This is a genomic window from Methylobacterium thuringiense, assembly GCF_022179645.1.
GTDB classification, from domain to species: Bacteria; Pseudomonadota; Alphaproteobacteria; order Rhizobiales; family Beijerinckiaceae; genus Methylobacterium; species Methylobacterium thuringiense.
On the sequence record NZ_BPRA01000002.1, the window covers coordinates 56,120 to 166,239 of the forward strand.

At 67.9% G+C, this 110,120-nt stretch carries 113 protein-coding genes and 1 tRNA gene (2 of these 114 running past the window's edge); 66 read left to right on the forward strand and 48 right to left on the reverse strand.

The window, feature by feature from the left end:
• A protein-coding gene (locus tag MFF07_RS02260; protein WP_147816813.1) for a tetratricopeptide repeat protein crosses the window boundary here: on the reverse strand, positions 1 to 503 show its 5' portion. The gene continues 295 nt to the left of window position 1, outside the view; only the first 503 of its 798 coding nucleotides appear in the window; its start codon is at positions 501 to 503; its stop codon lies beyond the left edge, outside the window.
• Positions 504 to 620: 117 nt separating this feature from the next.
• On the opposite strand from MFF07_RS02260, the gene MFF07_RS02265 reads away from it, so the two are divergent.
• Positions 621 to 2,015, forward strand: a complete 1,395-nt coding sequence (locus MFF07_RS02265) for a leucyl aminopeptidase family protein (protein WP_147816812.1) — start codon at positions 621 to 623, stop codon at positions 2,013 to 2,015.
• Between the two features lie 6 nt (positions 2,016 to 2,021).
• Here the strand turns inward: MFF07_RS02265 and MFF07_RS02270 are convergent, their stop codons facing one another.
• From MFF07_RS02270 to MFF07_RS02290, 4 genes are all read right to left on the reverse strand, one after another.
• Entirely contained in the window at positions 2,022 to 2,942 is a 921-nt protein-coding gene (locus MFF07_RS02270; RefSeq protein WP_147816811.1) for an EcsC family protein, read from the reverse strand.
• Positions 2,939 to 4,357, reverse strand: a complete 1,419-nt coding sequence (locus MFF07_RS02275; RefSeq protein WP_147816810.1) for an AmpG family muropeptide MFS transporter — start codon at positions 4,355 to 4,357, stop codon at positions 2,939 to 2,941. The genes MFF07_RS02270 and MFF07_RS02275 overlap by 4 nt, the downstream gene beginning before the upstream one ends.
• An 88-nt stretch (positions 4,358 to 4,445) precedes the next feature.
• A complete protein-coding gene (mutS, locus tag MFF07_RS02280) occupies positions 4,446 to 7,202 on the reverse strand; it encodes a DNA mismatch repair protein MutS (protein ID WP_238230579.1) in 2,757 nt (918 codons plus the stop codon).
• Positions 7,203 to 7,566: 364 nt separating this feature from the next.
• Positions 7,567 to 7,869 (reverse strand): hypothetical protein, encoded by a 303-nt coding sequence (locus tag MFF07_RS02290; protein ID WP_147821741.1) that lies wholly within the window; start codon positions 7,867 to 7,869, stop codon positions 7,567 to 7,569.
• A gap of 214 nt (positions 7,870 to 8,083) precedes the next feature.
• Between MFF07_RS02290 and hrpB the strand changes: the two genes are divergently transcribed.
• Both hrpB and MFF07_RS02300 read left to right on the forward strand, forming a co-directional pair.
• Positions 8,084 to 10,579, forward strand: a complete 2,496-nt coding sequence (hrpB, locus tag MFF07_RS02295; RefSeq protein ID WP_238230581.1) for an ATP-dependent helicase HrpB — start codon at positions 8,084 to 8,086, stop codon at positions 10,577 to 10,579.
• Positions 10,580 to 10,583: 4 nt separating this feature from the next.
• Positions 10,584 to 11,021, forward strand: coding sequence for a DUF805 domain-containing protein (locus MFF07_RS02300; RefSeq protein WP_238230583.1), 438 nt, complete (start codon positions 10,584 to 10,586; stop codon positions 11,019 to 11,021).
• A gap of 342 nt (positions 11,022 to 11,363) precedes the next feature.
• On the opposite strand, the gene MFF07_RS02305 is transcribed toward MFF07_RS02300, so the two are convergent.
• Positions 11,364 to 11,525, reverse strand: coding sequence for a hypothetical protein (locus MFF07_RS02305; RefSeq protein ID WP_238230585.1), 162 nt, complete (start codon positions 11,523 to 11,525; stop codon positions 11,364 to 11,366).
• Positions 11,526 to 12,167: 642 nt separating this feature from the next.
• Here MFF07_RS02305 and MFF07_RS02310 point away from each other — a divergent pair.
• Positions 12,168 to 12,875 carry a Crp/Fnr family transcriptional regulator gene (locus MFF07_RS02310; RefSeq protein WP_147821664.1) on the forward strand — a complete coding sequence of 236 codons (708 nt, stop codon included), beginning with the start codon at positions 12,168 to 12,170 and terminating at the stop codon, positions 12,873 to 12,875.
• 459 nt (positions 12,876 to 13,334) lie between these two features.
• Here the strand turns inward: MFF07_RS02310 and MFF07_RS02315 are convergent, their stop codons facing one another.
• The 3 genes from MFF07_RS02315 to aroA all read right to left on the reverse strand — a co-directional run bounded on the left by MFF07_RS02315 (position 13,335) and on the right by aroA (position 15,866).
• The gene (locus tag MFF07_RS02315; RefSeq protein ID WP_147821665.1) at positions 13,335 to 13,565 is read right to left on the reverse strand and encodes a DUF6894 family protein; all 231 of its coding nucleotides are present in this window, start codon (positions 13,563 to 13,565) and stop codon (positions 13,335 to 13,337) included.
• A gap of 313 nt (positions 13,566 to 13,878) precedes the next feature.
• Positions 13,879 to 14,511 carry a (d)CMP kinase gene (gene cmk / locus MFF07_RS02320; protein WP_238230587.1) on the reverse strand — a complete coding sequence of 211 codons (633 nt, stop codon included), beginning with the start codon at positions 14,509 to 14,511 and terminating at the stop codon, positions 13,879 to 13,881.
• A 5-nt stretch (positions 14,512 to 14,516) separates the two neighbouring features.
• Entirely contained in the window at positions 14,517 to 15,866 is a 1,350-nt protein-coding gene (aroA, locus tag MFF07_RS02325; protein ID WP_238230590.1) for a 3-phosphoshikimate 1-carboxyvinyltransferase, read from the reverse strand.
• Positions 15,867 to 16,106: 240 nt separating this feature from the next.
• Between aroA and MFF07_RS02330 the strand changes: the two genes are divergently transcribed.
• From MFF07_RS02330 to queC, 4 genes are all read left to right on the forward strand, one after another.
• On the forward strand, positions 16,107 to 16,484 hold the full coding sequence (locus tag MFF07_RS02330; protein ID WP_238230591.1) for a TIGR02300 family protein: 378 nt from the start codon (positions 16,107 to 16,109) through the stop codon (positions 16,482 to 16,484).
• A gap of 170 nt (positions 16,485 to 16,654) precedes the next feature.
• Positions 16,655 to 16,730 (forward strand) — tRNA-Ala (locus MFF07_RS02335).
• A 78-nt stretch (positions 16,731 to 16,808) separates the two neighbouring features.
• Positions 16,809 to 17,165, forward strand: coding sequence for a 6-carboxytetrahydropterin synthase QueD (gene queD / locus MFF07_RS02340; protein WP_147818285.1), 357 nt, complete (start codon positions 16,809 to 16,811; stop codon positions 17,163 to 17,165).
• Positions 17,152 to 17,871 (forward strand): 7-cyano-7-deazaguanine synthase QueC, encoded by a 720-nt coding sequence (queC, locus tag MFF07_RS02345; protein WP_147818286.1) that lies wholly within the window; start codon positions 17,152 to 17,154, stop codon positions 17,869 to 17,871. Before queD ends, queC begins: the two co-directional genes overlap by 14 nt.
• A gap of 54 nt (positions 17,872 to 17,925) precedes the next feature.
• On the opposite strand, the gene MFF07_RS02350 is transcribed toward queC, so the two are convergent.
• From MFF07_RS02350 to MFF07_RS02360, 3 genes are read right to left on the reverse strand one after another with little or no spacing between them, the layout of a single operon-like run.
• On the reverse strand, positions 17,926 to 18,396 hold the full coding sequence (locus MFF07_RS02350) for a secondary thiamine-phosphate synthase enzyme YjbQ (protein WP_147818287.1): 471 nt from the start codon (positions 18,394 to 18,396) through the stop codon (positions 17,926 to 17,928).
• Positions 18,393 to 20,375: a cisplatin damage response ATP-dependent DNA ligase gene (locus MFF07_RS02355; RefSeq protein ID WP_238230594.1), complete on the reverse strand. Its 1,983-nt coding sequence runs from the start codon at positions 20,373 to 20,375 to the stop codon at positions 18,393 to 18,395. Before MFF07_RS02355 ends, MFF07_RS02350 begins: the two co-directional genes overlap by 4 nt.
• Entirely contained in the window at positions 20,372 to 21,430 is a 1,059-nt protein-coding gene (locus tag MFF07_RS02360; RefSeq protein ID WP_238230596.1) for a ligase-associated DNA damage response exonuclease, read from the reverse strand. Before MFF07_RS02360 ends, MFF07_RS02355 begins: the two co-directional genes overlap by 4 nt.
• 49 nt (positions 21,431 to 21,479) lie before the next feature.
• On the opposite strand from MFF07_RS02360, the gene MFF07_RS02365 reads away from it, so the two are divergent.
• Complete coding sequence (locus MFF07_RS02365; RefSeq protein WP_147818290.1) at positions 21,480 to 22,418, forward strand: methyltransferase domain-containing protein; 939 nt, start codon at positions 21,480 to 21,482, stop codon at positions 22,416 to 22,418.
• 157 nt (positions 22,419 to 22,575) lie between these two features.
• Positions 22,576 to 23,310 carry a YoaK family protein gene (locus MFF07_RS02370; RefSeq protein ID WP_238230598.1) on the forward strand — a complete coding sequence of 245 codons (735 nt, stop codon included), beginning with the start codon at positions 22,576 to 22,578 and terminating at the stop codon, positions 23,308 to 23,310.
• Positions 23,311 to 23,313: 3 nt separating this feature from the next.
• Here the strand turns inward: MFF07_RS02370 and arfB are convergent, their stop codons facing one another.
• On the reverse strand, positions 23,314 to 23,736 hold the full coding sequence (gene arfB / locus MFF07_RS02375) for an alternative ribosome rescue aminoacyl-tRNA hydrolase ArfB (RefSeq protein ID WP_147818292.1): 423 nt from the start codon (positions 23,734 to 23,736) through the stop codon (positions 23,314 to 23,316).
• Between the two features lie 9 nt (positions 23,737 to 23,745).
• Positions 23,746 to 24,030, reverse strand: coding sequence for a BolA family protein (locus tag MFF07_RS02380; RefSeq protein WP_147818293.1), 285 nt, complete (start codon positions 24,028 to 24,030; stop codon positions 23,746 to 23,748).
• A gap of 121 nt (positions 24,031 to 24,151) precedes the next feature.
• On the opposite strand from MFF07_RS02380, the gene MFF07_RS02385 reads away from it, so the two are divergent.
• The 4 genes from MFF07_RS02385 to cobT all read left to right on the forward strand — a co-directional run bounded on the left by MFF07_RS02385 (position 24,152) and on the right by cobT (position 28,496).
• Positions 24,152 to 24,829 (forward strand): J domain-containing protein, encoded by a 678-nt coding sequence (locus tag MFF07_RS02385; RefSeq protein WP_147818294.1) that lies wholly within the window; start codon positions 24,152 to 24,154, stop codon positions 24,827 to 24,829.
• A gap of 241 nt (positions 24,830 to 25,070) precedes the next feature.
• Entirely contained in the window at positions 25,071 to 26,054 is a 984-nt protein-coding gene (gene cobS, locus MFF07_RS02390) for a cobaltochelatase subunit CobS (RefSeq protein ID WP_147818295.1), read from the forward strand.
• A 24-nt stretch (positions 26,055 to 26,078) separates the two neighbouring features.
• Positions 26,079 to 26,576, forward strand: a complete 498-nt coding sequence (locus tag MFF07_RS02395) for a DUF29 domain-containing protein (protein ID WP_147818296.1) — start codon at positions 26,079 to 26,081, stop codon at positions 26,574 to 26,576.
• A gap of 3 nt (positions 26,577 to 26,579) precedes the next feature.
• The gene (cobT, locus tag MFF07_RS02400) at positions 26,580 to 28,496 is read left to right on the forward strand and encodes a cobaltochelatase subunit CobT (protein ID WP_147818297.1); all 1,917 of its coding nucleotides are present in this window, start codon (positions 26,580 to 26,582) and stop codon (positions 28,494 to 28,496) included.
• Between the two features lie 3 nt (positions 28,497 to 28,499).
• Here cobT and MFF07_RS02405 read toward each other — a convergent pair whose 3' ends face one another.
• Together MFF07_RS02405 and rpmB are read right to left on the reverse strand one after the other, a co-directional pair.
• Positions 28,500 to 29,429 carry an AEC family transporter gene (locus MFF07_RS02405; RefSeq protein WP_147818298.1) on the reverse strand — a complete coding sequence of 310 codons (930 nt, stop codon included), beginning with the start codon at positions 29,427 to 29,429 and terminating at the stop codon, positions 28,500 to 28,502.
• Between the two features lie 107 nt (positions 29,430 to 29,536).
• A complete protein-coding gene (gene rpmB, locus MFF07_RS02410; protein WP_147818299.1) occupies positions 29,537 to 29,848 on the reverse strand; it encodes a 50S ribosomal protein L28 in 312 nt (103 codons plus the stop codon).
• 382 nt (positions 29,849 to 30,230) lie between these two features.
• Between rpmB and hemB the strand changes: the two genes are divergently transcribed.
• The 4 genes from hemB (at position 30,231) to MFF07_RS02430 (ending at position 33,160) form a co-directional block, all read left to right on the forward strand.
• Positions 30,231 to 31,283, forward strand: a complete 1,053-nt coding sequence (gene hemB, locus MFF07_RS02415; RefSeq protein WP_147818300.1) for a porphobilinogen synthase — start codon at positions 30,231 to 30,233, stop codon at positions 31,281 to 31,283.
• Positions 31,284 to 31,290: 7 nt separating this feature from the next.
• A complete protein-coding gene (locus tag MFF07_RS02420; protein ID WP_147818301.1) occupies positions 31,291 to 31,665 on the forward strand; it encodes a hypothetical protein in 375 nt (124 codons plus the stop codon).
• A 127-nt stretch (positions 31,666 to 31,792) separates the two neighbouring features.
• Positions 31,793 to 32,281 carry an RDD family protein gene (locus MFF07_RS02425; protein WP_147818302.1) on the forward strand — a complete coding sequence of 163 codons (489 nt, stop codon included), beginning with the start codon at positions 31,793 to 31,795 and terminating at the stop codon, positions 32,279 to 32,281.
• 132 nt (positions 32,282 to 32,413) lie between these two features.
• On the forward strand, positions 32,414 to 33,160 hold the full coding sequence (locus MFF07_RS02430; protein ID WP_147818303.1) for an arginyltransferase: 747 nt from the start codon (positions 32,414 to 32,416) through the stop codon (positions 33,158 to 33,160).
• A gap of 40 nt (positions 33,161 to 33,200) precedes the next feature.
• Here the strand turns inward: MFF07_RS02430 and ypfJ are convergent, their stop codons facing one another.
• The gene (gene ypfJ / locus MFF07_RS02435) at positions 33,201 to 34,115 is read right to left on the reverse strand and encodes a KPN_02809 family neutral zinc metallopeptidase (RefSeq protein ID WP_147818304.1); all 915 of its coding nucleotides are present in this window, start codon (positions 34,113 to 34,115) and stop codon (positions 33,201 to 33,203) included.
• A gap of 98 nt (positions 34,116 to 34,213) precedes the next feature.
• Positions 34,214 to 35,101, reverse strand: a complete 888-nt coding sequence (locus MFF07_RS02440) for a uracil-DNA glycosylase (protein ID WP_147818305.1) — start codon at positions 35,099 to 35,101, stop codon at positions 34,214 to 34,216.
• A 225-nt stretch (positions 35,102 to 35,326) separates the two neighbouring features.
• On the opposite strand from MFF07_RS02440, the gene MFF07_RS02445 reads away from it, so the two are divergent.
• The 3 genes from MFF07_RS02445 (at position 35,327) to MFF07_RS02455 (ending at position 40,121) form a co-directional block, all read left to right on the forward strand.
• Positions 35,327 to 37,000 carry an electron transfer flavoprotein-ubiquinone oxidoreductase gene (locus MFF07_RS02445; RefSeq protein ID WP_147818306.1) on the forward strand — a complete coding sequence of 558 codons (1,674 nt, stop codon included), beginning with the start codon at positions 35,327 to 35,329 and terminating at the stop codon, positions 36,998 to 37,000.
• Positions 37,001 to 37,269: 269 nt separating this feature from the next.
• Complete coding sequence (locus tag MFF07_RS02450) at positions 37,270 to 39,162, forward strand: tetratricopeptide repeat protein (RefSeq protein ID WP_238230670.1); 1,893 nt, start codon at positions 37,270 to 37,272, stop codon at positions 39,160 to 39,162.
• Positions 39,163 to 39,245: 83 nt separating this feature from the next.
• Entirely contained in the window at positions 39,246 to 40,121 is an 876-nt protein-coding gene (locus MFF07_RS02455) for a 4-(cytidine 5'-diphospho)-2-C-methyl-D-erythritol kinase (protein ID WP_147818076.1), read from the forward strand.
• 172 nt (positions 40,122 to 40,293) lie between these two features.
• Here MFF07_RS02455 and MFF07_RS02460 read toward each other — a convergent pair whose 3' ends face one another.
• A complete protein-coding gene (locus MFF07_RS02460; protein ID WP_238230672.1) occupies positions 40,294 to 41,316 on the reverse strand; it encodes a polyprenyl synthetase family protein in 1,023 nt (340 codons plus the stop codon).
• Between the two features lie 182 nt (positions 41,317 to 41,498).
• Between MFF07_RS02460 and MFF07_RS02465 the strand changes: the two genes are divergently transcribed.
• Positions 41,499 to 41,732 carry a putative signal transducing protein gene (locus tag MFF07_RS02465; RefSeq protein WP_147818078.1) on the forward strand — a complete coding sequence of 78 codons (234 nt, stop codon included), beginning with the start codon at positions 41,499 to 41,501 and terminating at the stop codon, positions 41,730 to 41,732.
• Complete coding sequence (locus MFF07_RS02470; protein ID WP_147818079.1) at positions 41,716 to 42,471, forward strand: tRNA1(Val) (adenine(37)-N6)-methyltransferase; 756 nt, start codon at positions 41,716 to 41,718, stop codon at positions 42,469 to 42,471. The genes MFF07_RS02465 and MFF07_RS02470 overlap by 17 nt, the downstream gene beginning before the upstream one ends.
• A gap of 41 nt (positions 42,472 to 42,512) precedes the next feature.
• Here the strand turns inward: MFF07_RS02470 and MFF07_RS02475 are convergent, their stop codons facing one another.
• Entirely contained in the window at positions 42,513 to 42,782 is a 270-nt protein-coding gene (locus MFF07_RS02475; protein WP_238230600.1) for a hypothetical protein, read from the reverse strand.
• Positions 42,783 to 43,186: 404 nt separating this feature from the next.
• Positions 43,187 to 43,483, reverse strand: a complete 297-nt coding sequence (locus MFF07_RS02480) for a hypothetical protein (protein WP_187272583.1) — start codon at positions 43,481 to 43,483, stop codon at positions 43,187 to 43,189.
• Between the two features lie 188 nt (positions 43,484 to 43,671).
• On the opposite strand from MFF07_RS02480, the gene MFF07_RS02485 reads away from it, so the two are divergent.
• Positions 43,672 to 44,538 (forward strand): S49 family peptidase, encoded by an 867-nt coding sequence (locus MFF07_RS02485; protein WP_147818081.1) that lies wholly within the window; start codon positions 43,672 to 43,674, stop codon positions 44,536 to 44,538.
• Here MFF07_RS02485 and MFF07_RS02490 read toward each other — a convergent pair whose 3' ends face one another.
• Complete coding sequence (locus MFF07_RS02490; RefSeq protein WP_147818082.1) at positions 44,539 to 44,793, reverse strand: hypothetical protein; 255 nt, start codon at positions 44,791 to 44,793, stop codon at positions 44,539 to 44,541.
• A 209-nt stretch (positions 44,794 to 45,002) separates the two neighbouring features.
• Here MFF07_RS02490 and glpD point away from each other — a divergent pair, with 209 nt between their 5' ends.
• The 3 genes from glpD to MFF07_RS02505 all read left to right on the forward strand — a co-directional run bounded on the left by glpD (position 45,003) and on the right by MFF07_RS02505 (position 48,914).
• Positions 45,003 to 46,511, forward strand: coding sequence for a glycerol-3-phosphate dehydrogenase (gene glpD / locus MFF07_RS02495; protein ID WP_147818083.1), 1,509 nt, complete (start codon positions 45,003 to 45,005; stop codon positions 46,509 to 46,511).
• A 76-nt stretch (positions 46,512 to 46,587) separates the two neighbouring features.
• Entirely contained in the window at positions 46,588 to 48,093 is a 1,506-nt protein-coding gene (glpK, locus tag MFF07_RS02500) for a glycerol kinase GlpK (protein WP_147818084.1), read from the forward strand.
• 89 nt (positions 48,094 to 48,182) lie between these two features.
• Positions 48,183 to 48,914: an MIP/aquaporin family protein gene (locus MFF07_RS02505; RefSeq protein ID WP_147818085.1), complete on the forward strand. Its 732-nt coding sequence runs from the start codon at positions 48,183 to 48,185 to the stop codon at positions 48,912 to 48,914.
• 32 nt (positions 48,915 to 48,946) lie between these two features.
• Here the strand turns inward: MFF07_RS02505 and MFF07_RS02510 are convergent, their stop codons facing one another.
• Positions 48,947 to 50,230, reverse strand: a complete 1,284-nt coding sequence (locus MFF07_RS02510) for a dicarboxylate/amino acid:cation symporter (protein WP_147818086.1) — start codon at positions 50,228 to 50,230, stop codon at positions 48,947 to 48,949.
• Between the two features lie 188 nt (positions 50,231 to 50,418).
• Between MFF07_RS02510 and MFF07_RS02515 the strand changes: the two genes are divergently transcribed.
• Together MFF07_RS02515 and MFF07_RS02520 are read left to right on the forward strand one after the other, a co-directional pair.
• The gene (locus tag MFF07_RS02515; protein WP_147818087.1) at positions 50,419 to 51,000 is read left to right on the forward strand and encodes a YqaA family protein; all 582 of its coding nucleotides are present in this window, start codon (positions 50,419 to 50,421) and stop codon (positions 50,998 to 51,000) included.
• Positions 51,000 to 51,485, forward strand: coding sequence for a disulfide bond formation protein B (locus MFF07_RS02520; RefSeq protein ID WP_147818088.1), 486 nt, complete (start codon positions 51,000 to 51,002; stop codon positions 51,483 to 51,485). Before MFF07_RS02515 ends, MFF07_RS02520 begins: the two co-directional genes overlap by 1 nt.
• Positions 51,486 to 51,495: 10 nt before the next feature.
• Here the strand turns inward: MFF07_RS02520 and MFF07_RS02525 are convergent, their stop codons facing one another.
• Together MFF07_RS02525 and MFF07_RS02530 are read right to left on the reverse strand one after the other, a co-directional pair.
• Entirely contained in the window at positions 51,496 to 52,113 is a 618-nt protein-coding gene (locus MFF07_RS02525) for a ParB-like protein (RefSeq protein ID WP_147818089.1), read from the reverse strand.
• Between the two features lie 88 nt (positions 52,114 to 52,201).
• Complete coding sequence (locus MFF07_RS02530) at positions 52,202 to 52,624, reverse strand: EVE domain-containing protein (protein ID WP_147818103.1); 423 nt, start codon at positions 52,622 to 52,624, stop codon at positions 52,202 to 52,204.
• A 421-nt stretch (positions 52,625 to 53,045) separates the two neighbouring features.
• On the opposite strand from MFF07_RS02530, the gene MFF07_RS22470 reads away from it, so the two are divergent.
• From MFF07_RS22470 to MFF07_RS02545, 4 genes are all read left to right on the forward strand, one after another.
• A complete protein-coding gene (locus tag MFF07_RS22470; protein WP_281407173.1) occupies positions 53,046 to 53,177 on the forward strand; it encodes a hypothetical protein in 132 nt (43 codons plus the stop codon).
• A 184-nt stretch (positions 53,178 to 53,361) separates the two neighbouring features.
• On the forward strand, positions 53,362 to 54,186 hold the full coding sequence (locus MFF07_RS02535) for a transglutaminase-like domain-containing protein (protein WP_147818090.1): 825 nt from the start codon (positions 53,362 to 53,364) through the stop codon (positions 54,184 to 54,186).
• Positions 54,187 to 54,393: 207 nt separating this feature from the next.
• Positions 54,394 to 55,617 carry a glycosyltransferase family 4 protein gene (locus tag MFF07_RS02540; protein ID WP_147818091.1) on the forward strand — a complete coding sequence of 408 codons (1,224 nt, stop codon included), beginning with the start codon at positions 54,394 to 54,396 and terminating at the stop codon, positions 55,615 to 55,617.
• Between the two features lie 91 nt (positions 55,618 to 55,708).
• Positions 55,709 to 57,268: an undecaprenyl-phosphate glucose phosphotransferase gene (locus tag MFF07_RS02545; RefSeq protein WP_147818092.1), complete on the forward strand. Its 1,560-nt coding sequence runs from the start codon at positions 55,709 to 55,711 to the stop codon at positions 57,266 to 57,268.
• Positions 57,269 to 57,508: 240 nt separating this feature from the next.
• Here the strand turns inward: MFF07_RS02545 and lanM are convergent, their stop codons facing one another.
• The 9 genes from lanM to pedA1 form a co-directional block, all read right to left on the reverse strand.
• A complete protein-coding gene (gene lanM, locus MFF07_RS02550; RefSeq protein WP_147818093.1) occupies positions 57,509 to 57,919 on the reverse strand; it encodes a lanmodulin LanM in 411 nt (136 codons plus the stop codon).
• A 270-nt stretch (positions 57,920 to 58,189) separates the two neighbouring features.
• Positions 58,190 to 60,739: a TonB-dependent receptor gene (locus tag MFF07_RS02555; protein WP_187272585.1), complete on the reverse strand. Its 2,550-nt coding sequence runs from the start codon at positions 60,737 to 60,739 to the stop codon at positions 58,190 to 58,192.
• Between the two features lie 445 nt (positions 60,740 to 61,184).
• On the reverse strand, positions 61,185 to 61,811 hold the full coding sequence (locus MFF07_RS02560) for a hypothetical protein (protein WP_147818095.1): 627 nt from the start codon (positions 61,809 to 61,811) through the stop codon (positions 61,185 to 61,187).
• 20 nt (positions 61,812 to 61,831) lie between these two features.
• Entirely contained in the window at positions 61,832 to 62,731 is a 900-nt protein-coding gene (pedC, locus tag MFF07_RS02565) for a lanthanide ABC transporter permease protein PedC (RefSeq protein ID WP_147818096.1), read from the reverse strand.
• Positions 62,728 to 63,501, reverse strand: coding sequence for a lanthanide ABC transporter ATP-binding protein PedB/LutE (gene pedB, locus MFF07_RS02570; RefSeq protein ID WP_147818097.1), 774 nt, complete (start codon positions 63,499 to 63,501; stop codon positions 62,728 to 62,730). Before pedB ends, pedC begins: the two co-directional genes overlap by 4 nt.
• Entirely contained in the window at positions 63,498 to 63,746 is a 249-nt protein-coding gene (locus MFF07_RS02575) for a hypothetical protein (RefSeq protein ID WP_238230602.1), read from the reverse strand. The genes pedB and MFF07_RS02575 overlap by 4 nt, the downstream gene beginning before the upstream one ends.
• Positions 63,746 to 64,177 (reverse strand): cupredoxin domain-containing protein, encoded by a 432-nt coding sequence (locus tag MFF07_RS02580; RefSeq protein ID WP_147818098.1) that lies wholly within the window; start codon positions 64,175 to 64,177, stop codon positions 63,746 to 63,748. Before MFF07_RS02580 ends, MFF07_RS02575 begins: the two co-directional genes overlap by 1 nt.
• 48 nt (positions 64,178 to 64,225) lie before the next feature.
• On the reverse strand, positions 64,226 to 65,212 hold the full coding sequence (locus MFF07_RS02585; protein WP_147818099.1) for a YVTN family beta-propeller repeat protein: 987 nt from the start codon (positions 65,210 to 65,212) through the stop codon (positions 64,226 to 64,228).
• Positions 65,213 to 65,353: 141 nt separating this feature from the next.
• Positions 65,354 to 66,616, reverse strand: coding sequence for a lanthanide ABC transporter ABC transporter substrate-binding protein PedA1 (gene pedA1, locus MFF07_RS02590; protein ID WP_147818100.1), 1,263 nt, complete (start codon positions 66,614 to 66,616; stop codon positions 65,354 to 65,356).
• Positions 66,617 to 66,833: 217 nt separating this feature from the next.
• Here pedA1 and MFF07_RS02595 point away from each other — a divergent pair, with 217 nt between their 5' ends.
• The 8 genes from MFF07_RS02595 to MFF07_RS02630 all read left to right on the forward strand — a co-directional run bounded on the left by MFF07_RS02595 (position 66,834) and on the right by MFF07_RS02630 (position 73,212).
• On the forward strand, positions 66,834 to 67,373 hold the full coding sequence (locus MFF07_RS02595; RefSeq protein ID WP_147818101.1) for a DUF3280 domain-containing protein: 540 nt from the start codon (positions 66,834 to 66,836) through the stop codon (positions 67,371 to 67,373).
• A 34-nt stretch (positions 67,374 to 67,407) separates the two neighbouring features.
• A complete protein-coding gene (locus tag MFF07_RS02600; protein WP_238230604.1) occupies positions 67,408 to 68,124 on the forward strand; it encodes a (5-formylfuran-3-yl)methyl phosphate synthase in 717 nt (238 codons plus the stop codon).
• Between the two features lie 2 nt (positions 68,125 to 68,126).
• A complete protein-coding gene (locus MFF07_RS02605; RefSeq protein WP_147817061.1) occupies positions 68,127 to 68,708 on the forward strand; it encodes an amino acid kinase family protein in 582 nt (193 codons plus the stop codon).
• The gene (locus tag MFF07_RS02610; RefSeq protein WP_147817062.1) at positions 68,705 to 70,270 is read left to right on the forward strand and encodes a DUF6513 domain-containing protein; all 1,566 of its coding nucleotides are present in this window, start codon (positions 68,705 to 68,707) and stop codon (positions 70,268 to 70,270) included. The genes MFF07_RS02605 and MFF07_RS02610 overlap by 4 nt, the downstream gene beginning before the upstream one ends.
• 6 nt (positions 70,271 to 70,276) lie before the next feature.
• A complete protein-coding gene (locus MFF07_RS02615) occupies positions 70,277 to 70,873 on the forward strand; it encodes a DUF447 domain-containing protein (RefSeq protein WP_147817063.1) in 597 nt (198 codons plus the stop codon).
• A gap of 20 nt (positions 70,874 to 70,893) precedes the next feature.
• Positions 70,894 to 71,433 carry an SRPBCC family protein gene (locus tag MFF07_RS02620; RefSeq protein WP_147817064.1) on the forward strand — a complete coding sequence of 180 codons (540 nt, stop codon included), beginning with the start codon at positions 70,894 to 70,896 and terminating at the stop codon, positions 71,431 to 71,433.
• Between the two features lie 64 nt (positions 71,434 to 71,497).
• Complete coding sequence (locus tag MFF07_RS02625) at positions 71,498 to 72,028, forward strand: SRPBCC family protein (RefSeq protein WP_147817065.1); 531 nt, start codon at positions 71,498 to 71,500, stop codon at positions 72,026 to 72,028.
• Positions 72,029 to 72,261: 233 nt separating this feature from the next.
• Positions 72,262 to 73,212, forward strand: a complete 951-nt coding sequence (locus MFF07_RS02630; protein WP_147817066.1) for a YncE family protein — start codon at positions 72,262 to 72,264, stop codon at positions 73,210 to 73,212.
• A 71-nt stretch (positions 73,213 to 73,283) separates the two neighbouring features.
• Here MFF07_RS02630 and MFF07_RS02635 read toward each other — a convergent pair whose 3' ends face one another.
• Positions 73,284 to 73,466: a hypothetical protein gene (locus tag MFF07_RS02635; protein ID WP_147817067.1), complete on the reverse strand. Its 183-nt coding sequence runs from the start codon at positions 73,464 to 73,466 to the stop codon at positions 73,284 to 73,286.
• 165 nt (positions 73,467 to 73,631) lie between these two features.
• On the opposite strand from MFF07_RS02635, the gene MFF07_RS02640 reads away from it, so the two are divergent.
• Positions 73,632 to 74,165, forward strand: coding sequence for a phospholipase A2 family protein (locus MFF07_RS02640; protein ID WP_373322231.1), 534 nt, complete (start codon positions 73,632 to 73,634; stop codon positions 74,163 to 74,165).
• Positions 74,166 to 74,204: 39 nt separating this feature from the next.
• Here MFF07_RS02640 and MFF07_RS02645 read toward each other — a convergent pair whose 3' ends face one another.
• Positions 74,205 to 75,266 (reverse strand): hydantoinase/oxoprolinase family protein, encoded by a 1,062-nt coding sequence (locus MFF07_RS02645; protein WP_238230606.1) that lies wholly within the window; start codon positions 75,264 to 75,266, stop codon positions 74,205 to 74,207.
• A 20-nt stretch (positions 75,267 to 75,286) separates the two neighbouring features.
• Between MFF07_RS02645 and MFF07_RS02650 the strand changes: the two genes are divergently transcribed.
• Positions 75,287 to 75,964, forward strand: a complete 678-nt coding sequence (locus MFF07_RS02650) for a HisA/HisF-related TIM barrel protein (protein ID WP_147817069.1) — start codon at positions 75,287 to 75,289, stop codon at positions 75,962 to 75,964.
• 167 nt (positions 75,965 to 76,131) lie between these two features.
• Here the strand turns inward: MFF07_RS02650 and fae are convergent, their stop codons facing one another.
• The 7 genes from fae to MFF07_RS02685 form a co-directional block, all read right to left on the reverse strand.
• Positions 76,132 to 76,644, reverse strand: a complete 513-nt coding sequence (fae, locus tag MFF07_RS02655; RefSeq protein WP_147817070.1) for a 5,6,7,8-tetrahydromethanopterin hydro-lyase — start codon at positions 76,642 to 76,644, stop codon at positions 76,132 to 76,134.
• A gap of 232 nt (positions 76,645 to 76,876) precedes the next feature.
• Positions 76,877 to 77,743 (reverse strand): triphosphoribosyl-dephospho-CoA synthase, encoded by an 867-nt coding sequence (locus tag MFF07_RS02660; protein ID WP_147817071.1) that lies wholly within the window; start codon positions 77,741 to 77,743, stop codon positions 76,877 to 76,879.
• Positions 77,743 to 78,660 carry an ATP-grasp domain-containing protein gene (locus MFF07_RS02665; protein WP_147817072.1) on the reverse strand — a complete coding sequence of 306 codons (918 nt, stop codon included), beginning with the start codon at positions 78,658 to 78,660 and terminating at the stop codon, positions 77,743 to 77,745. Before MFF07_RS02665 ends, MFF07_RS02660 begins: the two co-directional genes overlap by 1 nt.
• Positions 78,661 to 78,890: 230 nt before the next feature.
• Positions 78,891 to 79,862 carry a methenyltetrahydromethanopterin cyclohydrolase gene (gene mch, locus MFF07_RS02670; protein ID WP_147817073.1) on the reverse strand — a complete coding sequence of 324 codons (972 nt, stop codon included), beginning with the start codon at positions 79,860 to 79,862 and terminating at the stop codon, positions 78,891 to 78,893.
• Positions 79,792 to 81,006, reverse strand: coding sequence for an ATP-grasp domain-containing protein (locus MFF07_RS02675; RefSeq protein WP_238230607.1), 1,215 nt, complete (start codon positions 81,004 to 81,006; stop codon positions 79,792 to 79,794). Before MFF07_RS02675 ends, mch begins: the two co-directional genes overlap by 71 nt.
• A 14-nt stretch (positions 81,007 to 81,020) precedes the next feature.
• The gene (locus tag MFF07_RS02680; RefSeq protein WP_147817074.1) at positions 81,021 to 81,914 is read right to left on the reverse strand and encodes an NADP-dependent methylenetetrahydromethanopterin/methylenetetrahydrofolate dehydrogenase; all 894 of its coding nucleotides are present in this window, start codon (positions 81,912 to 81,914) and stop codon (positions 81,021 to 81,023) included.
• Positions 81,915 to 82,027: 113 nt separating this feature from the next.
• Positions 82,028 to 83,029, reverse strand: a complete 1,002-nt coding sequence (locus MFF07_RS02685; RefSeq protein WP_147817075.1) for a beta-ribofuranosylaminobenzene 5'-phosphate synthase family protein — start codon at positions 83,027 to 83,029, stop codon at positions 82,028 to 82,030.
• Positions 83,030 to 83,423: 394 nt separating this feature from the next.
• Between MFF07_RS02685 and MFF07_RS02690 the strand changes: the two genes are divergently transcribed.
• The 16 genes from MFF07_RS02690 to folK all read left to right on the forward strand — a co-directional run bounded on the left by MFF07_RS02690 (position 83,424) and on the right by folK (position 97,414).
• Positions 83,424 to 84,500, forward strand: a complete 1,077-nt coding sequence (locus MFF07_RS02690; RefSeq protein WP_147817076.1) for a molybdopterin-binding domain-containing protein — start codon at positions 83,424 to 83,426, stop codon at positions 84,498 to 84,500.
• Positions 84,494 to 86,137 (forward strand): formylmethanofuran dehydrogenase subunit A, encoded by a 1,644-nt coding sequence (locus MFF07_RS02695; protein ID WP_238230608.1) that lies wholly within the window; start codon positions 84,494 to 84,496, stop codon positions 86,135 to 86,137. Before MFF07_RS02690 ends, MFF07_RS02695 begins: the two co-directional genes overlap by 7 nt.
• 30 nt (positions 86,138 to 86,167) lie before the next feature.
• Positions 86,168 to 87,106, forward strand: coding sequence for a formylmethanofuran--tetrahydromethanopterin N-formyltransferase (gene fhcD / locus MFF07_RS02700; RefSeq protein WP_147817078.1), 939 nt, complete (start codon positions 86,168 to 86,170; stop codon positions 87,104 to 87,106).
• Entirely contained in the window at positions 87,103 to 87,900 is a 798-nt protein-coding gene (locus tag MFF07_RS02705) for a formylmethanofuran dehydrogenase subunit C (RefSeq protein WP_147817079.1), read from the forward strand. Before fhcD ends, MFF07_RS02705 begins: the two co-directional genes overlap by 4 nt.
• 174 nt (positions 87,901 to 88,074) lie before the next feature.
• A complete protein-coding gene (locus MFF07_RS02710; RefSeq protein ID WP_238230609.1) occupies positions 88,075 to 88,215 on the forward strand; it encodes a hypothetical protein in 141 nt (46 codons plus the stop codon).
• A gap of 91 nt (positions 88,216 to 88,306) precedes the next feature.
• Positions 88,307 to 89,929, forward strand: coding sequence for a sensor histidine kinase (locus MFF07_RS02715; RefSeq protein ID WP_238230610.1), 1,623 nt, complete (start codon positions 88,307 to 88,309; stop codon positions 89,927 to 89,929).
• Entirely contained in the window at positions 89,926 to 90,630 is a 705-nt protein-coding gene (locus MFF07_RS02720; protein WP_147817082.1) for a response regulator transcription factor, read from the forward strand. Before MFF07_RS02715 ends, MFF07_RS02720 begins: the two co-directional genes overlap by 4 nt.
• 178 nt (positions 90,631 to 90,808) lie before the next feature.
• A complete protein-coding gene (gene pqqA, locus MFF07_RS02725; protein ID WP_007564431.1) occupies positions 90,809 to 90,898 on the forward strand; it encodes a pyrroloquinoline quinone precursor peptide PqqA in 90 nt (29 codons plus the stop codon).
• A 41-nt stretch (positions 90,899 to 90,939) separates the two neighbouring features.
• Positions 90,940 to 91,839, forward strand: coding sequence for a pyrroloquinoline quinone biosynthesis protein PqqB (gene pqqB / locus MFF07_RS02730; RefSeq protein WP_147817083.1), 900 nt, complete (start codon positions 90,940 to 90,942; stop codon positions 91,837 to 91,839).
• 381 nt (positions 91,840 to 92,220) lie between these two features.
• Positions 92,221 to 93,306, forward strand: a complete 1,086-nt coding sequence (gene pqqC / locus MFF07_RS02735; RefSeq protein ID WP_147817084.1) for a pyrroloquinoline-quinone synthase PqqC — start codon at positions 92,221 to 92,223, stop codon at positions 93,304 to 93,306.
• Complete coding sequence (gene pqqE, locus MFF07_RS02740) at positions 93,303 to 94,457, forward strand: pyrroloquinoline quinone biosynthesis protein PqqE (RefSeq protein WP_147817085.1); 1,155 nt, start codon at positions 93,303 to 93,305, stop codon at positions 94,455 to 94,457. The genes pqqC and pqqE overlap by 4 nt, the downstream gene beginning before the upstream one ends.
• Entirely contained in the window at positions 94,454 to 95,164 is a 711-nt protein-coding gene (locus MFF07_RS02745) for a hypothetical protein (RefSeq protein ID WP_238230613.1), read from the forward strand. The genes pqqE and MFF07_RS02745 overlap by 4 nt, the downstream gene beginning before the upstream one ends.
• Positions 95,145 to 95,516: a hypothetical protein gene (locus MFF07_RS02750; RefSeq protein WP_147817087.1), complete on the forward strand. Its 372-nt coding sequence runs from the start codon at positions 95,145 to 95,147 to the stop codon at positions 95,514 to 95,516. Before MFF07_RS02745 ends, MFF07_RS02750 begins: the two co-directional genes overlap by 20 nt.
• Before the next feature lie 272 nt (positions 95,517 to 95,788).
• On the forward strand, positions 95,789 to 96,571 hold the full coding sequence (folP, locus tag MFF07_RS02755; RefSeq protein WP_238230674.1) for a dihydropteroate synthase: 783 nt from the start codon (positions 95,789 to 95,791) through the stop codon (positions 96,569 to 96,571).
• Complete coding sequence (gene folB, locus MFF07_RS02760; RefSeq protein WP_147817089.1) at positions 96,564 to 96,941, forward strand: dihydroneopterin aldolase; 378 nt, start codon at positions 96,564 to 96,566, stop codon at positions 96,939 to 96,941. Before folP ends, folB begins: the two co-directional genes overlap by 8 nt.
• On the forward strand, positions 96,938 to 97,414 hold the full coding sequence (gene folK, locus MFF07_RS02765) for a 2-amino-4-hydroxy-6-hydroxymethyldihydropteridine diphosphokinase (RefSeq protein WP_147817090.1): 477 nt from the start codon (positions 96,938 to 96,940) through the stop codon (positions 97,412 to 97,414). Before folB ends, folK begins: the two co-directional genes overlap by 4 nt.
• A gap of 28 nt (positions 97,415 to 97,442) precedes the next feature.
• Here folK and xoxJ read toward each other — a convergent pair whose 3' ends face one another.
• From xoxJ to MFF07_RS02790, 5 genes are all read right to left on the reverse strand, one after another.
• Positions 97,443 to 98,294, reverse strand: a complete 852-nt coding sequence (xoxJ, locus tag MFF07_RS02770; protein WP_147817091.1) for a rare earth element methanol dehydrogenase accessory protein XoxJ — start codon at positions 98,292 to 98,294, stop codon at positions 97,443 to 97,445.
• Positions 98,294 to 98,869 (reverse strand): c-type cytochrome, methanol metabolism-related, encoded by a 576-nt coding sequence (locus MFF07_RS02775; RefSeq protein ID WP_147817103.1) that lies wholly within the window; start codon positions 98,867 to 98,869, stop codon positions 98,294 to 98,296. The genes xoxJ and MFF07_RS02775 overlap by 1 nt, the downstream gene beginning before the upstream one ends.
• 162 nt (positions 98,870 to 99,031) lie before the next feature.
• Entirely contained in the window at positions 99,032 to 100,822 is a 1,791-nt protein-coding gene (gene xoxF1 / locus MFF07_RS02780; RefSeq protein ID WP_147817092.1) for a lanthanide-dependent methanol dehydrogenase XoxF1, read from the reverse strand.
• A gap of 740 nt (positions 100,823 to 101,562) precedes the next feature.
• A complete protein-coding gene (locus MFF07_RS02785; protein ID WP_147817093.1) occupies positions 101,563 to 102,249 on the reverse strand; it encodes an SDR family oxidoreductase in 687 nt (228 codons plus the stop codon).
• 128 nt (positions 102,250 to 102,377) lie between these two features.
• Entirely contained in the window at positions 102,378 to 103,094 is a 717-nt protein-coding gene (locus tag MFF07_RS02790) for an MgtC/SapB family protein (RefSeq protein WP_147817094.1), read from the reverse strand.
• A 225-nt stretch (positions 103,095 to 103,319) separates the two neighbouring features.
• On the opposite strand from MFF07_RS02790, the gene MFF07_RS02795 reads away from it, so the two are divergent.
• The 7 genes from MFF07_RS02795 to MFF07_RS02825 form a co-directional block, all read left to right on the forward strand.
• A complete protein-coding gene (locus MFF07_RS02795; RefSeq protein ID WP_147817095.1) occupies positions 103,320 to 104,330 on the forward strand; it encodes an AAA family ATPase in 1,011 nt (336 codons plus the stop codon).
• Positions 104,331 to 104,333: 3 nt separating this feature from the next.
• A complete protein-coding gene (locus MFF07_RS02800) occupies positions 104,334 to 105,263 on the forward strand; it encodes a DUF58 domain-containing protein (protein ID WP_238230615.1) in 930 nt (309 codons plus the stop codon).
• 231 nt (positions 105,264 to 105,494) lie between these two features.
• Positions 105,495 to 105,947: a DUF4381 domain-containing protein gene (locus MFF07_RS02805; RefSeq protein WP_147817097.1), complete on the forward strand. Its 453-nt coding sequence runs from the start codon at positions 105,495 to 105,497 to the stop codon at positions 105,945 to 105,947.
• 1 nt (position 105,948) lies between these two features.
• Positions 105,949 to 106,971, forward strand: coding sequence for a VWA domain-containing protein (locus MFF07_RS02810; protein WP_147817098.1), 1,023 nt, complete (start codon positions 105,949 to 105,951; stop codon positions 106,969 to 106,971).
• 187 nt (positions 106,972 to 107,158) lie between these two features.
• A complete protein-coding gene (locus tag MFF07_RS02815; RefSeq protein WP_238230616.1) occupies positions 107,159 to 108,085 on the forward strand; it encodes a VWA domain-containing protein in 927 nt (308 codons plus the stop codon).
• Entirely contained in the window at positions 108,085 to 109,014 is a 930-nt protein-coding gene (locus tag MFF07_RS02820) for a tetratricopeptide repeat protein (protein WP_238230618.1), read from the forward strand. Before MFF07_RS02815 ends, MFF07_RS02820 begins: the two co-directional genes overlap by 1 nt.
• Before the next feature lie 95 nt (positions 109,015 to 109,109).
• A protein-coding gene (locus tag MFF07_RS02825; protein WP_238230676.1) for a hypothetical protein crosses the window boundary here: on the forward strand, positions 109,110 to 110,120 show its 5' portion. 312 nt of this gene lie beyond the right edge of the window; 1,011 of the gene's 1,323 nt are visible here — the first part of the coding sequence; the start codon lies at positions 109,110 to 109,112; its stop codon lies off the right edge, out of view.

Below are 110,120 nucleotides of genomic sequence, written 5' to 3' on the forward strand. Positions count from 1 at the left end.
TCGTTCGGCGCGATCTTGAGCGCTGCGTCGTAGAAGCCCTGTGCCCGGGCATGATCGCCGAGCTGATCGGCCACCGTCCCTTGTGCCGAGAGGACGCGCCAGTCGGGCTGGGCTGGCGTATGGGCGTTCTGAAGCACTTCCGAGGCCTCGGAGAACCGGCCGGCGTCGGCGAGGCTCTTGCCGTAGGCGGCGAGAACATAGCGATCCTTGGGATTGCGGAGAGCGGCCTGCTGCAGCACGGCGACGGCCTGGGTCCGCTGGTTCGTCGCGCGCAGCGCCGATGCGTAGCGCAGAGCGCCCCGGATGTCCGAAGGGTCCGAGGTGTAGCTGGTGCCGAGCGCCTCGACCTCGCCGCGCGTCACGCTGCGAGGTCCTGCCGAGCCGCCGATCGATCCGGTCGTCTCCGGAGACCGCGACTGACACCCCGCGGCGAGGAAGGCGACGAGCGCCACGGTGCCGAGGAACCGGCCGACCCGGCCGGACGAGGAGACCTCCGCACGCATGTTACGCTCCGCATCACCGTCGCCGACGGCATCGCCGTCCCGGTCTTTCGGTGATAGGCGGTTAACCCTAACGGCCCGTAAACCGATCCCTCCCCGACCATATCCAAACGAGCGCCGATGCCGACAGACCGCCTCGACCTGCTGCCAGCCGGAACCGCTGCGATCCCGATCCGCTGCCTGGAGCCCGCGGAATGGCCGGCCTTCCAGGCCGGACTGTCGCCGATTCAGCGCGCCTATGCCGGGGCGACGGGGTTCTCACCGAAAGCCGGGCGGGTCTGCCTGTTGCCGGCTCCCGACGGCACGCTCGATCGCGTGCTGTTCGGCCTCGGCGACACGGCCGCTGCGGCTCACGATCGTCTCGTCGCCGGGAGGCTCGTCGGATCGCTGCCGGAAGGCCGCTATCGATTCGAGCCTGAGGGCGGCGTCGATCTCGGCGAGGCTACCCTGGCCTGGCTGCTGTCGAGCTACCGCTTCGGCCGCTACAAGGCCGCGTCGGCACAGCTCCCGAGCCTGGTCGCGTCGGACTGCATCAATGCCGATGCCATCCTGCGTGTCGCCCGCGCCGTCGCCGCCGGACGAGACCTCGTCAACACCCCGTCGAACGATCTCGGTCCGGCGGAGATCGAGGACGCGGCGCGCATCCTCGCCGAGCGCTTCGGCGCCGCAATCGCGGTGACGGGCGGCGACGAACTCGCTCGGGAGTTTCCCCTCGTCCACGCGGTCGGCGCCGCCTCGCCGCGGGCCCCGCGCCTGATCGACCTGACCTGGGGTGCGCCCGACTCACCGCGCGTGACGCTCGTCGGCAAGGGCGTCGTGTTCGATACCGGTGGGCTCGACATCAAGCCGTCCAGCGGCATGCTGCTGATGAAGAAGGACATGGGCGGTGCCGCCGCGGCGCTCGCCGCCGCCGAAATGGTGATGGGATCGGGCCTGAAGCTGCGCCTGCGCCTGATTGTCCCCACCGTCGAAAATGCAATCGCCGGCAATGCCTTCCGTCCGGGAGACGTGATCCGGGCCCGCTCCGGCCTCACCATCGAGATCGGCAATACGGACGCGGAAGGCCGTCTGATCCTGGCCGACGCGTTGGCCCTCGCGGACACCGAACAACCGGACCTGCTGGTCGATTTTGCAACCCTGACCGGGGCGGCGCGTACGGCGCTGGGGCCCGACCTTCCCGCCTTCTTCACAGAGGACGATGCGCTGTCACTGGCGATCGAGCAGGCCGGCATGTCTGCGATCGACCCGGTCTGGCGGCTACCTCTGCACGCGCCCTATGCAAGCTTGCTCGATTCAAAGATCGCCGACCTGAACAACGTGTCCGGCGGGCCATTCGCCGGAGCGATCACGGCCGCACTGTTTCTGCGCCGCTTCGCTCCGAAGACGAAGCGACACGTGCATTTCGATCTCTACGGCTGGAACCCCTCGACGAAGCCCGGTCGCCCCGAGGGTGGCGAGGTCCAGACCGCGCGCCTCGTCCACGCCTTGCTGAAGACGCTGTATCCGGCCGGCTGAGGTCGTTCAGCCGAGCCCGAGGGCATCCTTCTCGGAGGCGTATGCCTCGCGGACCGTCGTCTCGCCGTAGCGTCGCTCCAGGCGGCGCACCGTGAAATGCGCCCGGGCCATGGCCTGGAAATGGTTCATGAAGGCGGTGTTGATCGCGGCACCGCCAAAGGCTCCGATCAGCGGCACGGCCTGGGCCGCGACCTTCTGCGAGACCACGATGCCGAATCGCGAGGCGATCTGCGAGGCGAAGCGGATCAGCGCGGGCGCCGACGAATCCAGCACCGAGCGGTTGGCGGCGTATTTGGCGGCCTCCGCCATCGTCTTGGTGAGCGCTGCCCGGACGGCGAAGTAACCGCTCTCGGACAGGGCGGTCTCGGCCCCGTTGCGACCGCCGAGGGCGAAGACCTGGACGCAGGCGAGCGCGTTCTCCGGGTCGCTCAGATCCTCGCCCTCCTCCCGCGCGATCTCGGCGATCGAGCGCAGCATCAACGTCGTCGAGACCGGCAACTCCACAGCGAGCGTTGCGAGCCCGAAGGCGCCGCCGAGCGCGCCCGATAGCGCAGCCATGGCCTTGTGCTTCGCGTCGCTGGACTGGAACAGACGGCTCAGCCGGTTGCCCGTCTCTCCGATCCGAACCTCGACGGCCGATCCCGTGGACGCGACCGCCTTGTCGGGCAGGGTCGCCAGCGCGACGCGAAGCGCCGTGCGCATGGCGCCTTCGGCCGAGCGCGCCACCACGTCGGTCACTGGCGTCGGCAGTGCGCGCCCGATCATGTCGAGCGGTGCGCCGGCCGCTGCCGACAGCCGCGTGGCGAGGCTCGGCTTCTCGAGCACGGAGACGGCGCGGCGGAGCGCAGTCAGGTCTGCGTCGCTCAAGGAGCGAAAGGCTTCGATGGGGACCGGCAGGACCTCGCCGGCCAAGGAGATGTCGTTCACGTCTGCGCCCTCGCGGCTGCGGCCGGGATGCCGGTTGTTCCAAGCTCGCGACCCGCCGAAGGGTTCCCCGGTGCAACATCGGCGATCGCGTGCTGCGCGGCGGCTCGACGCTGGGGCACGCGTCCCACCGCAAAACACAGCGCGACCACGGGGATGCCGATTGCGGCGGTCATCGTGAAGAAGGCGGGGTAGCCGTAGGCGGCCACGAAGAAGCCCGATGTTCCCGCGACGAGCTTGCCAGGCAACGCGTAGAGCGACGAGAACAGGGCATATTGCGTGGCCGCGTAGCCGGGTGTCGTCAGGCTCGACATGTAGGTGATGAGGGCGATGCCGGCGAAGGAGCCGCACAGGCTCTCCACCGAGACCGCGATCGCGAGGCGCCAGATCTCCGGCGCACCGAGCGACAGCCACGCAAGCGAGAGATGCGAGGCCGCGGCGATGAAGGCGCCGGCGACGAGTGCGGGGAACATGCCGAAGCGGGCGATCGCCCAGCCGCCGGCGAAGCCGCCCGCGATCCCGACCCAGATGCTGAAGAGTTTCGCAATCGTCGCGATCTCCTTCAGGTCGTAGCCGAGCCTGATGTAGAGCGGGTTCGCCATCACGCCGGAGATGAAGTCCGGCATCCGGTAGAGCGCGACGAGCAGGAGCACTGCGTAGAGCGCGTTGCCCATGCGGCCGTGGAGTTCGGTCAAGGGCTCGAAGATCGCGCGGCGCATCCGGTCCGCGCGGCTGGCAGGCTTGAGCGGAAGCGTCGGATCCGCGTCCTGCTTCCGGTCGTATCGGCCCGCGAACAGGGCCGCCACGAAACCCACGCCCATCGCGGCGGCCATGATCAGGTAGGCCATGGTCCAGCCGCCATAGGCCGCGACGTAGAGCGCGCCGGCACCGGCCAGGATCAGGCCGAAGCGGTAGCCGAGGTTGGAGGTCGCCGCGAGGATGCCCTGCATGTCGGTGCCGGCCGCCTCGATGCGCCAGCCGTCGATCACCACGTCCTGCGTCGCCGCGCAGAAGGCGACGAGGAACGCGCCGAGACCGAGCAGTGCGAGGTGTTCCTTCGGATCGGAGAAGGCCATCAGCACGAGGCAGAGCGCGGTCGCGACCTGCGTGAGGACCATCCAGGCCCGTCGCCGTCCGAGCCGGGCGGCCAGGAACGGCAGGTCGATCCGGTCGATCGTCGGAGCCCAGAGGAATTTCAGCGAGTACGGCAGCGCGACGTAGCTGAACAAGCCGATCGTCTTGATGTCGATCTCGGATGCGGCCATCCGCAATGTGAAGGTGCCGAGCACCAGAAGCAGCGGCAGGCCCGAGGAGAAGCCGAGCGCCAGCATCTGGATGATGCGCGGGTCGTCGAGGATGTCGCGCAGGCGGAACTTCCGGGCCACGGGCTCGGTCGCGCCTGCAGTGATCGCGGCCATGGGTCGAACTCCTCGCGCAATGCCGCCTTATCCGCAAACATCGTGGCAGTCTTGGGCCGTGCGGGGCAATGCGGGCTTCGAACGAGGCTTACGCCTTGCGGGCGCGTTCCCGCTTCAGGCGGTAGAGCGCATCCAGGGCCTCACGCGGCGTCATCGCATCCGGATCGAGTTCGTCGACGAGGGCTCCGATTGCGTCGTCGACCACGATGGCCTGTGCCGCCTCGGGCGGCGGTGCGTCGGCGAGGCTTGCGAACAGCGGTAGGTCGTCGATCTTGCGGCGCGTCGGCCGATCGCGCTCCGACGCCTCCAGCCCCTTCAGGATCGCGCCGGCCCGCGCAACCACGCCTTTCGGCAGGCCGGCGAGGCGCGCGACCTGCAGCCCGTAGGATCGTTCGGCGACGCCCGGCACCACCTCATGCAGGAAGACGACATCGCCGCGATGCTCGGTGACCCGCAGCGTCGCGTTGTCGAGCCGTGAGAGCCGCTGCGACAGCGCGGTGAGTTCGTGGAAATGCGTGGCGAACAGGGAACGGCAGCCGTTGCTCTCGTGCAGGTGCTCGAGACAGGCCCAGGCGATCGACAGGCCGTCGAAGGTCGCCGTCCCGCGCCCGATCTCGTCGAGCACCACGAGGGAGCGGCGGGTGGCCTGGTTCAGGATCGCCGCCGTCTCGACCATCTCGACCATGAAGGTCGAGTGTCCGCGTGCCAGATCGTCCGCCGCGCCGACGCGGGAGAACAGCCGGTCGACGAGCCCGAGATGCGCGGAGCGCGCCGGCACGAACGCGCCCATCTGGGCGAGCACGACGATTAGCGCATTCTGGCGCAGGAAGGTCGACTTGCCGCCCATGTTCGGGCCGGTGACGAGGCGGATGCGTCCGCTCTCTTTCCCCGACAGGTCGCAGTCGTTGGCGATGAACGGATCGCCCGAGCGGCGCAGAGCCGCCTCGACCACTGGATGGCGGCCGCCTTCGATAGCGAAGGCCACACCCTCGTCGAGCCGCGGCCGGGCCCAGTCGAGTTCCACCGCGAGGTCCGCATGGCTCGCCGCCACGTCGAGGGCTGCCAAGGCTTCGGCGACGTCGGCGATCACTGTCGCCTGCGCCATGACGAGGGCGGCCAGCGCCTCGAATACCTGGCCTTCCATGGCGAGCACGCGGTCGGAGGCGCCGGAGATTTTCGACTCGAGTTCACCGAGTTCGAAACTGGTGAAGCGCATGGCGTCGATCATGGTCTGGCGATGCACGAAATCGCGCATCAGGCCCTTGAGACAGGCCTCGCCCACCGCCTGCGGCACCTCTATGTAGAAGCCGAGCATGTTGTTGTGCTTGATCCGCAGGGTCCGGCAGCCGGATTCCTCGGCGTAGCGGGCCTGGAGCGCCGCGATCACTTTGCGGGAATCCCGGCCGAGTTCGCGCGACTCGTCGATGTCGGAACGGTAGCCGGCCCGCACGAAGCCGCCGTCGCGGCGGTTGAGCGGCAGGTCGTCGGCGAGCGCGGCAGCAAGCTCTGCGACGAGTTCGGTATCGATGCCTGCGAGGCGCTCGCCGATCACGGATAGCGCTCGCGGCGCACCCTGCAGCGAGGCCAGCCGGTCGGCGATCCGCGCCGCGGCGTCGAGCCCGTCGCGAAGCGCGGCGAGGTCGCGCGGCCCGGCTCGTCCGAGCCCCGTTCGCGACAGAGCCCTGGCGAGGTCCGGCGCGCCGGCCAGCGCATCGCGGAGCGCCCGGCGTAGAGCGGCCTCGTCGGCAAGATAGGCAACGGCTGCCTGGCGCTGGCTGATCGTCTCCAGGTTCGTCAGCGGGCCGGCCAGATGCTCGGCCAGCAGCCTTGCGCCGCCGGCCGAGACGGTGCGGTCGATGGTGTCGAGGAGGCTACCCTTGCGCTCGCCCGAGAGCGTCCGTGTCAGTTCCAGATTGGCGCGCGTCGCCGCGTCGATCGAGAGGGTCGCGCCGCTGGCCTCGCGGGTCGGTGCGGAGAGTGGGACGCGGGCGCCGATCTGCGTGCGCTCGATGTAGAGAAGCGCCGCACCGGCCGCCGCGATCTCGGCACGGCTGAAGGCGCCGAAGCCGTCCAGCGTCGCGACGCCGAATTGTTCGCGGATGCGCCGTTCGGCCGAAGCGGGTTCGAGCTCGGCCTGTGCCAAAGGCACGACGGCGGCCGCGGTATCGCGCCACAGCCTCGCGAGGGCGGGATCCGAAAAAATCGCTTCGGAGAGGACGATCTCGCGGGGCTCGTGCCGGGCGATGGCGGCTGCGAGCTCGCCGTCGGCGACCTCGCTCAGTGAGAAGCGGCCGGTGGAAATGTCGATGGCGGCGAGCCCATAGGCCTGAGCCTGCTCCGAGATCTTCCGGCGCCCGACCGCCAGCAGCAGGTTGGCACGCGCGGGATCGAGCAGCCGGTCCTCGGTGATCGTACCGGGGGTGACGAGGCGCTGGACCTCGCGCCTGACCACGGATTTCGGCCCACGCTTCTTGGCTTCCGCCGGATCCTCGACTTGCTGGCAGACGGCGACGCGGTGTCCGAGGGCGATCAGGCGGCTGAGATAATCGTCGGCCCGCTCCACCGGCACGCCGCACATCGGGATCTCGTTGCCGCCGTGCTTGCCGCGCTTGGTCAGCACGATCCCGAGGGCCCGCGAGGCGATCTCGGCATCCTCGAAGAACAGCTCGAAGAAGTCGCCCATCCGGTAGAACAGGAGGCAGTCGGGGTTGGCCGCCTTGATCTCGATGTACTGCGCCATCATCGGCGTCGCGCCGGCGAGCGCGAGAGGCTCCTTCGCGCTCACGGCATCCGCACCCTTCGCGTGCTGGTCGAGGGGAATGGATCGTAGGGCAGGACGGCTCATGCGCGATGCTTAGCAGAAGCGGTCCGCTGAATCAGGCGGGCGCCGCGTCTCGCCTGGGGAAACGGCTTGGCGGCCCTCTCGAGGAGCCGGCCGACGTGCTGGTGATGCCGATATTCAATCCGCTTCGATCTCTTCGGAGGTGCTGCAGGAGCTTGGACGCGGCATTGTGCGGAGGCCGATCCCAGTCGGCTTCGACAGGGCCGTGCAGATCGTGCCGCTCGGCGCGACCGACGCGGATTTCGTTAACATGGCCGCAAGAGCGTCCTTCGATATCGGCGGTCGAGACGGACACAAAAAATCCTCCCGGCGCGACACCGGGAGGATTTTTTATTTGTAACCAGAAGCTTGGATCGAAATTCGTGCCTCAGTAGCGCGGACCGTTGGTCGTGTTGCCGAGCTGCTGCTGGTAGCCGGGGCGCTCGGGATTGCGAGCATTCGGATTGCCGTGGTGGTGCGTGTTGTGGCGACGCATCATCCGCTCGTGCTTCGTGGTGCCGTGATGGCCCATGTGGGAGTGATGGTGGTGGCCGCGGTGACGCACCGTCTCGATCGTGTCTCCTGCCACCAGGGCGGCATGCGGCATGGCCGGTGCAGCGGATGCCGACACCGCTCCAAACCCGATGGCGCCGAGCAGCGCACCGGCTGCGAGTGTCGTTGCGAACCGCATGTCTGAAACCTTCCGTCGTCTGCGCCCGATGCGCGAACAGTGAAGTCGGGTTTGCGCGATCCGTTCCGTCGTACGGTGATGTTTACGGACAGGGAAATCACTGAGATGACGAAGAAATCCGGCGGCGTCCCGACGGAGCCGGCACAGGAGTGCCGACCTTTGGAGATCGCGCGGCTCGCTTGATTTCGCATCGACGCCGAGCCATGCCCGCGCCGTGTCATCCGCCATCGGCCGCGTGCCGCTCCCGATCGATGCCGCGCTGCCGCGACTGCGCGAGGCGCTGCAACGGCACAACGCCGCCGTCCTGGTCGCGCCGCCCGGTGCCGGCAAGACGACCCGCGTTCCGCTCGACCTCCTCGACGCGCCCTGGCTCGCCGGCAACAGGATCATCCTGCTCGAACCGCGTCGTCTGGCGGCACGCGGCGCTGCCGAGCGGATGGCCAGGACGCTCGGCCAAGACGTTGGCGAGACTGTCGGAATTCGTGTCCGGCTCGGCTCGAAGGTCTCGTCCCGGACCCGGATCGAGGTCGTCACCGAGGGCGTGTTCTCGCGGATGATCCTCGACGACCCGGAGCTGTCGGGTGTCGGCGCGGTGCTGTTCGACGAGTTCCACGAGCGCTCCCTCGACGCCGATCTCGGCCTCGCCTTCGCGCTGGATGCGCAGGCCGGATTGCGGGAGGACCTGCGTATCCTGGTGATGTCGGCGACGCTCGACGGGGCGCGGGTCGCGGTCCTGCTCGGCGATGCCCCGGTGGTCGAATCCGAAGGCCGCGCCTTTCCCGTCGAGACCCGCCACCTCGACCGCGAACCCACTGTACGGATTGAGGATTCCATGGCCGAGGCGATCCTGCGCGCCTTGCGCGCCGACCCTGGATCAGTGCTCGCCTTCCTGCCCGGACAGGCCGAGATCCGCCGTGTCGCCGAACGTCTCGAAGGCCGTGTCGGGCCGGAGACGGATCTGGCGCCGCTCTATGGGGCGCTGACGCAGGGGGAGCAGGACCGGGCCGTCTCGCCATCGCGGGACGGGCTGCGGAAAGTGGTGCTGGCGACCGCGATCGCCGAGTCGTCCCTCACCATCGAAGGCGTTCGAATCGTTGTGGATTCCGGCCTGTCCCGCGTGCCCGTCTACGAGCCCGGCAACGGCCTGACGCGCCTCGTCACGGCCCGCGCCTCCCGCGCCTCGGTCGATCAGCGGCGCGGGCGTGCGGGACGGACCGAGCCGGGCGTGTGCTGGCGGCTCTGGACCGAGGCGGGCACCGGCGCGCTGGAGCCGTTCACGCGTCCCGAAATCCTCGCTGCCGACCTGTCGGGGCTCGTGCTCGACTGCGCTGCCTGGGGCGTCAAGGATCTGACATCGTTGCGGTTTCTCGACTCCCCGCCGGCCCCTGCCCTCTCTGAGGCGCGGGCGCTGCTGACCCGTCTCGGCGGGCTCGACGGGGACGGCCGGATCACCCCGACGGGGCAGGCGCTGCGGTCCTTGCCGCTGCCGCCGCGGCTGGCGCGGATGGTGGTGACGGCGGCGGGCGTCGGTGCGGCGCGCCAAGCCTCTGAACTCGCAGCGGTTCTGGTCGAGCGCGGGCTCGGCGGCGACAGCGTCGATCTCGCCGAGCGGCTGGAGCGGTTCTCGCGCGAGCGCGGCGGCCGGGCCGGCGACATGAGACGGCTGGCGGAGGGCTGGGCGCGGCAGGCCGAACGCTCGGGCGTTGCCCCGGAAGACACTGATCTGACTGCGGAAATCCTGTCCGAGCCCGGCGCCCTGCTGGCGCTGGCCTACCCCGATCGCATCGCCAAGTCGCGGGGTCGGGACGGGGTCTTCGTGATGGTGAACGGGCGCGCGGGGCGGCTCGACCCCGCGAGCGCGCTGGCCCGGGAGCCCTTCATCGCCGTGGCGGACCTCGTCGGAAGCGCCGCTTCGGGCCGCATTCTGGGTGCTGCCGTGGTTAGTCTCGATGTACTCCATGGTTTAGCCAGGACCAGCATCGAGACCACCACCAGCGTCGCTTTCGACGCGGACCATGGCCAGCTGCGGGCCCGCACCGTCCAGAAGCTCGGCGCCATAACCTTAGGTGAACGTCCGCTGCCGGTGCCGGTCGACGAAAGCTCCGCGGAAATCCTCGCCCGCGGCCTCGCCGGTCTCGGCCTCGACAGGCTGCCCTGGAGCCCGGCTCAGACCCAGTGGCGGGCGCGGGTCCGCTTCCTCCGTCAGGCCGAGGGCGACGCGTGGCCGGATCTCTCGGACGAGGCGTTGACGGGATCGGTCGAAGACTGGCTCGCCCCGGCGATCGTCGGGCGGACCGGACGCGACTCGGTGACGGCGGAGGATCTCGGCCGGGCGCTCGACGGCCTCTTGCCGTGGACCCTGCGGGCGCGGCTCGATGCGGAGGCGCCGACCCATCTCGACGTGCCGAGCGGATCGCATATCCCGATCGATTACGAATCGGGCCCGGAGCCGGTGCTGGCGGTGCGGGTGCAGGAGCTGTTCGGCCTCGACCGGCATCCGAGCCTCGGCGGCGGCCGGGTGCCGGTGGTGCTCCACCTGCTCTCCCCGGCCCATCGCCCGCTGCAGATCACCCGCGACCTGCCCGGCTTCTGGCGCGGATCCTGGGCCTCGGTGCGCTCCGAGATGCGCGGACGCTATCCGCGCCACCCCTGGCCCGAGGACCCGCTCTCGGAAGCCCCGACGCGGCGGGCCAAACCGAGGGGCACGTGAGGACGTGAGCGCCGCCCGGATCACGGCCTGGTTCGACCCGCGCGGACGGCTGTCGCGCCGGGCCTATGGGCGGCGCGTGATATGCCTGCTTCTGCTTTCGGCGGTCCTGTTCTGCGTCGCGGTCGCCCTCGGAGCGCAGGGTTGGCGCGCGGGAGCGTTCGCGGCGATGGGCTGCATCGTCGCCCTCTGGCTCGCGAGCCTCGCCCAGACAATCCGCAGGCTGCATGATCGCGGCCGTACGGGCTGGTGGCTGTCGCTCCCCCTGGCGCTGACGGCGCTCGGCGTCCTGCCGGTCGAGACGCAGGCCGACGCCCACCCGGTCGCCGTGGTGACCTACACCCTGGCCACGCTTGTCGCCTCGCTCTGGTTCCTGTCGGAGACCTTCGGCCGGCGCGGCCTACCCGGCCCGAACCGCCATGGGTCCGATCCCTGCGATCGATGACGGGCCGCTACCGCGCCTGATCGCGAAGTCCGCGCTGTACAGCGCCACCGGCTCCCGATCGCGGGGTGCCTGGAAGCCGCCGGCAAGTCTCGAAACAACGTCGTTTCGAGACCCGATCCGGTAAACAGCCGAGCGGATTTTCGACTTTCTGCGTCATATTTCGAATATAAGTGGGTATTTTGAAAATAATCGTCAAAATAACGGACGGATAAAATATAATGTGCTAAAGGGATTATTAGGCTCGGTTCGAGCGAACATTTTGCAAAAGGCGTGATGTCGTCGGACTGCAAAACGAATCTTGTCTGATGTCGGTTGGCCCGGCGAGCCAGTCGTGTCGTGCCGTCAGTCAACAAGCCGGCTTATATCTCGTCGGATGGTGGTCTCGCGGCGTTCGGCGCCGGAATGCATCGCTCCGAGCAGACGAACGATGCAATCGCCGGCCACGATCGGGGGTTCGTCGATGACGGTCTGCTTGGCTGAATCGTCGACATCCTCATAGCGCACTTTCCGAACCGGCGGATGTCGGATCTTCGAACGAAAGCAAGTCGAAGCCGACACTTGGAGCCGCCGGGCTCGATGTGTCGGGTCGCGTCTGGGCGGCTCAGTCCTCTCGATGGTGACGTCACCGCACAGATCCGACGGGCTGCGCTCGCCCCGGTCTTCAGGTCGCTCCCGGCGACGAAAGACGATGCCGTTGCGCTGGGGGATGCGCTCACACGTCTCCGGTCAAGTAAAGCTTAGTCGTCCGATGCAGAACGCGGCGCACCATGTCCAGAAATGCGCGGCTTCGAAAGGATCCGCTGGATCCGAAGATGCCACGCGTGGCAGCACGATGAGCGGGAGCTTCGCCAATCGTAATGTCGATTGACGGAAAGTCCTCTTGATTTTGCGGGATCTGGTATCGAAAACGACTTCAAGATTGTAAAATAAATCTCTTACAATCTGGTAAGTAATGACTATATCCCGGACGAACCGAAATCGAAAGATGTAAACTTACTCAGGAATTTCGTCGGGTACCCGACAAAGACATGCGGTTATCTTGCCGGGGCGAGAAAAATCCTAAAAAGCGATGCCGTCTTCGACACTCGTTGGCGCGGACGTCCGAGAGACAGCGCGAGCTTTTTCTCTTGTTGGAAAGAGTTCACCGTGTCCGTGCAGCCCTCCGTCAGGAACCGCCTTCTCCGGCACTGCAACCCGTCCGACTTCGCGTTGCTCGAGCCGCATCTGGTCCCTGTCCAACTCGATCTCAAACTGTCGCTGATCTCGCCGCATGAGCCGATCCGCGATCTGGTTTTCCCGGAGAGCGGTTTCGTTTCGATCGTCGCGGGACGGCAGGGGCGTCAGGCCGAGACCGGGCTGATCGGCAACGAGGGCCTCGTCGGCGCCGTACCCATTCTTCTGGCCGGCGACCGGACGCCCGACGCGCATTTCGTGCAGGCTGCCGGACATGGTTTGAGCATCGGCGTCGACGCGTTTCAGGCTGCGACGCGAGCGAGCAGAAGCCTGGAGAAGCTCTTCCTGAGCTTCATCCATACCTTGCTGATCCAGACGGCACAGACGGCCTACGCCAATCTCAGCCACACGCTCGACACACGCCTCGCCCGTTGGCTCCTGATGTGCCAGGACCGTCTCGGCGGCAGCGAACTCGCGGTCACGCACGAGTTTCTCGGGATCATGCTCGGCGTTCAGCGGTCGAGCGTCACGGTGGCGATCCAAGTGATCGAAGGCAACCAGCTCATCCGGGCCCGTCGTGGCCGGATCGAAGTGCTCGACCGGGCCGGCCTGGAAGCGGCAGCCGGCGATTCCTATGGCGTGGCGGAGGCCGAGTACGCACGCCTGATCGGAGCGGCATGACGGACACGGCCGCGCGGAGTACCGTCGCCATGGCCCGAATATCGTATCGCGGCCATCCGTGATCGGGTGGCCTACACGTTTGCCGTCTGGGTCCAATATTCGGCGATTCCCTGGTGCCGAAGACTTCTTTTGCCAAGCTCTCGAGTTGTGCCGCAGCCAACCGAGCAGTCGCAGTGTCAACAATTCGTAGTTGCACGATTGTTATGTATGGTATACGACATAGCGATTGTGGGCCGATATTCCCGGGAGTCGGCGGCTGAGAGAGTCCTGCACTTTCGCCCCAGGCTTACGCGGCAGTTGCGGGTAGCCCGATGACAAATGCCGACGATCGTATCGTCGCGGAAATCTCGCGTAATATCGCCTTGGTCATGGACGATCTGGGAGAGCGAGAAAGCTTCCGTCTTCGCGTCCTCCTCGAGATGATCGCCCTCAAGTTGGCCAAACAGCCGCGCGAAGGTTCTAAAATTCCTCAACCTGACACACGAGACGGACCTTGAGCGGCGTCCTGCCCGCTTCGTCTCGAACCGTCATCACCAACGTGGTATCCTTCGCATCCTCGGCTTCGGCCGCCGTGAGCGACGTCATCACCCGCAGAGCCTCCCGGCGCAGGGCGGCGAGGTCGGCGATCTCGCGACCTATCTCGTCCGGGATATCGGATCCGTCGTTCAGATCGAAGAAATACCGGGCCAACCTTGCCTCTCCGCGGGCTGGGGCAAATCTGCGTAAACCATGGCACCGTGGCACGAAGTATTGAGCCCACAGTCGAGATTAATCTATCGGAATTTCATATGTATGCAACTTTGGCTGGCCGCTGATCTATGGCCATCCCCATGCAAAGCGCACATGGGAATGGCAAAACAATGATATCGAGCGGTCGAAATCGTACGCTTCCGTTCGAAGCCCGCTAGCGAGTCGGCTCGGATATTGTATCCGAGCGGATGATTTAAGATATTGGTTTATATCGAACTTTTTGAATCCGACGGCAATTTTCCGGGCAGAGATTTTAGTGCTCGCGTGCCCTGTCCACCACGTCGCGGGCGGCGGCGAAGGCCTCCTCCGCATCGAGTTCCGTGGTGTCGAGGCGTACGGCGTCCTCTGCGGCCTTGAGCGGCGCGGCGCTGCGCGAAGAATCGCGCGCGTCGCGGGCGCGGATGTCGGCGAGGATCGCGGCCAGCGTCGTCTCCTCGCCTCGGCCGGCGAGTTCGCGGTGGCGGCGGCGGGCGCGTTCCTCGGGCGAGGCCGTGATGAACAGCTTCACCCGCGCGTCGGGGCAGATCACCGTGCCGATGTCGCGTCCGTCGAGCACCGCGCCGGCCTCGCCGCCGGCGAAGCGGCGCTGCCACGACAGAAGCGCAGTCCGAACCTCCGGCACGCTGGAGACCCGCGAGGCGGCCTCGCCCATGGCGCGCTCGCGCAGGCGCGGGTCGGCGAGCTGGTCGGCGACGAGGCGGGCGGCGGTGCGGGCCGCCTCCCCGCCGTCGTCGAGGTCCGCGCCGGCATCGAGCATCAGCAGGGCGACCGCCCGGTAGAGCAGCCCGGTATCGAGATGCGGCAGCCCGTAATGATGGGCGAGGCGCTTGGCGAGAGTGCCCTTGCCGGAGGCGGCAGGCCCGTCGATGGCGATGACCAGCGGCACGCGCGTCACTCCGAGATCGCGGCGCCGAGCGCAAGCATGCTCTGCGTGAAGCTCGGGAAGCTCGTCGCGATCATCGCGCCGTCATCCACCGTGACGGGGTTTCGCGAAGCGAGGCCCAACACCAGGAACGACATGGCGATGCGGTGATCGAGATGCGTCGCCACGGTGCCGCCGCCCTGCGGGGCCGTGCCGTCGCCGGTGACGACCAGGTCGTCGCCCTCGATCCTGTGGGGGATGCCGTTGGCGGCGAGCCCGTCCGCGACGGCGGCGAGCCGGTCGGATTCCTTCACCCGCAGCTCGTGCAAGCCATTCATGCGCGTGGTGCCCTCGGCAAAGGCCGCGGCCACGGCGAGCACCGGATACTCGTCGATCATGGCCGGCGCCCGCTCCGGGGGCACGTCGACGCCCCTGAGACGGCTCGCGCGGACGCGAAGGTCCGCGACGGTCTCGCCGCCCTCCTCGCGTTCGTTCAGGCGCTCGATGTCGCCGCCCATCTCGATCAGCGTGGTGATGAGGCCGGTGCGCAGCGGGTTCATCATCACGCCCTGGATCGTCACCTCCGAGCCCGGCACGATCAGGGCGGCTACCAGGGGGAACGCCGCCGAGGACGGATCGGCCGGCACGACGACACCGGTGCCGCGCAGGGTCGGCTGACCGGTGAGCGCGATGGCGCGGCCGTGTCCGTCGGGACCGTGTGGCGTCACCGCGACCTCGGCGCCGAACAGGCGCAGCATCCGCTCAGTGTGGTCGCGGGTGGCGGCCGCCTCGATCACGGTGGTGACGCCCGGTGCGTTGAGCCCGGCGAACAGCACAGCCGACTTGATCTGGGCCGAGGCCACCGGCGTCTCGCAGCTGATCGGGATCGCCTCGGACGGTCCACGCAGGGTTAGCGGCACGCGCCCGCCCTCGGCCTCGCTCACGATCTCGGTACCCATCTTCAGGAGCGGATCGAGGATGCGGCGCATGGGGCGCTTGCGGAGAGAGGCGTCGCCGTCGAAGTTCGCGGTGACCGGCTGGCCGCCGACGACGCCCATCATCAGGCGCGAGCCGGTGCCGGCATTGCCGAAATCGAGCGTTTCGGTCGGATCGCCCATGCCGCCGATGCCGACGCCGCGGATCACCCAGCGCCCGTCGCCCAGGCGCTCCATGGACGCGCCGAGAGCCCGGCAGGCAGCGGCCGTGCGCAGGACGTCGTCGCCTTCGAGCAGGCCTTCGACCCGCGTCTCGCCGATCGAGAGAAGTCCCAAGATCATCGCGCGGTGCGAGATCGACTTGTCGCCCGGCGGCCGCAGCGTGCCGCGGAGCGGTGCTCCGGGCGAGGCGGTGACGGGCTGCGGCTCGGAGGCGTGCGACACGGGAATCGTCGGGGTTCGGCTGGGAGGGGTTCTGCTGGAATTTGCGGGCCGCCGCGGCGCCCCGGAACCCGCGCCGGTTACCATGGGCCTGCGCCGCCGTCATCCGCGCCGGACATCCCGCCCGGACCAGTAGGCGTCGGTGGCGATCTCTCCGGCCGGCGCATGCATATTTGACATGCTTGGCAGAGCCGACTAACGGGGCCGCGCTCCCCCCGACACGACCTCCAGAGGTTCCAGCCCGTGGCCCGACCGGAACTCGGTATCAAGCGCCAATGCATGAATTGCGGCGCGAAGTTCTACGACCTCGACCGCGATCCGGCGACCTGCCCGAAATGCGGCACGGTCTTCCAGATGGCCGCCGGCGGCCGCGTCGCCGCGCCGATCGTGTCCCGCAAGGATGACGACGAGGAAGACGAGGACGAGAGCCGTCCGGAGGTGGTCTCCCTCGACGAAGCCGAGGCGAGCGAGGACAGCGACGCGAAGGTCGACGGCGATGACGGCGACGACGACGATTCGTCTTCGACCAGCACCGACGACGACACCTTCCTCGAAGAGGAGGATGACGACGACGTGTCGGATCTCGTCGAGAACGACGGCGACAACGACGAGGACAGCTGACACCCGGCCGCCCTGTTGCCGCCGAGGCACAGGCGGTGGGGTCGGAAAATAGAGCGGAAAAGGGGCTTGCGTCTCCGCCGGCCCTCCGCTTATAGAACCGCCCTCCCCGACGGGCTTCCCGCCGGGGCGATCCACCGAAACGGACATACCAGACCGTTTCGGCAAAGAGTGGGGCCTTAGCTCAGCTGGGAGAGCGCTTCCATGGCATGGAAGAGGTCATCGGTTCGATCCCGTTAGGCTCCACCATTTTCCTTTTCTAAGCTCGTCGCTCAGTTCAGATGCCAAGCGTCGCCGCGATCGAGTCGCGCCGCCGGACGAGACACGATGAAGATCACCCAGGCCTTCACCTTCGAGGCGGCGCACCGCCTGCCGAACGTGCCGCAGACGCATCGCTGCTTCCGCATGCATGGGCATTCCTATCGCGTCGAGCTGCAGGTCTCCGGTGCGGTGGACGGCGACAGCGGCTGGGTCATCGACTTCTACGACGTCGAGAGCGCCTTCGCGCCGATCCTCGACCAGCTCGACCACCACTGCCTCAACGAGATCGAAGGTCTCGCCAATCCCACCGCCGAGCACATCGCGGCCTGGATCTGGCATAAGACCAAGCCGGTGCTGTCCGGCCTCTCCTCCGTCAAGGTGTTCGAGACGCCGCTTTCGTGGGCGGAGTATGACGGCGACTGACGGTTTTGACGACGGCGCGCTGGTTCTGTTCTCGGGCGGACAGGATTCGGCGACCTGCCTCGCCTGGGCGCTCGACCGCTTCCCCCGCGTCGAAACCCTCGGTTTCGATTACGGCCAGCGCCACCGCATCGAGCTCGAATGCCGCGCCGGCCTGCGCAAGGGCCTCACGAGCCTCGACCAGACCTGGTGGCGCCGGCTCGGCCGCGACCACACCATCGATCTCGCGGCGCTCGGCGAGGTCTCGGACACTGCGCTGACCCGCGAGACCGAGATCGCGATGGAGGCCGACGGCCTGCCCAACACCTTCGTGCCGGGCCGCAACCTCGTCTTCCTCACCTTCGCCGCCGCCCTCGCCTATCGCCGGGGCCTGCGCCACATCGTCGGCGGCATGTGCGAGACCGACTATTCCGGCTACCCGGATTGCCGCGACGACACCATCAAGGCGCTCCAGGTCGCGCTCAACCTCGGCATGCAGCGCCGCTTCGTCCTCCACACCCCCCTGATGTGGCTCGACAAGGCCGCGACCTGGGCGCTGGCCGAAGACCTCGGCGGCAAGCCGCTGGTCGACCTCGTCGTGGAGGGCAGCCACACCTGCTATCTCGGCGAGCGCGGCGCGCGGCACGCCTGGGGATACGGCTGCGGGATGTGCCCGGCATGCGCGCTGCGGGCGAAGGGGTTTGCGCGGTACGTGGCCGGCGGCGCCTGAAACGCACTTCGAATCTGGCCATTGCGGGCTCGGCGAAGCAATGACGATTGCGATTCAGGTTCCCAGTACGCTCAACAACAGCTCCCGCCGGTGCCCCCGGTCCCGGTGCTCAATCAAGTAGATCCCCTGCCATGTCCCGAGCCCCAGCCGCCCGTCGATCAGCGGTATGCTCACGCTCGAATCCGTCACCATCGTCCGAATATGCGCCGGCATGTCGTCCGGCCCCTCCATCCCATGCACGTATCCCGCGTGACGCGGGGCGAGGCCGTCCAGCGCCGTCATCAGGTCGGTCTGCACGTCCGGGTCGGCGTTCTCCTGGATGGTGAGGGAGGCCGAGGTGTGCCGGCAGAACACCGTGACGAGGCCGGTCTGCAGGCCGCTCTCGCGCACGAAGGCGGCGACCGCGCTCGTGACGTCCGTGAAACCCTGGCCCGGCGTCGAGACCGTGAACCGGGCGCTCGCCTGCCGGGTCACGGGGCCGCTCGCAAAACCCTCGATCGCGCCGATCTTGCCCGCCTGCCTCATATCTTCGTCTCCATCGTCGCGCCCGGCGCGATCTCGCGTTCGCCACGTTCCAGAATCCGTTCCAGCGCCTCGACCCGGTCGGCCTCCGCGGGCGGCTTGTCCCAGCGGATGCGACTGACGCGGGGGAAGCGCATAGCCACGCCCGACTTGTGTCGGGTCGAGCGCTGGACGCCCTCGAAGGCGATCTCCAGCACGAGGCCGGCCTCGCGGCCATGGCCGACCTCGCGCACCGGGCCGAAGCGCTTGGTGGTGTTGTTGCGGACGTAGCGGTCGAGCTTTTGCAGCTCGGCATCGGTGAAGCCGTGATAGGCTTTCCCGACCGGCACGAGCTCTTCCGCGCCGTCCGCGCCCGCGCGCCAGCAGCCGAAGGTGTAGTCCGAATAGAAGGACGAGCGCTTTCCGTGCCCGCGCTGCGCGTACATCATCACCGCGTCGACGACGAAGGGCTCGCGCTTCCACTTCCACCACGGGCCCTTGGGGCGGCCGGGCTGGTAGGCGCTGTCGACGCGTTTCAGCATCACGCCCTCGATGGCGTCCGCATCCGCGCCGGCCCCGGCCGAGGCCGGATCGGCCCGCGCCGCGGCGAGGTCGTCCCAGGTCGCGAAGGGTACGAGCGGCGAGAGATCGATCCGCGCGTGATCGAGTTTCCTCACGAGTTTTTCCAGCGCGGCGCGCCGCTCCGTGAACGGCAGCGGGCGCAGGTCCTCGCCGTCGCTTCCAAAAACATCGTACGCGCGGACGTGGGCCGGAAACTCTTCCAGGAGTTTCGGCGTCACCGCCTTCCGGTTGAGCCGCTGCTGCAGCACGTTGAAGCTCTGCACCCGGCTCTCGCGAAGAATCAGCAACTCTCCGTCGATCGCGCCCTCGAAGGTCACGGCCTCGGCGAGATCCGGGAATGCTCCGGTGATGTCTTCGCCGGTGCGGGAATAGACCTTGGCGACGTGCCGGCCCTCACGGTCACGGCCTCCGGCGAGCTGCACGCGGATGCCGTCCCACTTCCACTCGGCCGAGAAATTGGCTGGGTCGAGTTTGTCGAGGTCGGCCTCGTCCTCGATCGGGTGTGAGAGCATCGGCGGACGGAACGGCGCCGGGTTGAGCGTCTCCGGCCGCTCGGCGCGGCCCTCGACCCAGGCAAAGAGCCCGGCATAGGGCGGTTCCAGCCCGTGCCAGACCTCTTCCACCGCATCCGCCTCGTGGCCGCCCAGCGCCCCGACCGCCGTCTTGGCCAGCCGCGCCGAGACGCCGACGCGGAGGTTGCCGGTGACGAGCTTCAAGAGCGCCCAGCGCCCGGTCTCGTCGAGGGCGTCGAGCCAGTCGGCGAGATGGCCGGGAAGGTCTTTTTTCGCGGTGGTGGCCAGAGTCTCGACGACTTCGGAGAGGGTCGGGACGTGCGGGGGTGGGTTGTTGTGACCGGGGCCTGGTGAACCAACGCCCGCGGGGTGTGCGTCTCCTCTCCCCGCCCACATCTCGGGCTTGTCCGAGATCTGCTCTTGCCTGCCAAAATCGGGCATGCCCGATTTTGGTGGGGAGAGGGCTCTGCCGACTTTGTCGTCGGCAGAGCGAGCCGGCAGGCGACGGTGAGGGGGCGCATCCGAAAGTGCCTCCTCCGGCGAAGCCCCCTCACCTTCGCCCTTCGGGCTGGTCGCGCCGACGACAAGGTCGTCGCGACCCTCTCCCCGCGTGCGGGGAGAGGGGGGAGGCCCTTCCGGCCCCGGCCAGATCAGCGCCACCGTCTCCGCCAGATCGCCCACGTAGTTGTGCGACAGCCGGAACAGCACCGGGTCGATCCGCTCTTCGACCAGCCCGCGGATCATGCCGGCCTTCGCCTCGCGAAACGTCAGCCCGCCGGTCATCGCGGCGAGCGCCCAGCCGCGCTCCGGGTCCGGCGTGCTCGCGAAAAAGTCCTGCAGCAGGCGCAGCTTGGCGTTGCGGCCCGGCTCGTAGGCGAGGCGGTCGAGAAGGTGGGCGAAGCGGTTCATGCCGAGGCCTCGGCGGTCTCGGCGCCTTGCGCCGGATCGAACTCGGCCTCGCCGTCGTCGCCATAACCCAGCAGGTGCAGCGGTTTCGCCTTGATCCCTTCCGTGCCGCACCAATGCACCAGCGCGTCCTCCTGTCCGTGCGTCACCCAGACCTCCTCTGCGCCGGTCTCGCGGATGGTGCGGCAGAGGTCGGGCCAGTCGGAATGGTCGGAGATGACCAGCGGTAGCTCGACGCCCTTCTGGCGGGCGCGGGCGCGCACCCGCATCCAGCCCGAGGCGAAGGCCGTGACGGGGTCTGGAAACTTTCGCGACCAGACGTCCTGGATCGAGGAGGGCGGGCAGATCACGATGGCGCCGTGCAGATCTTTTCGCTCGGCGGCGGCGACCTTCGGCGTTTCGCCGAGGTCGATGCCTTCCTGCTTGTAGAGTTCGGTCAGCTTTTCCATCGCGCCGTGCAGGTGGATCGGCCGGTCCCAGCCCTCCTCCCGCAACAGCGCCATCACCCGCTGCGCCTTGCCGAGTGCGTAGGCGCCGACGATGTGGGCGCGTTCGGGAAACAGGGCGACCGAGTCGATCAGCTTGCGGACCTCACCGCGCGTATCGGGGTGCGTGAACACCGGCAGCCCGAAGGTCGCCTCGGTGATGAAGACGTCGCAGGGCACCACCTCGAAGGGCAGGCAGGTCGGGTCCGGCGCGCGCTTGTAGTCGCCCGAGACCACGATCCGTTTGCCGTCCTTCTCGATGGCGATCTGCGCCGAACCCAGGACGTGCCCGGCCGGTGCGAACCGCACGGTACCGTCACCGATCTGCATGGCCTCGCCCAGGCGAGCCTCCTGCCGGGTCTCGCAGAAATCCGCGCCGTAGCGCACGGCCATGATCCGGAGGGTCTCGGGTGTGGCGAGCACGTGGGTGTGGCCCGAGCGGGCATGGTCGGCATGGCCGTGGGTGATGAGCGCGCGCTCCACCGGCCAGGTCGGGTCGACGTGGAAGCGCCCGAGCGGGCAATACAGGCCCTCCCGCGTCAGGGTGAGCAATTCGGAGGCGCTGATCGGCATCGGGGCGCATATAGGGGGCGCCACACGCTCAGCACCCCGTACCCGACACATGTCCCGCCAGCATTCCTCCGGCGACATCCTCGCCGACCGCCGCTTCGCCTATGCGCGCGACTGCCTTGCCGAGGGCGACGCGCAGGCGGCCGTCGAGATGGCCGAGCAGGCATTGGAACTCGTGCCGCTCTACGCGCCGGCCTGGTTCCTGCTGGGACGGGCGCGGGAGGCCCGCTTCGTGACGTCGACGGAGCCGGCCGACGAGCAGGCTGCCCGCACGGCCTATGCCTGCGCCCTCGACATCGACCCCGACGACTCTCTCGGCGCGCGTCTTCATCTCGCCGGCCTCGGCACGGGCGACGCGCTCGCCGCGATCACGCCGGCTTATGTGCGGGCGCTGTTCGACGGTTACGCGCCGCGCTTCGAGCGCCACCTCGTCGGCGCTCTCGGCTATCGCGGACCCGAACTGATCGTGGCGGCGCTCGACGCGCTGCCCGACGCGCCGGACGGCTTCGCGACCGGGCTCGATCTCGGCTGCGGCACCGGGCTGATGGGCAGGGCGCTCGCAGGCCGGGTCGGTCACCTGACCGGAATCGACCTCTCCCCCGCCATGCTCGCGCTGGCCGAACGCAGCGGATTCTATGCGCGCGTGGTCGAGGGCGAGCTGACGGCCTTTCTCGCCGGGCAGCCGCGCGGAAGCACCGATCTCGTCGTCGCGGCCGACGTTCTGATCTACCTGCCGGACCTGCGTCCGGTCTTCGCCGGCATCGGCCGGGTCCTTCAGCCGGGCGCGCTCGCTCTCGTCTCGGTGCAGTCGCATGAGGGCGCGGGCGTCGTTCTCGGATCGGATGGCCGCTACGCCCACGGCGATGCCCATCTACGCGCGGCGGTGGAGGGCACTGGCCTCGCTCTTGCGGCGATGCCGCCGGCGGCCGTGCGGCAGGAGCGGGGGCAGAATGTGCCGGGACGGATCGCAGTCCTGCGCAAACCCTGCTAGCGCCAGGTTGTGCACGATCGACCGCGGCTGCATCATCCCGCAGAAGTTTTATTTTTGGCGGTGAACCCATCGCCGCCATCTGCCGTTTGCAGGCTTGGCCGCAGCCGGTACAAGCTTGGCTTTAGCCAAGTGAAGCAGAGCTCATCGGAGGAGTTGAATGTCGGAGAAGGCCTTTCCTGCCAGTGCGACGACACGGATCCCATTCGCCGTCGCTCTTGCAACCCTGGCGGGTACTGCAGATTCGATCGGCTTCCTCGAATTCTCCCAGCTCTTCATGTCGTTCATGAGCGGCAACACCACGCGCTTCGGCGTCTCGGTGTCGAGCTTCGACTGGACCGGCACGACGCGCTTCGGCAGCGTCATCGCGATGTTCTGCTTCGGCGCCTTCCTCGGCACGCTGATCGCCGCCTGGTCCGGCCGCTGGCGGCTGTCCACGCTGCTGATCATTCAAGCGGGCCTGTTCGCCGTCGGCCTGTACGTGCCGTTCGGTTCCGACGCCTTCCCGCTCCACGCCTATCCGATCGTGCTGGCGCTGGGCATCCAGAACGCGACGCTGCAGGACGAGGCCGGCCGCAGCTTGGCGCTGACCTACGTCACCGGCACGGTGGTGCGCTTCGGCGCGGGCCTCGCCAACATGCTCCTGCACGAGCCGGCGCCCTCGTTCTGGCTTCAGGCGCCGCTCTGGGCCGGCCTCACCGGCGGCGCGATCGGCGGCGGCTTCCTGCACCACCTCTACGGCGAGTCCGCGTTCCTGTTTCCCGCGGGTTTTGCGGCGTTTCTCGCGGTCGTGTCCCTTGGCCTGACGCTGGCACTGCCGGGCAGCAAGTACGTGTCCAGCGATAACGCGCCGCAGCCCGACGCGCATCCCGACTCGCCGCCGACGACGCGCTGAGCCTCAATCGCTGCCTGCGTCTCCGCGCAGGCGTTTGACCGCACCGCGCCGGCTCTTGCTTTCGAGCCGGCGCGTCTTCGAGGCCAGCGTCGGCTTCGTCGGACGACGGGGCTTTGGCGGCACCGCCGCCTCCGCGACCAGTGCCGCGAGGCGCTCGCGGGCATCGGCCCGGTTTCGCTCCTGGGTTCGGTGCTGGCGGGCATCGATCACGATCACGCCGTCGTCGGTCAGCCGCCGGCCGGCGAGCTTCATCAGCCGCAGGGCGACGGGGTTCGGCAGCGAAGGTGAGCGCCGCACGTCGAAGCGGAGCTGAACCGCGCTCGCGACCTTGTTGACGTTCTGCCCGCCCGGCCCCGAGGCGCGCACGAAATTTTCTTCGAGCTCACCCTCGTCGATGGCGATCTGTGGCGTGCATTGGAGCGCCATCGGACGGGTTCAGCCCGCCTCGGCCGGCGTGCGGGCCTTGAGCGCCAGTGCGTGCAGGCCGCGCTCGAAGGCCGGCGCAAGGGCGCCGTTGACGAGGCGGTGGCGCTCGACCCGGCTCTTGCCCTCGAAGGCCGCCGAGACGACATCCAACCGGAAATGCGTCTCGCCCTCCGGCCGGGCGCCGGAATGGCCGGCGTGGAGGTGGGACTCGTCGACGACGTCGAGGAAGCTCGGTGTGAGCTCCGCCTGCAGCGTCTGCCCGATCCAATCCTTCAATGTGCCCTGCCCGGTCATCGTCGTCTCCACCTGTTTCGGGGCCGGCGGGAGGGTCGGAGCGTCAACCCCGAAACCCTGCATGCGTCATCAGGCCCGCCGGGCTTGTGTCTCCGGTCCGTCCCCTCATAATCGCGTCGTCATGGATCTCAACTCGCCGCTGTTCGACAGCATCCGCATCAAGCCGACCTGCGACGAGCCGAAGACGGGCTCCGCGAAGGGCCGCGGCAAAGGATCGAGCAAGGCGAGCGCCGGGCAGACCGCGACGGGCGATGCGCTCTGCGAGGTGCCCGGCTGCACCCATGCGGGGCTCTATCGCGCGCCCAAGGGCCGCAAGCACGAGGGGCAGTACCACCGCTTTTGCATCGACCACGTGCGGGCCTACAACGCCTCCTACAACTACTTCGACGGCATGAACGACGACGCCGTCCAGGCCTTCCAGAAGGACGCCGTGATCGGCCATCGCCCGACCTGGGCCATGGGCACCGGCGGCCGTCCCGCCGAGGGCAAGAAGCCCGAGACCGAGCGCGACTGGGCCTATGCCGACCCGTTGGGCGTGCTGCGCGCGGCCGGCGTCGCCGGCAAGGAGCGCCGTGCGCCGCCCGAGCCGATGCGGCCGCGTCTCTCGCCGGCCGCCCGCAAGGCGCTCGACGTGCTCGGCCTCGACGACACCGCCGATACCGCCGCGATCAAGGCGCAGTACAAGACCCTGGTGAAGCGCTTCCACCCCGACGCGAATGGCGGCGACCGTTCCTTCGAGGACCGCCTGCGCGACATCATCCGGGCTCACGACGTGCTGCGTGCGGCCAACCTCTGCTGAGACGCGCCGCCCCTGCGCGTTCACGGCATGAAGGATGCGACCGCGCAGGGGCGGCAATCGGCGCGCGGGGGACTATATCCTGCCCGACCCCTTGGCGTCCGCCGGGAGCGGCGACTAAGGATGACGTCTGCAGCCCGTCCATCCAGCGGCTCTCCCCGGAGCCGGGCGGATGTCAACGAACAGATGCGGACGCGTGCGCTGGCGAGCTTTCGCCGACGCCCGCGCCCCAAAGAGGCCTTTCATGCTTTCTGACGACACGTACGCCTCGCTCCCCGATCGGGAAGTCTCCGTCCGCGAGGCCTTCGGCATCGACCTCGACCTCAAGGTGCCGGCTTTCGCCAAGGCCGAGGAGCATGTGCCGGACCGCGACGAGGATTACATCTTCGACCGCGAGACCACGCTCTCGATCCTGGCCGGCTTCGCCCGCAACCGCCGCGTCATGGTCACCGGCTATCACGGCACCGGCAAGTCGACCCACATCGAGCAGGTCGCCTCGCGGCTGAACTGGCCCTGCGTCCGGGTGAACCTCGACAGCCACATCTCGCGCATCGACCTCGTCGGCAAGGACGCTATCGTCCTGCAGGACGGCAAGCAGGTCACCGCCTTCCAGGATGGCATCCTGCCCTGGGCGCTGCAGAACAACGTCGCCCTCGTCTTCGACGAGTACGACGCCGGCCGCCCCGACGTGATGTTCGTGATCCAGCGCGTGCTCGAAGTCTCGGGCCGGCTGACGCTGCTCGACCAGAAGCGCGTGATCCGCCCGCACCCCGCCTTCCGCCTCTTCGCCACCGCCAACACGGTCGGCCTCGGCGACACCTCGGGCCTCTATCACGGCACGCAGCAGATCAATCAGGGCCAGATGGACCGCTGGTCGATCGTCACGACGCTGAATTACCTGCCGCACGACCGCGAGGTCGAGATCGTGCTGTCGAAGGCGGTCCACTATCGCAACGAGCAGGGCCGCGACCTCGTCAACCGCATGGTGCGCGTGGCCGACCTGACCCGCAACGCCTTCGTCAACGGCGACCTGTCGACGGTGATGAGCCCGCGCACGGTGATCACCTGGGCCGAGAACGCCGACATCTTCAAGGATATCGGCTTCGCCTTCCGCGTCACCTTCCTGAACAAGTGCGACGAGCTGGAGCGCCCGCTCGTCGCCGAGTTCTACCAGCGTGCCTTCGGCAAGGAACTGCCGGAGAGCGCGGTGAACGTTGCGTTGAGCTGAGCTGATAGGCACGCGCGAGGAGCTATGTCCGATACGGCCCTGAAGCCCTCGAAGCGCGTGGCACGGACGGAGAAGCGCCCGCGCCCGACCCCGTATGAGGACGACCTTTATACTTGGGTCGGGGAACAGGTCGCGCTCCTCCGTGCCAAGCGCTTCGAGGAGATCGATTTCGAGAACGTGGCGGAGGAACTGAGCGACGTGGGCGCGGAGCAATACTTCCGGCTTCAGAGCGCCCTCGAACTCGTCGTCCTGCACATGCTGAAGTGGGATCATCAGCCCGAGAAGCGCAGCCGAAGTTGGACCTTGAGCATCGCCGAGCACCGCGTTCGGGTTGATATCCAGCTCTCCAAGAATCCGGGCCTGAAGTCCCGCAGGGACGAGGCCGTAAAGAACGCGTTCCGGCTTGGCCGTTTGCGAGCCGCACGCGAGATGAGGCGCAAGATCGATACGCTGCCCGCCGCCTGTCCCTATACTTGGGACGATATTCTGAACCGGCCGTTCGCGCTCGACGGCGAGGGCTGAGTCATGGCCATTCCCAACCGCGGCAAGGCCGCCGACCGTCGTGAGCCCGTCGCGGAGCCGCTCAAGCGCTCCGTGGCCGGGTGCCTGCGGGCGATCGCGCGGCGTTCGGAGATCGAGGTCACCTACGCCAGCGACCGCCCGGCTCTGCTCGGCGACAAGGCCCGCCTGCCGGAGCCGGCGCGCAAGCTGTCCGTCGAGGACGTGGCGATCCTGCGCGGCCACTCGGATTCCATGGCGCTGCGCCTCGGCTGCCACGATGTCGCCGTGCACCGGCGTCTGGCGCCCGAGAACGCCTCCGCCCGTGCGGTGTTCGACGCCGTCGAGCAAGCCCGCGTCGAGGCGATCGGCTCGCGCCGCATGGCTGGCGTCGCCTCCAACATCACGGCGATGCTGGAGGACCGCTACCACCGCGGCGGCAAGTACGAGGACATCACCGATCGGGCCGACGCCCCGATGGAGGATGCGGTCGCCCTGATGGTGCGCGAACGCCTCACCGGCCAGCGCCCGCCGGCTGCGGCCCGCAAGATCGTCGAGCTCTGGCGCGAGCATATCGAGGAGCGCGCGGGACCGAACCTCGACGGGCTGATGAGCTCGTTGGAGAACCAGCGCGCCTTTGCCCGTTCGGTGCGCGACCTGCTGACCTCCCTCGACATGGCGGACGAGACGCCGTTCGACCCCGAGGACGACGACAGCGAGGACGACGCCGAAGCCCAAGACGACGAGCAGCAGCCGAGCGAGGGTGAGGCCGAGGAGCAGTCGCAGGGCGACCGCGCCGAGGTCGAGGTCACCGACCAGTCCTCCGACGAGATGGAGGACGGCTCCACCGAGGACGCCGACGCACCCTCGGGCGAGTTGCCGGACGATGCCGAGGATTCCGAGTCGGAGCAGGCCTCCGAATCCATGCGTCCCCCCGGCCCGCGCGCCAACGAGCTGCGCGGCCCGGAATACAAGGTCTACAATCCGCGCTTCGACGAGGAGATCGACGCGGAAGATCTCTGCGACGCCGACGAACTCTCGCGGCTGCGCACCTATCTCGACAAGCAGCTCGCGCACCTCCAGGGCGTGGTGGGACGCCTCGCCAACCGCCTGCAGCGGCGGCTCCTCGCACAGCAGAACCGCGCCTGGGACTTCGACCTCGAAGAGGGCCAGCTCGATCCGGCCCGGCTCGTGCGCGTCGTCACCGATCCGTTCCAGCCGCTCTCCTTCAAGCAGGAGAAGGACACGAACTTTCGCGATACGGTGGTGACGCTTCTGCTCGACAATTCGGGCTCGATGCGCGGCCGGCCAATCACGGTCGCCGCGACCTGTGCCGACATCCTCGCCCGCACGCTCGAGCGCTGCGGCGTCAAGGTCGAGATTCTGGGCTTCACCACCCGTGCCTGGAAGGGTGGGCAGTCTCGCGAGGCCTGGCTCGCCGGCGGCAAGCCGCCCTCCCCGGGCCGCCTGAACGACCTGCGCCACATCATCTACAAGAGCGCTGACGCTCCCTGGCGCCGGGCCCGCAAGAATCTCGGGCTGATGATGCGTGAGGGGCTGCTCAAGGAGAACATCGACGGCGAGGCTCTCGATTGGGCCCATAAGCGCCTGCTGGGTCGCCCCGAGCAGCGGAAGATCCTGATGGTGATTTCTGACGGCGCTCCTGTCGACGACTCGACCCTGTCGGTCAACCCCGGCAATTACCTCGAACGCCACCTGCGCTGGATGATCGAGGAGATCGAGACTCGCTCCCCCGTGGAGCTCATGGCGATCGGTATCGGCCACGACGTGACGCGGTATTATCGGCGTGCGGTGACGATCATCGACGCCGAAGAGCTCGGTGGCGCGATGACGGAGAAGCTGGCGGAGCTGTTCGAGGAGGACGCGGCAGGGGGGGCGTCGCCGCGTCGGCCTGCGCGGCGGGCTGCGGGTGGGCGACGGTAGGCGTCAGCTCTTCCCGAGCACCAGCAACCACCCGATCGTCGTCACCGCCGCCGCCAGCGTCGAGACCAGCACGGAGGCCGCGACCAGTCCCTGCTCGGTCCGGTAGCGCGCCGCGAGCAGGTAGGCGTTGATCCCCACGGGCATGGCCGCGAACAGCACCGCGACGCCGGCATAGGCCGGCGGCATCGTGAAGACGTGGAAGGCCAGCACCCAGACGGCGAACGGGTGCAGCCCGAGCTTCAGGGCCGCGATGACGCTTGCGCCCGGGAGATCGTGCAGCACGCGGTAGCGGGTCAGTCCGGCGCCGAGCGCGATCAGGGCGCAGGTCGAGGCCGTGCCGCCGAGATCGTCGACGAGCGCTTTGGCCATGCCGGCGGGGGCGACGCCGGCGATCTTCAGGGCCATGCCGAAGGCGAGCGCCAGAAAGATCGGATTCTTCACCAGCACGAGGCCGAGGCCTTTGAGCCGTTGGACGAGTGAGCGTTCGCCGTCCGATTCGATCAGAAAGGTGGCCGCGCCCATCATCAGCGGCAGGTGCACCGCGAGCAGCATGAAGAGCGGGAAGGCCCCGGCTTCGCCATAGGCCTGCAGGATCATCGGCACGCCGACGAAGATCGTGTTCGACTGACTCGCTGCAAAGCCGTGCAGGATCGCGCCGCGCCGCTCGACGCCCTCGCGGCGTATGCCGATGAGCGAGCCGGCGCCCCAGGCGATCGCGGCGCCGCCGAAGTAGCTGAACCAGTAGCCCCAGGCGATCTCGCCGCTCATGCCCGGCCGCGTCAGCGTCGCGACGATCAGCGCCGGCACCGCGATGGCGAAGACGTATTCCGAGAGGCCCTCGCTGACGCGCTCGGAGAGCAGGCCGGTGATCGCGGCGAACCAGCCGATGACCACGAGGCCGAAGATCGGAACGACGAGCGTGAGCGCGGTCATCGATCATTCCAGACATGGCGAAGCCGCCGATGCGCGGGGCACTCGGCGGCTGTCGACATCAAGTCCTGAAAGGATCACGCCGACGGCAGGGCCGCAGCATGCCTGGATCAGGCGGCGACCGGCTCAGCGGCGGCGGTCTCGCCGAGCTTCTTCTGGATTTCGCGCTTGAGGAGCTTCGCGGTCTGCGACAGCTCGATCTCGCGAGCCTTCACGAGGAAGGCGTCGAGGCCGCCGCGGTGCTCGACCGAGCGGAGCGCATGGGCGGTGACGCGCAGGCGAACGCGGCGGTTCAGCGCGTCCGACGTGAGCGTGACGTTGCACAGGTTCGGCAGGAACCGGCACTTGGTCTTGTGGTTCGAGTGGCTGACGAGGTGGCCGACCTGCACGGCTTTGCCCGTGAGTTCGCAGCGGCGCGACATGACGTGTATCCCGTATCGTTCCGCGAACATGAAACGCGCCGGTTGGTTTTACGAGAAGAGCGGCCTGGACCGTCGACCCGAAAAACCCGCGCGTGAATTCGATGAAGTCCAGCGGAGTCCAGTGGAAGGCGCGAGCCTATAGGGGACGGGGCCCCACTGCGTCAAGGTGAACCTCGGCCCTAAAGCCCGCTCGGCGTGATACCGGATGGGCAGAGACATCACCACGGCCAGCTTGCGATCGTCCCCACACGAACGCGCCGGCGCGGCTTCGAAACGCCGAAATGATCGGACCGCGGTTTTTAGAGGGATTCCGGATGTGCTAGGGCGCTCGTCCACGCACAGCGCCCGCAAGCGTCGAGCCCGTCTCCGGAGCCGTTTCCCGATGTCGAACGAACCGCGTCCGCTCGCCGTCGAGACCGCCCGCGAGGCGGCGCCCGGTGCGAGCGCGCTGAGCCTCACCCAGCGCCCGCGCCGCAACCGCAAGGCCGACTGGTCGCGCCGGCTCGTGCGCGAGCATACGCTCGGCGTCGACGACCTGATCTGGCCGCTCTTCGTGATCGAGGGCCAGGGCCGGCGCGAGCCGATTGCATCCATGCCGGGCGTCGAGCGCCGCAGCGTCGACGAGGTCGTGCGCGACGCCGAGATGGCCGCCCGCCTCGGCATCCCCGCGATCTCGCTGTTTCCCTACACCGACCCGGCGCTTCGGGATCCGACGGGCTCGGAAGCCCTGAATTGCGAAAACCTCGTCTGCCGTGCGGTGCGGGCTGTAAAGAAGGCGGTGCCCGAGATCGGTATCATGACCGACGTGGCGCTCGACCCCTATACCAGCCACGGGCATGACGGCCTGATCCAGGACGGCGCCATCCTGAACGACGAGACCGTGGCGCTGCTGGTCGAACAGAGCCTGATCCAGGCGGAGGCCGGCACCGACATCATCGCGCCCTCCGACATGATGGACGGCCGTGTCGGCGCGATCCGCACCGGCCTCGACCGGGCCGGCTATCGCGACGTCCAGATCATGGCCTACGCCGCGAAATATGCGAGCGCCTTCTATGGCCCGTTCCGCGATGCCATCGGCACCAAGGCGGCGCTGGTCGGCGACAAGCGCACCTACCAGATGGATCCGGGCAACGGCCTCGAGGCGCTGCGCGAAGTCGCCCTCGACCTCGCCGAGGGGGCGGATTCCGTCATGGTGAAGCCGGGCATGCCCTATCTCGACATCATCCGCCGGGTGAAGGACGAGTTCGGCGTGCCGACCTTCGCCTATCAGGTGTCCGGCGAGTACGCGATGATCGAGGCGGCCGCCCGCAACGGCTGGCTCGACGGCGAGCGCGCCATGACCGAGAGCCTCCTCGCCTTCAAGCGCGCCGGTGCCGACGGCGTACTGACCTACTATGCCGTGCGCGTGGCGGAGCGCCTGCGCGCCGGTGCGTAGGGATCGGATGGGGGTGCTGCGAACGGCTGTCGCCGTCGCCCTGCTCTCGGCCCTCGCAGCCTGCGGCAACAGCCTCGACGAGCGCCGGGCGACGGTCTGCCGCCGTGCCGTGCCGGCCATCGCGCCGGACGGGTCGACGGTTTCGCTGATGCGTATCGGCACCGGTCCGGGGCCGGACAGCGTCCGTGTCGACTACCGCACGGCCGGCAGCCCCGGTGCGGCTGCCAAGGCGCGCTGGATCGTCTGCAGCTTCGGTCCGGGATCGAGCCTCGAGGCGATCACGACCGAGTCGGGTCCGGTCAACGGTGCCTCGGTCTATCTGCTCCGGCACTATTATCTCGACACGCCGGAGGCGGCTTCCGCCGATCCCGGCGGGCGCTGACTGATTCTACCCTTGGCACCGGCCTACTCTTGGCACCGCCTACTCTTGGCACCGCTCAAGTCTTGGCACCGCCCGAGGCGGTTCCCATGTCATGACGGCACCATTCTTCCTCCCGGGAGCCCTGGCCATGTCGAATCCTCAGCCCGGTTACGCGGAACGCTACGACACCGCCGGCTATCCCGGCGCGTTGCCGCCGGTCCCCTACGTCCGGGCGAGCCTCGGCGGGCGCTGCGTCGCCTACCTGTTCGACATCGCCTTCATTTTTCTGTTCACGGCGATCCTCGCCACGGCCATCGCAGTGATCGGCGTGCTGACCTTCGGCTTCGGCTGGACGCTCTTCGCAGTCCTTCCGGCGAGCGGCATCATCTACAGCGCGATCACCGTCGGCGGAGCCAGACAGAGCACCTGGGGCATGCGGATGCTCGGCCTGCGTGTGGTGGCGCCGGAGAGCGGCACGCGCGTCGACATGCTGACGGCGGCGATCCACGCGCTGCTGTTCTACGTGGCGATCTCGACGTTCCTGCTCTGGTGCGTCGACGTCGTGTTCGGCTTGCTGCGGCCCGACCGCCGCCTCGGCCATGACGTCATCCTCGGGCTCGCGGTGGTGCGGGGCTGAGCGAGGCCCGGATTTTGCTGGCCCAAAGTTGCGCGGCGCGTCACGAAGTCCATTGAGCGACACGGGGATGGCGCTACACTTGGACGAGGGCGGCACCGGCGCCTGCTCCGGCTGACCCAGGCATCGATCGGCGTGACGAGTCATCCGCGCGACACACCGCAATTCTACCTCACGGCCCCCTCGCCCTGCCCCTATCTCGAGGGGCAGGAGGAGCGGAAGGTGTTCACGCATCTCGTCGGGCGCCGTGCGCGCGATCTGAACGAGATCCTGACGCAGGGCGGCTTCCGTCGTTCGCAGACCATCGCCTACCGCCCGGCCTGCGAGACCTGCCGCGCCTGCATCTCCGTGCGGGTGATCGTGGACGCCTTCCAGCCGACCGGCAGCCAGAAGCGCATCCTGCAGCGCAACGCCGACCTGATCGGCACACCGGAATCGAACCGCCCGGCCTCCGAGCAATACGCCCTGTTTCGCCGCTACCTCGACGCCCGCCACGGCGACGGCGGCATGGTCGACATGACCGTGCTCGATTACGCGATGATGATCGAGGACAGCCACGTCGACACGCATCTCGTGGTCTACAAGCGCCGCGGCCCTGATACCGCCATCAACGGCCGCGGCCGTGGCGGCCCGGTCGCCGTCTGCCTGACCGACGTGCTCTCAGACGGCCTGTCGATGGTCTATTCGTTCTACGACCCGGACGAGGCCGCGCGATCCCTCGGCACTTTCATGATCCTCGACCATATCCGCCGGGCGCAGGAGATGGGCCTGCCGTATCTCTATCTCGGCTACTGGGTCGAGGGTTCGCGGAAGATGGATTACAAGGCGCGGTTCAGGCCTCAGGAACGGCTGATGCCGCAGGGTTGGGCGCGGGTGGAGTGACCGACAGCCCTCCTCTTCCCCCGATTTGGGAGAAAGACCCTCACCCCCGCGCCGCCCGGAACGTATCGCAACTCTTCGTCTGCCCACTCTTGTAGCCCGTCATGAACCAGCGCATCCGCTGCTCCGACGAGCCGTGCGTGAACGAGTCGGGCACGGCGTAGCCCTGGGCCTGCTCCTGCAGCTTGTCGTCGCCGATGGCGCTGGCGGCGTTCATGGCTTCCTGGATGTCGCCCGGTTCGAGAGCGTTCCACTTGTCGTTCGAGTTCTTGGCCCAGACGCCGGCGAGGCAATCGGCCATCAGCTCGACGCGCACGGAGAGCTTGTTCGCCTCCGGCGTGTTGCCGCCCGCGGCCTGCTGTCGGCCCTGGACCTTCCCGAGGATGCCGAGCACGTCCTGGACGTGGTGGCCGACCTCGTGGGCGATGACGTAGGCATAGGCGAAGTCACCCTTCACCTTGAACTTCTGCTCCATCTCCTTGAAGAAGCCCGTGTCGAGATAGACCTTCTTGTCGAGCGGGCAGTAGAACGGCCCCATCGCCGCGCGCGCATCGCCGCAGCCCGAGCGGGTGCCGCCCTGGTAGAGCACCATGGTCGTGGTGGTGTACTGCTTGCCCGTCTGGTTCGGCAGGACCTCTTTCCAGACGTCCTCGGTGTTGCCGAGGATTGCGGCGGCGAACTTTCCGGATTGGTCCGTGGGGGCCTGCCGGCGCTTCGCCTGCGTATCCGGGTCGGCCCGCTCCTCGCGCTGGCCGCCACCGCCGCCGGTGACCTGCGAATAGCCGCCGATCAGGACGGCCGGGTTGATGCCCGTGACCCATCCGATGATGCACAGGATCACGATGGTGCCGATGCCGAGGCCGCCGGCCCCGCCGCCGGGAAAGCCCATGCCGCCGCCGCCGCCTTCGCCACGGCGATCCTCGACGTTGTCCGAACTGCGGAAATCTTCCCAACGCATCGTCGTCTCGTCCCGTACCTGCGCCGGGGCGAGGCCGGCGTCTGCCCTACAGAATGATCGGCGGAAAAGTACGGTTCCGCTTCAAGGCCGGCAGCGTATCACTTCACCCCGTCGAGCGCCGCCTTCAACGCCCGGAAATCACGCCAGGCCAACCGTTTCTGCACCGGCTGCCGCAGCAGGTAGGCCGGGTGCAACGTCGCCAGCGCCCGGATCTCGCGCCCGTCCGGCAGGCGGTAGGGATAGAAGCGGCCGCGCGCTTTCAGGATGCCGTCCTTCGTACCCGTCAGCGTCTGCGTCGAGGGTGCGCCGAGGCAGACCAGGATTTCCGGATCGGCCAGCGCAATCTGCCGCTCGACGAAGGGCCGGCAGATCGCGACCTCCTGCGGCGTCGGGTTACGGTTCCCCGGCGGGCGCCACGGCACGATGTTGGCGATGTAGGCGCTCGATCGGTCGAGGCCGATCGCGGCCATCATCCGGTCGAGAAGCTGGCCGGACCGCCCCATGAACGGCTTGCCGATGCGATCCTCGTCGGCGCCCGGCGCCTCGCCCACGAACATCACCCGCGCCGCCGGATTGCCGTCGGCGAACACGAGGTTCTTCGCGGTGAAGCGCAAGCCGCAACCTTCGAAGTCGCGCAGCAGCGCTTCCAGTTCCTCCAGCGAGCCCGTCACCGCCGCCTTCGCCCGCGCGTCGACCGCGGCTTCCTCGGGCTTGGCGGAGGCCGACCCGCCGAAGGTCCGGGGAGCCGCCGGCTTCGGCTCGGGTGGCGGTTCGTGGCCGCGCAGCGGTTCGCGCCGAGGCGCGGGCCCGTCATCCACAGGGGCCTCGCGGCGTAGCGCGATCGGCGTCTCGCGGATCGGCGGCGGCGCATCCACCTCCGCAAAACGGTCGTGCGGCGCTTCGTCCAGCGCGATGTCCACCCCCGATTCCACGTGGAAGTCGAGGAGCGCGATCAGGTCGTCATGGCCCGGGCCGGTGAACGTCATGGGTCTGATGTGGCGCGGTTCGCGGCTGTGGACAACGGCTTCTCGCGCTCGTCCATCGGGAGGTTTCATCGCTACCCGCGGTCACGGCGGGGATGTGTCTTCTACCAGAGGCGACTTGCGTTCCTAGTTTGGAATGGGTTGAGAGACATCTTGAGCATACGCGCCTGCCCCCCGGCACAGCCGGCAAGGCTTGCGGGCGCTTAACGAGGCCTTGGAGGAAACAGGATGGCGTTGCCGGAACGCGAGGGCATGGACTTCGACGTCGTGGTCGTCGGCGCAGGGCCGGCCGGCCTCGCGACCGCGATCCGCCTTAAGCAGATCTCCGCCGAGAAGGGCGAGGAGATCAACGTCGTCGTCGTCGAGAAGGGCTCCGAGGTCGGCGCGCACATCCTGTCCGGCGCCGTTGTCGACCCGTCCGGTCTCGACAAGCTGCTGCCCGAGTGGCGCGACGATCCCGAGCGCCCCCTGAAGACCGCCGTCCAGCGCGACGAGTTCATGTTCCTGACGGCCGGCAGCGGCCTCAAGATGCCGAACGCGTTCTTCCCGAAGATGATGTCGAACCACGGCAACTTCGTCGGCTCGCTCTCGAACATGACGAAGTATCTCGGGGCCCAGGCCGAGGCGCTCGGCGTCGAGATCTATCCGGGCTTCCCGGCCTCGGAGGTGCTGTACGACGACAAGGGCGTCGTCACGGGCGTCGCCACCGGCGATCTCGGCATCGCGCGCGGCGGCGAGCCGCGTGACGACTTCACCCGAGGCATGGAGCTGAAGGGCAAGTACGTCGTGTTCGGCGAGGGCGCACGCGGCTCGCTCACCAAGACCTTGATCGACCGGTTCAAGCTCAACAAGGACAGCGACCACCAGAAATACGGCCTCGGCGTCAAGGAACTCTGGCAGCTCAAAGATGACAAGTTCGAGCCGGGACTGGTGCAGCACACCATGGGCTGGCCGCTGCCGAACAAGGCCGGCGGCGGCTCCTGGCTCTACCATTTCGACGACAACCTGCTCTCGGTCGGCTTCGTCACGCACCTGAACTACGAGAACCCGACGCTCTCGCCGTTCGAGGAATTCCAGCGCTTCAAGACGCACCCGATGATCCGCGACGTGTTCGAGGGCGCCAAGCGCATCGGCTACGGCGCCCGCGCGATCATGGAGGGCGGCTGGCAGTCGGTGCCGAAGCTCGTGTTCCCCGGCGGCTGCCTCGTCGGCGATTCAGCCGGCTTCGTGAACGTGCCGCGCATCAAGGGCTCGCACAACGCGATCCATTCCGGCATCCAGGCGGCGGAGGCCATCGCCGCCGCGCTCCAGGCCGGCCGCCAGGGCGACGAACTTTCGGTCTACGACCAGGGCTGGCGCGACAGCGAGATCGGCCGCGACCTCAAGCCGGTGCGCAACATGAAGCCGCTCTGGTCGCGCTACGGCACCATGATCGGCGTCGGTCTCGGCGGCCTCGACCTCTGGACCAACTCGCTACTGAACGCTTCGGTTTTCGGCACGCTGAAGCACGGCAGGCCGGACTATGCCTGCCTCAAGCCCATCTCCGAGGTCGAGCCAATCAAGTACCCGAAGCCGGACGGCAAGATCACCTTCGATCGGCTCTCATCGGTGTACCTGTCCAACACCAACCACGAGGAGGACCAGCCGGTCCATCTCAAGGTCAAGGACATGGCCCTGCAGAAGACCTCCGAACACGACGTGTTCGGCGGCCCCTCCGGCTGCTACTGCCCGGCCGGCGTCTACGAATGGGTGCAGGATGCCACCGCCAGCGACGGCGTGCGCTTCCAGATCAACGCCCAGAACTGCGTCCACTGCAAGACCTGCGACATCAAGGATCCGAACCAGAACATCAACTGGGAGACGCCGGAGGGGCCGGGCGGGCCGAACTATACGAATCTCTGATGCCAGCCGCGCTTACGGCTGACGCCCGAAGGGCTGTCCGCTGCACGGGCGGCGGCGCGCAGTCGCGCTTGCCGACGGGCGATGACCGCAGGAGCCGAAGCTTTCGGCTGCGGACATGAGAGGCGCGGGATCGTGATTGGCGCGGTGCCTGCCGCGCCATCCTTTCGCCGTTCGCGCATGGCTTGCGGAGATGGCGGAAGGGATTAGTGTCCCCCGCCACATCGGCGCCGGCCGTTTTGCCGGACGCGAAGGAGCCGTGACTGGTGACCATGAACGGAAATGCCGCCCGCTGCCGGACCCTTCCGGCGCTCGCCCTTCTCCTTGCCTCCTCGGTGACGCTCGGCCTCCCGGCGCTCGCCGCGCAGCCGCGTGAATCCGCGCCGCTCTCCGAATACGAGCCGGCCGAGTCCCTCGAAGGCAATTTTCTCTCCGCCTACATCGCCGGCGCCTCGAAGGACACGACGGCCGCCGCGAACTACTATCGCGAGGCAGTGAAGGGCGATCCGCGCAACGCCGAGCTGTTGGAGCGCGCCTTCGTGTCGTTGCTCGCAGACGGCTCGATGACCGACGCCTTTCGTGCGGCAGAACGTCTTTCGACCCGCGACGGCGCGAGCGGGCTCGCGCAGCTCTCGCTCGGCGTACGCCAGCTCAAGGCCGGTCAGTACGCCGCTGCGCGCCAGAGCTTCGGCCGCAGCGGCAAGGGTGCTGCCGCGGACCTCACGGCGACGCTGCTCACCGCCTGGGCCTATGCCGGCGCCAACGACGGCAAGCGCGCCCTCGACACCGTGAACAAGCTGCGCGGCGAGCGCTACTTCAACGTGTTCCGCGATTACCATGCCGGCTTGATCGCCAACCTCGTCGGCGACAAGGCCGAGGCGGAGCGTCGCCTCAAGGCCGCCTATGACGCCGACCACAACACGCTGCGCATCGTGGATGGGTATGCCCGCTTCGAGGCCGCCCAGGGGCGCACCGATCTTGCGATCCAGGCCTATACCGACTTCGACAAGGTGCTGCCGCGTCACCCGATCGTCACCGACGCCCTCGACAAGCTGAAGGCCGGCAAGCCCCTCGCCCAGCTGGTCGGCTCCGCTCAGGACGGCGCCTCCGAGGTGCTGTACGGACTCGGCGCCGCCGGCTCGACTCAGGGCGACGAGTTGCCGGCCGTGGTCTATCTGCGCCTCGCCCTCTACCTCAATCCCGAGCACGGCGTCGCCCGCCTGACGCTGGCCGACGCCCTCGACCGCATGAAGCAGGCCGAACGCTCCAACGAGGCCTACGCGCAGATCCCCGCCTCTTCGCCGCTGAAGCTCAATGCCGACATCCAGATCGGCCTCAATCTCGAGCAGATGGGCAAGGGCGACGAGGCGATCCAGCACCTCGACGCCGTCCAGAAGGCGCATCCCGACAACGTCGAGGTGATCTCGGCACTCGGCAACGTCCAGCGCTCGCGCAAGAAGTTCGCCGAGGCCGCCGAGACCTACAGCCGCGCAATCAAGCTGATCACGCCCGAGCAGGAAGCCGGCTACTGGTCGCTGTTCTACTTCCGTGGCACCGCCTACGAGCGCGCCGGCGAATGGCAGAAGGCCGAGGCCGACCTCAAGAAGGCCCTCGGGCTGATCTCGCCGACGCAGCCGAATGCCCGCGCCCAGGTGCTGAACTACCTCGCCTATTCCTGGGTCGACCGGAACATGAACATCGACGACAGCTTCAAGATGCTGAAGCAGGCCGTTGAGCTGTCGCCGCGCGACGGCATGATCATCGACAGCCTCGGCTGGGCTTATTTCCGCCTCGGCCGCTGGGACGACGCGGTGCGGGAGCTGGAGAAGGCCGTCGAGCTCAAGCCCGGCGACCCGACCATCAACGACCACCTCGGCGACGCCTACTGGCGTACCGGCCGCCGCCTCGAGGGCAAGTTCCAGTGGCAGCACGCCAAGGACCTGAACCCCGAGCCAGACGACCTCGCCAAGATCAACGCCAAGCTCAAGGACGGCCTTCCGGACCCGGACAAGCCGGCCGTGACCGCCGAGAACCCGCCCGCCCCGGCCGAGCCCACGCCGGCCCCCGTGGCCGCGCCGCACAACGCCGAGAACCCGGAGCTCCCCAAGGGCGCGCCGGCGCCGAGCGAGCCTCCGGGCGCGGCGGACAAGAAGCCGGGCGGTTAGGTCCGCGTTTGGCCATCTGCTTGCAGCCTCGACCGCGGTCGCCTATGGCCGCGCTTCATCGCGAGACGCTGCAGTAAAGATCAGTGACAACGCTCACCACCCTCGCTCCGGCCAAGATCAACCTGACCCTCCACGTCCTCGGACGGCGGCCGGGTGACGGCTATCACGCGCTCGAAAGCCTCGTCGCCTTCGCCGGCATCGGCGACACGCTGACGCTGGAGCCGGGCGAAGCCCTGGGCCTCGACGTGTTCGGCCCGACGGCGGGCACCGTCGGGCCGACCGACGACAACCTCGTGCTGCGTGCGGCTCGCGACCTCGCCGCACGCGTGTCGTCGTTGCGGGTCGGTGCGTTCAGGCTCGAAAAACGCCTTCCCGTGGCCGCCGGGATTGGCGGTGGCTCGTCCGATGCGGCGGCTGCCCTGCGGCTGCTGGCGCAGCTCAACGATCTGCCCCTCGATCATCCCGCGATCGTCGCAGCCGCCCGTTCGGCCGGCGCCGACGTGCCGGTCTGCCTCGATCCGCGGGCGCGGATGATGTGTGGGGCCGGCGAAGAGATCGGGCCTGTCCTCGGACTTGCCCCGCTTCCGGCGCTGCTGATCAATCCCGGCGTGCCGGTGACGACCGCGCCGGTGTTCAAGGCGCTCGGACTGGCAGTCGGTCAAACGCTGCCGGGGGCTGGGCATCCGGCGGTCTGGAGCAATCTCGATGCCGACGCGGTCCTCGCCGCGATCGCGCCGGCCCGCAACGACCTGGAAGCCCCTGCCCTCACCGTGGCGCCGGTGATCGGCGACGCGCTCGGTGCCCTGCGCGATCAGCCGGGCTGCCGCCTCGCGCGGATGTCGGGCTCGGGTGCCACGGTGTTCGCGATCTTTTCGGACGATGGTGCGGCCGCGCGCGCTGCGGAGGCGATCCACGCCCTTCGGCCCGGCTGGTGGGTCGAGCCGACGACGCTGAGCTAGATCACGCTGCGTTTTGATCGAATCGATCAAAACGCAGAAAACGTGATCGATTCAAAGGTTTAGAGTAGGCTGCGAAAAACCGGTGCCACTTTTTCGCAGCCCGCTCTAGGGCACCGGCCCGAGAACAGGCCGGCAGCCCTCGGCAAGGCCGATGCTCGGATTAGAGGGCGGGTCAGTGCGCCCGGGCGATGCAGAAATCCACGACCTGCAGCAGCGCCGACTTCATCGGACCGTTGGGAAACAGCGCCAGCGCGTCGCGGGCCATGGCGCCGTAGTGGCGTGCGCGCTCGGTGGTGTCCTCCAACGCGCGGTGGCGGCGCAGGATGGTGAGGGCCGTCTCGAGGTCGCCGTCTTCGAGCTGGCCATCCTGCAGCGTGCGTCGCCAAAAAGCGCGCTCCTCGTCCGTGCCGCGGCGGAAGGCGAGCACGATCGGAAGGGTGATCTTGCCCTCGCGAAAATCGTCGCCGACGTTCTTGCCGAGGCTGGCGCTGGTGCCTCCGTAATCGAGCACGTCGTCGACGAGCTGGAAGGCGATGCCGAGATTCATTCCGTAGGATCGGCAGGCGGCCTGCTCCGCCCGCGGACGCTCGGCCAGCACTGGGCCGACTTCGCAGGCCGCAGCGAAGAGCTCGGCGGTCTTGGCGCGGATCACGGCAAGGTACTCGTCCTCCGAGGTCTCGGTGTTCTTGGCGGCGGTGAGCTGCATCACCTCGCCTTCGGCGATCACCGTGGCGGCCGCGGACAGGATGTCGAGGGCTCGGAGCGACCCGACCTCCACCATCATCCGGAAGGCCTGCCCCAGCAGGAAGTCGCCGACGAGGACGCTCGCCTCGTTGCCCCACTTGATGCGGGCGGCGACGCGACCGCGCCGCATGTCGCTCTCGTCCACGACATCGTCGTGCAGCAGTGTCGCCGTGTGCATGAACTCGACGCTGGCCGCGAGCTTCACGGCGCCGTCGTCGCTGCCGTAGCCGCAGAGGTCGGCGCTCGCGAGGGTCAGGATCGGCCGCAGGCGCTTGCCTCCGGAGGCGATCAGGTGCTGCGCCACCTCGGGGATCATGGTGACGGCCGAGCCGGTCCGCGACAGGATCGTCGCGTTGACCCGCTCCATCCCCCCGGCAACCAGGGCCAAGAGATCGTTCAGGGAGCTTTCCGGATCGGAGCGGCTCTCATCGAGGGAAACGACGACGCCCAATGCGCACCTGCCTGCCAGCATGTCCGCGCGGTTCGAGCCCGCGCCCGGAGGAAAGCGACCCCTTCGCACGCGACGTGCTGCCTCGCAACACGCGCGCCGTCGCATGGCTGGCTGGGACGACCGTGCGCGGCGGCTGACGGGGTGTTAGAGCAGGTTGGAACCTCAGGGATGGCCGCGCGCCCGTGATCGAGCTGATCCGCACCAACGACATCGTCCTGATCGGATTCGCGCGTTCGCTGCTCGAAGGGGCCGACATCCCCGTTCTCGTCGCCGACGAGCACATGAGCCTGATGGAGGGCTCGATCGGCGCTTTCGGGCGCCGTCTGCTCGTCCCCGACGATCTCGGCCGGCAGGCGCGGCGCATCCTCACCGATGCGGGGCTCGCCGCGGAACTTCGCGATGCCGGAGCCCGCTGAGCCGGACCTCTGGCTCGGCGGCCGTCTGCGCCTGCGCCAGCAGCCGCGTGGCGGACATCGCGCGGGGACCGACGCGGTGCTGCTGGCCCGCCTGTTCGAGCCGGGGCCGGACGATGTGGTCTGCGACCTCGGAGCGGGCACCGGTGCCATCGGCCTCGCCTATGCGAGCCTGTATCCGTCTTGCCGCGTTGTGCTGGTCGAACGAGACGATGCGGTCGCGGAACTGGCGCGCGAGAACGTTCGTGCGAACGGTTTCGCGGACCGCGTCGAGGTGGTCGAAGCCGACGTGCTGGCGCCGGGAGCACGTCGGCGCGCGGCGGGCCTTACCTCGGATCTCGCCGATATCCTGGTGACGAACCCACCCTTCTTCGAGCCGACGAGCCACCGCCCCTCCCCGATCGCGGCCAGAGCCTCCGCCCATACCTTCGTCGGCGATGGCCTGGACTGTTGGCTGCGCACGTGTGCCGATCTGCTGCGGCCCGGCGGCCGCCTCGGCCTGATCCATCGGGCCGACTGCCTGCCGATCTGCCTCGACGGCTTGCGCAACCGGTTCGGGGGCATCACGGTCCGCCCCGTTCACGCCAGCGCCGAACGCCCGGCGATCCGGGTGCTGATCAGTGCCGTGAAAGGTAGCAGGGGGCCGTTCTCGCTGCTGGCCCCGATGATTCTGCAGGACGCCTCCGGCCGGTTCACTGCCGAGGCCGATGCGATGCATCGGGGTGAGCCGCCTCCGTCATGAGAAGGAGCGCTCGAAAAGCGCTCCTTTCGTCGTCTTCGAACTCAAAAGAAAAACCGCCGACGGTAGTACCGCGGCCGGTAGTAGTGGCGCCGATAATAACGCGGGCGATAGTAGTAGCGCGGACGATAATAGCGCGGCCGGTAGTACCTGCGGCGAACGAAATAATAATAGGCCTTGTCGACGCTTGGAGACGGGCTGGTTTCGGCGACGATTGCGGAGATCGGCACCGGCGCCGCGTGGACGGTCGCACTGAGGCCGATCGCGCCTCCGAGCAAACCGATGATCAGAATCATCAAACGTAAGGCACGCATGTCGCCTCGCTTCCTCCGTTGAGTTTGCCGCCCCGTGTGCACGGTCGTGGCGCGTGGACGGATCGCGACTCGACACGCGCATATGATTCACAAACAACACTCAATGAAAATCGTCGATTTGTGCGAATTCTTATTTCGATGGGGTTGGACCACGTAGTCGGCGTGCACGAGGCGCAGAATTGGCCGCAAGTACCGTCGAAACGAAATAGACTTGCTGAAATCGTTCGCGAGCAGAGTGCTGCTGCCGGATCTCGATCGGTTCATGCCGTGAGGCCGGCCGCCGATCACGGAAATGACCGATGGGCACGGACCTTCATAAAAAAAAGGAGGGCGCCGACAAGGGCGCCCTCCACATTCGAAAGATGGCTCGACCCGGAGCGGCCGGGGCCGGCCCGGGCTGTCGATCAGTAGAAGAACCGACGACCGTAATAGGGCCGGCGATAGCCGTAGAACGGACGGCGATAGTAGGGCCGGCGATAGCCATAGAACGGGCGGCGATAGAACGGCCGTCCGTAACCGAAGCGCCGGCCGCCGTAGAAGCCGCGCCGTCCGTAGTAATAGGCTTTCGACACCGTCGCGCCTTCGACGCTGCCGCCGACGATCTCCGTCGCCGGCAGCGGCGCCGCATGGGCAGCAGCCGAGATTCCGACTGCGCCGCCAAGCATCGCAAACGCCACGATCATCCACCGAAACATACGCATCCGCGTGAACTCCTCCCGCTTCCCTCCGCCCATCATACGCAACCCGGCCGCGAGGACGGATCGCGGTGGCGGGTCAGGGAAACGACGCTGAGGCCGAAACGGTTCGTCGGTGACGGTTCGCGATAGCGTGATCGCGCCATGCGCTTTACGCAGGACGCCCCCAGCCCGCTTCCCGGACGCCAGCGACGATGCCGAGCACCACCGCGATCACCGACGGCCTGCGCCGGTTTCTTCCTGCGCGTTGGCGTCAGACGCCGCCACGCGTCGCCGTGCTGCGGCTGAACGGGGCGATCGGGGCGGTGTCGCCGTTGCGGCCGGGACTCTCGATCGGCAGCTTGGCGACGAGCCTGGAACGCGCCTTTTCCATGCCGCGCATCTGCGCGGTGGCGTTGATCATCAACTCGCCGGGCGGCTCCGCAGCGCAGTCGCATCTGATCTATCGGCGCATCCGCGCGCTGGCCGCCGAGAAGACGCTGCCGGTCTTCGCCTTCGTGGAGGATGCCGCCGCGAGCGGCGGCTACATGATCGCCTGCGCCGCCGACGAGATCGTCGCCGATCCGGCCTCGCTCGTCGGCTCGATCGGCGTGGTCTCGGCTGGCTTCGGCTTCGACAAGCTGATCGAGCGCATCGGCGTCGAGCGGCGCGTCCACACACAGGGCGAAGCGAAGGCGATGCTCGATCCGTTCCGACCCGAGGACCCCGCCGACGTCGAGCGCCTGAAGGCGATCCAGGCCGACATCCAGGATCTGTTCACGGGCCTCGTCACCGAGCGCCGCCCGAAACTGCCAGTGGGCCAGAACTTGTTCACGGGCGCCGTGTGGAGTGGGCGTCAGGCGCTGGCGATCGGGCTCGTCGATGCCGTCGGCGACCTGCGCGGCACCATGCGGGCGCGTTTCGGCGAGAAGGTCGAACTCAGGCTCGTCGCCGAAGCCAAGGGGTCGATCATTGCCCGCCTGCTGCGCCGGGCCGGCCCGGGCAGCACGGCGGCCGGCATTCCCGATGCCTGGATCGCGGCGATCGAGGAGCGCGCCGCCTGGGCGCGCTTCGGGCTCTGATCAGCGGGCCGCCGTGAGGCAACCGGCAGCGGTCGGGGCATAGCCGCTGTAGACCACGCGGACTTTTTTCGCGCAGGTCTCGGGTCCGGCTGCAGTGGCCACCGGTGCGACCTCGACCGGTGCGACGGCGACGGCCTGCGTGACGATGTCCGCCGGATCGGCCGTGGCGAAGGCTTGGGTCGCGCCGATCACCATCGGCGTCGCGACGAGGGAGGTGGCGACGAGGGCGGCGAAAACAGTGAAACCCTTGCGCATGGCGTGTCTGCCTGAGTGTTCGTCCACCCTCGGGTGGAGCTTGACCGTTCGATTGCTGCGTAAACTTGGCAGTCGGCTGCTGGTTCCAGTGTCAGCAGATTTGAACGGAACGGATGTGCAGGTCCGCACCGATTCCGCCTCGGATGGTGCGCTTCGGTTATGCTGCTTGGGAAAGTCCGATCGAATCCCATGTCGCGACGGAGTCCACCGTGCAGCCTGTCTACGATCTGCTCGTCATCGGCGGCGGCATCAACGGTGCCGGCATCGCGCGCGATGCCGCTGGTCGCGGTCTCAAGGTCCTGCTCTGCGAGCGAGGCGATCTCGCCGAATTCACCTCGTCGTCCAGCACCAAGCTGATCCACGGCGGCCTGCGTTATCTCGAATATTACGAGTTCCGGCTCGTCCGCGAGGCGCTGGCCGAGCGTGAGCGGCTTCTCAAGCTCGCGCCGCACATCATCTGGCCGCTGCGCTTCGTGCTGCCGCACGACGAGGGCTTGCGGCCGGCCTGGATGCTGCGCGTCGGCCTTTTTCTCTACGATCATCTCGCACGACTGCGCACGCTGCCGGGTTCGGCTTCGGTTCGCTTGCGAACATCGCCGATGGGTGCGCCGCTGCAGCAGCGGCTGACCAAGGGCTTCGTCTATTCGGACTGCTGGGTCGAGGACAGCCGGCTCGTCGTGCTCAACGCCATGGATGCACAGGCGCGCGGCGCCGAGATCCGCACCCGCACCGGCGTCGCCTCCGCCCGCCGCGAGGACGGGGCCTGGGTCGCGAGCCTGCGCGACGAGCGGACGGGCACATCGGAGACGGTGCGCGCCAAGGCGGTCGTCAATGCCGCCGGCCCCTGGGTCAGCGAGACGCTCGGCGAGACGCTCGGCATCAACAGCCGCTCGGCCGTGCGCCTGATCAAGGGCAGCCACATCGTGGTGAAGCGCCTGTTCGAGGGCGAGCAGGCCTACATCCTGCAGCAGCCCGACCAGCGCATCGTCTTCGCGATTCCCTACGAGCGCGACTTCACGCTGATCGGCACCACGGACGTCCCGTACGAGAACGAACCCGGTGCCGTGACGATCTCCGACGAGGAAACCAGTTACCTCTGCGACTGCATCAACCGGTCATTTACGAAGAGTATCGGGCCGGGGGACGTGGTCTGGAGCTATTCGGGCGTGCGCCCGCTCTACGACGATGCCGCCGCCAACGCCTCGGCCGTGACCCGCGACTACGTGCTCGACGTCTCCGACCAGGGCGGCGCGCTGCCCGTACTCTCTGTCTTCGGCGGCAAGATCACCACCTATCGGCGTCTCGCCGAGCACGCCCTCGAAAAACTCGAGCCGTTCTTTTCGGACTTGAAGCCGGCCTGGACGGCCGACGCGATCCTGCCGGGCGGCAATATGCCGGACGCCGATTTCGATTCTTTCCTGCTCACCCTACAGGCCGAGAAGCCGTTTGTGCCGCCTGAAACGGCACGACGTCTCGCGCGGGCCTACGGCACCCGGGCGCGCGACATCCTGAAGGGTGCCCAGTCGCTCGCCGATCTCGGCGAAGGTTTCGACGGCGGCCTCACCGCTCGCGAGGTCGATTATCTGCGCGACCGGGAATGGGTCGTCACCGCCCACGACATCCTCTGGCGCCGCTCGAAGCTCGGTCTGCGCACCAGTCCCGAGAGCGAAGCCCGGCTGCAGGCCTATCTCGACGGTAAGAGGGCCAAGGCCGCATGATCCGACTCGAGGGCGCCGACCGGCACAAGATCGGCAGCGCCAAAGACTCACAAAAAATCCCAGGGAGGGATGAGCCATGAGCCGTTACGTCGGTGCGATCGACCAGGGCACCACTTCGAGCCGCTTCATCGTGTTCGACCGCAAGGGCACCGTGGTGTCCGTGGCCCAGGAGGAGCACGAGCAGCTCTTTCCGCGTCCGGGCCAGGTCGAGCACGACCCGAAGGAGATCTGGAAGAAGACCCGCAAGGTCATGAAGAGGGCCCTGGAAAAGGCCGATCTCAAGCCGAAGGATCTCGTCGCCATCGGCATCACCAACCAGCGCGAGACCACGCTGATCTGGGACAAGACGACCGGCGAGCCGCTGCACAACGCGTTGGTCTGGCAGGACACCCGCAACGACCGCCTCGTCGCCGAGTTCGCCAAGGACGGCGGCACCAACCGTTTTCGCGACGTCACCGGGCTACCTCTGGCGAGCTACTTCTCGGGGCTCAAGCTGCGCTGGCTGCTCGACAACGTGAAGGGCGCCAGGGAGAAGGCCGAGGCCGGCGACGTCCTGTTCGGCAACATCGACAGCTGGTTGGTCTGGAACCTCACCGGCGGCGTCGACGGCGGCCTGCACTTGACCGATGTGACCAATGCCAGCCGCACGCAGCTGATGTCGTTGGAGACCCTCGACTGGGACGAGGGCATGCTGAAGGCCTTCGAAATCCCCCGCGCGATGCTGCCGAAGATCGTCTCGTCGAGCGAGCTCTACGGCGAGACCAAGGCGCCGTTCGCGGGCGTGCCGATCGCCGGCATTTTGGGCGACCAGCAGGCGGCTTTGTTCGGCCAGACCTGCTTCACGCCGGGCGAGGCCAAGAACACCTACGGCACCGGCTGCTTCGCGCTGATGAACACCGGCGAGACGCCCGTGCCCTCCAAAGCCGGCCTCGTCACGACGCTCGCCTACCGGCTCGACGGCGGTAAGCCCGTCTATGCGCTGGAGGGCTCGATCGCCGTCACCGGGTCGCTGGTGCAGTGGCTGCGCGACAATCTCGGGATGATCAAGGAGAGCGCAGAGGTCGAGACGCTGGCGGCCACCGTCGAGGACAACGGCGGCGTCTACTTCGTCCCAGCCTTCTCGGGCCTGTACGCGCCGCACTGGAACGACGCCGCGCGCGGCCTGATCATCGGGCTCACCCGCTACATCAATAAGGGTCACATCGCCCGCTCGGTGCTGGAGGCAACTGCCTTCCAGACCAAGGAGGTGCTGGAGGCGATGGAGACGGATTCCGGGATCGCCGTGAAGGAGCTGCGCTCGGATGGCGGCATGGTCGCCAACGACACGCTGATGCAGTTTCAGGCCGATATCCTCGACGTGCCGGTGGTGCGCCCGAAGGTGACCGAGACCACGGCGCTGGGCGCCGCGTACGCAGCCGGCCTCGCCACCGGCTACTGGCGGGACCTCGACGACCTCAAGCGGAACTGGAGCGTCGATCACCGTTGGGAGCCGCAAATGGATACGGCTCAGCGCAAGAAGATCTATGCGGCCTGGGGACGGGCGGTGAAGCGCTCGTTCGACTGGAAGACCGACGCCGATTGAGTCCTGTCCGCCGTCCATACGACGACCTCTGACCCGGGAATGCGCACCCCACCGAACCACCAAAAGACCGCGCGACAGGGAGGACACCGATGACCTCGCCATTCCTGGGCGAACTCTTGGGCACGATGATCCTGATCATCTTCGGCGACGGCGTCGTGGCGGGCGCGCTGTTGGCGAAGTCGAAGGGCGAGAACATGGGCTGGGTCGGCATCACCGCGAGCTGGTGCTTCGGCACCATCGCCGGGATCTTCGTGGCCACCGCGACCGGCAGCCCGGACGGGCACATCAACCCGGCGGTCACGCTGGCTGCCGCGGTCGCCACCGGAGACCTTGGCAAGCTCGGCGTTTACATTCCCGCGCAGATGATCGGCGCCTTCCTCGGCGCCACGATCGTCTGGCTGCATTACCTGCCGCATTGGGCAGCGACCGAGGACAAGCGCCTGAAGCTCGCCTGCTTCTGCACCGGCCCGGCGATCCGGGACACCAAGGCGAACCTGCTGTCGGAGATCATCGCGACCTTCGTGCTGATCCTGGTGATCGACGCGATCGTCTCGAAGGCGGTGGGTGCCGCGGGTCCGTTCCCGACGGGCGTGGCGCCGTACATCATCGGCGTGATGGTGTGGGGTATCGGCCTCTCGCTGGGCGGTCCCACCGGCTACGCGATCAACCCCGCCCGCGATCTCGGCCCGCGCATCGCCCATGCCGTTCTGCCGGTTGCCGGAAAGGGCGGCTCGGACTGGGGCTATGCCTGGATACCGGTGGCGGGGCCGGTGATCGGCGCCGCCGTCGCCGCGCTGTTCGTGGTGGCGGTCGGGATCTGAGCCGACTGGGAGCCGGCCGCCAGAATCCGCTATTATTCGGCCGGCGACGGAGCGGGCGCAACCGCATGGCCCAGCGTCTGGTCGGTCGTCGCGAGCTGGCCCTCCCACTTCGCGACGGCGACGGTGGCGACGCTGTTGCCGAGGACGTTGGTGGCCGAGCGGCCCATGTCCAGGAACTGGTCGATGCCGATGATCAGCAGCAGCCCCGCCTCGGGAATGTTGAAATGGGCGAGCGTGGCCGAGATCACGACGAGGGAGGCCCGCGGCACGCCGGCCATGCCCTTCGAGGTCACCATCAGCAGAAGCAGCATCGTGATCTGCTGGCTCCAGCTCAAGGTGATGTCGTAGGCCTGGGCGATGAACAGCACCGCGAAGGTGCAGTACATCATCGAGCCGTCGAGGTTGAACGAGTAGCCCATCGGCAGCACGAACGAGGTGATGCGGTTCGGCACGCCGAATTTTTCGAGGTTCGACAGGGTCTTCGGATAGGCCGCCTCGCTTGACGCCGTCGAGAAGGCGAGCACGAAGGGTTCCTTGATCAGGTTGACCAGCCGCACGATGCCGCTCGCACCGACCAGCAGGAATCCCACGAACAGCAGCACGCACCAGAGCACGCCGAGGCTGAGGTAGAACTCGACGAGGAACAGACCGTAGGTCGCGAGCACGCCGATGCCCTGCGTGGTGATCGTCGCCGCGATGGCCGCGAACACGGCGAACGGCGCGAAATTCATCACGTAGCCGGTGACCTTGAGCATCACCTCGGCGAGCGCCTCGACACCCTGCGCCAGCGGCCGGCCCTTTTCACCGATGGCGGCCAGTGCCACCCCGAAGAAGATCGAGAACACCACGATCTGAAGGATCTCGTTGTTCGCCATCGCTTCCACGGCGCTCTTGGGCACGAGGTGGGTGACGAACTCCTTCAGCGAGAGCGACGCGGTCTTGACCCCGTTGCCGGAATGGACGTCGGGCAGCGGCAGATCGAGGCTGTGCCCGGGCTGGAGCAGGTTGACCATGACCAGCCCGAGCATCAGCGAGCAGAGCGAGGCGCCGAGGAACCAGATCAGCGCCTTGCCGCCGACGCGGCCGACGGAGGCGGTGTCGCCCATATGCGCGATGCCGACGACGAGGGTCGAGAACACCAGCGGCGCGATGATCATCTTGATCAGCCGCAGGAAGATGTCGCTCACCAGGGCGATGTAGCCGGCGATCTCCTTGGCGGTCTCGGGATCGGTCCAGGTGATGCTGCAGACGTATCCGACGAGGATACCGAGCAGCATGCCGATGAAGATCAGCGTCGTCAGCCGGTTGCCGCTCACGTGCCTCTCCCCGCCATCATGTCCGCCGAGTTCTGAGGCACGAAGCGGACCGGGCGCAAGAGGCCGGTGCCGCGACGCCCGGGATCGCTGCCCGCCGGGGATCGTAGCCGGCCGCACGGGTCCGCCCCTCGCCTCTCCGGCCCGGCTGTGCTCAAAAGGCCCCGCTTCTCTCGAACGGACCAGATTTCATGATCCGCCGCCTCTACGAGTGGATACTCGCGCTCGCCGCCAAGCCCTCGGCACCCTGGGCGCTCGCGGCGGTGGCGTTCGCGGAAAGTTCGTTCTTTCCCGTCCCGCCCGATGCGATGCTGGTGCCGATGGCGGTGAGCCGGCCGGAGAAGGTCTGGTTCTACGCGGCGATCGCTACGGTGGCCTCGGTGCTCGGGGGCATCCTCGGCTATGCCATCGGTGCTCTGCTGTTCGACTCCGTCGGGCAGTGGCTGTTCAACCTCTACGGCCTCGCGGACAAGGCCGAGACGTTTCAGGCCTCCTACGCCAAGTACGGGCACTGGGTGATCCTGCTGAAGGGGCTGACGCCGATCCCCTACAAGCTCGTGACCATCACCTCGGGCTTCGCCCATTACGATCTGTTCTGGTTCGTTCTGCTCTCGGCGATCACGCGCGGCGCGCGATTCTTCATCCTGGCCGGCCTGCTCGGACGCTACGGCGTCTCGATCCGCGCCGTACTCGACCGGCATCTCAACGTCGCCGTGGCCTTGTTCGCGGCGGTCGTCATCCTCGGCTTCGTCGCGTTCAAGGCGATGCTTTGATGCGCGCGACCCTGCAGCGTCCCCGCAACGCGGCCCTCGTCGTCCTCGTCGGCGCGGCGCTGACGGTCGGCGGTGCGCTCTTCTTCGAGCATGGGCTCGGCTACGTCCCGTGCAAGCTCTGCCTGACGGAGCGCGTGCCCTACTACCTCGCCATCCTGCTGGCGCCGCTCGCCTACGTCGTGCCCGGACGTGGCGGTCGGCTGATCCTCGGCCTGATCGCCCTGGTGCTGCTCTACGGCGCCGGGCTCGGCGTCTACCATGCCGGTGCGGAGTGGGGGTTCTGGCCCGGTCCGAGCGATTGCGGCGGCGGCTCCGGCGCCGGGCCGGCCGATGTCGGCGACTTCCTGAAGGATCTCGCCTTCAAGCAGACGGTGGACTGCACCAAGGCGGCCTGGCGCTTTCTGGGCGTCTCGCTCGCCGGATGGAACGCGTTGCTCGCGTTCCTACTGGCCTCGATCGCCGGCAGCGCCGCGGTTTCGAAGTAAGGCGTTCGCGTCAGCCGGGAACCGGCCCGCACCATCCCGGCAGATACCCGGCATCCAGCGACTTCGCGAGGCCGAGCGCCTCTTCGAGCGCGGCCGTGAAATCCTGATCGACGGCCTTCCGCTTGATTCGGCGCCGCAGGAAATCCGCCCAGAGGAACTCGCTGAACGGCGTGGTGTCCTTGGCGAAGCCGCCCGCGCGCCGCAGCTCGCCGGCGAGGCTGCGGAACGGATCGTCGGCGAGGTCCGCGATCGTTTTGGGGACGTCGGAGAAGCCGGCGCGGACGCCGCTCGCGTCGTAGGGATGAACCCAGGCCTTGTGGTCGGCCACCGTCCAGAAGGCGTCCTTGTCGAGGGCGTGCAGGTCGGCGACGACCGTGACCGCCACGTTCTCCACCCCCTCCTCCTGCAGCGCGCGGGCGAGATGGTGATGGTCGATGACGTAGTGGCGTTTCTTTGGCCCGAGGAGCACCGGGATCATGTGCGAGCCGAGGAAGGCGGCACGCTTGTCCGGGTCGTGCTCGCGCCAGCGCTTGCGCTTCTCCTCGACCTCGCGGAAGCCGACGGTCATCTGCGTGGGGCGAAGCTCGGAGATGGGTACCGGCTTGAGCAGGGGTTCACGAGGCGCCATGGAATTGTCTCCGGGATCGTCAGTGGCGCGGAGGCCAGCGCCGGATTCCGGCGAAACGCAAGCCGGCGCGTTTCACGTTCGTGCGACGTCAGCCGTCGGCCAATCCGCCCATCTCGCAGATCAAGACCCACTCGGCCTCCGCCACCGGCTGTACGGACAGACGCGAATTGTTGACGAGCACCATGTCCTTCAGTCGCGGGACGGCCTTGATCGCATCGAGGGTCACGGGTGTTCGCAGCGGCTTCACCGCCTTGATGTCGACCATGCCGAACCGGCCCGACGCGTCGGTGTGGTCGGGGTGATACGGCTTGACCACTTCCACGATGCCGACGACGGCCTTGCCCTCGTTCGAGTGGTAGAAGAAGCCGCGCTCGCCGACCTCCATCGCCTGCATCTGGTTCTTGGCCAGATGGTTGCGCACCCCGGTCCACTCCGTGCCATGCTCCCCGGACGCGACCTGCATGTCCCAGGACCAGGTGGAGGGCTCGGACTTGAACAGCCAGTACGCCATCGTGATCGGGCTCCGCACGCGATGCCGGATCGTCTACACGGCGGCACGCTACCTCGGAAGCGCCTGCGCGCAGCGGCGCTCCGGTCCGGGCAGGCGCGTCGTCGGGAGGACTATCTTTCGCGGCCGAAGCGGCGCAATCTCGATCATCACCGGACGGGCACCACAGGCTCCGGTGGCTGAGGGCCGCGTGTGCCCCCGCCTGCAGGAACCGGGCAGACGCGTGGCGACCCTCCTCTCGATCTGATCGTCGTCGCAGCGCGCTTCCGGTGTCGGCCGTACGGCCTTCCCGCTGCCTTGCGTCGTGATCTGCTGCGCCCCGTCGTCGAAGGAAACGCCCTGCGACCGCCCCGGAGCGATCGGCGGCCGTTTCGTTCGCCGTGCTTCGATCGTCACGTCAACCGGACACTCGGGAGAGACCACCATGGCCAGCGAAAAGCAGCGCGGAAGCCGCGAGACGAAGAAGCCCAAGAAGGCGGTCGTGAAGACGAATGCCGCCGCGCCATCGACGAAAAACATCGTCAGCGATGCCGTGAAGGCCTCGGGGCGCAAATAACTCGGGGCGCAAGTAAGAGGCCCGGCCGTCGGTCCGACCGGTGGGCCTGTGCTCCCGGTCGGCCGATCGGCGTCCGCCGTGAGATCGATGGCGTTCGCATGAATGCGCGCTTTTATCGGCACTGGTGCGCCGCTTGCATGCAACCTCACCGACATTGTCGAAATCTCGTTTTTGGAAAGAGCGAATGCGTATTCTCGTCGGCTGTGAGATGACCTACGAATTCCAGTATCCGACGACCGTCATTGCGATGCTCAACGTCCATTCCTCGCGGTTCTCGGACCTCGAACGGCCGGATTATCTGCTGACGATTCCGGCGGTGCCGCTGGAGGGCTACCGCGACAGCTTCGGCAACTGGTGCATGCGCCTCGTCGCACCGGCCGGCCGCATGACGCTGAAGACCGACACGGTCGTGCGCGATCACAGCGAGAGCGACGCGCCGCCGGACACGAGCGCGACCGAAGCCGTCGCCTCCATGCTGCCGACCGATACGCTGCTGTTCCTGTTGGGCAGCCGCTATTGCGAGACGGACCGGCTCTCGAACATCGCCTGGGATCTCTTCGGGCATCTGACGCCCGGCTGGTCGCGGGTGCAGGCGATCTGCGACTACGTCCACAACCGGATCACCTTCGGCTACGAGCATTCGCGGCCGACGCGCACCGCCGCCGAAGTCTTCGAGGAGCAGCGCGGCGTCTGCCGCGACTACGCGCACCTCGCCATCGCCTTTTGCCGCTGCCTCAACATCCCGGCCCGCTACTGCACCGGCTACGTCAGCGACATCGGCCTGCCGTTGCCGCACGCGCCCGGGGATTTCGCGGCGTGGATGGAGGTCTTCATCGGCGGCCGCTGGCAGATGTTCGACCCGCGCAACAACAGCCCACGCATCGGCCGGATCCTGATCGCCTACGGGCGCGACGCAGCCGACGTGCCGTTGACGCTCACCTTCGGCCCGAACGCGCTCGTCGATTTCGTCGTGACGACGGAAGAGGCGCCCGACATAGGCCCGGTGTGATCCAGCGGCAGGATCACGGCCGGCGGACCGGTGCGCTTTTCGGACAACCGTCCGCGCACCGTTAGTCCTGCGCTTACCGTGGTTTCGGAAAGGCCGTCGAAGCCGGGCGCCCGACGCATCGGGCGCCGGCATTCTTAACCGCGTCCCCACGTCTCACGCCGCACAACCTCAGGATCGGCCCATGGCCGTCGATGAGGGAAGCCCGCCGTGGTTGCGTCCGCCCGTCCATCCAGAGCCGCACAGGCCGACCGGATCCTGCACGTGTTCCGTGCGCCGATCGGCGGCCTGTTCCGGCACGTGGCCGACCTGGCGCGGCTGCAGAGCGAAGCGGGCCACAAGGTCGGGATCGTCTGCGATTCCTCTACCGGCGGTCCGCGTGCCGAGCAGGCGCTCCGGGATCTGATGCCGTGGCTGGCGCTCGGCGTGAACCGGTTTCCGATGCGGCGAAACCCGCATGTCTCCGACCTCGCTGCCCTGACCGCGGTACGCGGGCTTGCCGAGCGCCTGCGCGCGACGGTGCTGCACGGCCATGGCGCGAAAGGCGGCATCTATGCACGCCTCGCTCCCGTACGTGCCGACGAGGCCCTGCCGGCTCCGATCCGGGCCTACACCCCCCATGGCGGCAGCTACAATTACCGGCCGGGCAGCCTCTTGCATCGGGCCTACATGGCGGCCGAAGGCGTCCTCGCCAGACGCACCGACGTATTCCTGTTCGAGAGCGCCTATGTCGCCGCGCGCCACCGCGCCTTCGTCGGCGAGCCCCGGTGCCAGATGCGCATCGTGCAGAACGGCCTCGGCGAGGCCGAGTTCGTGCCGATCGTCGCGGCGGACGCGCCGTACGATCTCGTCTATGTCGGCGAGCTTCGCGAAGCGAAGGGAATCCCCTGGCTGCTCGACGCGCTCGCGGCCCTGCACGCCCAAGGGCGGCCGCTCAGCCTGCTCATGGTCGGCTCCGGCCCGGATGCCGAGAGGTTGCAGGCCCAGGCCGCGCGGCTCGGCCTCGCCGATGCCGTGACCTTCGAGCCGCCGCAGCCGATACGCCCGGCGCTCGCCCGCGGGCGGGTCATGGTCGTCCCCTCGCTGGCCGAGTCATTGCCCTACGTCGTGCTCGAGGCCGCCGCCGCGCGGCAGCCGCTCGTCGCGACCGATGTCGGCGGCATTCCCGAGATCTTCGGCCCGAGAGCCTCCGACCTCGTTCCCGCGCGCGACGCCGTTGCGCTCGCCACGGCGATCGCCAGGGTTCTCGATATGACTCCGGAATCCCGCGACGCACTGTTCTCGGAGCTCAGCCTGTCGGTCCAGGCGCGCTTCTCGATGACGAAAATGGGAGCGGACGTGCTGTCGGGATACGCCGCGGCCGCCGCCGTCCGTATGCCGCAGTCGCTGCCGGCCCGCTCCGCGCCGGTCCAGATTGCATCGAAATCGGCCTGATCGACGCAACCGCCATTAAATCTTCCGAGAGCGCCGACCGGCAAAGATCGGCGGTCGGCGCGAACATTCCGTGCCAGTCTGGGCGTCTGCGATGAGTGCTTTCGGAGTCCGTGATCTGCTCGACGTTGCGGGTGCGCCCGGCACCGCCGGCCGATCCGATGCGCAGGAGGTGGGCGCTCGCTTCTCCGGACCGCCCGCTTCGGCGCAGCCGCCGGCGGAGGCGCTGGCGCCCGTCCTGAAGGGCCCTGCCCTCACCCCCGTGGTGCTGGCGGGCTGCGTGCGCGGTCTCGAAGTCGTCCTGCTCGCCGGCCTCGGCTTCGCCGTCCACCGGATCGCACTCGCCGGTGTCGTCCCGCTTGGCTGGTCCTACATCGTGGCGATCGTTGCCGTCGCCGGCCTCGCCGCTGCGTTCTTCCAGGTCGGCGGCTGCTATCGGATCGGGGCCTTCCGCAGCATCGCGAAGACGGCGGCGAAGCTCGCGGCCGGCTGGACGATGGCTTTCCTGATCGTGGCGACGGTCATGGTGTTCGCAAAGGTCGCCGACCATTACTCGCGGATCTGGCTGGCCAGCTTCTACGGCGGCGGCCTCGCCCTGCTCGCGATCGAACGCATCGCGCTCTTCGCCTTCACGGGCGTCCAGATGCGCAAGGGCCTGTTCGACCGGCGCACCGCCATCGTCGGCGGCGGCGAGGCCGCGGAGGAGCTGATCCGTTCGCTCGAAGCCTCCCCCGACAGCGGGATCAAGATCGTCGGCGTATTCGACGACCGCGGCGACATGCGCTCGACCGACGTCGTCGCCGGGCACCCGAAGCTCGGCAACGTCAGCGACCTCGTCGCCTATGCGCGGCGGGCACGCATCGACCTGATCGTCTTCACGATCCCGATCTCGGCCGAGACGCGGATCCTGCAGATGCTCGCCAAGCTCTGGGTGCTGCCGATCGACATCCGGCTCTCGGCACATGCGACGAAGCTTCGCCTCCGCCCGCGCGCCTATTCCTATCTCGGCGCCGTGCCGGTGCTCGACGTGTTCGACAAGCCCCTGGCCGACTGGGACATCGTCCTCAAGAACGTCTTCGACAAGGTCGTGGCCGTGCTGGCGCTGATCGCGCTCGCGCCGGTGATGCTTGCTGTGGCGCTCGCGGTGAAACTCGGCTCGAAGGGGCCGGTGCTGTTCAAGCAGCAGCGCTACGGCTTCAACAACGAGCAGATCGAGGTCTTCAAGTTCCGCTCGATGTATGTCGATCAGGCCGATTACGCCTCCGCCAAGCAGGTGACCCGGAGCGATCCGCGGGTCACGCGGGTCGGCCGTATCATCCGCAAGACCTCCCTCGACGAGTTGCCGCAACTCTTCAACGTGCTGAAGGGCAATCTCTCGCTCGTCGGCCCGCGCCCGCACGTCCTCCAGGCCAAGGCGGCGAACACCCTCTACGATCAGGTCGTCGACGGCTACTTCGCCCGGCACAAGGTCAAGCCCGGCATCACCGGTTGGGCGCAGATCAACGGCTGGCGGGGCGAGACCGACACGTCGGAGAAGCTGCAGCGGCGCGTCGAGCACGATCTCTACTACATCGAGAACTGGTCGATCCTGTTCGATCTGCAGATCCTGGCCACGACGCCGTTCGCGCTGTTCAAGACCGAGAACGCGTATTGATGCCGGCGGCCTTGAGCCTCGACTTGTAAACCGCCGGCAAGGAGCAACGGCGCGTCGCCGCTCGTTCGGCGTGCAGCCCCGAAGGCCACCGATACAAAGGCGTCCTGCCGGTCGCTCGCATGCAAACAGAAGGGGCGCGGATCTCACGATCCGCGCCCCTTCTGTGTTCCGCGGCGGAAACGTCCGGCGCCTTTTTGGCGCCGGTGCTCTGTGTGACGATCCCCGGCCGCATCGAACGGTTTAGCGGATGACCTGAACCAGGGCCGAGCCGGCGGGGCTCATGAGCTCCTTGGCGTCGATGGTGCCGTCGTTGTCCGGGTCGGCGGCCTTGAACAGGCCGAGAGCAAGGGCGACGTATTCCTTCTGGTCGAGGGTGCCGTCGCCGTCCGGATCGGCCTTCTTGAGGTCGGCGGCGGTCAGGCGGCCTTCGAGCTCCTTGGCGTCGAGGGTGCCGTCCTTGTCCTTCTCCAGCTTGGCGAAGGCGGCGGTGGCCGCGGTCTCGACTTCCTTGGCGTCGATGGTGCCGTCCTTGTCGGGATCGAAGGCGGCGATGTCGATCTTGGTCATCGACGGGGCGGCGACGACCGGAGCGGCGACGCCTGCGCCGATGATGGCCGCGAGAAGGGCTGCGCTGGTGAGCTTGAACGCCATTTGATGTCACTCCTGGGTAGGTCGGCGGGCGATGTCGCCCTGCACGAAAGGACCGGCCGCCGGATCGTGGCGCCGCAGCAACCTGCTGCGCGACCCTCCGTGGCCTAGCCAGGATTGCGTAAACTGCCCGGGACGATCTGGCAATAGGGTCTAGGAGTTTCCGACCGTTATCGCGGATGCCGGAGGCTTTCCAGTCGAGAGGATCAGGCCGAAACGCAGGATGGCGCGGCTCCGGGGAGCCGCGCCATCCTGTCGATCATGCCGTCCGCGTCAGTACTTGCGGATGATCGGCTCTTCCATCGGGGGCGGGGCGTCGCCGAAGGCATAGCGCAGGCCGCCATAGATCGAGAGCGGCTGGGCCAGCGTCGTCGTGCGGGGGTCGTTCACGGGGTAGCGGTTGGCTACCACGCCCGTCTCGAAGAACGTTCCGAACGTCGTGTAGCGGTTGTTGGTCAGGTTGGTGACGAGGCCGAAGATCTGCAGGTTCTTCGTCACCTGATAGGAGGTGTTGAGGCCGAGGACGAAGTAGGCCGGCAGCTTCCTGTTCAGGTTCGATTCGTCGCCGCGGTAGTAGGACGAAGAGAAGGCCTGGAGGTTCATGCCGACGTTCCAGCCCGGCAGGACGAGGTAGTCGAAGCCGACCTTGAACTGGTGATCCGGGATCAGCGGGACCTTGTTGCCGGGAGTGACCTGAATGGCGCCATCGTCCGCGAACGGATTGTTCGGCGACGACAGGGTGCCGTTGAACTGGAACGTCGCGTCGATCAGCGCGTAGTTCGCATAGATCGAGAGATCGCCACGCGTGTACTCGGCGCCGACTTCGACGCCTTGGCGGCGCGTAGCGGCGACGTTGACGAAGTAGCCGCGAGCCGAGTTGCCCGGGGTGGCGAGCTGCAGGATGTCGTTCGCCAGATCGTTGCGGAAGGCGCTGATCTTATAGCTGAGCAGGCCGTTCTCGTAGAAGCTCGGGATCGAGCCGCGAATGCCGACCTCGTAGTTCTGCGCGGTGACCTGCTTGAGCGGCGGGTCGGCCACGAGCGAGTTCGGCAGGAGGCAGGGCCGGTCGGGATTTGCGCAGGCGAGTTCGAGCGGGGTCGGGGCGCGGTTCGATTCGGAGTAGCTTCCGTAGAGCGATAGTCCCGGAGTGAACCGGTAGGTCAGACCGGCGACCGGATTGATCTTGGTGAAGTAGTGGGTGCCGGTGACGTCCGGCGAGAAGCCGGTCTGGTCCACGGTGGAGATGCGGGCGAAGTTCAGGCGGCCGCCGGCGGTCAGCGAGAGCGAGTCGGTGAGGTCGAACGTGTCGGTGGCGTAGAGACCCATGTAGAGGTTCGAGCCGAGGACCTGGCTCGGTGCGATACCGAGGGCGCCAGCCGTACGCAGACCGGTCGTGCCGAGGCCCGGGACGAACCCGTTGGCGATGGTGTTCGGATCGGTGGTGACGGAGAGATCCGGGTTGATCACGCCGAGCGTGCTGGAGGACTTGTAGCTGTAATCGGCCACGTCGATGCTGCCGCCGACGACGAAGCTGTTGCCGAAGCCGAAGATCCGGTCGCGGTTCGCCGCCTGGAGCGAGCCGCCGTAGCCGGTCGCCTCGGTCTTGGTGACGTCGAGCGTTCCGTAGGGAACGCCGGCCGTCGAGGGGATCAGCTGGTTCTGGGCGCCGAGGAGCCGCAGCGAGTTGCGGAACGCGCGACGTGCCGCGCTGCCGGGCGCTCCGACCGGCGTGAAGCCGTCGTCGTCGAAGCAGAGATTGCCGTTGAAGTTCGTCTGAGCCGCGCTGCAGTTCTCGAAGTCGGAATCATTGCCGTCGATATATTGCTGGCTGAAGCGGCGGTAATACGCGTTTCCGGCGAGATCCCAGGTCGGCGAGAGGTCGACGCGGCCGGTGAGCTGGACGGTACCCAGCTGCGTGGTCGTGGTCTGGGGGTAGGTGAAGATCGCGCGCGGATCGACATGGGTGAAGTCGGTCGGCGTCGCTGCCGCGGCGCCGAGGAAGCTCCGGGCGAAGTTGCCGATCAGGTGGAACTCCGAATCCGGCGTGCGGTAGCCGACGTCGGAGTAGATCCGGCCGATCGTGGTCGGGCTCTCGAAGCGCCAGCCGCGGTCGTTGAGGCCGTCGCCGTTGAAGTAGAAGCTCCAGTTGCCGACCTGTTTGCCGTACTGCAGGCCGCCGCCGACACGGGCGTCCGAACCGCCGAGCGCGGTGACCTCGGTACCCTGCCAGGTGAAGCCGTTCTTCATCTGGATGTTGATCGCGCCTCCGAGCGCGTTCAGGCCGAAGACCGGGTTCGAGGTCAGGACGTCGATGCGCTGGATCGCCGAGGGCGGGATCAGGTCGAGGTTGACCGTGTCGCCGAAGGCTTCGTTGATGCGCACGCCGTTCTGGTAGACGGCGAGGCCCTGCGGCACGCCGGTCACCGGCGAGGCCTGGAAGCCGCGATAGTTGATGTCGACGCGGTTGTTGTTGCCCTGCGAGTCCGAGAGGTTCAGGCCGGGCGTGACGCGGGCGAGGGTCGCCACGGCGTTGAAGGTGCCGGTATCCCGCTCGATCTGCGCGGCCGTGACCGTCTCGACCGTGCTCGGGATCTTGTAGAGCGGCAGGGCGCCGCCGCGCAGGCGCGGCTCGGACGCCGTCGCGATCTGGTCGACGGACGGCCCGGCGGCACCGATGCCGCGGCGGCCGAAGCCCGTGCCCGACGCGCCGACCGGCGTCGTCGCGACGACGCTGATTTCCTCGAGAGTCGTCGATTCCTGCGCCAGGCCCATCCCCGGCAGCAGCGCAACCGAAGCAATCAGGCTGCCCCGCAGCACCCGCATCGTCATTTTCCCCAGCCCCTTGTCGTGTGGCGTCCCCGTTGATCGGGGTCTGCCAGGACATTCGACCGGTGGCTGAAGCTGGGCAATTGCCGCTGCGGCACAATCACCGTCTTCATAAGCGTTTCATGAATGTTGCGCGGGCGCGTGGTGTTCCCGCAACATATTTCCGATGGAAATTCAGAGGTTTAGGGGAAATTAGGCAGTCAAACCGGGAGCATGTGGCAAGTCCGGATGCCTCAATTTCCGAATGATTTTTAGGATTATTTTGTAGGTAGTAACGTAGAGCGCCCGGATTCCTGCCGTCGAATCGTATTCAGGGGACGATCGCGACAGACGAGAGGCGGCCGGGAGGATTGTGTCCAACCGCAGAAGCGATTGGATCCGGCTAGGCCAATATCGCTGCGACCTCGCGATGTGCTGGCAAGGTCGGCCGGCCGTCCGGCCGCTACAGCTTGGCCTGGATCTTCCGGGCCAATTCGCCGAGGCGCTGCTCGAGGAGCGTCGGCACTTCGCAGACATAGGTCACGGACTTGTTGCGCTCGTCGAAGATGCGGCGGTCCCAGTTGAAAGCCGTCTCGAGATCGGTGCTGTCCTTGCTCACGACCTTGGTGGCGTCGTCGACCGGGCCCTCGCGGGTCTCGCTCACCTTGTCGGCCTCGTCGCGGATGCGCTTGGCGAGCCGCTGCTGCCCTTGCGCGTAGCGGACGATGCCCGCGACCACGGTGTTGCGCTCGGCGTTGACGACCTCGAACACCCCGGCGAAGACGCGGGCGAGCTTCTTGTCCTTCTCGTCCTTGTCCTGGATGTCCTTGACGAAGTCGTCGAGCAGGCCGTCGACGTCGTTCAGCTCCGTGCGCCGCGAGGCAAGTTTGCGGGCGAGCTGTGCCGCCTCGCGGTCGTTGCCCCATTCGCCGGCCGCCGTGAGGTCGGGCCCAGTCCAGAACGAGCCGTAGCCGAGGGTCGTGACCTTGCGCTGGGCGCAGGGCCAGTCGGGATCGGGCTTCGGCTGCGCCAGGGCGGGAGCTGCCGCAACGAACAGACCGAGGCTTGCTGCGAGAAACGGACGGATCATGCGAACTCTCAAATCCAGGCTCAGCTCGCCTCGCCTGCAGGTCCACCGCGCCGGGCCATGATGCCGCGGCCGGGATCGTAGGCGATGACGGCCAGAGTGAAGAACACGAGGCCGGTCCCGAGGACGACGGCGCAGGCGACCGGCTCGAACTTCGCGTAGAGGGCGAAGCGGACCAGCTCGACCGCGTGCGAGAACGGGTTGGCCTCGCAGATCCAGTAGAGCGTCTCGCTCGATTCCCGGATCCGCCAGAGCGGATATAGGGCGGAAGAGGCGAAGAACATCGGGAAGATCACGAAGTTCATCACGCTGGCAAAGTTCTCGAGCTGCCGCACCAGCGAGGACAGGAACAGACCGATCGCCCCGAGCATCATGCCGGCCGCGATGAACGCCGGCAGCGCCGTGAGGTAGCCGAGCGGCGGAATGTCGGTCTCCCAGAACCAGGCGACGCCGAGGAACGCGTAGGCCTGAACCACCGAGACGGAGACGCCGGCGATCAGCTTGGCGAGCAGCAGCGTCCAGCGCGGATAAGGGCTCGTCAGCAGCACCTTCATCGAGCCGACCTCGCGGTCGTAGACCATCGAGAGCGAGGATTGCATGCCGTTGAACAGCTGGATCATAACGGCGAGGCCGGGCACCACGTAGACCTCGTAGAGCACGTAGGTCTCGTAGGGCGGCACGATCGAGACGCCGAGCGTGTTGCGGAAGCCCGCCGCGAAGATGAAGAGCCAGACCAGGGGGCGCACCAGCGCCGAGAAGAACCGCTCCTTCTGGTTGAAGAAGCGCAGCAGTTCGCGGCGGACGATGCCGCCGAGCGCCCGCAGGTAGCCGATGAAATCGAGCCGGCCGAGATGCGGCACAGGCTTGGAGACCGCACCGGCCGGTGCAGCACCGGCGACGGCGGAGTTCGAAACGTTGCTCATGCGGCTACCTTGGGCGGCGCGCTCCTGGCGGGTTCGGCGACGAGCCGGCGGAAGGTCGCTTCGAGGCTCTCACCCGCCTCGCCGATGCCGCCGGCAAGGCCGCGCGCCACGATCCGGCCCTTGTGCAGCACCACGACGTCGTCCTCGGACGAAATCTCTTCGAAGATGTGGGTCGCCCAGAGTACCGACAGCCCCTCCTCCCGCACCAGCGCGCGGACGATGCCGACGATGTCGGCGCGGGATTCGAGGTCGAGCCCGACGGTGGGCTCGTCGAGGAGCAGCAGGCGCGGCTCGTGGATCAACGAGCGGGCGATCTCGATGCGACGCGACTGGCCGCCGGACAGGGTGCGGATCTTGTCATTGCGCCGGTCGGCGAGCCCGACGCGGTTCAGCAGCACGTCGATGCGGTCGCGCGCGGCGCGCCGGGCGATGCCGTGCAGGCTGGCGTGGTAGAACAGGTTCTGCGCGACGGTGAGGTCGGTATCGAGCGTGCGTGCCTGGAAGACAACGCCGAGGCGGGCGAGCGCCCGGGACGGCTCGCGATCCAACGGATGGCCGAAGATCGAGACCTGGCCGTTCTGGTTGTTGTAGAGCCGCGTGACCACAGAGAAGAGCGTAGTCTTGCCGGCCCCGTTCGGCCCGAGCAGCGCGGTGAAATGCCCGCGCTCCACTCGCAGCGACACGTCCGACAGGGCGGCCCGCTGGCCGAAGCGGTGGCTGACGTCGGCGATGTCGAGGGCGGCGCCCTCGTCACGCAGATCCGCACTCATTTCACGGCCCGCTTCGCGTCGCCGACGGCGTCGAGGCACTCGTCGAACTCGCCCTCCTTCTGCTCGCGCTCGGCGACCTTCAGGGCCTTGCGGAGTTTGGCGAGGACGGGCTCTGCGGGCGTCTTGGCGATCTCGGCCTGGATCATCGCGATGCCGGAGGTGCATTCGGCCGCGTCGTCGGCGAAAGCTGGGTAGGTCAAGGCAAGGGCTGCGATCAGAAGCGCGCCGCGTGTCATCCCCATCATCACTTCACCGAAATCGTGCCGGTCAGGCCCTTGGCCTCCAGGCCTTGCGAATACCACTTGAACTCGCCCGGCTTGATTGCGACGAACTCGATCGCGATCTCGCCCGGATCGTCGAACTCCAAGTGATCCGGCGGCCCGCCGCCGTGGATCTCCTTGTGCTCGATGACGATCTGGTTGAACCAGATGTTGCGGAAGAACTCCGGCGCGTTGAACTTGTATTCCTGGTGTCCCTTGGCGACGATGCGCAGCCGATAGGCTTTGCCCGCTTCCAGCTCGATGTCCTTGTTCTCTACCACGAAGTCGTTGCCGTCCTCGTTGCCGAGCACGAGGTCGGGCAGGTTCTGGCGCTTCTTGGTGAGATCGAGCGCCATGGCCGGGGCAGCCAGACAGAGCGATGCACCGAGCAACGCGGCGAGCTTCAATGCCTTCATACGGGTCCCTCCTGCCGCCGTTCGCCGGCGGTCCGATATCTGGACGATCTACTTCTTCGAGATGGCCACGCCCCAGGGCAGCAGGCCTGTCTGGATGCTCTTCACGACCTTGAGCGATTCGACGTCGATCACCGAGACGTCGTTGGAGGTACCGTTGGTCGTGTAGAGCTGCTTCTCGTCCGGGGTGAAGGCGAGCTGCCAGACGCGCTGGCCGACGGGCAGGTACTTCTCGACCTCGTACGTTTTGGTGTTCACCACCGCGACTCGGTTGGCGGGGCCAAGCGCCACGAAGGCCTTGGAGCCGTCCTTGGTGATGCGCACGCCGACGGGCTGGATCTGCTCGTCGTTCACGCTCGGGATCTTGAAGGTCACCTTCTTCACGACCTTGCGGGTGGCGACGTCGATCACCGAGACAGTGCCGCCGACCTCGGCCGAGACCCACAGCATCTTGCCGTCGCCCGAGAACTCGGCAAAGCGCGGCCGGGCGTCGACCAGCACGTTGTCGATCACCTCGAAGGTCTTGGTGTCGATGAAGTGGGCCATGTTGGTGGTTTCGGAGGTGTTCACGAGGATCTTGCCGTCCGGCGACAGGCCCATGCCCTCGGGCTCGACCCCCACCGGCACTTCGGCCAGCACCTTGTTCTTCTCGATGTCGAGGATGGTGACCTGGCTGTCGTCCTCGTTGGCGACGTAGAGCGGGTTGCCGCTGGAATGGAGGATGAACTGCTCGGGATCGGGCCCGGAGCGCAGCGAGCGCACGACCTTGCCGGTGGCGGTGTCGAGGACGTCGATGCGGTCGTCGTCGCTGGCGCAGACGAACAGCTCCTTGTCGTCTTTCGACAGCGTGATCCCGCGCGGGCGCCGGCCGACCTTCCAGGTCCCGGTGACGGCCATGGTCGTGGTGTCGATGACGGTGACGGAGTTGCCCTTCTCGTTCGACACGTAGGCGGTGAACGCCTCCGCGGCGCCCGATAGCCCCAGCCAAGTCCCGGCGAGCATTGCAACGCTCACGCTCGCCTTCAAGCGACCGCTCATCCGCATCCTCCCTGTCGCGCACGCTGTTTCGCGCATTCGCCCTGGCGACTTAGCGCATTTTCCTGGCAGGAACATTCGCCTTTGCCCAGGTTCGATCGAAACATCGGCGTTCGATTGCCGCACGATCCTTGGCCCCGTCGCTCATTTCAGCTTGCAGGTCGTCTCGGGCTGGTCGACCCCCAGCGTGTCCAGCGGCGTGCGCTGGTGGATGAAGCCCTGCTCGGGCGCCACCGAGACCATCGCCTTCGGCTGTACGACGATGATCGGCTGGCGCAGCTGGTGGTCCCAGGGGCGGAAGCTCAGCGAGACGCCCTTGTAGGCGGGCAGGCCGAAGCCCGGCTCGGTGAAGTACGGGACGAGCGTCGCGGCGTCGGTGGTCTTCTTCTGGGTGCCGGCCTCGCCGACGCTGCGCACACCGGCCCAGGCCTGGTAGTCGAGGGGGCGCATCAGGCGGCCCGAGAGCCGACGGAAGCGGTTCTGCGCCTGGGCCGCGCCCCAGGTCTCCAGGGTCGGATGCCAGGTCGTGGCGACCAGCCCGGCCGTGCCGGCGACGGGACGCGGATCGACGGTGCGGTAGGGGACGTACTCGCCCCAATCCTGCTCTTCGTCTGCGACGACGGCGAGGTCGTAATCGAGGCCCCGGGTGAACACCATCGCCTCGGCCCGGGTCGGCGTATCGCCGCGCGCCTTCATCAGGGGGCCGAAGGTCCAGGGCTTTTCCGCCGTGATCTTGAGCCCGAACTTCTTGGCCGAGTTCTTCATGGCCTCGGCATAGGCTTTGTCCCGGTCGCTCGGGCCGACGATGAGGAACACCTTCCGCCAGCGCATCAGCGTCATGTATTGCGCAATCGCGTCGGTCTGCATCGCGCGGCTGGGGATGACGTGGAAGACGTTGGCGCGGCACTCGGCCCCGCGCAGGGAATCGTCCGGCGACCCGACGTTGAAGACCGCCACCCCGTCACCCTTGAGCGCGTCGGCGACGGCCAGAACCTCGGCGGCCGGCAGCGCCACCACGAAATACTTCACGCCCTTGCCGGCCAGCTCCTTGGCGGCGTCGACGGCGTTCCTGCCCTCCTCCAGCGCAACCTCGTCGAGGGAGTAGGTCTGCTTGGTGAAGCGGCCGGTCGTGTTGTTGTCCTTCACCGCCATGCGCGCACCGGCGACGCCGAGATCCTCCGGTTCGGCCTCCGCATCGTAGGAGGACGGCGCAGGGATCGGACGGTAGATGAATGCGACATGCGTCTCGCTGCCCGGCATGGCCGCGGGCTGCTGCGCCGTCGGCGAACCGGGGGGAGGCTCGCCGGTTTCGGCTTTCGGCTCCTGTGCGATGGCACCGGGCGGGCCGCCAACGACGGCGGCGAGTGCGGACAGGGCGGCGAGGAGGCGAAGGGTGGAGAGAGGCATGCAGGCGGACGCTAACAACATCTCGGTGCTGCCCTCAACGGCTGATGCATAAGGACTTTCTAAGCTCGCAGCGCCGCGCCGGGCATGCTGCATCGCGGCATATCCGGCGGGCCAGGGCGGGCGTGCAGTCATGCGGGAGTTGCCAAACTCTCCTCGCGCACAAGCTATTCGACGACGGCGGCGTGTCCTCCCCCGTCGCGTCCGATGAGGCATCGCTATGACCCAGCGCCCGACGCTCGCCCTCCGCCGCCTCGCGCTGGCGGCCCTGGCGTTGGCTCCCTTGCTGCCGGCCGTCGCCATGGCCGAGGCTGGGCGCAAGGCGGCGATCTTCTCCGCCGAGCTCGACGATCCCAGCCTTCCCTACGGTCGGAAGGCGCCGCCCGCCCAATTGAAGCGGCTCGACATCGTCACCGACGAGCTTCGCAGGCAACTCGTCGATAAAGGCGGCCTCGATCCCGTCGACCTCGCCGGGCAGGCCGAGGAGATCAAGAAGCAGGCGCCGCTCTTCAAGTGCAACGGCTGCACCGGCGACATCGCCAAGGCGGCCGGCGCCGAACTCATGGTCACGACGGTCGCGGAAAAGGGCTCGGCGCAGCTCTTCAACCTGACCGTGACGATTGCCGAGGCTGCGTCGGGAAGGATCGTGCGTCAGGGCCTCGTCGTGATAAGGGCCAACACCGACGACGATTGGGTGCATGCCGCGCGCTCGATCGTGAAGAACCGCCTCCTCGCCGAGCCGCTGCCGAACCGCTCCTGATCGGCGGACGGCGCCCCGCGATCACCGAGTCCCGATGCGTCCCGTGTCCGAGCCCACCCCCCCCCGCCCCCGTCTCCTCGTCAGCGTGCGCGACGCTGACGAAGCCGCTCTCGCCTGCGCCTCCGGCGCCGATCTCGTCGATGCCAAGGATCCCGCGAACGGTGCGCTCGGCGCGCTGCCGGTGGAGGTCGTGCGGGCCATCGTGGCACGCGTCGGCGGACGGGTGACGACGAGCGCGGTCGCGGGCGAGCCCGACGGCGACGAGGCGCTGGCCGCCTGCGTCTCCGCCATGGCCGGGACGGGGGTCGACTACGTCAAGGTCGCCGTGTCGGCCGAGCAGAGCGACGCCGTACTCGCCACCGCCGCCGAAGCCGCCCGCGACCGGCTGGTCGGCGTGCTGTTCGCCGAGGACGAGCTCGCGCTCGACATGGTGCCGCGGCTCGCCGCGTCCGGCTTTCGCGGCGCGATGATCGACACGCGTGCCAAGACCGGACGCCGCCTGAGCGACCTCCTGGCCCCCGACCGGCTCGCCGCCTTCGTCGCCGCGTGCCGGAGCCATGGGCTGATCTCGGGATTGGCCGGATCGCTGCGCGTGGAGGACGTGCCGGCGCTGGCCGCGCACGAACCCGGCTATCTCGGATTTCGCGGCGGCCTCTGCCAGGACGGCGACCGGCGCAACGCGCTCGATCCCGTGCGGGTGAGCGCCGCGGTGCAGGCTCTGCGCGCCCTCGGGCGGCGCGACGCGGCGTGACCATGGCGGCTCCGGGTCCGGTGAGCGTGGTCAAGGTCGGCGGCAGCCTGCTCGCCGATGCGCCACGGCTGCATAGCGTGCTGGCTCGGCTTGCCGACGGCGCCGAGGGGCGGGCCGTGATCGTGCCCGGCGGCGGACCCTTCGCCGAGGCGGTGCGCACGTCGCAGGCCGCGCTCGGCTATTCGGACGCCCTCGCCCACCGCCTCGCCCTCGACGCCATGGGCCGCATGGCGGAGGTGTTTTGCGAGATCGCGCCGCGGCTCGCCATCGTCCACAGCGTCGAAGCGGCGGCCGCGCACGAGGCCCCCTGCCTCTGGGCTCCCGCCGCGTTGCGCGCCGGTCATCCCGGCATTCCCGAGAGCTGGGACGTGACCTCGGACAGCCTCGCCCTCTGGCTCGCCGCGGCGCTCGGCGCGACGCGTTGCCTGCTGCTGAAATCGGCGCCCTGCCCTGCCGGGGCCTCGCCGGAGGCCCTTGCGCGTCTCGGGCTGGTGGACCGGGCGTTCCCGGACTTCGCGCGGCGCTTCTCCGGCGAGATCTTCCTGCAAGGCCCGGACCTACCGTTGCAGGACGCCGCGGCATGAGCGGCGATTCCTCTTCGAGCAGAGAACATCTCCTCTTCATCACCGGCAAGCTCGCCCACGCCCGGCTGGAAAAGGTCGCGAACACGCTGCCGCCCGAGCGCTTCGCCTGGTCGATCGCCGATGCCGGCGTGAAGGTCGCCGCGCTGATGACGGAAGAGATCATCAAGCGCCGCATCACCATCCCCGAGGGCGCGACGCGCATCGTCCTGCCCGGCCGCTGCCGTGCGAACCCGGAGGTGCTGGCCGAGCACTTCAAGCTGCCGGTCGAGCGTGGTCCGGACGAGATCGTCGACCTGCCGGCCTTCTTGGGTCTTGCCGGACGCAAGGTCGACTTGTCGAAACACGACCTGAGGATCTTCTCGGAGATCGTCGACGCGTCGAAGATGAGCGTCGACCAGATCGTCGCGAAGGGGCTCGACCTCGCCCGCCGCGGCTCGGACGTCATCGACCTCGGCGGCCTGCCCGACACGCCGTTCCCGCATCTCGACGACGCCGTGCGCGCGATGAAGCAGGCCGGCCTGACGGTCAGCGTCGACTCGTTCTCGCTCGACGAACTCACGCGGGGCGCGAAGGCGGGTGCCGACTACCTGCTCAGCCTCAACGAGGAAACCCTCGATCTCGCCTTCGAGATCGGCGCGGTGCCCGTCCTCGTGCCGATGCGGCCGGACGACATGCCCTCCCTCGACCGGGCGATCGAGCGGATGGAGAAGGCCGGCCTGCCCTACATGGCCGACCCGATCCTCGAGCCGATCCATTTCGGCTTCGTCGAGTCGATCGCCCGCTACAACGACGTGCGGAAGCGCTGGCCGGACATCGAGATGATGATGGGCACGGGCAACCTCACGGAGCTGACGGAGGCCGACAGCCTCGGCGTCACGGCGCTCCTCGCGGGAATGTGTTCCGAACTGTCGATCCGCAACGTGCTCATCGTCCAGGTCTCCAATCACACCCGGCGCACGGTGGAGGAGCACGACGCCGCCCGGCGCGTGATGTACGCGGCCAAGGCGGATTCGGCCCTGCCCAAGGGCTACGGCCGGGACCTACTGGCACTTCACGACAAGCGGCCCTTCGTGCAGACACCGGACGAAATCGCAACGCTCGCTGCCGAAGTGCGCGATCCCAACTACCGCATTGCCGTCGCCGAGGACGGCATCCACGTCTACAACCGCGCGATCCACAAGGTCGGCACCGACGCGATGGCTTTCTTCTCGGATCTCGACGTTGCGGCGGACGGCGCCCACGCCTTCTATCTCGGCGGCGAGCTGACCAAGGCGGAGACGGCCCTGCGGCTCGGCAAGCGCTACGTGCAGGACGAGCCGCTCGACTGGGGCTGCGCGGCCGAGCGCGACCGCGAGGACACCACGGCCTTCAAGAAGGCCGGACACACGAAGCACAGCGGCCCCGACGCGCCGCCGCCGGGCACGCGCGATGCGCGGCCCGAGGCGGATGCGGCGAAGCCCGAGACCGTGGACGGCCGCGGATCGAACGCGGTCGACGACGCGTTGAGCACACCGAAATCCGGCCGCATCGTCTGCGGCAAGCTCGTGCCGGACGAGAACTGAGCCTCAGTGCCCTTCATCCTCGAAACCATCGTCACGACCCTGTCGCCGGAGGGCGAACTGCACCTCGTGCCGTTCGGGCTGATCCGCGACGGCGAGGACTATGTGCTGGCGCCGTTCCGGCCCTCGCCGACCATCCTCAACCTCGAGGCCTCGCCGTATTTCGTGGCGTCGTCGCCGACGGACGTGCGCGTCATCGCCGGCGTGGTCACCGGCCGCCGCGACTGGCCGGTGATGGATTGCGACAAGATCCGGGGTAAGCGCCTCGCCTCCTGCTTCGGCCATGCCGAGTTCGAGGTGATTGACAAGGAGGACGACGCACAGCGTCCGCGTTATCGCGGCCGGCTGGTGCATGCGGCGAGCCACAAGCCCTTCCTCGGCTACAACCGGGCGCAGGCAGCGGTGCTGGAGGCCGCGATCCTCTCGACCCGGCTGAAGATGCTGGAACCCGAAAAGATCCTGACCGAGATGGCCTACCACGCCATCGCGATATCCAAGACTGCCGGTCCCGCCGAGCGCGAGGCCTGGGACTGGATCGAGGACAAGGTCGCTGCCGCCCTAGGGCGGACCGACCGCGTCCTCGAACGAACCGAGGCCGGCCGATGACGCGGCATGGGGAGAATACGATGCGCCGGATCGTCTTCGCAGGGATTGCCCTGACGACGCTCGTGGCGGGCGTGGCGCAAGCTCAGCACGCGCCGACGCGCCGCAAGATCGTCGAGGCCATCGAGATCGATGCGGCCGCCGACAAGGTCTGGGCGGTGGTCGGGAACGTGAAGGATTCGAGCTGGGTCGAGCGGGTCGTCGGCACCCGCGAGGACGGCGACGACCCGGCCGTCTCGACGCGGACGCTAACCCTCGGCAGCGGCCGAACCCTCGTGGAGAAGGGCCGCAGATACGACGCCGCCCGCCGCTCCCTCGCCTACTACATTACCAGCAACGACGTTCGCGACCTGCCGGCCGGCGATTACTCGGCCACGATTTCGGTTCAACCGGAGGGCACGGACCGCGCGAAGGTCGAGTGGAACGCCGCGTTCTACCGCGGCTATCCGAACATCAATCCGCCGCCGGAGCTGAACGACGAAAACTCTGAGAAGGCGGTGCGAGCCTGGGTCCATGCCAGCCTTGAGAACCTCAAGGCGCGGGTGGAGAAAGGCGGCTCCTGACGGAGCCTACGAGCACACGAAGATCCGCCGCCCGGATGGCGGCGAAGATGGGAGGAAAGACACGATGCGGTTTCTAACAATGGCCACGGTGGCGGCCCTCGCCACGGTGTCGTTCTCGGCACAGGCCCACGGGCCGAGCCGCCAGAAGGTGTCCGAGTCGATCGAGATCAACGCTCCGGCCGACAAGGTCTGGAAGATCGTCGGCAACTTCCAGGACGGCAGCTGGATCCCGGTGGTCGAGAAGACCGAGGGCAAGGGCGGCAACGAGGTCAAGGCGACCCGCACGCTGACGCTCAAGGGCGGCGCCACGGTGGTGGAAGAGCTCGCCAAGTACGACGACGCGAAGAAGACCTTCATGTACCGGATCGACAAGGTCGACGTGAAGGTGCTGCCGGTGAACGACTATTCCTCGACGATCGAGGTCGAGGATGCCGGCGGCAAGACGAAGCTGACCTGGAAGGGCGCGTTCTACCGCGGCTACATGAACAACGATCCGCCGCCGGACCTGAACGACGAGGCCTCCAAGAAGGCCGTCTCCGACCTCTACAAGGCCAGCCTCACCAACGTGAAGGAAAAGGCCGAGAAGGGCTCGTAGCCTTTTCGTCCCCTCCCCCCTCGGGGAGGGGAATTCTCGCGGTGAATCCGGTCTCCCTATGCTCGCCCTCATCCTGAGGTGCCGCAGGGTAGCGGAGGGCTCCGGCCAGCCGCGCGATCCCCGAAGCCCTCCGTCGAGGCTGGGCTACGCCTCGCACCTGAGGATGAGGTGGTTGGGTGAGATCATGGGTTGCGAACCGTCTACCCAACCCAAGCGACGAGACAGGACCCCGCATGAGCCATCGTCTCGGCCTGCCCCTCTTCTTCTTGACTGTCCTGCTGACCGCGGTGCCCACCTTCGCTCAGGAAGCCTACGTCACCGCCCAGCTCGCCGGTGAGGTTGCCGTGGTCGATCTCGGCCAGGCTAAGGTGATCGCCCACATTCCCCTCGACGGCGCTCCGGCCGGCATCGCCCTCTCGCCGGACCGCCGGACCGCCTACGTCACGCGCCCCGAGGGCCAGTCGGTCGCGGTGCTCGATCTCGACGCGCGCAAGGTGACGGCGAGCCTCGCGGTCCCCGGCGGCCCCCTCGGCATCTGCGTCGACCCGCAGACCGGCACGGTCTACGTCGCCGACTGGTATGCCAGCCGCGTCTTCGTGCTGGCGCCCGCCCCCGAGGGCCTGAAGCAGACCGGCGAGATCGCGGTGGGTAAATCGCCGTCGGGCCTCGCCGTCACGCCCGACGGCCGCAGCCTGCTCGTGGCCAACCGCGAGGCGGATTCGGTCTCGGTGGTCGATCTCGCGACGGCCCGGGAATCGCAAAAAATCGCGGTCGGACAGCATCCGTTCGGCCTGACCCTCTCGGCCGACGGCCGTCGGGCCTACACCGCCAACGTCACCTCGAACGACGTCTCGGTGATCGACGTTGCCGCCCGCCGCGAGATCGGCCGGGTGAAGACCGGCGACCGGCCCTACGTGGTGGCGCTGGCGGGGGGGCGCGGCTTCGTCACCGACCAGTATTCCAACACCGTCACCGCCTTCGGCCTCGACGACCTCAAGCCCGCCGGCACCATCGACGTCGAAGACCACCCCGAGGGCATCGCCGCCGCGAAGGACGGTAAGACGCTCTACGTCGCCAACTGGGGCGACAACTCGCTGAGCGTCATCGATGCCGGAACGCTGAAGGTGACGGGCAAGATCGCGGTGCCGGACGGACCGCGCGCGTTCGGTGATTTCCTGCGGTGAGTGCCAGCGCCGTGAAGGTCATCCGCTCTCGTCTTTGCGAGCCGAAGGCGAAGCGATGACGGAGGTGGCCCTTACCCCTCCTCGCCATCCGCTGGCGAATTCAAAATATCCTCCAGCTCGTCCACGAGCTGGTCGATCTGGTCCTCGCTCGCCAGCACCTTGACGGTGCCGCCGCCTTCCGTGGCGAAGGCGAGTTCGATGGCCTCGCCGGTGCGGGTGGCCAGGATGCGGACGAGTTTCTTGGCAGCGCTCATGCGCGGGGGCCTCGTGCGTGTCGGGTGGATCGGCTCGGCTTCGCGCCGTGAAGGTCTTCCGCAAAGCACGGGCGGAACCGGATTGTCGAGCCGGGGCTTACTGGTCCGGTCGAACCGAGTGCAACCATCGTGATCCTGCTCAGGCCCCTGCTCGCCCTCGTCTTGATGGCCGCCGCGTCCGGCACCCTGGCGCAGACCGAGGTGCCGGCGTCACCGGAGGAGACCACGGTTCCGGGCCCTCCGCCGCCGCTCCCGGACCTGTCCGAGCCGAATTCGCGCAACGCCGAGAGCTTGGCCGAGCCGGGTTCCGGTTCGGCGATCCCCAAGACCCTGCGCGGCTCGGCCGCGAAGGCCGGCGGTCCGGCCAACGATCTCAATGCCGGCGACGCGCCTGCCGGAACGCCACAGCCGGACGCGAACCTCGCCAACGTGCTGGCTGGGACGGAGCTGTTTCACGGCAATTATTGCGGGGCCGGCCAGCGGGGCGAAGGCTTGCCGCCCACCGACGACCTCGACGCGGCCTGCATGCGCCACGACGCTTGCTACGACACGGCCGGCTACGCCTCATGCGCCTGCGACCGGGATCTGGCGCGGGACGCCGCGCTTGTCGCCGATCGGCCAGGCCTTCCGCTCGGCGTGCGGCGCAAGGCCCTTAGCGTGGTCCAGGCCGCGGGCGTGATGGCGTGTCGGGGGCCGTAAGGGTTCTACAGTCCGTTCGGGCTAAAAATGCCGGTGGACTCAATCCTCCGCCAGCAGCCCGACCGCCACGGCCGGCCCGCAGGTCGAGATCCAGCCGGCGTCGCGGTCCGCGAGGCTGTCGGCGATCACGCCGGTGAAGGCCCGGGCTGGGCGGCCGAGACGGCGGGCAAGGCGTTCGGCCAGAAAGCTCCCGGCGCCGCAGATCACCAGCGGCGCGTCCGGCGGGAGGTCGGAGCGGGAGAGCAGCGTCGCGGCGGCGTTGTGGAGGGAGCGGAGCTGGGCCTCGGCGAACCAGGCCGCGAGCGCACGCCATGCCGCCTCGGACCCCTCGGAGTGATCGCGGCCGATGATGCGCGAGAGGCGCGTCTCGGATTCCGCGATCGACTTGCCCTTGAGATCGGCGCTGTGCTGCTGGTCGGCGCCCTCGGGGAGATCGCCGAGCAGGCGGTGGATGTCGGCGGTGGTGGCGAAGGATTCGGCCATGAGCGCCGTGCGCCGACCGGCCCAGGGGGCGTGCGTGGCGAGCGCCGGCAGGGCCGTGCGCACCACGCCGGAATAGACGAGCTCGCTGGTCTCCAGGCGCTCGGCGTCGCTGTAACCGGTGGAGGCGGGCCGGCCGCCGACGATCGGGATCAGGTCGGAGGTGGTCGAGCCGATATCGACCAGCAGCGCATTGGCGACGTGGCGGCCGACGAGGGCGGCGGTGGCGTGCCAGTTGGCCGAGGCGATGTCGGCGGCTTGCGCCTCCGCGGCCTCCAGCGTGACGAAGCCGGAGCGGCCGGCATAGATCCGCACGCGGCCCTTGAGGTTCGCGGCGGCCCAGGCCGCGAGTTGCGCCACGCCGTCGCCGCGGTCCTTGAAGCAATCGGTCAGCTCACCCGTCATGGTGACGGCGTGGTCGGCTTCTTCGCGGGCCCAATCGGGGAGTAGCTTCGAAAAGGTCTCGTCGAGGGCCGGGATACCGCGCCAGAGCTTGCACGGCGCCTGCACCGCCTCGTGCACGCGGCCGCCCTCGACCAGCGCCGCCTTGACATGCACCCCCCCGAGATCCCACCCGATTTTTTTGGGAGTTTGGTCGTGCGCGGGTCGGCTCACGGGCATCTCGCTGGGGGATAAGAAAAATGGCGTTCCGGGTGATTCCGGTGATCGACCTGCGCGGCGGCTGCGTCGTGCGCGCCCGCGCGGGCGACCGCGACGCCTATGCCCCGATCCGCACCCCTTTGGCCAGCGGATCGGCCCCCGCCGACATCGCCCGCGGCCTTCTCGCCGCCTACCCGGCCGAGATTCTCTACGTCGCCGACCTCGACGCCATCGTGGAGGGCCGCGCGCCGGACCTCGCCAGCCTCCGGGCGATCCGGGCGGCCTGTCCCGACGTCGAGCTCTGGGTCGATGCCGGGTTTTCGGATCTGGCCGGGGTCGAGGCGTTCCTCGGCGAAGGGCTCGGCCGGCCGGTGATCGGCAGCGAGAGCCAGACCGATTCCCGCCTGGTCCGTGCGCTGGGCAATCGGGCCGTGCTCTCCCTCGACAGCCGGGGCGACGTGCTGCTCGGTCCGCCGGATTTGCACGCGGACCCGTCGCTGTGGCCTCGCGACGTCATAGTTATGACCCTGGCGAGCATCGGGGCCAATAGGGGGGTGGACACCCTGGCACTCATCCGGGCGATCACCCTGGCACCCACCGTGTCTATCCATGGCGCCGGCGGGGTTCGCGGGCCGGACGACATCCTGGCGTTGCAATCCCTCGGCGCTGCCGGGGCGCTCGTGGCGTCGGCGATCCACGACGGGACGCTGCGCGGGTAGGTTTTCGGCCGCCGTCGGTACCGGCCGGCGCGTTCTATCGGGACAAAAAGAAAGGGACGGCTTGCGCCGTCCCGATCTCGTTAGCGTCCAAGGAAGATGGAGGCCAGTCGCTGGAGCAGGCCCCGCGGAGCAGGCGGAGGCGAACTCTGCCCAGAACTGTCCCCGATCTAAGCGTTCGCTGCGAAGGGGTGGGTCGCGGAGTTGCGCTGCTCGGTGACGACCGAAGCCTTCGGCTCGCCGCGCACAGCGCGCTCGATCGAGAGCTTGGTAGCCTCGTAGTTGTACTTCTGGATCTTGGCGTCGTCAGCCGCTTCCCAGTGGATGAACACGCCGACCAGGATGAACAGGTCGTCGGCTTCGGAAGCCGGGATGGTGCCTTCGGCAACCGCGTCCTGGACAGCCTTGGCGACGCCGTGCTGGGCGGGGCCGAACATCTGGACGGCCTGACGGGCGTCGTTGATGGTGACCTTGTTGAACATCAGCGTGTTGGGCTTGCACGGCAGGTTCGGCGCGATGACTGCGAGCAGGCTGGTGAAGCCGTGCTTGTTGTTCACGAGGCCGTTGCAGAAAGCCGTCTCGGCCGGCGAACCGCGCGGTCCGATGATCAGGTCGATGTGAGCGACCTCATTGCCGTCGCCGACGAGTGCTTCGCCGACCTGAACTTTGTTGATCGTTGCCATTCGGGGGATCTCCCTGGATTCCTCGGAAAAAGGCCGCGCTCCCTCGTGGGCGCAGCCTAAGGCCGTCCTTGTTCTCGGCGCTCGACGAAGGAGCCGAGCCGGTTATCCCGGACAGCGGCGCGGACCGTACAGCGAGCCTCCGCACCGAACAACCCGCGCAAGGCTCTGAAATCGGTAATTTTTTGCCCTTCCGACGCATGGCAGCCGGAACCTTTTGTGCCTTGCCGTTTCGCTAGGCGAGCCACTCTCCGCGTGCCCTGAGCAGCGTGTCGGCAAACAATGTTGCGACAGTGAAATCGGCGCTCGTTCCGGGATTGATGCCCGCCGCCTTGAGCCGACGATCGTAGGCCAGCAGCGCTTCGACCGGCTGCGTTCGGAGATCGAGCCCGCGGAACGTGGTGGCGGTTTCCCGCCGGATCGCCTCGGCCGTGTCCGGCCCGTGCTTGCGGGCGATGTGGCTGTCGGGGACTTCGGCGAGAAAGGCGAGATGGACTGCAGTGGTGGTCCAGGGCGCGGCGAGGCCCTGTGCGCGGGCGGTTTCCAGGGCGGTCAAGCCGACCTCGAACAGGTCGGCGAAACCGGTGACATACGCGCGTGCGATGCGATCGCGGGGGGCAGCCTCCGCCATGGCCGCCCGCAGCGTGACCGCTGGCGCGTCGGCGGTCACGTCGTAGCGGTCGGCCTTGCCGAGCCCGCCGGGATTGGCACGCCGAATCGCTTCGAAGACGTCTGCGCCGTCCGCTTCATCGAGGGCGTCGAGCACCCGGTTCAGGGCGCTTCGGAGTTCGGCCGGAATCTCAGATGCCAGCGCAAGGGGGGCGCAGAGCAGGAGAATGCCGAGATTGGTGTTCTGCCCCACCGCGGCGACGGTCGCCTCGACTCCCCCACGGACACGCTCTCCTACCGAGGCGGCCGCCCTTGCCAGTTGGGGAGCCGACACGGTGGCACTGGTCTCGAAATCCGCGACCTCCATGCGGTGGCCTGCCGCATAGGCGTGAACGTTGCCGACCTTCAGCGCATCGAGTTCGGCGAGGCAGGCGGCTCGGTAGAGGTCGGTGATCACCTCCGCCGAGAGCGCCTTGGTGGCGGGCGACGCCATCACCCCTGCGCCGCCATCAGTCGCGGCGGGCGGGCCGCGCGGAGCGCACCGAGAAAGCCGCGCACCACGCTGCCGGCGATGTCGACCTCGGTGACCTTCTGCAGACCCGACCAGGCCGGCATCGAATTGACTTCGAGGACCAGAAACCCGCCCTCCCCGTCCTCGACCAGATCGACGCCGGTATAGTCGACGCCGATGGCGGCGGCGGCGGCCTCGGCGAGTTCGGCGGCTTTGGGCGGCAACTCCCAGGCGAAGGGCCGGCCCCCGAGATGCACGTTGGTGATCCAGCCGTCGCCTTCGCGGATCATGCCGGCGATGGCCCGGCCTTCGCAGACGAAGACGCGGTAGTCGCGCCAGAGCCCGTCGCGGCGGGCGACGTAGCGCTGCAGATAGTAGACCCGGTTGACCGCCTCCTCGCTCGGCAGATCCTCCGGCCGCTCGATCAGCATCAGACCCTCGCCCTGCGAGCCGAACAACGGCTTCAGGACGATGGGGCGGCCGGGCCGCGCCTCGCGCTCGATCAGGGCGGCGGCCGCCTCGCGCTTGGAGAACACAAACGTGTCCGGCGTCGGCAGGCCGGCGCGGGCGATGGCGAGGCTGGTCGCCGCCTTGTCCACCGAGCGCTCGATCGCGGTCGGCGAGTTCCAGACGGTGACGCCGGCCGAGACCAGCGCGTGCAGCACGCCGAGGCGCATGGTGGTCGCCTCGAAGGTGCCGCCGGCGATCGTCCGGAGCAGCACGCCGTCGGGCAACTGCCCGTCGTCGAAGCCGGGCACACGCAGGGGCTCGCCGCCGCCGGTGACGATAGCGACGTCGTCGAGGGAGAACAGCATGGGTTCAATCCCGAGGGATTCGAAGGCTCCGCGCAGCCGTCCCTTGTGCCAATTGCCGTTATCGGCGGCGAGCCCGATGCGCATGCGTTTCCAGTCTTCTCGCGAACCCTCTCCCCTCTGCGGGAGAGGGCGGCCCGCGAAGCGGGTCAGGAGAGGGGAGCGCCGTTTCCGGGTGGACCTGAGCCGGCCCCTCTGCCGCCCTGCATCCGCAGGGCACCCTCCCCGTACAAGTCGGGCCTGCCCGATTTGTACTTTGCAAAGTGCAGATCACGGGCGAACCCGAGATCTGTCGAGGGGAGTGTTTCGCGTCGCGCTTACGAGAACGACGCGTCCACGAGGCTCGGCTCGAGCCGGCCGCCACGGAAGGTGCTGCCGGTGCGGACCGAGGTGACGATGGCTTCGGCCGGCGAGAACAGCGCGCCGTCGATCTTGTAGAAGTCGCCGTTCACCTTCGAGAAGATCTCGGCGAAGGGGGAGCCGTGATCGCTCGACGAAGTCGAGGGCAGTTGCTCCGCGAGCTGCTTGGCGTCCGCGTCGTCGGCATCGACGAAGAGCTGGACGCGGCCGCCATAGATGATGGCGTCGTTGGTCCGGCCCATCGCCTTGATGAAGTCCGGGTGCGGCGGCGAGAGCGGGGCCGAACCGATGCCGTCGAGGATCGCATGCAGGTCGAAGCCGACGGTGTGGGCCTTGTGCAGCGCGACTTCGAGGACGCGGGCGACGACCTGGGTGGAACCGGCGAGGCTCTGGGTCGGGGCGTAGATGAATGTCAGGTCCTCGGGACGCAGCTTGGTGGCCTCGGCGACCTTGGCCACGACGGAGGCCGGCGGAGCGCTGGCCGATTCGAGGACGAGCACGGTCTTGTCGGCGGAGTCGTGATAGCCGAGCTCCTTGTAGAGCTCCTCGACGACCGCGACGGCGCGGCCGGGGCCCGAGCCGAGGGCGAAGAAGCCAGAATCGCCGGTCTCGTCGGCAAGGCTCCAGCCGGCATACTGGCTGCCGAGGCAGGCCAATACCGGATCGGAGGTGTGGACCACCACCGAGTAGGGCCAAGACGCCACCGGGCCGGTGGGCACGATCGAGACGGTGCCGAGGCCGCCGAGGCAGATCTCGGCGAGGCGGCGGCCGGCTTCGATCGAGCCGCGCACCTGCGAGCCCGCATCGATCATGCGGGCGCCGCTCTCGTGTGCGACCGCGAGGCGCAGGACGTCGGCGTCAGCGACGAGCCGGTCGATGAGCGGAGCCGTCAGCGCGTTGATGCTCGGCGGCTTGATGTCGGTACCCATGAAGATCCGTTCTCCCATCGAGGAGGGCGGCGATCGTGCCGGCCCTCTCCCGCAATGTGTGTCTGACGGCCGCCGTATCCGGCCCGCACGCGGTCACCGTGCAGAACGGTGCGTCGCGCGCGACGGACGAGCCGTCGCGGGGACGGTCCCGCGCGAAATCGGGCCAGTCGAGCGGCGGTACGGAGGCGTAACGCCGCGCCGCGTAACAGATTTCGGAGCCCGCCGCATCCACCGGCGGCGGATCGAGCCGAGGCATGCGTCCGAGGCTTGCCTCGATATGGGCCGCGAGCAGCGGCGCCGGTCGGCGATCGAGGGCGTCGAGGGTTGCGCCGGGCCGTGGGTTGATCTCCAGCAGCCACCAACGGGCGCCGTCCACGAGCAGGTCCGCGCTGGCGATGCCGCGCAGCGCCGTCGCCTCGGCGAGGCGGGCGATCGCATCGGTGAAGGCGGCGAGCATGTCGGCCGAAACGGGCGAAGGCTCGTCGCGTCCTGGGGCGACCGCACCGGCGAAGCGGAACGGACGCAGGGCGCTCGGCCGGCTCCATTGCTCGGTGAGCGACAGCACGGCCACATCGCGACCGTCGGCCAGGAAATTCAGCGCGCAGGCGCGCCCCGGCACGCGGGCCTGGAAGTAGTGTCCGGGCGGAGCCGACCCTGCCGTCGCTGAGCGGATGTGAGAGCCGCCGGAACCGCCCGAGCGTTTCGTCAGCCACGCAGCGCGATCGGCCACGGGCTTCGTCGTGATGCGCGGATGCGGGATGGCGAGCCGCTCGCAAAGCGCGGCGAACAGCATGGGATCCTTCAGAGCAGCCACGGTGCCGGGGCCGGCGCCGATGAGGCGGTGGCGCCCGGCGATACGCGCCATCAACGCCGGCGCGCCCTCGAAGCCGCTGCCCAGGATGACGCCGAGGGTGCGGTTGCCGGCCAGTTCGGCCAGCGCATCGAGCCCCGCCAGCACGGTATCGGTGCCGTGCCGGCCGGTGCCGAAGCGGCCGGGCAAGGTCCGGTGTGCCTCGACGAGGTCGAGCGTGTCCACATCTCCGAAAAGATCGAGCACGAACGGGCGCAGGCCTGCCCGGCGCGCGGCCTGAGCGAGCGCCCGCCCGGACTGGGCCGCGATCAGGACCGCATCGCCCTCCCGCATGGTGACGGGGACCGTCAGCCCGCGATCTCGACCGCGAGCTTGTAGGCATCGCGAAAATCGAGGCAGAGCGGCTGGTCGGCGTCCAGCATGCGCCGGAACAGGCGGCACTGTGTCTGGTACTTGACGTTGCCGACGGCGAGCGCACCGATGCCGACGCCCTTGCCGGTGGGGAGCGCCACATCCTTGGCGTTGACGTCGATGCCGGCGATGCCGGCCGGCGGCACGGCATTGACGTCGGACGCGACGAGCAGCTTCGGCGCCGATTCGAGGTCGGTCGCCGACAGGATCGGAATGCCGGCGGGGCCGGCCGAAAGGATTACGTCGGCGTTCTCGATCGCCTTGCGGCGGTCTTCGGGGCTGGTGCCGTCGACGGCGTCGACGTCGATGCCGAAGCGCCATTTCATGGTGAAGGCGATCTTGGAGACGCGCTCCTCGCCGTCGTGGCCGACGAGGACGCTCTTGGCGCCTTCGAGCGCGCCGATCACCGCGGCGACGTAGGCGACGACGCCGGCGCCGCCGAAGATCACGATGCGCTTGCCCTTCAAGTCGGTGCCGAACTTCGCCTTCAGTGCGCGCGAGACCTCGGCGACCATGGCGGCGCCCGTGGTGAAGGAGCCTGCCGGGTCCGCGAAGATGTGGTTGGCGAAGGGCGGCACGAAGGCCTTCTTGGCCCGGTCCACCATGTCGAGGGCGTCCTCGGCGTTCTTGCCGCCGATGAACAGACCGGTGCGCACGCCGTCGTCGGGCGCGCGGGAAAAGATCGAATCCTGGGTGAGGGAGACTACGTCGGCGAGGTTGACCTCGGTGTAGGTGACGATGGTCTCGAAGCCGGCGTCGATCGCCATGTTCACGTCGAACGGGCTCATGTGCTTGAGCGGCGTCAGCATGTGCAGGATCGAGCGGGCCATGGTTGGTGTCCTTGTGTCCCGTGCGGGTCTCTGGCGAACCGCGCGCCGTTGCAAAGCCGATGGGACCGTCGCCGGTCAAGCGCAGGTTTCTTGAGTCGTCGAAAAGAAATTGTCTAGATATCCGAGACCGAAGCGCCTTCGTTTCGCCCCTTGGCGATGACGAAGCGCAGGCGGCCGGGGCGCTCCAGGGATGCGACGAGTTGCTGTGCCTCATGCTCGGAGGGCATGAGCGCGAAGCCGGTCGGCCCCCATGAGCTTTGACCGTAGCCGGACACGCCGCGCGCCGCCACGGCCTGCAGGACCTCGGCGACGGCGGCGCTGGCGTAGCGGCCACCTTGATGGGGCGCGAAATAATCGCCGATCCGCTCCTGGATCGTGGTGATGCCCCGGCCGAAGCCGTCGAGGTCGCCCGTCGCGACGGACGGGAGGACCTGCATCAGCGCGATGCGGCAGATCTCGGCGGCGCGGGCTTCCTCGAAGGGCGGGAGATCACGAAACGCCTCCGATTCGCTGCCGCCATGGACGCCCGTGGCGCCATCGTCGAGGATCAGCACCACGCGCCACGCCTCCGGCCAGGGCATGCGCGAGATCACGGGCGGCGGCGAGCCGCTACCGTCTCGGCCGCCGTCGACGATGAGGCCGCCCTCGGTGAAGGCGGCTAGGCCGACGCCAGAGCGGTTGCCGCGGTCTAGGACGTCGGCGAAGTCGAGGAGGTCGACGGCACGGCCGTTAAGCCGGGCGAGCGCTGCGGCGACGGCAAGGGCGAGCTGCGTGCCGGAGCCGAAGCCGGCATGGGCCGGGATCGCCTCCTCGACCTCCACCGCCACGGCATCGGAGACTTCGAGATGGGCGGCCGCGGCGAGCAGATAAGAGCGGATGCGCTCCGCTTCCGCGCCTTTGGCCGAGGCCCGCGCGGCCACGCTCGCCTTGATCTGCAGGGCCGGCGTGTCGATGGCGAGCCCGATGCTGCCGAAGCGGCGACCGAGACCGCCATGCATGTCGAGGAAGCCGAAATGCAGCCGGGCCGGGGCGCGGACCCTGACGGCGGCGGGAGCACCGGGGCGCGCGACATCGCCCTGCGGAGCCCTGACGGAGCCCGTCGTGCTTGCGCCCATCCTCTCCCCGGACTCGGCCACGACGATCCCCTTCCCTGTCTCGTACGACCGGGCGAGGTGTCGCGCCGGCCGATATCGGGCGGCTTGTCCCACGCGAAGGCGCCGGGAACAACCGGGCCGATGGGCCAAGTTCGCAGCGCCGGACGGTGCCGGATCCGCACGCCGACCTCCTGATCCGACCGGCCCCGTTAAGCCCCGGACTCGGGCCGATCTTACGGTGCGGGCTTGTGAAATCTCCCCCACAGGGCTTGCCGGGCGTCATTGGCGGATGCAAAAGCCGCCTCTGCCGACCGCCGGTCGCGGAATGACTTTTTCGCAGTGTGCCTCTCGCGGCAGGTCGGCTTCGGCCGGTCCGTCACGAGGGTCGGCGACGACGTTTTGGACGGGGAGGACCATGGCAGCCTGGGTCAAGGGAGACGCGGCCGACACAGACGCTGCCGTCGCGGCGGCCGCCGCTCTGCTCAGCGCGGCGCGCACACCGGTTTTCGCCGGGCTTTGCGCCGACGTCGCCGCGGTCCGTGCCGCCTACCGTCTCGCCGACCGCATCGGCGCCTCGCTCGATCCGGCCGCCGGTCCTGGCCTCTATGCCGAACTCGGCTCGCTCAGCTCCGGCGGCGCTTTGACCACCACGGCCCCCGAGACGCTCGGCCGTGCCGACACCGTCCTCGTCGTCGGCAGCCGTCCCTGGGACGGCGACCTCGTTTCCGAGATTGCCGATTCCAAGCCCGTGCGCGGACTCTCGGCCGGTGAGGAGCGCGTCGTGCTTTCCCTCGGCGGGCCGCGCAACGGCACCAGCCGGCATGTCGCCTATGGCATCGGCAATGCCGGGCTCGACGTCGCCATCGGCCATCTGCGCGCTTTCGTGCGCGGCCACCTCGCCGGTGAGGAAGCCTACGGCGACCTCGCGACCCGGCTCGCCGCCGCGAAGTTCGGCGTCGTGATCTACGATGCGGGCGAGATCGGCGAGGCCGGCACCGAAATGCTGCAGGGCCTGCTCAAAGACCTCAATGAGAAGACCCGCTTCTTCGCCCTGGGTCTGGCCGACCCGTTTCAGGGTCGCGCGGTGATGCAGCTCGCGTCCTGGACCACGGGGCAGGCGCCCCGCGTCGGCTTCGGTCGCCACCTGCCGGAGCACGATCCGTGGCGCTTCGACAGCGCCCGCCTAGTCGCCGAGGGCGAGGCCGACGCCGCGCTCTGGCTCGCCTCCCTGCCCGCTCCCCGTCCGGACTGGCTCACCCAGCTGCCCTCTATCGCTATCGTCGGCGAGGATAGCCCCGAGGCGCGGCCGGATACGGCCGAGATCGTCATCACCGTCGGCGTGCCCGGATCGTCGGCCGGCGGCGCCGTCTGGAACGATCGCCGCGGCGTCATCGGCTACGTGCCGGCGACGAGCGGCACCGTGGCTGCTACGGCAGCCGGCGTGATCGCCGAGATTTCCAAGAAGATCGCAGAGAAAGGCGCCTCATGCTGACCCGTATCCACGGCGGCCGGGTCGTCGATCCGACCGACGGGCGCGACGCCGTCGGCGACGTCTGGATCGAGGACGGCCAAGTCGTCGCCCCCTCGGAGCGCAAGCCCGACCGCACCATCGACGCCTCGGGCTGCGTGGTGATGGCGGGCGGCGTCGAGGTTCACTCGCACATCGCCGGCGGCAACGTCGTGATGAGCCGCCTGCTGCTGCCCGAGCTCTATGTCAGCGAGTCGGCGCCGAACGGCCATCCCTTCGCCCATGCCGGCGGCTCGGGCTCATGGGTCGGCGCGAACTATGCGCGCATGGGTTACACGACCGCCGTCGAGCCGGCCCTCCCGCCGTCGAACGCCCTGGCCACCCATCTCGAGCTCGCCGACATTCCGCTGCTCGACCGCGGCGCGCTCGCGGTGATGGGCAACGACGACCACCTGCTGCAGCTGCTCCGCGACGGCGAGAGCAAGGATGCGGTGCGCGATCTGGTGACCCACACCCTGGCCCATGCCCGCGGACTCGGCGTGAAGTGCATCAATGCCGGCGGCGCCTCCGCCTTCAAGGACGGCGTGCTGAAGCTCAGCCTCGACGACGAAATCCCGGTCTACGGCCTGTCGACCCGCAAGATCATGACGGCCCTGCTTGATGCCGTCGAAGAGATCGGCGTGCCGCACCCGCTGCATGTCCACTGCAACAACCTCGGTCTTCCCGGCGCCGACGACTCGTTCGTCTCGACGCTGGAGGCTGCGGAAGGCCGGCGCATCCACTTCGCGCACGCCCAGTTCTACGCCTACGGCGTGGTCGACCCGAACGACCCGAGCAAGGGCGGCTTCCGCTCGGCGGCCGAGCGGATCACCGAGGCGATGGAGGCGCATCCCAACGCCACCTACGACGTCGGTCAGGTCGTGTTCGGCCAGACGGTGACGATCTCACTGGACATCCTGCGCCAGTTCGGTGGCCGCAAGGGCGCCAAGCCGAAGAAGTGGGTGCTGACGGCGGGTGATGCCGAGGGCGGCGGCGTGGTGCCGTTCCTCTACAAGCCCCGCGGCAGCGTCTCCTCCCTGCAATGGGCGATCGGCCTCGAGCTGATGCTGCTCTCGAAGGACCCTGAGCGCACCATCCTGACCACCGACCACCCGAACGGCGGCGTCTTCACCGAGTATCCGCGCATCATCCACCTGCTGATGAGCAAGGAAGAGCGCGAGAAGGAAATCGCGACGCTTCCGGCCATCGTCGGTGAGCGCTCGACCCTGCCGACGATCGAGCGCGAGTATACGCTCAGCGAGATCGCGCAGCTGACCCGCTCGGGACCGGCGAAACTCCTGGGCCTGACCGATCGCGGGCATCTGCGCGTCGGCGCCAAGGCCGACATCGCGGTCTATCGCGACAGCGCGGACCGCACGGCGATGTTCTCGCATGCCCGCCTCGTATTGAAAGACGGCGAGACCATCGTCGAGGACGGCGAGGTCGTGTCCTGGCGCTCCGGCCGCACCCTCGAACTCGACGTCGAGCCGGATGCAGCGATCGTCAAGCGCAGCGAGACCTATCTTCAGGACCGCTTCGGCCAGGGGCTCGACAGCTTCGCAGTGCCCGACGCGGCCTTCCCCGAGACCGAGATTTTCGAGGACGTCGCATGCCGGGCGTGATGCGTGGACGACAGGCGGCGGGCGACTGACATGGCTGACCTCATCCTCAACGGCATCAAGGTCGAAGACACCTTCGCCGAAGCCTTCGACGTTGCCGGCACCGCGATCATCGTGACCAACGACACGCCCAAATGGGCGATGATCGCGGCCACGACGATGACGGGCTTTGCGACTTCGGTGATCGGCTGCGGCGCAGAAGCCGGCATCGACGCCGAGCTGTCTCCGGAAGAGACCCCGGATGGGCGCCCCGGCGTCCGTATCCTGCTGTTCGGCTTCGAGCCGAATGGCCTTAAGGAGCAGCTCCTGAAGCGTGTCGGCCAGTGCATCCTGACCTGCCCCGGCACGGCCTGCTTCGCCGGCGTCGAGGGCCCCACGAAGATCAAGCTCGGCGGGGCGATCCGCTTCTTCGGTGACGGTTTCGCCGTCGCCAAGCGCCTGCCCGACGAGACCGGCAAGATGCGCCGCTACTGGCGCATTCCGGTGATGGACGGCGAATTCCTCTGCGAGGATTCGGTGCGTGCTGTCGACGGTGCCGTCGGCGGCGGCAACCTGCTCTTTCTCGGCCGGACGCATTCGGAGACCTTGAAGGTCGCCGAGATCGCAGTCGACGCGGCCCGCTCCGTGCCCGGCGCGATCCTGCCCTTCCCCGGCGGTATCGTCCGCTCCGGCTCGAAGGTCGGCGGCCGCACCAAGGGCATGATGGCATCGACCAACGACGCCTATTGCCCGACGTTGAAGGGCCGGGCGGGCTCCGCGCTGCCGCCAGATTGCGGCGTGGTGCTCGAGATCGTCATCGACGCACTCACCTCGAAGGCGGTGGCCGAGTCCATGCGCGTGGCGCTGCATGCCTCGACCAAGGCCGGCGCGGCGCACGGGCTGATCGCTGTGACGGCCGGCAATTACGGCGGCAATCTCGGCCGCCATCACTATCACCTCAAGGATCTCCTCGGAGAGGGGCCGATCGTATGAGCACGCTCAAGCTGCGCTCCGAGCCGCCGGAGCGGATCGACCTGCTCAACATCAATCCGCTCGCGCTGAGCAAGATGTCGGAGGCGGATGCCGCCAGGATTCCCGTCGGCACGAGCCGGCGCGGGTTGACCCTCGGCGACGTTTTCTCGATCGCGCTCGACGGCTCGGACAGCCTCGTCATCGAGGGTGGTTCGGGACGGCTCGACCGCGTCGGCGCTTCGCTCTCGCAGGGCACGGTGCGTGTCGAGGGTGACGTCGGCCAGCGCCTCGGCGCCGGCATGGCCGGCGGCAGCCTCATCGTCACCGGATCGGCCGGTCCATTCGCGGCTTCTGGTGCCACGGGCGGCACCATCACGATCGAGGGCGATGCCGGCGACCATGCCGGTGGAGCTGTCTACGCCGCCAAGGCAGGGCTCGACGGTGCGACGCTGATCATCCACGGAACGGCCGGCGACGGCCTCGGTGATCGCATGCGCCGCGGCATCATACTGGTCGACAAGGCCGGCGCCCGCGCCGGTTCGCGTATGATCGCCGGCACCATCGTCGCCGGATCGCTCGGCGCCGAACCGGGCTACGGCATGCGCCGCGGCACTATCGTTGCCGGCAGCCACGGTGCTCTTCTACCGACCTTCGTCGAGACCGGCACGCCGGATCTCGTCTTCCTGCGCCTTCTCGCCCGCTCGCTTGCCGGGCTGCGTACGAAGCACGCGGATTTGCTGAAGGGCTGTATGCGCCGCTATTCCGGTGACCTCGCGACGCTCGGTAAGGGCGAGTTCTTTACGCCCGCCGGCTAAATCGGTCGGCATCGACCTGCAGGATATCTCTTGCCGGTCTGCCGGATCGTCCCAGTTTGCAGGTTGCGGGCAAGAAGAGCCCGCGACCGGGACGCGAGGCTCCTGCCGATGTTTCTACTGATGTCCGTTTGTCTTCTGTCCGCGCCGGCCACGTGCCACGAGGAGCGGATCAACATGTCACTCGGCAACCCCAACCCCTTCATCTGCATGCGCAATTCCCAAAGCGCGTTGGCGGAGTGGCAGGGCAATCACCCCGATCTCTCCATCAAGACCTGGCGCTGCGCCGCAAAGGCGAGCCTGCCCAAGGACTTGTGAGTCAGGTCGACCCCCGGTAGCTGGCGCTTGGCCCGACCGGCCTGCGGTGACACTGTCCCGCATCGGGCGCGGGCCGTAGGGGTCGGAGACCATGCGTTCGCTGAAGGTTCGGTTCGCGCTGCTACTCGGTGGCTCCGCGCTGCTGGTGGTCCTGGCGGCGGCGGGCGTGCTCTGGTCGATCAGCCTGGCAGAACGTACCATCGATCGCGTGCTCGCCGCCCAGCACCGGCTCGAGCTGCTCGCCGAACTTTCAGGACGTCTCACGCAGTTCGGCCTCGCCGCCGTCGAGACCCTCGGCAATCCGGACACGCCGCCCGAGGCGATGGCGGTGACCCGTGACGCGGTCGACAAGGCGCTCAACACCGTCGACGAAGCGATCGGGCGCGGCATGGCCGAGAGCCAGGATCCGTTCGAGCGGATCCAGTACATGGCCCGCACCCGGCCGCTGGCCAAGTTGCGCGCCTCGCGGGTGATCCTCGACCGTCAGGTCAATCTGATCCAGCGCGAATTCGAACCGCAGCGGCGCAAGGACTCGATCCAAGGAGCGCTCAACGCCTTCGGTGCGATGACGGGCCAGCCGCTCTCGCTGTTGATCGAGACCGAACGGCGCTCGATGACCGCGGGTTCGGACGAGGCACGCACGGTATCAGAACGCCTGCGTACGCTCTCGCTCGTTGCCGTACTTCTGGCGCTGGCACTTCTCGCGGTTCTCTATCGCAGCGTCACGCGGCCGACGCTGAAGCGCATTGAGACGATCCGGAAGGCGGCCGGCGCCGTCGGCTCCGGCGCCCTCGACACCCGGCTCTCGGTGGCGACGCGCGACGAACTCGGCCTGCTGGTGGCGAATTTCAACCGCATGGCCGCCCGCCTCGCCCGCCGCGAGGGCCGGCTCGCCGCCGACCGCGCCGCTCTGGAAGATACGGTCGAAGCCCGCACCGTCGACCTGCGTTCGGCCAACGAGCGTCTGGAAATGGTCGACCGCTCCCGCCGCCGCTTCTTCGCCGACGTCAGCCACGAACTGCGCACGCCGCTCACCGTGATCCTCGGCGAATGCGATCTTGCCGGCCGCTCGCAGGGACGCGTCGTCGATTACGGGCCGGTCTTCGCCACCATCCGCAAGCGAGCACAGGGGCTTAAGCGACGGGTCGAGGACCTGCTGCGTGTCGCCCGCTCGGAATCCGGCCAGATCGAACTCGACCGGCGGCCGGTCAGCGCGCTTGCGGTGCTCACCGCCGCCGTCGAAGGCGCCGCCTCCGAGGCTTCCAAACGCCGTGTCGCGCTGACCCTGGAACCGGGCGACCGCGACGTCGAGCTGAGAGCCGACCCGGAATGGCTGCGTCAGGTCGTCGAGAGCCTGACCGACAACGCCTTGCGCCACGCCACCGGGCTGAGCCGGATCGTCATCGCACTGGCCGAACGCGAGGAGGCGGGCGAGTGTCGGGCCAGGGTGACCGTCACCGATGACGGTCCCGGCTTCCCGGCTCAGGGCGAGGGCCTGTTCGAACGCTTCCGGCGGGACAGTCATTCGGGAGAGCCGGGCTTTGGCATAGGCTTGGCTCTAGCGCGCTGGGTGATAGAGCGGCATGATGGTGCCATAAGCCTGGGCTCCGGCGACGATGGTCGTGGAGCGCGCGTGACGATCGACCTGCCCGCTGCCGACATGGCGCTGGAGCATTCGGGTGATCGGCAAAGGTTGAGGACTGGGGTGGCATGACGCGCGTTTTGATCGTCGAGGATGACAGCGACATCCGCGGCATGCTCGCTCGCGGCCTCGAGGCCGAAGGTTTCTCGGTCGGCGTAGCCGAACGGGTCGACGACGCGCTGAGCGCCGCGCGTGACGATTCTCCTGAAGCCGTGGTGCTCGACATCACCCTGCCCGACGGTTCGGGTCACGATGTCTGCCGATCACTCCGCGAGGGCGGATATCCCGGCGCGATCCTGTTCTTGAGCGCTCGCGACGAGATCCGGGACCGTGTCGAAGGCCTCGCTCTCGGTGCGGACGACTACATCGTCAAGCCGTTCATCTTCGACGAACTGCTCGCCCGCCTGCAGACGCATCTCCTGCGTCGGCGCGAGGCCGATTCTCCGCGCACCATCGTCACGGCCGGCCGGCTCGTGCTCGATCTCAATGTCCGTCAGGTGAGTTTTGGGGATGCGTCGGCACGCCTCACCCCTCGCGAGGCGGAGCTGTTGGCGCTGCTGATGGAGGAGGTCAACAAGCCGATCGCCCGCGGCGCGATCTTCGACAAGCTCTGGGCGACCCAGGGCGGCCTCTCGCTGAATGTCGTCGATGTCTACGTGGGTTACCTGCGCAGCAAGCTCTCGGATTTCGTCCGTTTCGGCGGTCCCGTGATCGTCACCGTGCGTGGAAAAGGCTTCATGCTCGACCTGCGCGGGCAAGACTTCCGCCATTGACCCCGACCGATCGAACGCACGGGATTTCGGGCATATCCGGCAATTTGGCTCTTGCGATACCCGGCCGAATTGGCGATATACCTCTCGCGCAAGAAACCTAGCGCCGTCAGTGTCTTAGTATCCTCTTATGAGGCGTGCAGATGCTGCTGACGTCTTAGAAAAAATCTGGAGAGATGCCATGAAGTGGGCCGCCCCCGTCGTTTCCGAGATCTGCGTCGGCATGGAAGTCACGAGCTACGAGTCGGCTGAGATCGACACCTTCAACTGAGGTGTAGCGCCGGCCGAGGATTGCAGACAGCGGGTCCAACCATGCGTGTCGTAGTTCTCGGCTCGGCTGCGGGTGGCGGCGTTCCCCAGTGGAACTGCCGCTGCTCTATCTGTTCTCTCGCGTGGGACGGCGATCCCCGCGTCAAACCCCGGACGCAGTCGAGCATCGCGGTTTCTCCCGACGGAGAACGCTGGCTCCTTGTCAACGCCTCCCCCGATATCCGCCAGCAGATCCAGGCCAACCGCGCGATGTTTCCGCGCGAGGGCCTGCGGCATTCGCCGATCCATGCAGTGCTGCTGACCAATGGCGATGTCGATCATGTCGCCGGCCTGCTGACGCTGCGCGAAGGTCAGCCCTACACGCTCTACGCGACGCCCGGCATCCTTGGCTCGGTCAGCGACAACCGCGTCTTCGATGTGATGGCGGCCGATGTGGTGACGCGCCAGCCGATCGCCCTGAACGACACTTTCGAGCCGGTGCCGGGCCTGACGGTCACGCTGTTCTCCGTCCCCGGCAAGGTGCCGCTCTGGCTGGAAGACGCCAGCATGGAGATCGGCGCCGAGACCGAAACCACGGTCGGTGCGATGATCGAGGCTGGCGGCAAGCGGCTTGCCTACATTCCCGGCTGCGCCCGCGTCACGGATGGGCTCAAAGAGCGGATCGGGGGGGTCGACGCACTGCTGTTCGACGGCACGGTGCTGGAGGATGACGACATGATCCGCGCCGGGGTCGGCACCAAGACCGGCTGGCGCATGGGCCACATCCAGATGAACGGCGAGACCGGCTCGATCGCCTCGCTCAGTGGCTGCACCATCGGCCGCCGCGTGTTCGTTCACATCAACAACACCAACCCTGTACTGGTCGAGGGCTCGCCGGAGCGCGCGAGCGTCGAGGATCGGGGGTGGACGGTGGCTCACGACGGATTGAGCCTGTCGCTGTAGTCGGCCGACAGCTTCGCTCTGCGTCATTCCGGGGCCGCGAAGCGAAACCCAGAGCCGACGACTCGCCGGAGCGTGTCGGGCCGGTTCCGGTTTCTTGCCTGCGGCGAGCCCTGGAATGACGGTCTGGGCGAAGCCAGCCCACTTCATAAGAGCTTTATCAGCATGGCCGCTTCGGCCCCACGAGCTAAAATACCTTATCGCTGAATGGCTTGGTACCATTTTCAGCCATAGCTCCCGCATTCGGGAGCATCTGGAAATTCCGCTCGAAGTGGATATATTTTGCACGATACAGTTGGGTCCACTACGTTGATACCTTGGTATTCCGTTGGACCCATCTAAGAAACGTTCCAGGAAACGCACGAGACGGACCGCGACGACGCCATGACCGCGATTTTCCCGACCCCGGCAGCCGACGAAGACCAGCGGCTCCTGAGCCCCGACGAGCTCGAGGCGGCGCTGCGCGACATCGGTGCGCGCCGCTACCACAACCTGCATCCGTTCCACCGCCTGCTGCACGACGGCAAGCTGAACAAGGATCAGGTTCGGGCCTGGGCACTCAACCGCTACTATTATCAGGCGATGATCCCGGTGAAGGACGCCGCCGTCCTCGCACGGATGCAGGACGCACAGCTGCGCCGGATCTGGCGCCAGCGGATCGTCGACCATGACGGCGACGCGCCGGGCGACGGCGGCATCGAGCGTTGGCTCAAGCTCGCCGAGGGCGTCGGCTTTTCGCGCGATTACGTGCTGTCGACGAAGGGCATCCTCTCGGCGACGAAATTCTCCGTCGAGGCCTATGTGCATTTCGTGGCCGAGAAGCCGCTGCTGGAGGCGATCGCTTCTTCGCTCACCGAGATGTTCTCGCCGACGATCATCTCCGAGCGCGTCGCCGGGATGCTGAAGAACTACGACTTCATCACCAAGGACACGCTCGCCTACTTCGAGAAGCGCCTGACCCAGGCGCCGCGCGACGCCGATTTCGCCCTCGAATACGTCAAGCAGCACGCCACCACGCCGGAGCTTCAGCGCAAGGCGATGGCGGCGCTGACCTTCAAGTGCACCGTGCTCTGGACGCAGCTCGACGCGCTCTACTTCGCCTATGTCGCCCCCGGCATGGTACCGCCGGAGGCTTGGCAGCCGGGCGAAGGCCTCGTCGCGGAGAAGACGACGGCGCCTGCGGGGGGTAAACATGGCCCTTTCGTCGGCAGTGACGTGCCGCGCCTGCCGCGTGGCGTGCGTCTGCGCTTCGACGATGTCCGCGAAAAGCACGTGCTGCTCGCGCCCGAACGCACCTTCGATCTCGACGACAACGCCGTGGCGGTCCTGAAGCTTGTCGACGGCAAGCGCTCGGTCGGCGACATCGCGGGCGAGCTTGCAGCCAACTACGCTGCCGACCGTTCCCTCATCGAGGCCGACATCGGCACGATGTTGGCCGAACTCGCACAGAAGAGGGTCCTGGAGCGATGAACGCACCGACACCCGCACTCGTCCCCGCCGAAGTCATCCCGGCGCCCGTGGGCCTGCTCGCCGAGCTGACCCATCGCTGTCCGCTGCGTTGCCCGTACTGCTCCAATCCGATGGAGCTCGACCGGCGCTCGGCGGAGCTCGACACGGCGACGTGGCTGCGGGTGCTGACCGAGGCCTCGAAGCTCGGCGTGCTGCATGTGCATCTCTCCGGCGGCGAGCCGACGGCGCGCAACGACATCGTCGAGATCACGGCAAAATGCGCCGAACTCGGCCTGTATTCGAACCTCATCACCTCCGGTGTCGGCGGTGCTCTGAGCAAGCTCGATGCGCTCTACGATGCTGGCCTCGATCACGTGCAGCTGTCGGTGCAGGGCGTCGATGCGGCCAACGCCGAGAAGATCGGCGGCCTGAAGAACGCCCAGCCGCAGAAGATGCAGTTCGCGGCGCGCGTCACCGAACTCGGCCTGCCGCTGACGCTGAATTCGGTGATCCATCGCGGCAACATCCACGAGGTGCCGGGCTTCATCGATCTTGCGGTCAAGCTGGGGGCCAAGCGGCTGGAGGTCGCCCACACCCAGTATTATGGCTGGGCTTTCGTGAACCGTGCCTCGCTGATGCCGAACAAAGCCCAGGTCGACGAGTCGATCCGCATCGTCGAGGCGGCGCGCGAGCGGCTCAAAGGCGAACTCGTCATCGATCTCGTCGTGCCGGATTACTACGCGAAGTACCCCAAGGCCTGCGCCGGCGGCTGGGGCCGCAAGCTCATGAACGTCACGCCGCAGGGGAAGGTCCTGCCTTGCCACGCGGCCGAGACGATCCCCAATCTCGAGTTCTGGTACGTCACCGATCATTCCCTCGGCGAGATCTGGACGCAGTCTCCGGCCTTCAACGCCTATCGCGGCACCTCTTGGATGAAGGAGCCCTGCCGCTCCTGCGACCGGCGCGAGAAGGATTGGGGCGGCTGCCGTTGCCAGGCCCTGGCTCTTACAGGCGATGCCGCCGCGACCGATCCAGCCTGCTCGCTCTCGCCGCTTCACGCGAAGATGCGTGAATTGGCCACGGAGGAGGCTGCCGAAAACCCGCCGGACTACATATACCGGACCATCGGGAGCAATGTGCAATCTCCCCTCAAGGAAAAGGCACCGCTTTGAAACCGATCGTCCTCGCCTCGGCTCTCGCCCTGGCCTTCCTTCCGTCGCTTGCCGACGCGCAACCGACCGACACGCCCGCGCCCACGAAGGCCGCGGTCCCGGCTACGCCTGATCCGTCGGACGTGCTGTTCGACCAGCCGCAGATGAAGAACACCCAGCCGGGCAGTACCATCCGCTACGCTTATGTCCGGCGCAGCGGCATCACGCGTGGCCCCTACGGACCGCCGCTCGACGACGAGATCAAGCTCAAGATCGAGCCGGGCAAGACCGCCGAGAATCGCGACATCCAAGTGCAGATGTTTTCGGGCGCGAACCGCGCGCCGGCCGGCCCGTTCGAGGACATGCCAGGCAATCCGATCCTGCCGCTGTTCCTCGAGAACCATCTCAAGGGCCTTGCTGCTTTGCTCGAAGCGAACCCGCGTTACATCAAGAATGCCATCCGCAAGGGGCTTCGCGACAAGTCCACGATCACGGCGACGAAAATTGACTTCAAGGGTCGTCAGATCGATGGCTGGAAGATCGTGACCAGCCCCTTCGTCGGCGATCCGCTGACCGACCGGATGCGCGGTTTCGACAAGATCACCTACACCTTCGTCACCTCGCCGGAGGTTCCGGGCGAGATCGTCTCGATCGAGGCGCAGGCCAAGAAGCCGGATGGCGGAGAACTTCTCGAGGAGACGGTGAACTATGATCAGAACGCTGGTTAAAGGCGTCGCCACTTTCGCTTGCCTTGCCGCCTTGGCGGGATCGGCGTCCGCCGAGGGTACCGAGAACGACTATCCGACCGATGCGCGCGTGGACTACGTCTTCGGCTGCATGGCCGCGAATGGCCAGACCCGCGAGGCGATGGAGAAGTGCTCCTGCTCGGTGGACCAGCTCGCCGCGATCCTGCCCTACGACAAGTACGTCTCGGCGAGCACGATCCTGTCGATGCGCCAGGGTGCCGGCGGCCAGCGCCAGAATGCCTTCAGGGCCACCAAGATGTACGAGGACAAGGTCGCGGATCTGCGCCGCGCCCAGGCGGAGGCCGAGATCCGCTGCTACCGCGGTGGCGCTTGAGAAGGCTTCGTCGGTTGTTCCGGGTCGTCGTAGGCGAGCCCGGAACAACCGCCATGTCCTTATCGGTTCTATGATCGTCGTAGATCGAAAACGTTGTCACTGGGGTCTGGAATTCCGGAGCGATCATCGAGACATTGCCGGATAGACCCGGGCAGGGCATGACCGCGCTCGAGTGTCCCGCCGGAGCTTTCGTGTCCCCTCCCCTTGCGTCCCCGGCCCAAAGCCGAAGCTTGTCCGATCTGCTGCCCGGTCTCGGTCGGCGCTGCCTCGTCATGGGTATCCTCAACGTGACGCCGGATTCGTTTTCGGACGGCGGCAAGTTCGAGAAACCCGAGGCGGCGCGCGCACAGGCTGAAGCCCTCGTCGCCGAGGGCGCGGCGCTGGTGGATATCGGCGGCGAATCGACCCGGCCCGGCCATGTCCCGGTCTCGGCCGAGGACGAGCAGGCCCGCGTCGTCCCGGTGATCGCGGCGCTGGCCGGACGGCTCGCCGTCCCGATCTCCATCGATACCTACAAGGCCTCGACGGCGGGTGCCGCCTTGAGGGCCGGCGCCGCCATCGTCAACGACGTCTGGGGTCTGCAGCGTGACCCCGACATCGCCCGGGTGGCGGCCGACCACGGTGCGCCGGTCATCGCGATGCACAACCGCGAAACCATCGATCCGGGCATCGACATCATCAGTGACATGCTGGCGTTCTTCGAGCGCTCGTTGTCCATCGCCCGGCGCGCCGGCATCCCCGATGCGGCGATTGCGCTCGATCCGGGTATCGGCTTCGGGAAGTCCTGGCAGCAGCATCTCGAGGCGCTGCGGCGGCTGCCGGAGATCAGGGCGCTCGGCTTCCCGCTCCTCGTCGGCGTCTCACGTAAATCTCTGCTCGGCCGGCTCCACGACAAGGAGACCGATCCGGGAGACCGCCTGTTCGGCTCGATCGCCGCCCATGTCCTGGCCGGCACCCTCGGCGCCGACATCCTGCGCGTCCACGAAGTGCGCCCGCATGTCGAAGCCCTTCGCGTCGTCGACGCCGTGATGCGTCCGGAAGCAATCCGTGGCTGATCGTATCCTCGTCCACCGCATCGCGGTCTTCGCCTATCACGGCGTCCTGGCCGAAGAGGCGCGGCTTGGCCAGCGCTTCTACCTCTCGCTCGATTGCGGGCTCGATCTCTCGCAGGCGGGGGCCTCGGACGACGTCGCCCATACCGTCAGCTACGCCGACCTCACCGAGATCGCCGTCGAGATCGCGTCGAAGAAGCGCTTCGCCCTGATCGAAGCCCTGGCCGAATCGATCGCAGCCGAGATTCTTTCGCGCTTCCCGATGATCGCGCGGGCGACCGTGCGGGTCGACAAGCCGAGTGCGCCGGTGGCTGCGGTCATCGACGGCGTCGGCGTCGAGATCACCCGGTTCCGAACGGGGGCCGCACGATGACACGCGCCTATCTCGGCCTCGGCAGCAATGTCGGCGACAAGGCGGCGATGCTCGCGGAGGCGGTGACGCGGCTCGGCAAGACACCGGGTATCCGCGTCGTCGCCCGCTCGCGCGATTATCGCACGCCGCCCTGGGGTGACACTGATCAAGACTGGTTCCTGAACGCGACGCTCGGAGTCGACACCGACCTGACGCCGCATGATCTGCTGGAAGCCGGGCTGGCCATCGAGGCCGCGCTCGGCCGCGTGCGCGAACGCCGCTGGGGGCCTCGCCGCATCGATATCGATGTGTTGTCCTACGAAGGGGCCGAGGTCAGCGACGAGCGGCTGGTGTTGCCGCACCGGTTCGTGCGCGAGCGCGCCTTCGTACTGGTACCGCTCGTGGAAATAGCGCCGGATCTCGTCATCGGCGGCGAGACGGTCAGCGAAGCGCTGGCCAAGCTCGATCGCGCGGGCATCACGCCGCTGGCGTGAGCCGGGCCGCTATGCGGTCCGGCCGTGTTCACTCGTTCGAGGATTGCAGGGGCTTGTTCTCTTCCTCGTCGAGAAGCGGCACCTCGTACGCGCGCAACACCTTCTCGATGTCGGCCTTGCGCTTGCGAAGTGCCGTATTGAGGCTTCGCTTCCAGTCGTTTTCGTTCTGGCGCACACCCATGGAAACCCGGAAGGCCATGGGTGGCCGGTCCGGTTCCTTCAGCAGCGGCACGACGTCCATCTCCACGCCGCTCTGCTTGGCCAGCCAGCCGCCGGATGGTCCCCAGAGGATCGCGACATCAAGCTTCTTCGATGCGACGTCGGCAATCACCTCGGCGGCGACCGTCTGGAATTTACGGTCCGCGCCGAACGAATACGGGGTGTAGGAGTGGGTCTTGCTCGTCATCCCGAGTTCGCCGATCCGGTTGGCTGGCGGCGTTCCCGCGATCAGTCCGATCTCCTTGCCCTTGAGTTTCGGATCATCGAGCGAGGTCACTCCGGCCAGTTCACCTCGGCGGGAGATGAGGGCGTAGGCAGAGCGGTAATAGGGGTTCGTCGGCTGGATGATGTCGCCGCCGGACGTGCCGATGATGACGTCGCACAGACCTGTACCGAGCGTGTTGCGGACGAAGCCGGGGCCTTGCGTCAGCCAGTAGTAGCGGAGCTTTACCTTCAGCTCGTCGGCAATGATCTCTGCGATCTTGTTCTCGAAACCGTCGCCCTTGCGTTCGGAGAACGGCATGTTGCCGGGGTCCGAGCAGACGCGCAGGACGTCGGTGGTGACGAGATCGGGAAGATGCTGCGCAAACGCGTCGCGCGCCCCTGCCGAAAACAGCAGGAGCGCGCCGAGCGCAGCCTTGAACGGTGCGCGGATGATCATCAGCCGCCCAGGCAATCCTTTTCGGTCGCCTTGGCCGAGTCCGGCTTCTCTTCCTTCTCGCCGGGACGTGCGCGTCCCCAGGCGCCGGAGGCGCGAGCGCGCAAGTAGACGTAGAGATCGTCTGCGTAGCACATCACGTTCTTGTTGTCGGCAAAGGCCGGCATGACCTTCTGGTCCGACGAGCTCACGTCCTGCTTGCCGCCGGCGAGGATTCCCATGAACTCGCTGTAGCTCAGATGCTTCAGGCTGTCCTTGAGGGCGGGCGCATAGGTCGAACCCATGGCGTCCGGGCCGTGGCAGACGTGGCATTCGGCGTGATAGCGGCGGTAGCCGGAATACGTGAACCAGTCGACTTTCTTGCCGTCGCTGGTGATGTGGAAGGTCGGATCGCCTGCCTTGTCCTTGTACTTGCCGCCGTCGACCGCAGTGGCCGCGCTGGCAGCGAGAACCTTGTCGTCGAGTTCCTTGGCATTCGGATCGAGCTTGTTGGCCAGTTCGGCGTTGGCGGGCTTAGCATCTTCCGCGCGAACGGCCACGGACGAGATCGTCCCGAGAGCAAGGACGGCTACGGCCATCCGGAGCGCGGACTTGTTCGTGTAACGCAACGAGTTTCTCCCAGTGTTTTTGTTGCGCTGCAACATAAGCGGCCGCGACAACCTTTGACTTAAGGACATAATCATAAAGATGCCGGCGCGGAAACCCGCGCCGGCATCTCTTAGTCATGCGTTACGTGCGGCTTAGTTGTTCGGCAGAGCGAACACGGTGAGCTGACCACCGAGGTTGGTGTAGCTCGAGAGGGCGGCGTAGCCGCCCACTGCGCCGAGGCCGGCATTCGGGTCGGTCAGACCGGCCGCGAGGCCGATGCCTGCCCAGCCGCCGACGCCCGACAGGACGCCGATGTGCTGCTTGCCCTTGTGCTCGTAGGTCATCACGTTGCCGATGATGCCCGACGGGGTCTTGAACTTGTAGAGTTCCTTACCCGTCTTGGCGTCGACGGCCTTCAGGTAACCTTCGAGCGTGCCGTAGAAGACCACGTCGCCGGCCGTTGCGAGTGCACCGCCCCAGGCGGAGAACTGCTCGGGGTTCGACCACTTGATCTTACCGTTGACGCCGTCCCAGGCGATGAAGTTACCCATGCCGCCATGGCTGTTCGGCGCGGGGTACATCGACAGGGTGGCGCCGACATAAGGCTGACCCGGGGTGTAGGAGACCTTGAAGGGCTCGTAGTCCATGCAGACGTGGTTAGTCGGCACGTAGAACAGCGAGGTCTTCGGCGAGTAGGCCGCAGGCTGCTGGTCCTTGGAGCCGAGAGCCGCCGGGCAGATGCCCTTCGAGTTCACGTCTTCACCGTTCTGCTCGGTCGAGTACTTGGAGACAACCTGCGGACGACCGGTCTTGAGGTCGACCTTGGTGGCCCAGTTCACGGCCGGATCGTACTTCTCGGCGACCAGCAGCTCGCCGGTGGCGCGATCGAGGGTGTAGCCGAAGCCGTTACGGTCGAAGTGGGTCAGGAGCGGGCGCTCCTTGCCGTCGACCTTCTGATCCGTGAGGATCATCTCGTTGATGCCGTCGAAGTCCCACTCGTCGTGCGGGGTCATCTGGTAGACCCACTTGGCGACGCCGGTATCGGGGTTACGACCGAACACGGTCATCGACCACTTGTTGTCGCCCGGACGCTGCTTGGGGTTCCAGGTCGAGGGGTTGCCCGAGCCGTAGTAGAACAGGTCCAGCTTGGGGTCGTAGGAGAACCAGCCCCAGGTGCAGCCGCCGCCGGTCTTCCACTGGTCGCCTTCCCAGGTCTTGATCGAGGAGTCCTTGCCGATGGGCTTGCCCATGTCGGTGGTCTTCTCGGGGTCGATGAGCAGCTGGTCGTCGGTGCCGACCGAGTAGGCGCGCCAGGCCTTCTTGCCGTCCTTCAGGTTGTAAGCGGTGACGTGGCACTGCACGCCGAACTCACCACCCGAAATGCCGACGATGACCTTGTCCTTCACCGGGAGAACGGTGGCGGTGTTGGTCTCACCCTTGGACGGGTCGCCGTTCTTGACGGACCAGTTGACCTTGCCGGTCTTCGCGTCGAGCGAGACGAGGGTGGTGTCGGCCTGGTGCAGGAGGATCGTGCCGTCGGCATAGGCGAGACCACGGTTGACCGTGTCGCAGCACATGACCGGGATCACGGACGGATCCTGCTTGGGCTCGTACTTCCAGACGATCTTCGAGCCCTGGTCGAGGTCCAGCGCGTAGACGATGTTCGGGAAGGGGGTGTGGACGTACATCATGTTGCCGACCACGAGAGGCGAACCCTCGTGACCACGCAGAACGCCGGTGGAGAAGGTCCAGGCAACCTGGAGGTTCTTCACGTTGGAGGCGTTGATCTGATCGAGCTTCGAATAGCGCGTGTTGGCGTAATCGACGGTCTGAAGCGCCTGCTCCGCCGGGTTGGCGATGGACTTCAGAACGCTTTCGTTGGCCATGGCCGGCGTCGCAATCGCGATGCCCGCACCAAGTGCGAGAAGGTGTACCGCTCTCATGGATTCCTCCGGCAAGCCATTACTCCGCGACCTTCGGCATGATGCCGTGGACGTGGATCGGCCTGCTGTTTGCGACAGGGATCGAATTTCGCTTCGGCAGCTCGCGAGAGAACCCTCAACGCACTGTGTTTAAGGCCTTTCCGGGCAAGAACCGCCATCCCTGGGCGGCCCCGCTGAAACCGAAGCTTGAACGAACTCTAAGAAAAAATCGGACGCCGTCAACTCGCTTCCGCAAGCTGCGTCGAAGGCACGGTCAAGTCGTGATGAACGAAAACTCAACGGCCAAGCTGAACGTGCCACCCACAATTCTTATGTTGCAGCGCACTATAACGAATTTCCGGTAGAAATTTCCGTATAGGCATTTTGCGCAACCGCATGCACGGATAGCATGTGCCGTTCCAGCGGGGCGATACGCTATGATCCAGGCGCTCGACCTTTACCGATTCCTACCAGTTCCGCCGGTCGGAATTTGCCGAATTATCCCGTGCAGTGCGGTAAGGAGCGCGTAAGCGGTCCGGTCGTATTCAACCGGAGATCGCCATTGGAACCCAGGTTGCGTGTGCCAGAAGCGCATCTGCGCCCTCTCGCCGCATCGGTGACTCAGTGGTTTTCGCGGAGGCAATCGTGTGGAATTCGCCCTCGCAGCCATGCCGAAGCCCGATCCGGCGGCCGTTTCCCATCATAAGAGACGCCGCAGGCCGCCGGAGACGTGGCCGATTCTCCGGCGGCGGAGCGACGACCTACCAAGCGAGCGTCTCCCCCGTGTAGTCGAGATAGGCCACACCGGGCTCGCCGAGACGGCGTTCGATCACGTCGGCCATGCCGGTGACGCTCGTATCGACGTCGATATCCGCGTCCGCGCCGCCCATCTCGGTGCGCACCCAGCCCGGATGCAGCAGCAGCACGCCGAATGGCCGCTCGCGGTGGCGGATTTCGAAGCTGCGGGCATTGGTGTTCAGCGCGGCCTTGCTCGCCCGGTAATTCTCCCAGCCGCCGCTCTCGTTGAGTCCGACGCTACCGAGGATGGAGCTCATGAATGCGAGGGTGCCGCCCGGCGCGACCGTGTCGGCGAAGACCTCGGCGAAGCGGATCGGGCTGACCGCATTGGTGAGGTAGACCTGGGCCGCGACATCGCGCGGGACTTCGTGCAGCGGATCGTGCGCCTGCGTCGCAACTCCGGCGACCACGAAGACCAGATCGAATTTTTGGGAGCTCAGCCGGCCATGCAGCGCGACGACGGCGGCATCGTCGTCGATATCGGCCGTTTCGATGGTGAGGGCGCCGGTCCGGAGCTTCGCCAGGTCCGGCGAGGCCTTGCGCTGGGTCGCGGTGACGCGCCAGCCGCGCGTCAGGAAGGTCTCGACGAGTCCGAGTCCGAGCCCGCGCGACGCCCCGACGATGAGCGCATTCTTCTGTGAGTTCGCCATGGTTCCGTCTCCTGCGTAACCGAGTTCAAGGATCGGTCCGCTGACGGGCAGATTGGTGCGGACGCGTCGCAGGGGAAGGCCGCAGCCGGCGATGGCCCGTGTGCCGGCGCACAGGATCGGGTGCGCGTTCAGTCGCCCGTCTGCACCGACCAGGTGGCGTGGCGAATGCCGGGCTGTGCCGCGAGTTCGGCAACCACGGCGTCCAACTCTTTAGAGTCGACCGCCGTCGCGGTGAGCGTTGCGACGACCTCGACCACCTCGTCGCCGCGCTCCTCTACCTCGACGCCGCTGACCGGATAGGAGGCCGCCTCCAGCCGCTCGACCAAAAGGTCGCGCGCCGGTCCGGCGGTCTCGGCCTCTGTCGTCACCTGCACCTCATAGGTCGCCTCGGTTGCACTCTCGTCGATCGGGATGCGGTTGATGAGGTTCACCAGCGGGCGCAACAGCGTGTTGCCGGCGAGTACCGCGACGGCGACGAAGCAGGCCTCCAGCGGCAGGTCGGCCCCGGCGAAGGCGCCGACCGCGGCCGAGCACCAGAGCGTGGCGGCCGTGTTGAGGCCGCGCACGTTCATGCCCTCCTTCATGATGACGCCGGCGCCGAGGAAGCCGATGCCGGAGATCACGTAGGCCACGGTGCGCACCGCCCCCTCGCTGCCGGTGAGCCGCATGCCGAGATCGACGAACGCGGAAGCCCCCACCGAGACGAGCACGGCGGTGCGCAGCCCCGCCGTCCGCTGCCGATACTGCCGCTCGGCGCCGATGACGGTGCCGAGGCCGAAGGCGACGGCCAAGCTGATCGCCGAATTCAGCGCTTCGGGCGTGGCGACGGTGAAGGGACCGGGCATTCCGCTCTGATGGTGGAGCCGTGTGACGTTTCGGTGAAGGCCGACGCGGCCGATCCCGCCTTCGGGCAAATTGACCGATCGATGTTTGCCGATCCAACCCGGGATTGACGTGCGCCCGCAGCAACGGGCACATCCGCTGAATGTGGTCCTCCTAAGAAACCACAACGAGGAGACGCGTATCATGCGGGTGATCGGACCGGTCCTGTCCCATCGGACGAAGCGCTCATGAGCGGCGCGACCCTGGCCGAGCGTCCTGCGGCGGCGCCCAGCCCCGCCGACGACCACCTGCGTTCCCGCATCTTCGCCCTGCGCGACGGCCTCGAACACGGGCTGATCGGCTGCACCGGCCTCGTCGAGCGTCTTCTGATCGGCCTGCTAGGTGGCGGCCACCTCCTGATCGAGGGCGCGCCGGGTCTCGCCAAGACCCGCGCGGTCAAGCGGCTCTCGGAGGGGCTCGACGGCTCCTTCGCCCGCGTCCAGTGCACGCCGGACCTGATGCCCGCCGATCTCACCGGCACGACGGTGTGGCGCCAGGATGCCGGGATTTTCGAGTTTCTGCCCGGCCCGCTGTTCCATTCTCTTATTCTGGTGGACGAGGTGAACCGCGCGCCGCCCAAGGTGCAGTCGGCCCTGCTCGAATCCATGGCCGAGAGCCAGATCACGGTAGCCGGCCATACCCACAAGCTGCCCGACCCCTTCATGGTGGTGGCGACGCAGAACCCCATTGAACATGCCGGCACGTTTCCGCTGCCGGAGGCCCAGCTCGACCGCTTCCTGCTCCACGTCGTCGTCGAGATGCCGGACGAGGCCTCCGAGCGGAAGATTCTCGACCTCGTCGAGGGCGAGCTGAACCATCACGCCGAGCCGATCGCCGTGAAACTCTCGGTCGAGGAAATCCTCGCCGCGCGCGAAGCGGCGCTCGCCACCTACGTCTCGCCCGCGCTCAAGGATTATCTCGTCCGCATCGTCGCCGGCACCCGCAACGAATCCGTCTCGAAGGAACTGCGCGCCGCGATCGAGCATCCGGCCTCGCCGCGCGGCACCCTCGCCCTGATGGTCGCCGGCAAGGCCCGCGCCTACCTGCATGGCCGCGACCACGTCATCCCGGAGGACATCGCGGCGCTCGCCAGCGACGCCCTCGCCCACCGCATCGGCCTGACATGGCGCGCGGCCGCCGAGGGCCGCACGGCGCGGAGCATCATCGAAGGGCTCGTGGCGCAGACGCGGGCGCTCTGAATCATGTCCGGTTCGGCGGCGCCCACCACCGACCCCTATCAGGCCTCCGGAATCCACCTCTCCGGCGAGACGCTGATGGGCTTGCGCCATCTCGCCCGGCGCGGCGTCTCGCCGGCCTCGCGTACGCTGGCCGGCCTGCCGGGCGGCATCGTCACCAAGAAGCGCGGGCGCGGCTCGGAGCCCGACGACGTGCGGCTGTGGTCGGAGGGCGACGACATGCGCTTCATCGACCGCAACGCCACCGCGCGCACCGGTGAGTTGCATGTGCGCACCCATCACGACGAGCGCGACCGCACCGTGGTCCTGCTCGTCGACTTTCGGCCGTCGATGCTGTTCGGCACCCGCCGGGCGCTCCGCTCGGTCGCGGCGGCGGAGGCGTTGGCCCTCCTCGGCTGGCGCGTGGTCGGCGACGGCGGCCGTGTCGGACTGATCGTCGCCGGTACGGGCGAGCCCGTGGTGATCCGCCCCAGCGGTGGCGAGCGCGCCATGACCGCCGTCACCGGCGCCATGGCCCAGGCCCATGCCGTCGCCTTGGCGGCCTCGGCCACGGACGACCCGCCGCTCGGCCCGATCCTGAACCTCGCGCGCTCGCTGCTGCCCTCCGGCGGTCACCTCGTCATGGCGACCGCCCTCGATGCGCCGGGCGCGGATTTCGACAACGTGCTCACGGTCCTGGCCGAGCGCCTCTCGATCCGTCTCCTGCTGGTCTCGGACGCCTTCGAGCGCATGCGCGCTCCCGGGTTCTATCCCTACGCCATGCCGGACGGGCAGCGCGGCACCATCGAGGCCGAGCGCGCCGAGCCCGGCTCGAAGGCCGCCGACGACCGCCTCGCCGAGATGCACCACCGCGGTATCGAGGGCCTGCGCATCGACGTCGAGACCGGACCCGAGGCGTATGCGCCGTTGATGGAGCGGCTCGATGCGATGCTGTGATGCGCTCGCGACCACCGATGCATCCCCTCTCCCCGCGAGGCGGGGAGAGGGCCGCGACGACCTCATCGTCGGCGCGGCGAGGCGGCAGCCGAAGGTGAGGAGGTGCTTCCGGAGGAGTAACATCCAGAGACGCCCCCTCACCCTCGCTTCGGCTTCGCCTCCGCTTCCTGCATGGACGACGAGGTCCATGCAGGCCTCTCCCCGCATACGGGGAGAGGGGGAGGCGCCGCGATGAACCCGGAACTCACCACCCTCCGCGGCCTGCACTTGCCCACCGGCGGCGGCAGCGTCCTGCAGGGGGAGATCGTCGCCGCGATTGCCCTTGGCTTCGCTGCCGCGCTGATCGTCGGGCTCGCGCGGATCCTGCGCGCCCGGATGCGCTCTACCGTGCGCCGCGCCGCGCTGCGTGAACTCGCAGTCGCGAGAAACCTCGCGCCACAGGCGCGGCTGACGGAGCAGGCGCGGCTGCTGCGCCGGGTCGTCCGTACGATAGCCGGCGAGGAAGCCGCGTCCACTCGCGGTACGGCCTGGGCCCAAAAGCTCGACGGCACCTTCGCCACCGACTTCTTCAGCCGCGGCGCCGGCCAGGCCTTCGTCGATGGCCTGTATCGCCGACCGGTCGCTGCAGACCCCGCCGCGATCGACGCAGAACTCGCCCGTCTCTTCTCCCGGATCAAGGCGTGACATGCCGTCCTGGCTCTCCGCCCTCGTCTCGGCCTTCGACCTCGCGGCGCCCTACGCGCTGCTGCTCTTGGCTGCTCCCTTCGTCTTCGCTCGCCTCATGCCGGCCGAGCGCGAGGGTACGAGCGGGGCGCTGCGCGTGCCTCCCTCCCTCATCGGCGGGGCCGATCGCGGCGAGAGCCTGATCGCGCGCGGGCGGCGGCGGATCTGGCTGGTCTGGACGCTCTGGGCCGCCCTCGTCGTCGCCTTGAGCGGCCCGCGCCTCGTGCTTTCGGCCAACGCCCTGCCGGCCTCGGGCCGCGAGATCATCCTGACCCTCGATCTCTCCGGCAGCATGGAGCGCCGGGACTTTTCTCTCGACGGCGAGACCGTGAGCCGGCTGGCGGCTGTGAAGCGCGTCGGCGCGGGCTTCATCCGCCGCCGGGCCGGCGACCGGATCGGCCTCGTCGCCTTCGCCGACCAGGCCTACGTCGCCGCCGCGCCGACCTTCGACACGGCCTCGGTGGCGCGGACGCTGGAGGAGGCGACGATCGGCCTCGTCGGGCGCTCCACCGGCATCGGCGACGGCCTCGGCCTCGCCCTGAAGCGCCTCGCCCCGGCCCAGATCGCGAGCGCCGACGGCGACGGCCCGCCGCCGGCCTCGGACAAGGTCGTGGTGCTGCTCTCCGATGGCGCCAACAATGCCGGGCAGACCTCGCCGAAGGACGTAGCCGCCCTGGCCAAGGAACTCGGCGTCCGGGTCTACACGATCGCGCTGGGGCCGATCGACATGGCGAACAATCCCGACAACGAGCAGGACGTGGTCGACGTCGATACGTTGCGCGACATGGCCGAGGTCAGCGGCGGCAGGGCCTTCCGGGTCAAGACCACGGACGACCTCAACGCCGTCGCCGATTCCATCGACCAGCTCGAGGGCGGCCGCGCCCAGGCGCCACCCGTGCCGCTCCGCCGCGACCTCTGGCCCTGGCCGGCTGCGCTGGCGCTGCTCTGCGCGTGTGGGCTGCTCGCGGTGAGGCGGGACGCGTGATGGCGGCAGTTCATCGCGTTTTTAGCGGCGCCCTTCCTTCCTCCTTGTGGGGAGGGACCGAGGGTGGGGGTGGTTCCGCTGGCCTGTGTCGGCGGCTGGCGGAGCCACCCCCACCTCCAACTCTTCCCCACAGGGGGAAGGAGAGCCACGTCCGGCTGCTACCCCGTCGCGACCGATCGGTGGCGCCATGAGCTTCGACACCTACGCCCTCCTCCGCCCCCTCTGGCTCCTCGCCATCCCCGTGATCGCGTTCCTCGCGCTCCGCGCCGCCTGGCGCTCGGCGCCCCTCGGCGATTGGGTGAAGGCCGTCGATCCCGCGCTGATGGCGATGATGCAACGGCGCGGGGCCGTGCTCGGTGGGCGGCGGCAGGCCAACGTGGTCGCGGCGGTGGCGGCCGGGATCGTCGCGCTGGCGCTGACCGGGCCGGCCTACGAGCGCCCCGATGCTTCGACCTTTCGCAACCTCGACGCCACCGTCGTGGTGCTCGACCTGTCGCGCTCGGTCACCGAAGGCGGCCGCTTCAAGGAGGCGCGGCAGGCGGCCGAGGCGGTGGCGCAGGCGGCGGGCAGCCGCTCCGTCGCCCTCGTGGTCTATGCCGGTGATGCCTACACCGCCGTCTCTCCGACCACCGATCGCGACGCGATCGCGACGACGCTGTTCGCCCTCGATTCCGAAACAGTGCCCGATCGCGGCAGCCACCCCGAGCGCGGCCTCACCCTCGCGCGAAAGATCCTGGACGAGGCGAACGTCGTCGCAGCCGACGTGGTGCTGATCACCGATGGCGACGGCGTCGGGCAGGCGGCCGAGCGCGAGGCCGCAGCAATTCGCGAAAAGGGTTGGCACCTGCACGCGCTGTTCGTGCCGGCCGGCAAGGCGTTGGCCCCCGGCGCGCCGCGCCCCGACCGCGCCGCCCTCGACCGGCTCGCCTCCGACGGCGGCGGACGGGTCGCAGACGTCGATTCCGCCGAGCCGGTGCTCGACCGTGTCGGGGCCAGCACGGCCCAGCACCTCGCTGCCGGCGGCTACAGCGTGTTGGCCTTCCAGGATCTTGGGCGCTGGCTGCTGCTGCTGGCGCTGCTGCCGGCGCTGATTCTTTTCAGGCGGAGCGCGTGATGGCCGCAGCCCCGGACCACAGGCAGTTTTTGGCGGCCCTGCCGTTTCGCGCTGCGGCATTTCCGCGCCGCTGGCGACTCTACGCCCGGCTCGTCGGGCTCGGACTGGCCGGCGCCGGCACCCTGGCCCTCGCGCTGGTCTCGGAGCCACGCACCGGGCTCGGGCGGTTGTTCATGGCGAGCGGCCTGCCGAACATCGCGGCGGACATCATGTCCAACCCTGACTGGCATGCCGCAGCCCTCTACGAGGCCGGCCGCTACGCCGAGGCGATCCCGATCTTTCGCGCCCAAGGGCGCCGCGGTGCCTACAATCTCGGCAATGCGCTGGCCCGGTCCGGGGACCTGAAGGGTGCGGTCGACGCCTACGACGACGCCCTTGCCTTCAACCCGCGCGACGCCGACGCCCAGGCCAACCGCTCGCTGATCGCAAAGCTGATTCAGGAGGATATCGACCGCGGCAACGGCGGCGGCATCGCCAACGCCTCGGCTCAGTACGGCGCCCGCTTCAACAAGACGACGAACCAGGACAAGGACGACGACATCAAGGCCACCTCCAGCGGCGAAGGTCTCGCCGGCAACAAGGAGGCCGGATCGAGCGCCTCGATCCCTGGCAACAGCCCCGTCGCCCGCCGCGGCAAGTCCGAGCAGCTCACCCTCGATTCCGGCAAGGGCCAGGCCCGCGGCTCCGCCAGCGACGCCGCCGGCCGCGGCCGCCAGGGCTCCGGCTCCGCCATGGTCGCCGCCGCGCCCGAGCGCGAGGCGCGCCGTGTCACCAAGAGCTTCGAGGCACACGAGATTCATCCCGACCGGCTCTGGCTCCAGACCTTGCCGGACGAGCCCGGCCGCTTCCTCAAGCTGCGCCTGAAGGCCGAGCAAGGGCGCCGGATCGAGGCGGGCACCGCAATCCCGGGAGGGAGCAACCCGTGGTGATTTTTTTTGAACGGTTCCGCGCGTGTTCCCTCTCCCCTCTGCGGGAGAGGGTGGCCCGCGAAGCGGGTCGGGAGAGGGGTGCGCCCTTTCCGGAGATGTCGCTCCCCTGTCCCGGTCGCTCCGCGACCACCCTCCCCCGCAGAGGGGGGAGGGTTTTGGCGCTGCTCCACCTTCTGTGTTTCTTTATCTTCGTATCGCCACCCGCTCACGCGATCGAACCCGGCGACCTCACACTCACGGTCACCCCCGAACTCGCCGGCAACGCGCCGCCCTATGCCCGCGAGATGGTCCTGCTGAAGCTGCGTGGGGTCTACCGCACCCAGATCCTGCTCGAAGAGGTGCGCCAGCCGGCGCTGACCAACTTTTCCTGGACGCAGCTCGGCCGCGACACCTGGGGGCGGACCCGCATGCCCGACGGGCAGATGGCGCTGCTGTTCGAGCGCACCATCGCGATCTTTCCCCAGCACACCGGCACCTTCGCCATCGAGCCGTTCACCCACAAGCTGACGATCAACGACAACGGCGAGCGCCGGACGATCGACGTGCGGTCGGAGGCGATCCCCTTTCCCGTCGCGACATGGACCGGCGAGAGCGGCGGCCCCGATGCGCCGGAACCGTGGTGGCTGCCGGCGCGCGACGTCGCCATCACCGATTCCTGGGACCCGGATCCCGAGACGGTCAACCAGGGCGACACAACCCGCCGCATCGTGACGCTCGAGGCACAGGGGATGCTGGCCGAGGGCCTGCCGCCGCGGCCGGTCATGCGCACGCGTGGCATCGTCACCTTCGCCGGGCCGGTGAAGCGCGAGACCATCATCACGCCAACCGGTCCCGTGGCGCGGGCGACCTACCAATGGGACCTCAAGAAGGGCGTCGCCGAGGTGATCGCCCTCGACGGCATCGAGATCCCCTGGTTCGACACGGTCTCGCGCACCATGCGGGTCGCCGAGATTCCGGCCCGGCAGATCGGTGGCGGCTCGCCGGATCGCGGGGAAGACGTGGGACAACGGGCCTCGGCGTCCTGGGCAGCGGTCGGGGCGGCAGCGCTCGCCGCGTTCGGATTGGGCCTAGCGCTGATCGGGCTCGGCACCGGCAGGCGCGTGCTG

What these genes read in the sequence shown, in the direction of transcription:
- MFF07_RS02820 (WP_238230618.1), top strand. Translation starts at nt 108,085, where the DNA reads ATGGCCGCAGCCCCGGACCACAGGCAGTTTTTGGCGGCCCTGCCGTTT.
- MFF07_RS02395 (WP_147818296.1), top strand. Translation starts at nt 26,079, where the DNA reads ATGTCCGATACGGCCCTGAAGCCCTCGAAGCGCGTGGCACGGACGGAG.
- MFF07_RS02380 (WP_147818293.1), bottom strand. Translation starts at nt 24,030, where the DNA reads ATGACCGGGCAGGGCACATTGAAGGATTGGATCGGGCAGACGCTGCAG.
- MFF07_RS02710 (WP_238230609.1), top strand. Translation starts at nt 88,075, where the DNA reads ATGTCACTCGGCAACCCCAACCCCTTCATCTGCATGCGCAATTCCCAA.
- cobS (WP_147818295.1), top strand. Translation starts at nt 25,071, where the DNA reads ATGCTTTCTGACGACACGTACGCCTCGCTCCCCGATCGGGAAGTCTCC.
- MFF07_RS02370 (WP_238230598.1), top strand. Translation starts at nt 22,576, where the DNA reads ATGTCGGAGAAGGCCTTTCCTGCCAGTGCGACGACACGGATCCCATTC.
- MFF07_RS02640 (WP_373322231.1), top strand. Translation starts at nt 73,632, where the DNA reads ATGGCCGCCGCGTCCGGCACCCTGGCGCAGACCGAGGTGCCGGCGTCA.
- MFF07_RS02585 (WP_147818099.1), bottom strand. Translation starts at nt 65,212, where the DNA reads ATGAGCGGTCGCTTGAAGGCGAGCGTGAGCGTTGCAATGCTCGCCGGG.
- xoxJ (WP_147817091.1), bottom strand. Translation starts at nt 98,294, where the DNA reads ATGATCATCCGCGCACCGTTCAAGGCTGCGCTCGGCGCGCTCCTGCTG.
- mch (WP_147817073.1), bottom strand. Translation starts at nt 79,862, where the DNA reads ATGGGTACCGACATCAAGCCGCCGAGCATCAACGCGCTGACGGCTCCG.
- arfB (WP_147818292.1), bottom strand. Translation starts at nt 23,736, where the DNA reads ATGGCGCTCCAATGCACGCCACAGATCGCCATCGACGAGGGTGAGCTC.
- MFF07_RS02535 (WP_147818090.1), top strand. Translation starts at nt 53,362, where the DNA reads ATGCGTATTCTCGTCGGCTGTGAGATGACCTACGAATTCCAGTATCCG.
- MFF07_RS02715 (WP_238230610.1), top strand. Translation starts at nt 88,307, where the DNA reads ATGCGTTCGCTGAAGGTTCGGTTCGCGCTGCTACTCGGTGGCTCCGCG.
- MFF07_RS02275 (WP_147816810.1), bottom strand. Translation starts at nt 4,357, where the DNA reads ATGGCCGCGATCACTGCAGGCGCGACCGAGCCCGTGGCCCGGAAGTTC.
- MFF07_RS02810 (WP_147817098.1), top strand. Translation starts at nt 105,949, where the DNA reads ATGCCGTCCTGGCTCTCCGCCCTCGTCTCGGCCTTCGACCTCGCGGCG.
- MFF07_RS02785 (WP_147817093.1), bottom strand. Translation starts at nt 102,249, where the DNA reads ATGGCGAACTCACAGAAGAATGCGCTCATCGTCGGGGCGTCGCGCGGG.
- MFF07_RS22470 (WP_281407173.1), top strand. Translation starts at nt 53,046, where the DNA reads ATGGCCAGCGAAAAGCAGCGCGGAAGCCGCGAGACGAAGAAGCCCAAG.
- pqqA (WP_007564431.1), top strand. Translation starts at nt 90,809, where the DNA reads ATGAAGTGGGCCGCCCCCGTCGTTTCCGAGATCTGCGTCGGCATGGAA.
- MFF07_RS02485 (WP_147818081.1), top strand. Translation starts at nt 43,672, where the DNA reads ATGCCGAGCACCACCGCGATCACCGACGGCCTGCGCCGGTTTCTTCCT.
- MFF07_RS02690 (WP_147817076.1), top strand. Translation starts at nt 83,424, where the DNA reads ATGGCAGCCTGGGTCAAGGGAGACGCGGCCGACACAGACGCTGCCGTC.
- pqqC (WP_147817084.1), top strand. Translation starts at nt 92,221, where the DNA reads ATGACCGCGATTTTCCCGACCCCGGCAGCCGACGAAGACCAGCGGCTC.
- MFF07_RS02475 (WP_238230600.1), bottom strand. Translation starts at nt 42,782, where the DNA reads ATGCGTGCCTTACGTTTGATGATTCTGATCATCGGTTTGCTCGGAGGC.
- MFF07_RS02580 (WP_147818098.1), bottom strand. Translation starts at nt 64,177, where the DNA reads ATGAAGGCATTGAAGCTCGCCGCGTTGCTCGGTGCATCGCTCTGTCTG.
- MFF07_RS02695 (WP_238230608.1), top strand. Translation starts at nt 84,494, where the DNA reads ATGCTGACCCGTATCCACGGCGGCCGGGTCGTCGATCCGACCGACGGG.
- pedB (WP_147818097.1), bottom strand. Translation starts at nt 63,501, where the DNA reads ATGAGTGCGGATCTGCGTGACGAGGGCGCCGCCCTCGACATCGCCGAC.
- MFF07_RS02555 (WP_187272585.1), bottom strand. Translation starts at nt 60,739, where the DNA reads ATGCGGGTGCTGCGGGGCAGCCTGATTGCTTCGGTTGCGCTGCTGCCG.
- MFF07_RS02815 (WP_238230616.1), top strand. Translation starts at nt 107,159, where the DNA reads ATGAGCTTCGACACCTACGCCCTCCTCCGCCCCCTCTGGCTCCTCGCC.
- MFF07_RS02645 (WP_238230606.1), bottom strand. Translation starts at nt 75,266, where the DNA reads ATGCCCGTGAGCCGACCCGCGCACGACCAAACTCCCAAAAAAATCGGG.
- MFF07_RS02625 (WP_147817065.1), top strand. Translation starts at nt 71,498, where the DNA reads ATGCGGTTTCTAACAATGGCCACGGTGGCGGCCCTCGCCACGGTGTCG.
- folP (WP_238230674.1), top strand. Translation starts at nt 95,789, where the DNA reads ATGGGTATCCTCAACGTGACGCCGGATTCGTTTTCGGACGGCGGCAAG.
- MFF07_RS02720 (WP_147817082.1), top strand. Translation starts at nt 89,926, where the DNA reads ATGACGCGCGTTTTGATCGTCGAGGATGACAGCGACATCCGCGGCATG.
- MFF07_RS02425 (WP_147818302.1), top strand. Translation starts at nt 31,793, where the DNA reads ATGTCGAATCCTCAGCCCGGTTACGCGGAACGCTACGACACCGCCGGC.
- MFF07_RS02355 (WP_238230594.1), bottom strand. Translation starts at nt 20,375, where the DNA reads ATGAACCGCTTCGCCCACCTTCTCGACCGCCTCGCCTACGAGCCGGGC.
- MFF07_RS02450 (WP_238230670.1), top strand. Translation starts at nt 37,270, where the DNA reads ATGAACGGAAATGCCGCCCGCTGCCGGACCCTTCCGGCGCTCGCCCTT.
- MFF07_RS02290 (WP_147821741.1), bottom strand. Translation starts at nt 7,869, where the DNA reads ATGCGGTTCGCAACGACACTCGCAGCCGGTGCGCTGCTCGGCGCCATC.
- MFF07_RS02420 (WP_147818301.1), top strand. Translation starts at nt 31,291, where the DNA reads ATGGGGGTGCTGCGAACGGCTGTCGCCGTCGCCCTGCTCTCGGCCCTC.
- queD (WP_147818285.1), top strand. Translation starts at nt 16,809, where the DNA reads ATGAAGATCACCCAGGCCTTCACCTTCGAGGCGGCGCACCGCCTGCCG.
- MFF07_RS02600 (WP_238230604.1), top strand. Translation starts at nt 67,408, where the DNA reads ATGCGTCCCGTGTCCGAGCCCACCCCCCCCCGCCCCCGTCTCCTCGTC.
- MFF07_RS02750 (WP_147817087.1), top strand. Translation starts at nt 95,145, where the DNA reads ATGATCAGAACGCTGGTTAAAGGCGTCGCCACTTTCGCTTGCCTTGCC.
- MFF07_RS02365 (WP_147818290.1), top strand. Translation starts at nt 21,480, where the DNA reads ATGTCCCGCCAGCATTCCTCCGGCGACATCCTCGCCGACCGCCGCTTC.
- MFF07_RS02800 (WP_238230615.1), top strand. Translation starts at nt 104,334, where the DNA reads ATGTCCGGTTCGGCGGCGCCCACCACCGACCCCTATCAGGCCTCCGGA.
- lanM (WP_147818093.1), bottom strand. Translation starts at nt 57,919, where the DNA reads ATGGCGTTCAAGCTCACCAGCGCAGCCCTTCTCGCGGCCATCATCGGC.
- rpmB (WP_147818299.1), bottom strand. Translation starts at nt 29,848, where the DNA reads ATGTCGCGCCGCTGCGAACTCACGGGCAAAGCCGTGCAGGTCGGCCAC.
- MFF07_RS02775 (WP_147817103.1), bottom strand. Translation starts at nt 98,869, where the DNA reads ATGGCCGTAGCCGTCCTTGCTCTCGGGACGATCTCGTCCGTGGCCGTT.
- MFF07_RS02630 (WP_147817066.1), top strand. Translation starts at nt 72,262, where the DNA reads ATGAGCCATCGTCTCGGCCTGCCCCTCTTCTTCTTGACTGTCCTGCTG.
- MFF07_RS02360 (WP_238230596.1), bottom strand. Translation starts at nt 21,430, where the DNA reads ATGCCGATCAGCGCCTCCGAATTGCTCACCCTGACGCGGGAGGGCCTG.
- MFF07_RS02665 (WP_147817072.1), bottom strand. Translation starts at nt 78,660, where the DNA reads ATGCGCATCGGGCTCGCCGCCGATAACGGCAATTGGCACAAGGGACGG.
- MFF07_RS02595 (WP_147818101.1), top strand. Translation starts at nt 66,834, where the DNA reads ATGACCCAGCGCCCGACGCTCGCCCTCCGCCGCCTCGCGCTGGCGGCC.
- MFF07_RS02350 (WP_147818287.1), bottom strand. Translation starts at nt 18,396, where the DNA reads ATGAGGCAGGCGGGCAAGATCGGCGCGATCGAGGGTTTTGCGAGCGGC.
- MFF07_RS02490 (WP_147818082.1), bottom strand. Translation starts at nt 44,793, where the DNA reads ATGCGCAAGGGTTTCACTGTTTTCGCCGCCCTCGTCGCCACCTCCCTC.
- xoxF1 (WP_147817092.1), bottom strand. Translation starts at nt 100,822, where the DNA reads ATGAGAGCGGTACACCTTCTCGCACTTGGTGCGGGCATCGCGATTGCG.
- fhcD (WP_147817078.1), top strand. Translation starts at nt 86,168, where the DNA reads ATGGCTGACCTCATCCTCAACGGCATCAAGGTCGAAGACACCTTCGCC.
- cobT (WP_147818297.1), top strand. Translation starts at nt 26,580, where the DNA reads ATGGCCATTCCCAACCGCGGCAAGGCCGCCGACCGTCGTGAGCCCGTC.
- MFF07_RS02805 (WP_147817097.1), top strand. Translation starts at nt 105,495, where the DNA reads ATGAACCCGGAACTCACCACCCTCCGCGGCCTGCACTTGCCCACCGGC.
- MFF07_RS02545 (WP_147818092.1), top strand. Translation starts at nt 55,709, where the DNA reads ATGAGTGCTTTCGGAGTCCGTGATCTGCTCGACGTTGCGGGTGCGCCC.
- MFF07_RS02790 (WP_147817094.1), bottom strand. Translation starts at nt 103,094, where the DNA reads ATGCCCGGTCCCTTCACCGTCGCCACGCCCGAAGCGCTGAATTCGGCG.
- MFF07_RS02675 (WP_238230607.1), bottom strand. Translation starts at nt 81,006, where the DNA reads ATGCGGGAGGGCGATGCGGTCCTGATCGCGGCCCAGTCCGGGCGGGCG.
- MFF07_RS02405 (WP_147818298.1), bottom strand. Translation starts at nt 29,429, where the DNA reads ATGACCGCGCTCACGCTCGTCGTTCCGATCTTCGGCCTCGTGGTCATC.
- mutS (WP_238230579.1), bottom strand. Translation starts at nt 7,202, where the DNA reads ATGAGCCGTCCTGCCCTACGATCCATTCCCCTCGACCAGCACGCGAAG.
- MFF07_RS02795 (WP_147817095.1), top strand. Translation starts at nt 103,320, where the DNA reads ATGAGCGGCGCGACCCTGGCCGAGCGTCCTGCGGCGGCGCCCAGCCCC.
- MFF07_RS02660 (WP_147817071.1), bottom strand. Translation starts at nt 77,743, where the DNA reads ATGGCGTCGCCCGCCACCAAGGCGCTCTCGGCGGAGGTGATCACCGAC.
- MFF07_RS02520 (WP_147818088.1), top strand. Translation starts at nt 51,000, where the DNA reads ATGCGCGCGACCCTGCAGCGTCCCCGCAACGCGGCCCTCGTCGTCCTC.
- pedC (WP_147818096.1), bottom strand. Translation starts at nt 62,731, where the DNA reads ATGAGCAACGTTTCGAACTCCGCCGTCGCCGGTGCTGCACCGGCCGGT.
- hemB (WP_147818300.1), top strand. Translation starts at nt 30,231, where the DNA reads ATGTCGAACGAACCGCGTCCGCTCGCCGTCGAGACCGCCCGCGAGGCG.
- MFF07_RS02470 (WP_147818079.1), top strand. Translation starts at nt 41,716, where the DNA reads ATGCCGGAGCCCGCTGAGCCGGACCTCTGGCTCGGCGGCCGTCTGCGC.
- MFF07_RS02605 (WP_147817061.1), top strand. Translation starts at nt 68,127, where the DNA reads ATGGCGGCTCCGGGTCCGGTGAGCGTGGTCAAGGTCGGCGGCAGCCTG.
- fae (WP_147817070.1), bottom strand. Translation starts at nt 76,644, where the DNA reads ATGGCAACGATCAACAAAGTTCAGGTCGGCGAAGCACTCGTCGGCGAC.
- MFF07_RS02680 (WP_147817074.1), bottom strand. Translation starts at nt 81,914, where the DNA reads ATGGCCCGCTCGATCCTGCACATGCTGACGCCGCTCAAGCACATGAGC.
- MFF07_RS02635 (WP_147817067.1), bottom strand. Translation starts at nt 73,466, where the DNA reads ATGAGCGCTGCCAAGAAACTCGTCCGCATCCTGGCCACCCGCACCGGC.
- queC (WP_147818286.1), top strand. Translation starts at nt 17,152, where the DNA reads ATGACGGCGACTGACGGTTTTGACGACGGCGCGCTGGTTCTGTTCTCG.
- MFF07_RS02265 (WP_147816812.1), top strand. Translation starts at nt 621, where the DNA reads ATGCCGACAGACCGCCTCGACCTGCTGCCAGCCGGAACCGCTGCGATC.
- MFF07_RS02440 (WP_147818305.1), bottom strand. Translation starts at nt 35,101, where the DNA reads ATGACGTTCACCGGCCCGGGCCATGACGACCTGATCGCGCTCCTCGAC.
- MFF07_RS02385 (WP_147818294.1), top strand. Translation starts at nt 24,152, where the DNA reads ATGGATCTCAACTCGCCGCTGTTCGACAGCATCCGCATCAAGCCGACC.
- ypfJ (WP_147818304.1), bottom strand. Translation starts at nt 34,115, where the DNA reads ATGCGTTGGGAAGATTTCCGCAGTTCGGACAACGTCGAGGATCGCCGT.
- pqqE (WP_147817085.1), top strand. Translation starts at nt 93,303, where the DNA reads ATGAACGCACCGACACCCGCACTCGTCCCCGCCGAAGTCATCCCGGCG.
- MFF07_RS02445 (WP_147818306.1), top strand. Translation starts at nt 35,327, where the DNA reads ATGGCGTTGCCGGAACGCGAGGGCATGGACTTCGACGTCGTGGTCGTC.
- pedA1 (WP_147818100.1), bottom strand. Translation starts at nt 66,616, where the DNA reads ATGCCTCTCTCCACCCTTCGCCTCCTCGCCGCCCTGTCCGCACTCGCC.
- MFF07_RS02560 (WP_147818095.1), bottom strand. Translation starts at nt 61,811, where the DNA reads ATGATCCGTCCGTTTCTCGCAGCAAGCCTCGGTCTGTTCGTTGCGGCA.
- MFF07_RS02515 (WP_147818087.1), top strand. Translation starts at nt 50,419, where the DNA reads ATGATCCGCCGCCTCTACGAGTGGATACTCGCGCTCGCCGCCAAGCCC.
- MFF07_RS02525 (WP_147818089.1), bottom strand. Translation starts at nt 52,113, where the DNA reads ATGGCGCCTCGTGAACCCCTGCTCAAGCCGGTACCCATCTCCGAGCTT.
- pqqB (WP_147817083.1), top strand. Translation starts at nt 90,940, where the DNA reads ATGCGTGTCGTAGTTCTCGGCTCGGCTGCGGGTGGCGGCGTTCCCCAG.
- folK (WP_147817090.1), top strand. Translation starts at nt 96,938, where the DNA reads ATGACACGCGCCTATCTCGGCCTCGGCAGCAATGTCGGCGACAAGGCG.
- MFF07_RS02650 (WP_147817069.1), top strand. Translation starts at nt 75,287, where the DNA reads ATGGCGTTCCGGGTGATTCCGGTGATCGACCTGCGCGGCGGCTGCGTC.
- MFF07_RS02705 (WP_147817079.1), top strand. Translation starts at nt 87,103, where the DNA reads ATGAGCACGCTCAAGCTGCGCTCCGAGCCGCCGGAGCGGATCGACCTG.
- MFF07_RS02575 (WP_238230602.1), bottom strand. Translation starts at nt 63,746, where the DNA reads ATGATGGGGATGACACGCGGCGCGCTTCTGATCGCAGCCCTTGCCTTG.
- glpK (WP_147818084.1), top strand. Translation starts at nt 46,588, where the DNA reads ATGAGCCGTTACGTCGGTGCGATCGACCAGGGCACCACTTCGAGCCGC.
- MFF07_RS02505 (WP_147818085.1), top strand. Translation starts at nt 48,183, where the DNA reads ATGACCTCGCCATTCCTGGGCGAACTCTTGGGCACGATGATCCTGATC.
- MFF07_RS02480 (WP_187272583.1), bottom strand. Translation starts at nt 43,483, where the DNA reads ATGCGTATGTTTCGGTGGATGATCGTGGCGTTTGCGATGCTTGGCGGC.
- MFF07_RS02530 (WP_147818103.1), bottom strand. Translation starts at nt 52,624, where the DNA reads ATGGCGTACTGGCTGTTCAAGTCCGAGCCCTCCACCTGGTCCTGGGAC.
- MFF07_RS02620 (WP_147817064.1), top strand. Translation starts at nt 70,894, where the DNA reads ATGCGCCGGATCGTCTTCGCAGGGATTGCCCTGACGACGCTCGTGGCG.
- MFF07_RS02610 (WP_147817062.1), top strand. Translation starts at nt 68,705, where the DNA reads ATGAGCGGCGATTCCTCTTCGAGCAGAGAACATCTCCTCTTCATCACC.
- MFF07_RS02685 (WP_147817075.1), bottom strand. Translation starts at nt 83,029, where the DNA reads ATGGGCGCAAGCACGACGGGCTCCGTCAGGGCTCCGCAGGGCGATGTC.